A 114329-nucleotide genomic window follows, 5' to 3' on the forward strand; every position below is an offset into this window, starting at 1 on the left:
CTCGAAACTTCTTCCGAGGGAGGTACGTCCCATCCATGTTGGCGACCGTCTGTTTCAGTGCCTCAGTGGCGCCGTCCCGTTCGGTGAGACGGGCATATATGGAGGGCTTCCCGACCCGTCAAACCCTTTTTGCAATTTTATTTCAGAATTTCTTCGGACTTGGCCGATAGAGCGGATTTACCGGCATGAACGCCCGGAAAATAGGAATGACAATGGGTTTGCAGGACGCCGACGCGGACGACGCGGGTTTTGGCACAAGGATCAGAAGCGCGATTCTCTGGCGGTCGGGGAGCCAGATCGTGGCGCAGATGCTGAGCTGGGTGGTGACTCTGGCGGTGATCCGGCTGCTCGATCCCAAGGATTACGGTCTGTTTGCGATGACTCAGGTGATTCTGAACTTCGCGACCTTCCTCAACGGCTATGGACTGGTGAGCGCGCTGGTGCAGTCGGAGACGCTGGATCGGCATCGGCTGCGGCAGGCGTTCGGAATCATGCTGTTGCTGAACGGCGGGCTGGCATTGGTGCAGTTGCTTATCGCGCCCCTCGCCGCCGGCTATTACGATCAGCCCATGGTCGCGGATCTGCTGCGGGTGCAGGCGCTGCTCTATCTGTCGACGCCCTTCATCTCGATTCCCGAGGCGATCATGGGCCGGGCGATGGATTTCCGGCGGCCCGCGCTGGTCAACCTGATCGCGGCCATGGCTTCGGCGGCGGTGGCGCTGACCGGCGCGCTGTCGGGCTGGGGCGTGTGGACATTGGTGTTCGCGCCGATTGCGGGTTTCTGGGTCAAGGGTGCCGGCTATGTGCTGGCCACCGGGTTCGTGCCGATTCCCAGCTTCGATTTTCGCGGGACCGGGGCGATGGTCGCCTATGGCGCGTCGCTGCTGGGCGGGCAGCTTTTCTGGATCGTGCAGAGTCAGGCGGATATCTTCATTGGCGGGCGCGTGCTGGAGCCGCATCAACTGGGCCTTTATGCCGAGGCGCTGTTCCTGACGCAGATTTTCGTCAGCAAGTTCATCCCGCCACTCAATGATGTCGCCTTTCCCGCCTATGCGCGGATGCAGAAGGACCCGTCGCGAATCGCATGGTCCTTCTGCAAGGCGGTGCGGCTGCTGCTGCTGATCAGTTGCCCGGTCTATCTGGGCATGGCGGTGACGGCGGAGCCTTTGGTCGAGACGCTGTTCGGGACGAAATGGCGGGACATGGCGCCCTTTGTCGCGATTCTGGCGCTCGCCATGCCGTTCATGACCTTGCAGGTGATGTTCGCGCCGGTCAGCAATGCGCTGGGCCGGCCGGGCACAACGGCGCGGGTCGCAGCGGTGGGCGCGGTGCTGATGCCGGCGGCTTTCTTCATCGGCATTCGATTCGGGGCGATAGGGCTGGCCTGGGCGTGGCTGTGCGCTTTCCCCATTCTGACGCTTATCACCGCGCGGCTGGCGGGGGCGCCGATGGGGTTGCGGCTGATCGACCTGATGCGGGCGGCGGCGCCGGGGCTGGGCTGTTCGCTGCTGATGGCGGCGGCGGTGATGGCGATCGACCGGATGCTCCCTCCCCTCGCCGCGCCGGTCCGGCTGGGGATATTGGTGCCGGCGGGAGGTCTGGCCTTTCTGGCCGCCTTGATGCTGTGCGCGCGCGGGACGCTGATGGAACTGGTCGCGCTGGTGGCGCGGCGGGCGCCCCCGGCGCAGGCGCCCGCCTGAGACGGATCAGGCGGTCTGGATATAGTCGCGCAGGGCGGCCGCTTCCGATTCGATGCTGTCGATGCGGAACTTCACAAGGTCGCCGATCGACACCAGTCCGACCAGCCTGCCGTCGACCACCACGGGCAGGTGGCGGATGCGCCGCTTCGTCATCAGCGACAGGCAATGGATGATGGGCGTCCGGTCGTCGGTGGTGATCGCAGGCGCGGTCATGATCTCGCCCACCGGACGCTCCAGCACCGCCGCGCCTTCCTGCGCCACGCGATATACCAGATCGCGCTCGGAAAAGATGCCGACCACTTGACCGTCATCGACCACCGGCACGCAGCCGATGCGCCGCTGGGCCAGCAACCGCACCACGGAAAGGACCGTGTCGCTCGATTGCGCCTGGACGACGTCCTGTCCCTTGCGTTGCAAAATCGTTGCGATCGTCATGATCCATCTCCCTCCCTGCAGGCTAAATGCCTCAGTCCCTTGATGATCCCACTTTCACACCCCAAAGAAAAGGGATGACACGCAAACAAGGCCTTGATGATCCCCAGGTCGCAAAAGTCGCATGGCGGCGTTTCCGCCGGATCATGGGATGGATGGCGCTGGGGGGAGCCCTGTGCGTCGGGGCGGCTCTGGGCTTTCTACGCTGGTGGGCAGGCCCGATGCCGATCCACATGATCATTGCCACGATTTTGGGTGTCTGGTTGACCTTCATGCTCGGCACCGCTTTGATGGCGCTGACATTCCTGTCGAGCGGAACGGGACATGACGAGCAGGTCATCGACCGGATCAAGGACGAGGTTCCCAGTGACGATTGAACAAAAGGGCGAAGTGGTGCTGCGCGTCGTGCCGCACCTGACCGACATCAACGCCAACGGGCATATTTTCGGCGGCTGGGTGCTGAGCCAGATGGATATTGCCGGCGGTATCATCGCCGCACGGGTCGCGCGGGGCGCCGTCGCGACCGTGGCAATCGAGAGCATGACGTTCATCGCCCCGATCCTGCTGGGCGACATCGTGTCGGTCTATGCCCATGAGGAACGGCGCGGCCGTACTTCGGTCGCGATCCGGATCAACGTGATCGCGACGCGGGGAGTGAAGGAAGAACGGATCGAACTGACGAGCGGGCTGTTCACCTTCGTCGCGCTGGATGAAAATCACCGGCCGCGTCCGTTGCCGGACGCCTGATCGGCAAAAGGGGCAAGATAGCAAAAGGGGAACGGCGCCATCGGCACCGTCCCCCTTTTTTGTTGTCCTCACCCTGGGTAGGGGAACGTCACTCGGCCGCTTCGGCCGCGGGGCGCGCCCGGCGTGTACGCTTGCGCGGAGCGGGTTCCTCGGCCGGTTCGGCGTCATTGTCGGCGCGAGCGATCGACGGCGGCAGCACGGTCAGGTCCAGCCCTTCCTGCGCATCGTCCTTGGCAGCGGCGGCCTTGCGCGGGCGACCACGGCGTGCACGGGGCGCATCGGCCGTGGGCTGCGGTTCGGGCGCCGCTTCGACGACGGGCGCCGGCTCGGCAACGACTTCAGCCTGGGGCCGTTCGGCCTCTTCCTTCGCCGCCGGGCGTTCGCGGCGACGGTCGTCACGATCATTCCGGTCTCCGCGATCGTTCCGCTCATTGCGATCACGGCGATTGCGGTCCCCGCGTTCACCACGGCCTTCGCGATAATCGCGCTGGTCGTCGCGGCGGCGCTCATTGCCATAGGGACGTTCGAAAGCCTGTTCGGCACCGGATTCCTCGCCGCCGTCCTCGCCAGCGTCGAAATCGTCGAAACCGTCGTCGAAGCTCTCATCGCGGGGACGGAAGCGCTGTTGCTGCTCCTCCTGCCGGGCGCGGTTGTCGGCCAGCACGCGGAAATAATGGTCGGCGAATTGCAGATAATATTCCGCATTCACCCGATCGCCGGCCATCTGCGCGTCGCGGGCCATATTCTTGTATTTTTCAAGAAGCTGGGCCGCGTTGCCGCGTGCGCGGCTGTCGATCCGGTTGCCATTGTCACCACCGCCCCGATTGCCACCATTGGGACGACCATTATTGTTCCGGCCGCGATTGCGACGACCGGCCTGCCTGTTGTTGATCAAGAGCTGATCCTTGCGTTCACTTTGCCATCATTCACTGAAAACACCGTTCAGTCCTCAAACTCAGCCCACACATCAGGCCGGGTAAGGCTCCGCCGGACAGGAGCCGATAGGCCCATGCCCTTGACCTGCCAGAGGGCGCCTGCGCAGCAGCGCCGTCATGACGTTGAAGGAGCGGGAAGACGGCCTTTTCTCGGCTAAGCCCCATGGGGCAGATCCTCAGGATAATGCCGTCCCTGAGCCCCATGTAGTGGCTTCGATGCCATAAACCAAGCAATTTTCGCTTGTGTGTACGCAAATCCTGTCCACGATCAGGCAGCGGCATCCGGAGTCGCGATCAGGCAGCGGTCATGCCCGGCGAGGTCCTGGCGCACCCGGACGCTAAGCCCTTGATCCGCAAGCAGGGTGGAGACGCTGGCGCGCTGATCATAGCCGATCTCGATCGCCGCCATGCCGTCCGGCGCGAGCAGGGCTGGAAGCACCGGGGCGATCCGGCGATAGTCGTCCAGCCCCTCTGCGCCTGCAAAGAGCGCGCCTTGCGGTTCGTGCAGGACATCCCCCGACAGCGTGACGTTCCGTGCGATATAGGGCGGGTTGATGAGGATGAGATCAAACGGGCCTGCCAGCCCGTCCGCCCAGTTTCCGAGCCGGAAGTCGGCGCGGTCGGCCAGCCCGAGGCGGTCGGCATTGCCCCGCGCGACCGCGAGCGTGGCGGGGGAAATGTCGACCCCGGCCCCCCTCGCCTTCGGCCATTGGCTGAGCGCGGCGAGCAGCAGCGCGCCGGAACCGGTGCCGAGATCGAGGATGCGGGCGGGCGCTCTTGTGCCGAAATGGTCGAGGGCGGCTTCGATCAGGGTTTCCGTGTCCGGGCGGGGGATGAGGACGTCGGGCGTGACATGCAGGCTGATCGTCCAGAAATCGCGGGTGCCGGTGATATAGGCGATGGGTTCGCCGGTCAGGCGGCGTTCGATGAGGGATGCGAAACCGGGCGGGACGGCGAGGTCGCGCTGGCGCATCAGCAGGGCGTTGCGGTCGATCCGCAGCGCGTGGGCGAGGAGCAGTTCGGCGTCGAGGCGCGGGGTGGCGCTGATGGCGGCGAGGCGTTCGGTGGCGGCGCGGAGGGTTTCGGGGATTGTTTTCATATTGCGCTGTCCCGAAGGCTCGCTGCGCTCGCGGCCCACCCCCGGCCCCTCCCGCCCGCGGGAGGGGAGAAAGGAGGGTTCACGCCACGCCGTCCAACTGGGCGAGGCGGGCGGCTTCATCCTCCGCCACCAGCGCGTCGATGACTTCGGACAGGCCCGGCCCTTCCATGATTTCGGGCAGGCGGTGGAGGGTCAGGTTGATGCGGTGATCCGTCACCCGGCCCTGTGGGAAATTATAGGTGCGGATGCGCTCCGAACGGTCGCCCGAACCGACCATCGCCTTGCGCGCGCCGGCCTGTTCGCTTTGGGCGCGCTCGCGTTCCACTTCATAGATGCGGGCGCGCAGCACCTGCATCGCCTTCGCCTTGTTCTTGTGCTGCGAGCGTTCGTCCTGCTGCGTCACGACGATGCCGGAAGGGAGGTGCGTGATGCGCACGGCGGAATCCGTGGTGTTGACGTGCTGACCGCCCGCGCCCGAAGCGCGATAGATGTCGATCTTGAGGTCGCTGTCGGCGATCTGGACGTCGACCTCCTCCGGTTCCGGCAGCACCGCGACGGTCGCGGCCGAGGTGTGGATGCGCCCGCCGCTTTCAGTGGCGGGAACGCGCTGGACACGATGGACGCCGCTTTCGAACTTCAGCTTGGCGAAGACGCCGATGCCGGTGACGCTGGCGACCACTTCCTTATAGCCCCCGACTTCAGAGGCGTTGGCGGAGATGAGTTCCATCTTCCAGCCCTGCGCGTCGGCATAGCGCTGATACATGCGGAACAGGTCGCCCGCGAACAAGGCGGCCTCGTCACCGCCCGTACCTGCGCGGATTTCCAGCATGGCCGGGCGGGCGTCGGCGGCATCCTTGGGCAGAAGCTGGAGCGCGAGGGCGCGTTCGGCGTCGGGAAGCTTGCCCTTGATGAGCTGCATCTCCTCCTGCGCCATTTCGCGCATCAACGGATCGGAATCCGCATCCTCGCCGCCCGCCATATATTCGAGTGCGCCCAGTTCCTGACGGAGACGGCGGACTTCATGGGCGGCCTTGGCTACCGGCTCGATCTCCGCATATTCCTTGGACAGCCGCACAAATTCTTCCGGCGCAAGGTCGGCGCGCGTCATCGACGCCTGCACCTCGTCCCGGCGCGCCTCGATCTGCGCGATGCGTTCGGCGGAGATGTGCATCAGAGAGCCGTCAGCTTCCCGATCAAAGCGTCCAGGGAGACGGCTTCCTGCTCGCCTGTGCCGAGATCGCGGATGGCCGCTTCGCCCCGTGCCAGTTCGTCATCGCCCAGGATCACGGCCCAGGCCGCGCCCGATGCGTTGGCCCGCTGCATCCGCTTCTTCATATTGCCGCGATAGCCCATATCGCAGGCGACACCAGCGCGGCGAAGATCGGCGATGATGCCCGTTGCCCTGGTTTCGGCTGCTTCGCCCATGGGAATGACGGCCACGGTTGGACACTCGATTACGGGCATATCGATCAGCATCGCCAGCCGCTCTATCCCCGCCGCCCAGCCGACCGCCGGGGTCGAGGGGCCGCCGAGATTCTCGATCAGCCCGTCATAGCGCCCGCCGCCCACGACCGTGCCCTGCGCGCCAAGGCGGTCGGTGATGAATTCGAATGCGGTGTGGCGATAATAATCGAGGCCGCGCACCAGACGGGCGTTGCGTTCCCAGGCCACGCCCGCCGCGTCGAGGCCCGCCGTCACCTTTTCGAAGAAGGTCCGCGCCTCGTCGGTCAGATAGGCGTCGATGTCCGGCGCGCTGTCCGCCACCGGGCGATCGCGCGGATCCTTGCTGTCGAGGATACGCAGCGGATTGCGTTGCAGGCGATCCAGGCTCTCTTCCGAAAGCTGGTCGCGATGCGCCTCGAAATGCGCGATCAGCGCGGCGCGCCAGGCGTCGCGGCTCGGCCCGTCGCCCAGCGTGTTGAGGTTGAGCGTCACGCCTTCCGACACGCCCAGTTCGCGCAGCAACTGGTCGGCCAGCACCAACAGTTCCACGTCCGCGCCCGGCTCGCCCGCGCCGATGATCTCTGCGTCGAGCTGGTGGAACTGGCGGAAGCGGCCCTTTTGCGGGCGCTCGTAACGGAAGAGCGGGCCGTGGGTCGCGACTTTGAGCGGCGCATATTGCTGCCAGCCCTCGGTGATATAGGCGCGGGAGATGCCGGCGGTGAATTCCGGGCGCAGGGTGATGCTGTCGCCGCCGCGATCCTCGAACGTGTACATCTCCTTCGAGACGACGTCCGTGCTTTCGCCCAGCGAGCGGGCGAACACCGCCGTCGATTCGAAGACGGGCACCTCCACGCGTTGGAATCCGTAAAGTTTCCGAACCCGGTCGAAGGTCGCGACGACATGTGCGAAACGTTCCTGGAACGCTTCGCTCGTACCGCCCAGCATGTCCTGCGTGCCGCGTACCGGGCGCGGCGTTTCGATCTTGGCCATGGGGGAGCGCCTTTAACGATAAAGACGGCGCAAGGAAACGCGGTTTTTTTGGTTCATATTGACGCCCATATCTTCGGGGGTGGACGCGAGGGTCATGGGTCGCCATGCTGTTGTTATACGGTCGTCCGGCCGCACATCATTTTCGGAGATGTTCATGATCCGCAGCCTTGCTGCCGCCCTTCTGCTTTCCACGGCCGTTGCCGGGCCACTGATCGCGCAGGATGCGATCCGCTCCAGGCCGACGGCGCTGCCGGTCGACAATGCCGCGCCCGGCCCCAAGGATATTCCCTATCCCGGCGGCACCATCAGGCTGGAGGTCGATGCCACCGACACGGTGCAGCGCATCTTCCGCGTCAGGGAAACCATCCCCGTCACGGGCAGCGGCCCGATGACGCTGCTGATGCCGCAATGGCTGCCGGGCAATCATGCGCCGCGGGGACAGATCGAGAAGTTGACCGGCCTCACCTTCACCGCCGACGGCAAGCCGCTGGCGTGGAAGCGCGATCCGCTCAACGTCTATGGTTTCGTGATCGACGTGCCGCAGGGGACGAAACAGGTGGTCGCAAGCTTCCAGTTCCTCTCCGCCACCCAGCCCAACCAGGGCCGCGTGGTGGTGACGCCCAAGATGCTGAACATCCAGTGGGAGTCGGTGTCGCTCTATCCGGCAGGCTATTATACGCGGCAGATTCCGATCCAGGCGACCGTCACCTATCCGGACGGCTGGCAGGCCGCGACCGCGCTGCGGGGCAAGAAGACCGGATCGACCCTCGCCTATGAGACGATCGATTATGAAGCCTTGCAGGATTCGCCGGTTTTCGCGGGGCTTCATTTCAAGCCGGTCGACTTGGGGCATAATGTGACGCTCAACATCGTCGCGGACGATGCCGACGAACTGGACGCCAAGCCCGAGCAGATCGCCAAGCACAAGAAGCTGGTCGATGAAGCGGGCGCGCTGTTCGGCACCTATCATTTCAACCATTATGACTTCCTGTTCGCCATCACCGACGAGATGGGCGGCATCGGGCTGGAGCATCATCGCTCTTCTGAAAATCAGGTCGAGCCGGGCTATTTCAAGAAATGGGGCGATGGCGACGCGCTGCTGGACCGCAACCTGCTGCCGCATGAGTTCACCCATAGCTGGGACGGCAAGTTCCGCCGTCCGGACCTGCTGTGGACGCCCGATTTCAACGTGCCGATGCAGGATAATCTGCTCTGGGTCTATGAAGGGCAGACGCAATTCTGGGGCTATGTGCTGGGTGCCCGCTCGGGCCTGTTCACCAAGCAGGAGACGCTGGACGCCTATGCCCATATCGCCGCCAAGCTCGACACCACGCGCGGCCGCGAATGGCGGCCGATGGAGGACACCACCCAAGATCCGATCATCTCCGCCCGCCGCCCCAAGGGCTGGTCGAGCTGGCAACGGTCGGAGGATTATTACAATGAAGGCCTGATGATCTGGCTGGAGGCGGACGCGATCATCCGTCAGCAGACCAAAGGCGCCAAGGGGCTGGACGATTTCGCCCAGGCTTTCTTCGGCATCAATCCGGGCGATTGGGGTCAGGTCGTCTATAATCGCGGCGACGTGATCAAGACGCTGAACGCCGTCGCGCCCTATGACTGGGCGGGCTTCTTCCAGAAATATGTCGACAGCACGACGAAGGAGACGCCCAAGGGCGGCTTCGCGCTGGGCGGCTACAAGCTGGTCTATGGCGACACGCCCGGCGCCATCACCAAGGCGGCCGAGGGGTCGGGCAAGTTCACCGACCAGAGCTTCGGCATCGGCATGATCGTCAAGAATGACGGCGAAATCAGCAACGTCGTCTGGGACAGCCCGGCCTTCAAGGCGGGTCTCGCCACGGGTTCCAAGATCGTCGCGATCAATGGCGACGAATATTCGGGCGATGTGTTCAAGGCCGCGATCAAGTCCGGCAAACCGCTCCAGATCATACTCAAGCAGGACAAATATTATCGCACTTTGAGCCTCGCTTATTCCGGCGGCCTGCGCTATCCGCGCCTCGAAAAAATGGGAGAGGGTGAAGGCAGTCTCGATCGGCTGCTGAAACCGAAAACATAACCGCCCGCAAAGACCAACGCGTTTACAAAGGCTTGTAGTCTCATGAATATCGAACTGATCCCCGTTGGCGACGATCCGCCCAACAGCCTGAATGTCATCATCGAGGTTCCGGTCGGCGGCGAGCCGGTCAAATATGAGTTCGACAAGGCTTCGGGCGCGCTGTTCGTGGACCGCATCCTGCACACGCCGATGCGCTATCCGGCGAATTACGGCTTCGTGCCGCACACCCTGTCGCCCGATGGCGATCCGCTGGACGCGCTGGTCATCGCCCGATCGCCCTTCGTGCCCGGTTCGGTGGTGCGCGCCCGTCCGATCGCCGTGCTGAATCTGGAAGACGAAGCCGGCGGCGACGAGAAGCTGGTCTGCGTGCCCGACAACAAGACCTTCCCTTATTATAGCGAGGTCGATGAAAAGGATGATCTGCCCGGCATCGTGATGGAGCAGATCGAACATTTCTTCACCCACTATAAGGATCTGGAAAAGACCAAGTGGGTGCGCATCGGCACCTGGGGCGGCGCGGAAGATGCCCGCCGCATCACGCTGGAAGCGATCGAGCGCTACAAGGCGGCGAAATAAGCCGCCTGAGCTGCAAGGCTTGAGAAAAAAGGCCGCGTGGATTTTTCACGCGGCCTTTTTTTTGCATATATCCCATAGCGCCGCTGTTTCGGGTGGGAAGCGGACCGCCTGCTTTCCTTGAAATACACCGTGCTCCTGCGAAGGCAGGAGCCCAGTCCCGCCGTCTGTGGATCATCGCACCGTTTGAACTGGGCTCCTGCCTTCGCAGGAGCACGATGCGCTTAACGGCTGAGAATGACCGCAACTGGCCAAAACCGGCCGGAAAAGCGTTCGCATCAGATCAACCGGTCCACCTCCAGCGCCGCGGCGAGCGAATCGCGGCCTCGCGGCATGCGGGCGTGCAGCCGCGCATCGGCTTCGGCCAAGCGCTCGACCCCCGCCGTCAACTGCTCCTCGGATAAAGTGAAGGGCAGCCGCAGGAAGCGTTCGAATGCGCCGCTGACTCCGAAACGCGGCCCCGGCGCGACGCGCACGCCATGGCTTTCGGCGATGGCGGCCAACGCCGTCGCTTCGCCCCGCGGCAGTTCCGCCCAGAGCGACAGGCCGCCAGCGGGGGACTCCACGCGCCAGTGCGGCAAATGCCGTTCGATCAGCCCCAGAAGATGATCGCGACGCCCGCGCAGCATCTCCGCCCGCGCGCCCAGCCCTTCGTCGCCGTCGATCAGATGCGCCACGGCAAGCTGCTCCACCACGGGGCTCGCCATGTCCATCGTCGTGCGCAGGCGTCCCAGCGCAGCAACAGTCTGCGGATCGGCACGAATCCAGCCGACGCGCAGGCCGCCCCAGAAGATCTTGCTGGCCGAACCCAAGGTGATCACCTGCCGTCCCGAGGGATCGTGTACCGCGACCGGCGGCGGTGGCATATTGTCCAGCCCCATCGCCGCCATCGTCTCGTCGATGATCAGCGGCGTGTGCGATCGGGCGGCGGCGGCCACCAATGCGCGGCGAGTGGCCGGGTCCATGCTGCGCCCGGTGGGATTGTGGAAATCCGCGATGATATAGGCGAAGCGCGGGCTGGTCTGGCGGAAAGCCGCCTCCATCGCGTCGATGTCCCATCCCTGCGTCGGCAGACCGACCGGCACCGGCACGACATGGGCACGTTGCAACGCCTGGATCGCATTATGATAGGTCGGATGGTCGATCACCGCCCGGTCCCCCGGCCCCGCCAGCCATTGCAGCAGCAGGGAAAATCCCTGCTGCGCGCCGTTGGTCACGATGATCTGGTCCGGGCTCGTCGGACATCCGCGCCGTTCGTAATGGGCCGCGATCGCCCGGCGCAGCGGCGGCAGGCCGAGCGGGTCGTAACCGAGTTCGCCCAGAAAGGCGGGCAAAGCCTCCATCGCCGCCTGATAGGCCCGACCGACACCCGGGGCGGCCGGCAGCGCGGCATGGGTCCAGTTGAGGATATTGCCTCCGTTCGCCGTATCGATCTCCGGCAAGCTCTGGTCCATCCGGCCGGGCGGGAGGCGCGTGACACTGCCCGAACCCTGACGGCTTTCGAGAAAACCTTCGTCGCGCAGCCGGTCGAAGGCCGCGGCGATGGTCGTGCGACTGAGACCCAGCGCGGCGGCCAGTTCCCGTTCCCCCGGCAGGCGCACATTAAGGCCGATGCGCCCGTCCAGCACCAGCATCCGCAGCGCCTGCGCCAGTTGGCGATAGGCGGGCTCGGCGCTGTCCTCGGCGCGCCAGGCACCCAGCAGGCGAAGCAAGGAAGGAGGCCGCAAGAGGGAAGTGGACATGATCACCTATTCCAATTCAGAGAATGGGAAGGCCACTTATGCAATAATGGCCGTTTTGTAAAAGGCCATTTTGGGTGATTTCAGCCGCCATGATGATGCACCGCCGCCTGTTTCAGCTTTTCTGGGGCCTTGGCCTCTATGGTTTTTCCATGGCGTTGATGCTGCGCGCCAATCTCGGGCTCGACCCATGGGATGTGCTGCATCAGGGATTGGCGCCGCGCCTGGGGCTGAGCTTCGGCATGACGGTCAATCTGATCGGTGCGATCGTGCTGCTGCTTTGGTGGCCGCTGCGCCAGCGGCCCGGCATCGGTACGGTCTTCAACATAGTGGTGATCGGGACCGCTGTGGACCTGAGCCTGATGATCCTGCCGACGCCGGAAGGCCTGTGGGTGCGCTTTGCCTGGCTGGCGGCGGGGGTCATCCTCAACGGCATTGCGGGCGGCGCCTATATCGGCGCGGGCCTGGGGCCAGGGCCGCGCGATGGGTTGATGACGGGATTCTGCCGCCGCACCGGATGGCCGGTCAAATGGGTGCGAACCGGAATCGAGATCGGCGTGCTGACGATCGGCTGGCTGCTGGGCGGTTCGGTCGGGCTCGGCACCGTCCTTTATGCGGCGACGATCGGCTGGATCGTCCACCATGCCCTGCCCTTCTTCACCATCGCCCCGCGCGAACGTCCCGCCCTCACCTGAACCGGTTGCCCCCTGACCGGCCGACATGGAGTCCGTCGGCCGGTCCTTTTATTTCGCCTGGGTATCGACAAGCGCCTATGGCGTCATATCTTCGGCCCCTCACGATCATGAGGAGAGCCCTGGTGGCGACCGACCTGTACGACCTGACCGTTCCCGCCTTCATTCGGGGCCTGCGCAGCCTGTCCGCGATCCTGGACAAGGGCGCCGCCTATGCCGCCGAAAAGGGCATCGATCCGCTGACCCTGACGCAGGCACGGCTGATCGAGGACATGGCGCCCCTTACCGCACAGGTGCAATATGCTAGCAACAGCGCCAAGGGTGCGATGATCCGTATCGGCGCGCTCGATCCGGCGCCGATGCCCGATACCGAGCAGAGCTTCGCCGAATTGCAGGAACGCATCGCCAGGACCATCGCTTTCCTCCAGTCCGTGCCCCGCGAGCGGATCGACGGGCGGGAGGATGCGGAGGTGATCCTCAAGACCCCAGGTGGCGATTTTCCCTTTACCGGACGCAGCCATGCGTTGGGCTTTGCCCTGCCCAATTTCTATTTCCATGTGACGACCGCCTATGCGCTGCTGCGGCAGGCGGGCGTGCCGTTGGGCAAGCTGGATTATCTGGGCGGCATCTAACCGGCGATCAGGCGGATCGCGGCGCTCGAAACCCAGCCGCTGAGGCAGGGGCCGGGATAGGCTTGCTTGCGATCCACCGGTTCGGCCACGCCGCAATCGGCCGGCTCGGTTGCGTTGCCCTCGACCGGGGGCGGCGCGATCACCACACCCAGCCATTTCTGGTCGAGGCTGCGGGTACAGACCCAGGCGCGATCCCCCTCCCCCATGCGGGCGGTTTCCTTCGCATCGGCAAAGGGCGCGGCACGGACGGCCAGCCCCTTGGCACCGACGCGGACGGCCTGCCCCATGGCGCCGCAGGCGTCGAGACGGGGACCATCCTCGCCGATGATCACCGGGCGGATGAGGCTCGATTCCAGCCGGGTTTCCGGCACATCCTCCCGCGGGGCGCCCGCCAGCGAACTGTTGGGCAAATCCTCCAGCACATCACTGCTTTTCGAGCAGGCGGCGAGCATCAGGGCAAGGGCGAGAATGGCGCGCATGACAGCCTGATAGACCGTGCCGTGAGCGCGTGGAAGCCGCCATGTTTCGCTTTAGTTTCGGGCAGCCATTCCCTATATGCTCGTGTATGAGCGAGGAAAATCAGAACAACCCCAACAGCAACAGCTATGGCGCCGACAGCATCAAGGTCCTGAAAGGTCTGGATGCCGTGCGCAAGCGGCCCGGCATGTATATCGGCGACACCGACGATGGTTCGGGCCTGCACCATATGGTGTTCGAGGTCAGCGACAACGCCATCGACGAGGCGCTGGCCGGGCATTGCGACCGTATCCTGATCACGCTCAATCCCGACGGATCGGTCAGCGTCGAGGATAATGGCCGCGGCATTCCCACCGGCATCCACAAGGAAGAGGGCGTGTCGGCGGCCGAGGTCATCATGACCCAGCTCCACGCCGGGGGTAAGTTCGAGAACACCAGCGACGACAATGCCTATAAGGTGTCGGGCGGCCTGCACGGCGTGGGTGTGTCGGTGGTGAACGCGCTCAGCGAGTTTCTCGACCTCCACATCTGGCGGGACGGCAAGGAGCATTATATGCGCTTTGCCTATGGCGACGCCGTGGCCCCGCTCCAAGTCACGGGCGATGCGCCTGCGGGCAAGAAGGGCACCCGCGTCACCTTCCTCCCCTCGACCGAGAAGGTGCCCGGCGACGGCGGCACCTTCAAGAATCACACCGAGTTCGATTTCGAGAAACTGGAGCATCGCTATCGCGAGCTGGCGTTCCTGAACTCCGGCGTGCGGCTGTTCCTGGCGGATGCGCGGCATGAGGAAAGGAAGGAAGTCGAGCTATTCTATGAGGGCGGCATCGCGGCCTTCGTGAAATATCTCGACCGCAACAAGACGCCGCTGATGCCCGATCCGATCGCGATTTCGGGCAGCCGCGACGATGTGACCATCGACGTCGCACTGGAGTGGAACGATTCTTATTATGAGAACGTCCTCTGTTTCACGAACAACATCCCGCAGCGGGACGGCGGCACGCACCTCGCCGCCTTCCGCGCGGCGCTGACCCGGACGCTCAACAATTATGCCGACAAGTCCGGCATGTTGAAGAAGGAGAAGGTGTCGCTGACCGGCGAGGATATGCGCGAGGGGCTGACCGCGATCGTGTCGGTGAAACTGCCCGATCCCAAATTCTCCTCGCAGACCAAGGACAAGCTGGTTTCGTCCGAAGTGCGTCAGCCGCTGGAAAGCCTGATGGCCGACAAGATGGCGGAGTGGCTCGAGGAAAACCCCCAGCACGGCAAGATGATCGTTCAGAAGGTGATCGACGCCGCCGCTGCCCGCGAGGCCGCGAAGAAGGCGCGCGAACTGACCCGGCGCAAGGGGGTGATGGACATCGCCTCCCTTCCGGGCAAGCTGGCCGATTGCCAGGAGCGCGACCCCGCCAAGTCCGAACTCTTCCTGGTCGAGGGTGACTCGGCCGGCGGTTCGGCCAAGCAGGGGCGCAACCGGCACAATCAGGCGATCCTGCCGCTCAAGGGCAAGATCTTGAACGTCGAGCGCGCGCGGTTCGACCGGATGCTCTCGTCCAAGGAAGTCGGCACGCTCATTCAGGCGATGGGCACCGGCATCCGCGACGATTTCAACCTCGACAAGCTGCGCTACCACAAGATCGTCATCATGACCGACGCCGACGTCGACGGCGCGCATATCCGCACGCTGCTGCTGACCTTCTTCTACCGTCAGATGCCACGGATCATCGAGGCGGGGCACCTCTACATCGCCCAGCCGCCGCTCTACAAGGCGACGCGGGGCCGGTCCGAAGTGTATCTCAAGAACGAAGCGGCGCTGGAGCAATATCTGGTCGACAATGGCGTCGAATCGATGGCGCTGGAAACGACCGGCGGCATGCGTTCGGGCGAGGATTTGCGCCATCTGATCGAACATGGACGCCGGATGCGGGCGGTGATGCGCTATGTGCCGCGCCGCTATAATCCCGCGATCATCGAAGCGCTGGCGATCAACGGCGCGCTCGATCCCGAGCTTGGCCATGAGGCGCAGGCAACGCGGCTGGCCGCTACCGTCCAGTGGATGGATGCGCAGGATGGGGAAGGCCGCTGGAGCGGCCGGATCGCCGAAGAAGGCGGCTTCCATTTCGAGCGGCTGTGGCGCGGCGTCACCGACCATCACATGATCGAGGCGGGCTTCATCGGATCGGCCGAGGCGCGTAAGCTGCACGCCATCGCCGCCGAGGAGGCTGACAGCTATCGCACCGCCAGCCGGCTGGTGACCGCCAAGGCGGCGGCAGCGGCCGAGGAAGCGGGCGACGACGATCTGCCGGTCGTGTCCAAGGGCACGGTCACGGTCACGCGTCCCAGCGAATTGCTGGAAGCGATCCTGGCGGCAGGGCGCAAGGGGCTGGCGATCCAGCGCTACAAGGGCCTTGGCGAGATGAACGCGGAACAGCTTTGGGAAACCACGCTGGACCCGGACAATCGCTCGATGCTGCGGGTCGAGGTCGAGCAGGCGGACGTCGCCGACGAGATCTTCACCAAGTTGATGGGCGATGTCGTCGAACCGCGGCGCGAATTCATCCAGGACAATGCGCTGAACGTCGCCAATCTGGATGTCTGAGGACATGGAGCGGGTCCGTTGCGGCTGGGCCGGGACCGACCCGCTCTATTGCGCCTATCATGATGAGGAATGGGGCGTGCCGGAGCGCGATTCGCGCATGCTCTGGGAAACGCTGATGCTGGAGGGGTTCCAGGCGGGGCTCAGCTGGATCACGATTTTGCGCAAGCGCGAAGCCTTCCGTGCCGCCTTCGCGGGGTTCGATCCGGACAAGGTGGCGGGTTTTGGCGGGGCCGATGTCGAGCGGCTGATGGGCGATCCCGGCATCGTCCGGGCGCGGGCCAAGATCGAAGCGACGATCCGGGGCGCGCAGATTTTTTGCGACATGCGCGACCGGGGCGAGGATTTTTCCGTCACTGTCTGGCGCTTCGTCGAGGACAAGCCGATCCGGAATGACGGCCTGACCTTTCCGGCGAAGACGATATTGTCGGAAGCGATTTCCAGCGACCTGAAAAAGCGCGGCTTCAAATTTGTGGGGCCGACCATCGTCTATGCCTGGATGCAGGCGGTCGGACTGGTGAACGATCATGCCGCAACCTGCTTTCGCCGGGACGAGATCGTGGCGTGAGACATGGCGTGAGCGTGGGGCCGCTCGGCTTGGCCCTGATGATAACGGCCTGTGGCGGCGAGAAGGAAGTCCCTGTCGCCAATATCGCCGCCAATATCGCGCAGGCCCGGGCATCGGCCCCGATCATCGTCCAGAGCCCGGTCGCGAACCAAGATAGCGAAAATGTTTCGGAGGCGGTTTCACGTGAAACAGGGGTGAACGCCGCCGCACCCTTCCCTGATCATGGTTCCGACTCTCGCTATCGGGCGATCGGGACGGAACCCTTCTGGGCCGTGACGGTGAAAGGATCGACCGCCACCTTGGAGCGGCCGGACAGGATGCCGATCCGCTATACGGTGTCGCGGAATGATGATGAGCGGGCGATCCGTTATCTGGGCGACGGCTTTGCCATGACCGTGACCGAAGGGCCGTGCAGCGACGGGATGAGCGATGCCGTCTGGTCGGATCGGGTCGCGGTGGCCTTCGGGGAAGGAACGCTGAACGGGTGCGGTGGGATGCGCGACGATCAGGAAACGCCTTGACAGTGGGCAAATGGTCATGGGTGGACGCCAACAACATCCGTCATCCCATAGAAAGCGGGGTCCGGTGAGGCTAGAGCGCGCTGCGTTAAATCGTACGCAAGTCGCGTGCTCTAAGCTTTTGTTGTCGCATCGCTTTAAGCGCAAAACCGGTTCCCACTTTTGCGCACGATGCTCTAAGGTTGCGCTCTCTCGCCTGAGATCCCCGCTTCGTTCGGAGATGACAGGCTGAAGGCAACAATAGACCCATAGCGGCTTCAATCCGTGCGCATGGCCTCCGCGACCAGCGCCTCGGCTTCGATCAGCAGCGCATCCTCCACCTCATGCTGGGCGACCTGCTCGCGGCCGATGAGGATCAACACGGGAACCGCGAGCGGGCTGACCCGGTCGAGGTCGATATGCAGCATGGTTTCGCTGGCGCGGTCGATCAGGTCGCCGAGACGGCCGACATCGGTCATCCTTGCGCGGGCGTCCGCCCAGGCGGCCTTCAGCAGCAGATGATCGGGCTGATATTTGCGCAGCACGTCGTAGATGAGGTCGGTCGAGAAAGTGACCTGCCGTCCGGTCTTGCGCTTGCCGGGATGCTGCCGCTCGATCAGGCCGGAGATCACCGCGACATCGCGGAAGGCGCGTTTGAGCAGGCTCGACTGTTCGACCCATTCGATGAATTCATGGTCGAGAATGTCGGCGGAGAAGAGGCTTTTCGGATCGCTGATCGGCTTCAACCCATAAACGGCCAGCGCATAGTCGTTGGAAACGAAGCCCATCGGCATCAGCCCCTGGGCGTCCATACGCCGGGTGAGCAGCATGCCCAGCGACTGGTGCGCATTCCAGCCCTCGAAACTGTAGCAGACCAGATAATGGCGTCCCTCATGCGGGAAGGTCTCGATCAGGAGCTGCCCCGGTTCGGGCAGGGCGGATCGATATTTCTGCACCTCCAGCCAGTCGCGAACATCTTCCGGGAAGCGGCTCCATTGGTCGGGTTCGGCCAGGAAATGGCGCACGCGTTCGGCCAGGCGGGTGGACATGGCCATGCGGGTGCCGCCCCAGGTGGGAATGCGCGCTGGTTTCGACGTGGCGCGAACGACGAGATCGGTCGTGTCCATCCGTACCACCTCCAGCGCGGTGCCGGAGAAGAAGAAGCAATCGCCGGGGCTGAGGGTGGCGGCGAACCCCTCCTCCACCGTGCCGAGTTTGCGGCCGTTGGCGAAGCGGACGGCCAGCGCGGGCTGGTCGACGATGATGCCGGCGTTAAGGCGATGCTGCGCGATGAATTTGGGATGGGAGACGCGCCAAAGCCCTTTTGAGTCGGGGCCATCCGGATCATGGGTCAGCCGCTTGAAGCGATCATAGGCGCGCAGGGCATAGCCGCCGCCTTCGATGAAATGGAGGACGTTGGCAAAGGCCTCATCCGTCAGCGCGCTGTAGGGGGTGGCGGAGCGGATTTCGGCCAGCAGTCCTTCTTGGCGAAAGGGTGCGGCGCAGGCGAGCCCCATGACATGCTGAGCCAGCACGTCGAGGCTGCCGGGGCGGAAATCGTCGGCGTCGCGCTCGCCCGCCTCCACCGCGTCGAGCGCGGCGCGGGCTTCGAGATATTCGAAGCGGTTGCCGGGGATGAGGATGGCTTCGCTGGGCATGTCCAGCCGATGATTGGCGCGGCCGATGCGCTGGAGCAGGCGGGACGACCCCTTGGGTGCGCCCATCTGGATCACGCAGTCGACATTGCCCCAGTCGACGCCCAGATCGAGCGACGCAGTGGCGACCAGGGCGCGGAGTTTTCCGGCAGCCATGGCGGCCTCGACCTTCCGGCGGGCCTCGATCGACAGGCTGCCATGGTGGATGGCGATGGGCAGGTTGGCGTCGTTGACCGACCAGAGCGACTGGAAGATGAGTTCGGCCAGGCCCCGCGTGTTGCAGAAGACCAGTGTGGTGGCGCGGCGTTCGATCTCGGCCATCACCTGGGCAGCGGCATATTTGCCGGAGTGGCCCGACCAGGGGACCCGGCCTTCGGGGATCAGGATGGCGACGTTCGGGTCGGCGCCCGATTCGCCGATCACCGGAATGACGGCGTTGATGTCGCCATCCGGGGCAAGCCAGGCACGATAGGCGTCGACATCGGCCACGGTCGCGGACAGCGCGACGCGGCGCAACGCAGGATTGATGGTCTGGAGACGGGACAGCGAAAGGTTGAGCAGGTCGCCGCGTTTCTGGGACGCGAAGGCGTGGACTTCATCGACTATCACTGTCCGGAGATGGGCGAACATCAGGAAGCTGTCGGGATAGCTCAGCAGCAGGGACAGGGATTCCGGGGTGGTCAGCAGGATTTGCGGTGGGCGCGCGCGCTGACGGGCCTTGCGGTCGGAGGGCGTGTCGCCGGTGCGGGTTTCGACGCGGATCGGCAGGTCCATTTCCTCGATCGGGGTGAGGAGGTTGCGGCGGACGTCGACGGCCAGCGCCTTCAGGGGCGAGACATAGAGGGTGTGCAGCCCCTCGGTCGGACTTTCGATCAGATCGGTCAGCGTCGGCAGGAAGCCCGCCAGCGTCTTGCCCGCGCCCGTCGGGGCGACGAGCAGCGCATGATTGCCAGAACGGGCGGCGGTCAGCATGTCGCGCTGGTGGCGGCGCGGTGTCCAGCCGCGCGAGGTGAACCATTGCTCCAGTGGTTCGGGTAGGCGTTGGTTCATGAGGATGATGTAAGATAGCTGGCAGGAAAGGTCATCCTGTTCAACGCTTCGATAGGTTGAAACGCCTCGTGCTCCTGCACAGGTGGGAGAGGAGCCTGATTCCGCTCGCTGAACCGGCTCATGCTTCCGTAGAAGGACGGTAATAATGATCCACCGGTTCGGAATAAAATTACGCGACCCTCTGGCTCCTTCCCCCCGAAAGGCGTTACACTCCTCCCCATCCGAGCGGCGCAACAGATGCCGCAGACATGCAGGAGATACGCGATGACCGGCGAAACCGAAGCCGACCTCACGGGCGCGGAACCCACGCGCAACCGCCGCCGCCCCAAGCAATCGATCATGGAGATCGAAGGCCGCAAGCTGAAACCCGCGACTTTGATGATGGGTCATGGCTATGACCCGACCCTGTCCGAAGGATCGCTGAAGCCGCCGATCTTCCTGACTTCCACCTTTGCCTTCGAAAGCGCGGCGGCGGGCAAGCGGCATTTCGAGGGTGTGACCGGCATCCGGCCCGGCGGCGCGGAGGGGCTGGTCTATTCCCGCTTCAACGGCCCCAATCAGGAGATTGCCGAGGACCGGCTGTCGATCTGGGAGGAGGCGGAGGACGCGCTGCTCTTTTCCAGCGGCATGTCGGCCATTGCCACCACCCTGCTCGCCCTGGTGCAACCGGGCGATGTGATCGTGCATTCGGCGCCCCTCTATGCCGCGACCGAATCGCTCATCGGCCGCATCCTGGGCAAGTTCGGGGTGCAATGGCTCGATTTCCCGGCAGGGGCGACCGAGGAGGAGATCGGCGCGGTGATCGAGAAGGCCAGGGGGCTGGGCCGCGTGGCGCTGATCTATCTGGAGAGCCCGGCCAATCCCACCAATGTGCTGGTCGATCTGGAGGCGGTAGTCGCGCGGCGCGACTTTTTGTTCGGCAACGAAGAATATCGGCCGCCGATCGCGATCGACAATACGTTCCTGGGCCCGCTCTGGCATCATCCGCTCAGCCATGGGGCCGACCTCGTCATCTACAGCCTCACCAAATATGCGGGCGGGCACAGCGATCTGGTCGCGGGCGGCGTGCTAGGCTCCAATATGCTGATCAACACGATCCGGCTGATGCGCAACACCATCGGCACGATCCTCGATCCGCATTCGGCCTGGATGCTGCTGCGGTCGCTGGAAACGCTGGAACTGCGGATGAGCCGGGCGGGCGAGAATGCGGCCAGGGTCTGCGCCTGGCTGAAGGACCAGCCCCAGGTGGAGAAGGTCGTCTATCTGGGCTTTCCGGAAACGGAGCGGCAGGCGGACATCTACCGCCGCCATTGCACCGGCGCGGGATCGACCTTCTCGCTCTACCTCAAGGGCGGTGAGGCGGAGGCCTTTGCCTTTCTGGATGCGCTGAAGATCGCCAAGCTGGCGGTGAGCCTGGGCGGAACCGAGACATTGGCGAGCCATCCGGCAGCAATGACCCATCTGTCGGTCCCGGCGGAGCGGAAGAAGGCGCTGGCGATCAGCGACAATATGGTGCGCATCTCCATCGGCTGCGAGGATGCGGACGATCTGATCGCGGACTTCGCCCAGGCGTTGCGGGCGGCCGGATGAGCGACCGCCCGCTGATCCTCGTGGCGCAGCCGCATCTGGCGCCGCTGCTGGGCCTGCTCTCTCCCGAATATGACGTCATGGCCTTGTGGGAGGAGAATGGGCGCGCGCGGATGGCGGAGGCCGAAGCGCTGGTGACGGCGGGCGAGTTCCGGCTCGACCCGGCTATGCTGGAGAAGATGGAGAAGCTTCGGCTGATCGCCTGCTTCACGGTGGGCTATGATGGCGTCGACCTCGACTGGGCACGCTCGCGAGGCGTGGCCGTGACGCATGCAGGGGATGCCAATGCGGAGGATGTGGCCGACCATGCGCTGGGCCTCATCCTCGCGCATCGGCGGCGGATCGTCGTGGGCGACCGGCAGGTGCGCGAGGGCCAATGGACGGCGGGCGCGAAGATGCTGACGCGATCGATGGCGGGTGCGCGGATTGGGATCGTCGGCATGGGGAGCATCGGCGCGGCGCTGGCCGAGCGGGCCGAGATCATGCGCATGCACGTAGGATGGTGGGGACCGCGGGAGAAGCCGGAGCTGCGCTGGCCAAGGGCCGAAAGCCTGGAAGCACTGGCCAGGGACAGTGACGTCATGGTGGTCGCGGCCAAGGCCACCGAAGAGAATCGCGGGATGATCGATGCCTCGATGATGGACGCTCTGGGCGTAGCGGGCCTGCTGGTGAATGTCGCGCGGGGACAGTTGGTGGATGAGGATGCGCTGATCACCGCGTTGCGCGAAGGGCGTCTCGGCGGAGCGGCGCTGGATGTGTTCGAGAGCGAGCCTACGCCCGTGGCACGCTGGGCCGATGTGCCCAATGTGGTGCTGACGCCGCATACGGGCGGCGCGACCTATGAAGCGGTGGGACGGATGCGGGATATGCTGGTGGCGAACCTAGGGGCCTTTTTCGCGGGAGGAGCGCTGGTTTCACCCATTATCTGACCCCCCCCTCCCCATGCATTGACATCGACTGGGATGGTCCGGCCGACGGCCTGGATCGGGGCCACCCCGCTCCAGAAAGGGCCGCGCCTCAGTTCCAATCCACCCGCGTCCACCCGCGTTCCGTCGCCAGCTTCGCCAGCGGCTTGTGCGGGTTGGAAGCGAAGGGAATGTCCGCGAACTCCAGCATGGGCGCGTCGGACACATGGTCCGAATAAGCACGGATATGCGCCTGGCTGCGGTCGATCGCCTCGGCCGCCATCCACGCCTTGATCATCCGCAGCTTGCCGGTGTCGTAGCAGTTCTCGCCCGCGATCTTCGCGCGGACATAGCGCAGGTCCTGCGAAAGATGGTCGGTCGCGATCACGGCATCGAAGCCCAGCCGCCGGGCGATCGGCTCGACATAGAGGCGGTAGGAGGCGGTGGCGAGCACCAGCCTGTAGCCGTCCGCCTTGTCCCGCGCGATCTGCGCCAGCGCGCCGGCGCGGACATTGCGCTCCACCACCTTCGCCGCATAGCTGTCCACATGCGGCATCAGCTTCGCGCGTTCGACATTGGAACCGATCATCAGCGCCTGGTTCAGTTCCTTGAGCCGCTGGCGACTGATCAGCTTCAGCACATAGGCCAGCATCAGCAGGATCACACCCGGAAACAGCGCCAGCCGCCACGGCGCCATGCGTTTCGCGACGTGAATGAGAAAACCGGTATAGGTGCCGCTGAACGTCACCGTGCGGTCCATGTCGTAGATTGCGAGTCTGTGCGTCATGCCATGTCCGAAACTTTTTGGGGCGCCCCTTCGTTTGACCGTGCGGATGGGCCGTTTCGGCTTGCCGTGCAACCGATAATGGACCACACCACCGCCTTGATGAACAAAGCCGCTGATCTTGCTCAGGAAGTCCGCGAAGGCAGGACGGTCATTCGGCTTTCGGGTAATCTTTCCATTGCTTGCCTCAACGACCTGCCCGATCGGCTGGATGCCGTGGAAGGGCCGGTCGACACGATCGACCTGTCGGACGTGGACTATATGGACACGATCGGCGCCTGGGTGCTGCATCGTACGATCAAGCGGCTGGGCGCCCGCATCGAAAGCGACAAATGCGATGCCGAACGGCTGATCGCGGCGGTCGGCCGCGTCGATGAGCCAGTCAACATCCGCCCGGACTATATCCCCCCCTGGCAGCGCGTCGTCGGCCAGATCGGCGAGGCGGTGGTCAATTCGGGTACGACGCTGCTGGGCCTGCTGGGTTTCTTCGGCGGTACGCTGGTGGCGACGTGGAACGTCATCCGCCACCCCGGTCGCTTCCGCATCAATGCGGTGGTGCAGCGGTTCGAGGTGGTCGGCGTATCGGCGCTGGGCATTATCGGCCTGATGAGCTTCCTGATCGGCATCGTCATCGCGCAGCAGGGTTCGGTGCAGCTCCGCCAGTTCGGCATGGAGATGCTGACGATCAACCTGGTCGGCCGCCTCACCTTTCGCGAACTCGGCGTGCTGATGACCGCGATCATGGTCGCGGGCCGGTCCGGCTCCGCCTTCGCCGCGCAACTGGGGACGATGAAGCTGACCGAGGAGGTCGACGCCATGCGCACCATCGGCGTGTCGCCGATGGAGGCGCTGGTGCTGCCGCGCACGCTGGCGGTGGTGGTGATGATGCCGCTGCTCAGCTTCTATGCCTCGATCGTCGCGATCATCGGCGGCGGGTTCCTGTGCGCGGTGTCGCTCGACATTCCGCCCATCACCTTCGTCCAGCGGTTGCGCGAGGTGGTGCCCATCCATGACCTGTGGGTGGGGCTGATCAAGGCGCCGGTCTTCGGCGTCATCATCGCGCTGGCCGGCTGCTTCCAGGGCATGCAGGTCAAGGCCAATGCGGAGGAAGTCGGGCTGCGCACCACGTCCGCGGTGGTGCAGGCGATCTTCCTCGTCATCGTGCTCGACGCCTTTTTCGCGGTCTTCTTCACCTGGGTGGGCTGGAACTGATGGCGCCCGAAGAGGAAATCGCCGAGGAGGAAGCGCGGGTCGAAAAGGCGGTCGAGCGTGACGGCATCGCTATATCGGTCCGCAACCTCAAGAACAGCTTCGGCGAGCAGGTGGTGCATGAGGGGCTGAACCTCGACGTGCGCAAGGGCGAGATTTTGGGCGTGGTCGGCGGATCGGGCACCGGCAAGTCGGTCCTGATGCGGTCGATCATCGGCCTCCAGACCCCGGATGAGGGCGAGGTCCACGTCTTCGGGGAATCGATGATCGGCCGTCTGGATGACGAAGCGCTGGCGATCCGCAAGCGCTGGGGCGTGCTGTTCCAGGGAGGCGCGCTGTTTTCGACGCTGACGGTGGCCGAGAATGTCGAGGTGCCGATCCGCGAATATTATCCCAATATCGGCCCCAAGCTGCGCGACGAGATCGCCGCCTACAAGATCCGCATGACCGGCCTGCCCGCCGAGGCCGGTCCCAAATATCCCGCCGAACTGTCCGGCGGCATGAAGAAGCGGGCGGGACTGGCGCGGGCGCTGGCGCTCGATCCCGACCTGCTGTTCCTGGACGAACCCACGGCCGGGCTGGACCCGATCGGCGCGGCGGCCTTCGACGACCAGACGCGCAAATTGCAACAGACCCTGGGGCTGACCGTCTTCCTCATCACCCATGACCTCGACACGCTCTATTCCATCTGCGACCGGGTGGCGGTGCTGGCGGACAGGAAGGTGACGGCGGTCGGCACCATCGATGAGCTGCTGGCGACCGATCATCCGTGGATTCAGGAATATTTCAACGGCCCGCGCGGGCGCGCCGCGACGGCGGCGGTCGCTCGCGAGAAGGACAAGAGGCGATAGACTATGGAAACCCGCTCCAACCATGTGCTGGTGGGCACGGTCACGCTGCTGTTGCTGGCGGCGATCATGATCGCGGCTTTCTGGTTCTCGCGCCTCTCCCAGGGCGACAATATGGAATATGACATCTTCTTCAAACAGTCGGTCAACGGCCTCGCCAAGGGATCGAGCGTCAATTATTCGGGCGTCCCCTCTGGCCAGGTGGAGAAGATCGAACTGTGGAAGCGCGACCCGAGTTTCGTGAAGGTGCGCATTTCAGTGAAGGAAGGCACGCCGGTCCTGCAAGGGACGACCGCGACCATCGCGGGAGTGGGCTTTACCGGCGTGTCGGAAATCGTGCTGGACGGCGCGGTCAAGGGTGCGCCGCCGATCACCTGCCCGGCGGAAAACCCCCTCGCCTCCTGCCCCGACGGCGTGCCGGTAATCCCGACCAAGCCGGGTGCGCTCGGCGAACTGCTCAACAACGCCCCGCAATTGCTGGAACGGCTGTCGACGCTGACCGAGCGGTTGACCGAGTTGCTCAACGACAAGAATCAGCAATCGATCGCCGGCATCCTCGCCAATGTGGAGCGGATTTCCGGCTCGCTGGCCGACCGCAGCCCGGAAATCGCCGCGACCTTGGCTGAGGCCCGCATCGCCGTGCAACGGACCGGCATCGCGGCCGAGCAGATCGGCAAGCTGGCCGCCTCCACCGACGCCATGGTCAATGATGAGGGCCGGCCGCTGCTGGCCGACCTGCGCAAGAGCATCCAGTCGGCCACCCGCAGCATCGACACGCTCGACAAGACCATCGCGGAAGCGCAGCCGGGCGTCCACGCCTTCAGCAACCAGACCATGCCGGAGGTCAACCAGTTGGTCCGCGACCTGCGCGAAATGTCGCGCTCCTTCCGCGGTGTCGCCGAAAAACTCGATCAGCAGGGCGCGGGGTCGATCGTCGGATCGCCCAAATTGCCCGATTACAAGCGATAAGAGGACAGCGATGATGTTCCACAAGAAACTTGGCTCCGCGCTTGCCATCACCTTCCTGCTGGCGGGTTGCGTGTCCTTCGGCGGCAAGCCGCCCGAGCGGCTGCTGTCGCTGAACGCCGCGCAGAAGGTCGCGCCGGGCACGCTGCGCAGTGCCTCCTCCGGCACGGCCATCACCGTGGCCGATCCCGAGGCGCCCAAGATGCTCGATACCGTGCGGGTGCCGGTGATCACGTCGCCCACTTCGGTCGCCTATGTGACCAAGGTGCAGTGGGCCGACACGCCGCGTCACCTGTTCCAGAAGCTGCTCGCGGAGACCGTCGCCGCCACCAGCAACCGCATCGTGCTCGATCCGGGCCAATATTCGGCCGATGCGGGGCAGCGGCTGATGGGCGAACTGGTCGATTTCGGTTTGGACGAGGCGAGCAACAGCGCGGTCGTGACCTATGACGCCATGCTTGCCGGGCCGGGCGGTACGGCGATCGCCAAGCAGCGCTTCACCGCCAGCGTACCGGTCGGCGGCAAGATCGACGCGAACAGCGTGGGTGCGCCGCTCAATGCCGCGGCGAACAAGGTGGCGGCGGATGTCGCCGCTTGGCTGGCGACGCCGGGGCGGTAAATGCTCTCCCTCTTCCCGCCGTCACTCCAGCGGAAGCCGGGGTGACGGTCTTCAGGGATGTCTACTCCAGGCTCTTGCTCACCTGTTCCGTGACATCCTTCGACAGCCCCGGCACGGCCAGGATACGCTGCAATTCCGCCTTCATCAGCGCCGCTCGCCCCTCATCGAAGCGTTTCCAGCGGCCGAGCGGCGGCACCAGCCGGGCGGCGGTCTGCGGATTGAGCTTGTCGAGCGCGATGATGCAGTCGGCCACCAGCCGATAGCCCTTGCCCGACCTGTGGTGGAACGCCCATTGGTTGCCCGCGAACGCGCCATAAAGCGACCGTACCCGGTTGGGATTGGCCAGGGCAAAGTCCTTGTGCCTGCCCAGTTCCTCGACCAGATCGACCGTGTCCGGGTGGAAGGCGAACGCCTGGGTCTGGAACCATTTGTCCAGCGTCAGCGCATCGTCCCGATAACGGTTGTAGAAGATGTCGAGCGCCGCCTCCCGTTCGGCGCTGGTGCCGTTCGCGAGGGTCGCGAGCGCCGCCTGCCGTTCGGTCATATTGTCGGCCTCGCTGAACTGGCCGAAGGCGACCGCCGGACCATCGCCCGCGCCCGACGCCGCCAGATAATGCAGGGCCGTGTTGCGCAATTTCCGCGCGCCCTTGGCCGCGGACGACAGGGCAAAGGCATTGGATCTGGTTTTCGCATGAATATCGCGCCAGAGCGGCTCGAGTTCGGAACCAATCCGGCGTTGCAGCGCATCTCGAGCGGCGTGGATCGCATCGGGATCGACCACCGCCATCTGATCGCCCAGATACGCCTCACTCGGCAAGCGGATCGCTTCAGCGACGAAGGCGGGATCGAGCAGCGGATCGGTGGCGGTGTTGCGGATCGCGGCGATCACCGCTTCCTCATCGACCACCTGGCCGCCGATGCGGCCCACCAGCACATTGACCATGAGCTGCTGCATCGCCTCATAACGGGCAAAGGGATCGTCGTCATGCGCCGACAGGAAAGCGAGATCGGCCTGGCTACGGTTGGTTTCGACGATGACGGGAGCGGAAAAGCCCCGATTGATCGACAGCACCGGCGCTTCGGACAGATTGTCGAAGGTGAAGCGCTGCTTCGCTTCCGTCAGCATCAGCAGTTCGTCTCCCCGCCCCTGGCCGGAGGCGCGATCGAACAAGGCCATGCGCAGCGGGATCGCCATGGGCTGCTTTTCGGGCTGGCCGGGTGTCGGCGGAACGGCCTGTTCCAGATGGAGCGTGGCGGTCCGGCTCACCGGATCATGGGTCAACAGCGCGCGGACATGGGGCGTGCCGGCCTGCTCATACCAGCGGCGGAACTGGCCGAGGTCGATTTCTCCTCCCTCCTCCATCGCACGGACGAAATCCTCGCAGGTGGCCGCTTCCCCGTCGTGCCGGTCGAAATAGAGGTCCGTCCCGGTGCGGAAGCGCTCCGGCCCCAGCATCAGCGCCATCATGCGGATGACCTCCGCGCCCTTATTGTAGATGGTCGCGGTGTAGAAGTTACTGATTTCCATGTAGGATTCAGGGCGGATCGGATGAGCGAGCGGGCCGCTATCCTCCTGGAACTGGGCCGCGCGCAGGATGCGGACATCCTCGATCCGCTTCACCGCATGCGACCCCATGTCGGCGGAAAAATTCTGGTCGCGGAAGACGGTGAAGCCTTCCTTGAGGCTGAGCTGGAACCAGTCGCGACAGGTGACACGATTGCCCGACCAGTTGTGGAAATATTCATGCGCCACCACGCCTTCGACGCCGTCATAATCAATGTCGGTGGCGGTTTCGGGATCGGCCAATATGTAACGCGAATTGAAGATGTTGAGGCCCTTATTCTCCATCGCGCCAAAGTTGAAATCGGCCACGGCGACGATGTTGAACACGTTCAGGTCATATTCGCGGCCATAGACGCGCTCATCCCAGGCCATGCTGTTCTTGAGCGCCTGCATCGCGTGGGCGGTGCGGGGAAGGTCCGTTTCCTTGACCCAGATGCCGAGCCGGACTTCGCGACCGCTCATCGTCTCGAAACGGTCGGCGTTACAGGCCAGATCGCCCGCGACCAGCGCGAACAGATAGCAGGGCTTGGGGAAAGGATCATTCCAGCGCGCCCAGTGACGCCCGTTCGGCAGATCGCCCTGCTCGACGGGGTCGCCATTGGCGAGAAGCACGGGATAACGCGCCTTGTCCGCCGCCATGCGTACCGAATAGCGCGACAGCACGTCCGGACGATCGGGGAAAAAGGTGATGCGGCGGAATCCCTCCGCCTCACACTGGGTACAGAGCAGGTCGCCGCTGGCATAGAGACCCATCAGCTTGCTGTTCGTCTGCGGCGCGATCTGCACCAGCGTCTCGACGCTATGTGCTGCGCCGGAGAGCGGGATCACCAAAGTCCCCGCGTCCACCGTCCATTGCTCCGGACCAACCCGCTCGCCGTCAACCTTGATCTCCAGCGGCAGCAGGCCGTCGCCATCGAGTTTCAGGGGCCGATCATGCTCACCATTGCGGACCACGGAGAGGATGGCCCGAACCTGCGTTGCCGCCGCATCGAGGTCGAAATCAAGTGTGATGTCGGGCACCAGCCAATCGGGCGGACGATAATCCTGGCGGCGGATCACGGTAGGGGCGGCGGGGGAGGATTGCATGTCGGCCATCCCCGCAGCCTAGAGCGATTTCGAGTGAAATGGAACATTTCACGACTGGGAAATCACGGAAATAAAGACGCTTTCGGCCGGAAAAGACCAGCGGCAGCGCGCGGAAAGACGCGCTGCCCGATGGGCGTATCAGCTATTCAAATGCGCTCCCCCGAGAGCCGCTGGCATAGCATGTCGAGCTGATCCAGCGTCGAATAGTGGAGCGAAAGGACGCCATGGCCGCCCGCGCCATAGCTGATGTCGACCTTCACGCCCAATATATCGGCCAGATGCTGCTCCAGCGCGACAATGTCGGGGTCATTTTCCTTGGGTGTGGCGCCACGCTGGCGATTGGGAGTGGCCGCCCCGGTCTTGGTGCGACGGACGAGCTGCTCGGTATCACGGACCGACAGGCCCTTACTCTCCACGGTGCGTGCCAGCGCTTCGCAATCGGGCGCACCGATCAGCGCGCGGGCATGGCCCATGCTGAGTTTCTGTTCGATCACCTGCTGCTGCACCACCGCAGGCAGATCGAGCAGACGCATCAGATTGGCCACATGACTGCGCGACTTGCCGACCAAGCGCCCGAGCGCCTCCTGGCTGTGATGGAATTCCGCGATCAGCTTGCGATAGGCTTCCGCTTCTTCGATCGGGTTCAGATCCTCGCGCTGGATATTTTCAATCAGCGCGATTTCCAGCGTTTCGGCTTCGTCGAAATCACGAACGATGGCCGGGATGCGATGCAGTTGCGCCCTCTGGGCGGCACGCCAGCGGCGTTCGCCCGCGACGATCTGGAAGCCTCCGCCGTGGGGGCGCACGATGATCGGCTGGATAACGCCCCGCTTGGCGATGCTGTCGGCCAATTCCTGCAACGCGCCATCGTCGAAATGACGGCGGGGCTGCTCCGGATGCGGTTGAATCAGAGCGACTTCGATGCTCTGGATCGCCTTAGTCGAAGGAGAGGTCGGCGCAGTCGGCGTGAGCGGTTCTTCGCGGGCAACGTCACCCAACAGTGCGGACAGGCCACGACCCAAGCCTTGCGGACGCTTCGCAGACTTCATCACATTCTCTTCACTCAAGCAGCGACCTCCTGACGGGGCAGGCGCGCGATCAGTTCACGCGCCAGACGCATATAGGCTTCCGACCCCGAGCAACGGAAATCGTAGATGAGGGCGGGAACGCCGTGACTCGGCGCTTCCGACAGCCGCACATTGCGGGGAATGACCGTGGAAAATACGAGGTCGCCCAGACAGGCGCGCACATCGTCGGCCACCTGATCGGTAAGCCGGTTGCGACGGTCGTACATGGTGAGCGCCACGCCCATGATCGACAAGCCAGGATTGAATCGTCCGCGAATACGTTCGACGGTCTGGAGCAGTTGCGACAATCCCTCCAATGCGAAAAATTCGCACTGTAGCGGCACCAGCAGCGATTGGGCCGCAACCAGTGCATTGATCGTCAGCAGACCGAGCGAAGGAGGACAGTCGATCAGGCAAATGTCCCATCGGCCCGAAGGCGCTTCGGCCAGCACGCGTTCGAGGCGATGGGTCCGCTCCTCATATTCGATCAGCTCGATCTCCGCGCCGGAGAGATCCTGCGTGGCGGGCACGATATCCAACTTGGGAACACGTGTGGTAATGATGGCGTCTTCCAGCGCGCAATTGCCGACCAGCAGGTCATAGCTGGATTGAGCGCGATCGGACTGATTGACACCGAGACCGGTCGACGCATTGCCCTGCGGATCAAGATCGACCAGCAGCACCCGCAGACCCGTGGCCGCAAGCCCAGTAGCCAGGTTGATCGCGGTGGTGGTCTTTCCGACGCCGCCTTTCTGGTTGGCAATGGCGATCTGGATCATCCTCGAACTTTCCTCCTGGATCGAACGGCTTGCGCGACGATGATGGCACTATCGGCATCGGTCACACTGTGTTCCACGTGGAACGTACCTTGCCATGTCCGAGTCGCCACCTCCAGTTCATTCTGCGCATTTCGTCCTTTTGGCAGCACCCAGATGGTCTTTTCCGTGGATAAATGGATGGCGGAGTCGAGCAAGCGCGGCAGTGGCGCATAAGCCCGTGCGCTGATAATCGCCGCTTTTGCGGCTGGAACGGTCTCTACACGTCCGCCGAAGACGCTTGCCCCTGCCAGTCCCAGTTCGTCAATGACGCCGTTCAGGAAGTCGATCCTCTTACGCCGCGATTCTACCATCTGAATTGGGCGGTCAGTGAGGATGGCGACAACAATTCCGGGCAGGCCCGCGCCGGAACCCAGGTCGATCCACTGCCCCTCTCCGGCCGCGCTTGCCAGGGGGATGAGTTGGGCAGAATCGACAATATGTCGCGCCCAGATATGCGGACGGGTCGATTCAGCAATCAGATTTTGCCGCTCCATTTCGGCTAGGAGAATGGCCACATAGCCCTCAAGCCGATCCCATGTTCCACGTGAAACATCGAACCGCTCTTGCAGCCATTGCCGTGCCTCGTCCTCGGTCACGCAGCGCGGCGCCGAATGTGGACCAGCAATGCGGCGAGTGCGGCCGGGGTAATTCCACGTATGCGGCTGGCAGCCGCCAATGTGTCGGGCCTCGCCCTGTCGAGCCGCTCGATCATTTCGGTGGACAGTCCCCCGATGGTGGCAAAATCAAAGTCAGCCGGAATGATCACCCGCTCATTTCTACGGAGTTCGGCAATCTCCGCCTCCTGCCGTTCGAGATAAGGTGCATAATGGGCGTCCTCCAATATCTCGGCACGCAGATCCTCTCCGATCCGAGCGAGGGATGGAGCGAGGTCGAACAGCAACGCCCGGTCCACCTCCGGGAAGCGCGCCCAATCGAACAGCGATCGGCGAGCGCCGTCCTGACGAACTGACGCGCCGGCCCTGGCCATTTCGGTAGCCGAAAGAGACCGCCCCAACTCCGCTTCGACGGTCCGTCGTTCGGCATCGCGCGCTTCATAATGAGCGGCACGCTCCGCCCCGAGCAAACCATGTCGACGGGCGATGGGGCCAAGGCGTGTTCCGGCATTATCGGCCCGCAGCCGCAGCCGATATTCGGCGCGCGCGGTCAGCATCCGATACGGTTCCGTGACGCCCTGCAACACCAGATCATCGATCATCACGCCAATATAGCTGCTGGCGCGATCGAGGATCAGCGACTCCTCTCCCCGCGCGCGCGCAGCCGCATTGGCACCAGCCACGAGCCCTTGGGCAGCGGCCTCTTCATACCCCGTGGTGCCGTTGATCTGCCCGGCGCAGAACAGCCCGGGAATGACGCGAACTTCCAATGTGGAGTCCAGCGCTCGCGGATCGATATGGTCATATTCGACCGCATAGCCGGGAACGATAATTTCCGCCTTTTCCAAGCCCGTCATGGAGCGGACCATCCGCAACTGGACATCCGCGGGGAGAGAAGTGCTGATACCGTTAGGATAGACCAGATGATCGTCCAGGCCCTCCGGCTCCAGGAATATCTGATGGCCGTCGCGATCGCCGAAACGAAGAACCTTGTCCTCGATCGACGGGCAATAACGTGGCCCCCGCCCCTCGATCGCGCCGCTGAACAGAGGCGAACGGCCCAGCCCATCCCGGATGATCGCGTGGGTCCGGTCATTGGTGCGGGTGATCGCGCAATGCAGTTGCGGGAGGGCGCGGCCGGGTGAAAGCGCCGACATGGTCCAAGCCGACGCGTCGGACGGTTGTGCCTCCAGATGCGCCCAATCGATGGTTCGGCCATCGATGCGCGGCGGCGTCCCGGTCTTGAGACGCGCGATCGGCAAATCCAATGCCCGGAGTTGAAGACCGAGGGCCGTCGCGGCGCGTTCGCCAGTGCGGCCGCCCGCCATCATTTCCTCCCCGCGGAAGAGCTTGCCGCCGAGGAAGGTTCCCGTCGCCAGCACGATGGCGGGTGCTGTGAGGCATCGGCCATCCGCCAGACGCAGCCCGTTTGCCGCTCCATCAGCGAGCAGCAGTTCGACCGCCTCGCCTTCGACAATCGTCAATCCCCGCTGCGCATCAAGCAGCCGGTGGATTTCAGCACGATAGCGCTTTCGGTCGGCCTGCACGCGCGGCCCCTGTACCGCTGCACCCTTGCTGCTGTTGAGCATCCGATAGTGTATCGCTGCGGCGTCGGCGGCACGGGCGATCAGCCCGTCCATGGCATCGACTTCGCGTACCAGATGCCCCTTGCCCAACCCCCCAATAGCGGGGTTGCAGGACATGGCGCCGACCGTCTCCTTTTCAAAGGTCAACAGCGCCACCGCAGCGCCCTTACGCGCCGCCGCCGAGGCCGCCTCGCAGCCCGCATGGCCGCCACCGACCACGATCACATCATAGCGTGTTTGCATGGGATGGCCCCTTATCAGATTTGGGCCATGCGGGTCAAAACCGTTCCACGTGGAACAATGCGCTATTTGCCGATGCAGAAACCGGCGAACAGACGGTCGAGCATGTCCTCCGTCCCCGCCCGCCCGGTGAGGGCATCGATGGCGTTGCGCGCCTGCCGCAACTCCTCCGCCACGATCAATAAATCGCGCGCATTCGCCGCCGCCTGTACGTGGGCGTGCAACTTCGCAACACCTTCTTGCTGACGGCGATGCAGGGCATAATCCCCGTCCCCCGGCAGCAGCACCGCAGCGCGCTCCAGCAGAGCCTCGACCAAGGCCTCGACCCCCTCGCCCGTTCGAGCGGAAAGATGCAGGCCGGGTCGCACATCATCGGGCCATCGGTCGCATTGAGCGGCAATCAGCAGCGCATCCTCGCGCGGTATCTCTCCCGCGTCCCCGAGCCAAATGATGATATCCGCCGCTTCCAGTGCCAACCGCGCACGGTCCATGCCAATCGCCTCGATCGCATCCCCTGCGTCGGCGCGCAGACCCGCCGTATCGGTGAAGAGAAAGGCCACCCCGCCCAGCGCGGCCGGGACCTCGATCCGATCCCGCGTGGTCCCCGCGATGTCGGATACGATGGCGGCATCCCGACCGACCAGGCGATTGAGCAAGGTGGATTTGCCCGCATTGGGCGGCCCTGCCAACACCACCCTGATGCCGTCGCGCAACCGCTCGGCAGACGGTGCTGACAATATAGCGCCGGCATCCTGGCCCAAGGAGCTTATATCGCCCCTGATCCGTGCCTCGATGTCGGAATCAGGTACGTCATCTTCATCGGAAAAGTCCAGCGCGGCTTCGGTCAGCGCCGACAGCTGGAGCACCGCATGGCGCCACCCTTCGATGCGGCGGGAAAAGTGGCCCTCCGCCATCAGAAGAGCGCTTCGGCGCTGCTGCTGCGTTTCCGCCGCAAGCAGGTCGGACAATCCTTCCACCGCATTCAGGTCCATGCGTCCGTTGGCGAAGGCGCGGCGGGTGAATTCCCCGGGTTCGGCGCGGCGCAATCCAGGCAGGGCAGCCAATACCCCCTCAATGGCCGCGATCACGGCCCGTCCGCCATGGCAATGCAGTTCGGCCAGATCTTCCCCCGTTGCGGTGCCAGGTCCGGGGAACCAGAGGATGAGTGCGCGATCCAGGGCCATTCCATCGCGGGGGTCGGCAAGCAATGCCAGCCGCGCCCGGCGTGCCACCGGCAGCTTTCCCGCCAGCGCCTGCAAAGCCATGCCCGCCTGGGGGCCACTAACCCGGATAACGCCGATCCCCGCCGGCGGCGCACCGCTGGACAGCGCAAAAATAGTGTCTGTCACAAGCGTCGATCAATCCGAAGAGGCGACGGGATCACCCCTGCCCCTTGTCATCATTCTTGCCCTGCATACCGGACAGGCCGATATCCATCATCTGCCTGAACAGACGCATACCTGCATCGCCCAAGGGAGAGAAACTCTTGAACAGCGTTTCCATCTGCTCGACATTGGCAACACCATCGAAGCTGTCGAGCATCGTCTTCACATATTTGTCGTGAATCGGCGTCACATCCGGCAAGCCGAGGAACGCCCGCGCTTCGGCAGGTGTGCAATCCACATCCACGCTGACCTTCATATCATGCTACCTTTTAATAGGGGCGTCCATCGAGCCCTCCTCATGCCGCAACATGGGCGGCCAAGGCAAATTTTTTGACGGTGGACCGGCTTGCACTTGGCCCATCAAGCGCCATTATGCGGCCCATCACGGCTTTGTCGGAAAAGGAAAGGATCTCTCCATGGCAGCATTTGCACCCGTCTCCACTCTGGAAGGCGACGCCCGGTTCGACGTCTATATCGCCCGGCCAGAAGGGACGCCCAAGGCGGCCATCATCGTGATCCAGGAAATTTTCGGCGTGAATGAGGGCATCCGCCGCAAATGCGACAATTGGGCCAAGGCAGGCTATCTGGCGCTGGCACCCGATCTGTTCTGGCGGATCGAACCCCATATCGAGCTGGACGCGGACGTGCCCGAGCAACTGCAGCAGGCCTTCGGCCTTTTCGGCCAGTTCGATCAGGATCTGGGAATCCAGGATATCGAAGCGACGATCAAGGCTGCGCGCGCCGAACTGGGCGATGGCGGCAAGGTTGGTCTTACGGGCTATTGCCTGGGCGGACGGCTCGCCTTCATGTCGGCCTGCCGTACCGATGGCGATGCCTTTGTCGGCTATTATGGTGTCGGCATTGACGGGCTGCTGGGTGAACAGCATGCGATCGGCAAGCCGGTGATGCTGCACATCCCGACCGCCGACGGCTTCGTCTCGGCCGAGGTGCAACAGAAGATGCATGAGGGGCTGAAGGATAATCGCCACGTCACCCTGCATGACTATGAGGGGCTGGACCATGGTTTCGCCGCAGAAATGGGCAATCGCCGCAACGAGGAAGCTGCGCAACTGGCCGACCGGCGCACCGCCGATTTCTTCGCGGCCCATCTTTAGAACAAGGAAAATATCGCGATGACAGAGGCCTGGCGGATGGTGGCCCGGTCCCATGGCGGACCGGGGGTGATCACATGCGAGAATTTCGATCCGGGTGATCCGGGCGAAGGCGAGGTGCTGATCGAACAGCATGCCGTCGGCCTGAACTTCATCGACACCTATTATCGCAGCGGCCTCTATCACGCACCCTTGCCGATCCTGCTGGGGTCCGAGGGTGCAGGCCATGTCGTCGCCGTGGGACCGGGTGTGAGCCGCTTTGCCGTGGGTGACAAGGTCGGCTGTGTCAGCGGACTCGGCGCCTATGCCACGCATCGCATCGTGCCAGCTGACAAGGCCGTGAAGATTCCCGACGCCGTCAGCCTGGACGATGCCGCGGCCATCATGCTGAAGGGCATGACCGCCTGCTATCTTGCCGAGGACAGCATCGCATTGCAGGCGGGGCAGGTCGCGCTGGTGCATGCTGCGGCTGGCGGCGTCGGATCTGTGCTGGTCCCCTGGCTACGCGACAAGGGCGTTGTGGTGATCGCCCATTGTGGATCGGCGGAAAAGGCGGCCCTGGTCGAAGCAGATCATAGTCTGCATGGGCCGTTCGACAATTTGGCCGCAACCGTCCGGGAACTGACCGGCGGCAAGGGTGTGGATGTCGTCTATGACGGTGTGGGAAAGGATAGCTGGAGCGCATCGCTCGACTCGCTCAAGCGGCGCGGGCTGATGGTAAGCTATGGCAATGCGTCGGGTGCGGTGCCGCCGGTCAGCCTGCTCGACCTCAGCCGGGGCGGTTCGCTTTACGTCACGCGCCCCACCCTGTTCGACTATATCGCTACGCCAAGCGAACTCGATCATACGGCGGGACGATTGTTCGATCGCATGGCGCAGGGCGTGGTGAAGGCGGTGATCGGTCAGCGCTTTCCCCTGGCCGACGCAGGCCAAGCGCATCGGGCGCTGGAAGACCGGCAAACGGTGGGGACGACCCTGCTCATTCCGTCATGAAGCTGCCGTCCGCCTAACATGGAAAAGCGCGGCGGATGGCCGATCCGCCGCGCATCCGACGATTCAGACGAACAAGGTCAATATGCCGACCTGGTGATCGACAATGCCATCGTAGATCATCTTCACCGCCACATAGATGATGACCGCAAGGCCGAGATAGGCGATCCAGCGGAAGCGCTCGATATATTTGGCGATGATGTTCGCAGCGATGCCCATAAGGGCCACCGATAGAATAAGCCCGATGATGAGGATGCCCGGATGGTCCCGCGCCGCGCCGGCCACCGCCAGCACATTGTCGAGGCTCATCGACACGTCCGCCACCGCCACGGCCCAGGCCGCGCCCGCAAAGCTCTTGGCCGGGCGCAGGCCGGATATGTCGTCGTCGCTGGCATCGTCGGGCGTGTCCCCACCCCGCTTCGGATGCAATTCGCGCCACATCTTGAAGGCGACCCAGAGGAGCAGCAATCCGCCCGCCAGGATCAGGCCGACAATCTGCATCAATTGTGTCACCACCAGCGCGAAGGCGATACGCAGCACCAGCGCGGCGATGATGCCGATCATGATGACCTTCTTGCGCTGCTCCGCCGGCAATCCCGCTGCCAGCGCACCGACGACGATGGCATTGTCGCCGGCCAGCAGCACGTCGATCATCAAGACCTGACCGAAGGCGGCCAGCGCCGCAGGCGTCCCGATATTGCTGAAATCATTGACGATATGCGCCCAGATATCGCTGAGCGATCCGGGTCCCTGAATGGCCGCTGCGGCGGCGGTTGCGATGAGGTCGAGCATCACGGCCTGTTATTCCCCTGAACAATAATGGCCGCCAGACCGAAGTCTGACGGCCCGAAAAATCGTGGCGCTTGATGGTGCAGACCGGCTTGCGCCCTTTCAAGGCACAAACCGCTGCGCCGCTTACTGGTTCATCGAGTCGAAGAAATCCTCGTTGGTCTTGGAATCCTTCATCTTGTCGAGCAGGAATTCCATCGCGTCGACCGTGCCCATCTGCATCAGGATACGACGCAGCACCCACATCTTGGAAAGCTTGGCCTTGTCGACCAGCAATTCTTCCTTGCGGGTCCCGGACTTGCCGACGTCCAGCGCCGGGAAGATGCGCTTGTCCGCCACCTTGCGGTCCAGCACGATTTCCGAGTTGCCGGTGCCCTTGAACTCTTCGAAGATGACTTCATCCATGCGGCTGCCGGTGTCGATCAGCGCGGTCGCGATGATGGAGAGCGAACCGCCCTCCTCGATGTTGCGCGCCGCGCCGAAGAAGCGCTTGGGACGCTGGAGCGCGTTGGCGTCGACACCGCCGGTCAGCACCTTGCCCGACGACGGAACAACGGTGTTGTAGGCACGGCCGAGGCGCGTGATCGAATCGAGCAGGATCACCACATCCTTCTTGTGTTCCACGAGGCGCTTGGCCTTCTCGATCACCATTTCGGCGACCTGGACGTGGCGCTGCGCCGGTTCGTCGAAGGTCGAGGAAACGACCTCACCCTTCACGCTGCGCTGCATGTCGGTGACTTCTTCCGGACGCTCGTCGATCAGCAGGACGATCAGGAAGACTTCGGGATGATTGTCCGTGATCGCCTTGGCGATATTCTGGAGCAGAACGGTCTTGCCGGTACGCGGCGGCGCGACGATAAGGGCGCGCTGGCCCTTGCCCTGCGGCGAGACGATGTCGATGACGCGGGCCGACTTGTCCTTGACCGTGGGGTCGGTCGCATCGAGCGTCAGCTTCTGCGTCGGATAGAGCGGCGTCAGATTGTCGAAATTGACGCGGTGACGGACGACTTCCGGGTCATCGAAATTGACCGAGATGAGCTTGGTCAGCGCGAAATAGCGCTCGCCGTCCTTGGGCGCGCGGATTTCGCCTTCCACCGTGTCGCCGGTACGCAGGCCGAATTTGCGGACCTGGTTGGGCGAGACGTAGATGTCGTCGGGACCGGCCAGAAAATTCGCTTCCGGGCTGCGCAGGAAGCCGAAGCCATCGGGCAGCACCTCGATCGTGCCCTCGCCCATGATCTGCTCGCCATTGTCGGCCTCGACCTTGAGGATCGCGAACATCAGATCCTGCTTGCGCAGGGTCGATGCGCCTTCGACGCCCAGTTCTTCCGCCATGGTCACGAGTTCGGCGGGCGCTTTTTTCTTGAGATCCTTAAGGTGCATTCGTGTGGATTCCGATGGAATGAGAGACGAGAGAAGGGAGAGGTGGGAAGGCTGACCCGGCAAAAGACTCGGGAAGAACCCGCGCCGGACGGGCGGGATAGAATGTCTGGCGTTTAGCGATCTGCCCTAGCCCAAGTCAAGGTGGCTAAGCCATTTGGACCGGCAGAAAATTGCCGATATGCGCCCTGTCGCGAATGAAATGGGATGGGCGGAAAGCTGAGGCCCATGCTATAGTGGGCAAAATAAGGAAGGAAGAGGAGATGGGACGCTTACGCGCCGCTCTGGGCATCGCCGTCGCGATCGCCAGCCCTCCGCTCGCTGCGCAGGATCGCCCGGCGCCCGATTCCGATGAGCCGCCCGCAGTCGTCCGTACCGTCCCCAGTTCCGATACCCGCATCACCATTCCGATCCGGATCGACGGCAAGGGGCCGTGGAACTTCGTGGTCGACACCGGGTCGCAGCGGACCGTCATCGCCCGCGACCTCGCCGAACGGCTCGCGCTGCCGGTACGCGCGCGGGTGACCGTCATCAGCATGACCGGTCAGGCGGAGGTGAATACGGTCGCGGTGCCGCGTCTCGGCTTCGGTAAGACCGTGGTGGACGATATCGAGGCCCCCGTGCTGGAGGGCGAGAATATCGGTGCGCCGGGGCTGTTGGGACTGGACGGGTTGCACGCCAAGCGGCTGCTGCTCAATTTTCGGACGGGGCGAATGGAGATCAGCAACAGCAAACAGAGCTGGCGCGATCCCAACGCCATCATCGTCGAAGCACGGCGGCGCAAGGGTCAGTTGATCCTGCTCGATTCCGACGTGAACGGGACGAAGGTCAGCATCATACTCGATACCGGCACGTCGATCAGCGTCGGCAACATGGCGCTGATGAACAAGCTGGTGCGCAAGAGGAAGGCGCCGGCGCTGAACCTCGTGGCGCTGACCAGCGTGACGGGCGAGACGCTGGCCGGCCAACTCGGCCTGATCGACCGGGTGCGCATGGGCGGGGTGACGCTGAAGAACACGCCGGTGATGTTCGCCGATGCGCGGCCCTTCGCGGAACTGGACCTTCAGGACAAGCCAGCGCTGCTGCTCGGCATCGACGCGCTCAAGATCTTCGACCGGGTGGCCATCGATTTCGGGCGGGGGAAGGTCGACTTCCTGTTGCCCGATACCGGCCTGCTCGACCGCACACGCTTTGCCGCGACGCGGCGGCAGGCAGGTTAGCACCGGACATTTTGCTTCATGATATTGCATGCTCCTGCGGAGGCAGAAGCATGTTCCATTCCTAACGTTGCGGCGCCGGCTGCTGCCGGTTCCGGCCCAGCACATTGTCGATCCACTGCTGGTCCAGGCGCGGCGGTTGCGGCCGTTCGGCGGAACCGGGCGCCGTTTGCGCGCTGTCGTCCGGCTGCTGCTGATCGTCGCCGCTCTGCTGCGGCTGGCCACGCTCGATCGGCAGGCCGTTCTCATCGACCATCATGCCGCCATCGGCGCCGCTGTCGGGCTGGCCGTAATAGGCCTCCTCATCCGGTTCCAATTGCCATTCGGGCAACGTGACCTGGGTCTCGAACTGCTCGACCGGCCGGCTGGCGACGGCCACCTTCATATAGTCGGCAAAGGCATGGGCGGGCGCCCGCCCCCCCTGCAATACGCCCACCGCACGGGCATCGTCACGTCCCATCCAGACGCCGGTGGTGATGCCGCTGGAGAAACCCAGGAACCAGCCGTCCTTGTTGCTGCTGGTGGTGCCGGTCTTGCCCGCAACGGGGCGGCCGATCTGCGCCGCCCTGCCGGTGCCGGTGCTGACGGCGGTCTGCATCAGGTCGGTCATGCCCGCCGCGACCCAGGGCGCGACCAGCACGCGGCTGGTGTCATCCTGATGTTCGTAAAGGACGCGGCCGTCCGCGGTCGTGACCTTGGTGATGCCATAGGGCGTCACGGCCACGCCCTTGCGCGCGATCGAAGCGAAGGCACGGGTCATGTCGAGCAGCCGCACGTCGGACGTGCCGAGCACCATCGAGGGGTGGGTGTTGATCGGCGTGGTGATGCCGAAGCGCCGCGCCATGTCCGCCACAGTCGGGAAACCGACCTCCACCCCCAGTTTCGCCGCCACGGTGTTGACCGAATAGGCGAAGGCGGTGCGGATATCGATGTCGCCGGAAAAGCGCCCATTGCTGTTGCGCGGTTTCCAGCCGTTGATGTCGACCGCACTGTCGGTGACGCCGGTATCGGGGGTATAGCCCGCCTCCAGCGCCGCCATATAGACGAAGATCTTCCACGAAGACCCCGGCTGGCGCGTCGCCGTGGTGGCGCGATTGTAGTTGGAGGTCACATAGTCCAGCCCGCCGACCATCGCCCGCACCGCGCCGTCGCGGTCGAGCGACACCAGCGCGCCCTGCGTGCCCTTGGGCACATTGGCCTGGATCGCCGCGGTCGCCGCCTTCTGCATGGCGAGGTCGATGGTGGTGTAGACGTCCAGCGGCTCATTGGGTTCGTCGACCAGCGTATCGAGCTGCGGCAGCGCCCAGTCGGTGAAATAGCGCACGCTGTTCTGCGGCGGCTCGGGCGCCATCTTCACGTCCTGAAGATTCGTGCCGGCACGCTCCGCCGCGCTGATCGCGCCATTTTCCTGCATCAGTTCCAGCACCACGCCCGCACGGCCAATGGCCGCTTCCTTGTCGGCGGTGGGTGAATAGCTGGACGGCGCCTTCACCAGCCCCGCGATGATCGCGGCTTCGGGAAGATTGAGGCTGGTCGCGGGGTGGCCGAAGAATTTGCGGCTGGCGGCATCGATGCCATAGGCGCCACCGCCGAAATAAACCTTGTTCAAATAGAGTTCGAGGATCTGCCGCTTGGAGAATTTGCGTTCCAGCGCCAGCGCCAGCACCATTTCCCGAACCTTGCGGCCCCAGCTATAGCTGTTGTTGAGGAAGATGTTGCGCGTCACCTGCTGGGTGATGGTGGAGGCGCCCTGCCACCGACGGCCGGTGCCGCGCCGTTCCAGCGCCACCCAGGCGGCACGCGCCATGCCGACCGGATCGACGCCGGGATGCAGATAATAGCGCTTGTCCTCGGTCGAGACCATGGCGTCGACCATGACGGTCGGAATCTGCTCATAGCGCATCCACAGGCCATAACTCGGCCCCAGCGTGACGATGACGCTTCCGTCCGCCGCATGGACCCGGATCATCTGCCCATTGGGCGAGGATTTCAGCGATTCATAGTCAGGCAGCGACTGATAAGCGATGACCACCGCCACCACGAGCGCGATGACGGCGCTGACGATGCCGACCAGACCGATCTTGAGGCCCCGTATCAGCCACTTCTTCACCCTGCCTCGCGGTTCGCTGCCTGATCGTGCCATGGTTCGCCCGGATATGCGCTATGTTGAATGGCGGCCAGTGGAAAAGCGGTGCAGGCCGCACAAAAAGGAAGGCCTCTCAAGAGAAGCCACGCTTTACAGGCGATGAACGATTATTCAACGTCGTCGCGCGATTTGAAATCGAGCGACGCACTGTTCATGCAATAGCGCAGGCCGTTGACCCCCGGCCCATCGGGAAAGACATGCCCCAGATGCCCGCCGCAATTCGAACAGCGCACTTCGGTACGGATCATGCCATGGCTGGTGTCGCGGATTTCGTCGACCGCATCGATGTCGACCGGTGCGGTGAAGCTGGGCCAGCCCGATCCGCTGTCATATTTCTCTTCCGCGTCGAACAGCTCCGTGCCGCAACCCGCGCAGAAATACAGGCCGTCCGCCTTGTTGCTGTTATATTTGCCGGTGAACGCCCGCTCCGTGCCGCCCTCCCGCAGGACATGATATTGTTCGGGGGAAAGGCGATCGCGCCATTCGGCATCGGTCAGGTTGAGCTTGTCCATGGGCGGCAATATGGCGACGGCTTGTCGTGCGATCAAGCGATTAGGCTTATCGCTCCCGCGCCGCCTGCCGGGCAATGGCCAGCAATTCGTGGCGGACCATCAGATCGCCCAGCCCCCGGCCCGACCGGCTGGCGCGCTCCGCCTGGGCGAGCCGCTGGATGACGCGGGCGATGCCGATGGCGTCCCATATGCGGACCTGACGGGTGACGACGCCCTTCTCCTTCCAGAAGACCGCCTTGCCCGCTGCCTCGACCGCGCCCTCCAGCCGTCCACTGTCATCGAAATCGGCGCGGATATTGGCGAGCAGCATGGCGCGGGTCAGCAATGGACGCAGGACCGCCGCCATCGCCGTCCCCGCCTCCGCCAGGCGGCCCAGTTCCCGGTGCATGCCGCGCAGATCGCCGCCCAGCACCGCGTTTACCAGCGGCACGGCATCGGAATCGGGATTGTCGGCGGACAGGGCGTCCAGCGCTTCCTCGGTCGCCTCGCGCGGCCGGTCGGGGGCGGCGTCGAGATAGAGGATCAGCTTCTCCACCTCCCCCGCCATCAGCGTGCGGTCGCCATTGGTGAGGTCGGCGATGCGCCGCCCAAGGTCGGACGACAGGCGCAGGCCCCCTTCCCGCGCGATCGCGACGGCGATCTGCTCTGCCTCCCGCGCATCGGGCTGGTAGGAGGCGAAGGCCATCGTCTGCTTGTGGTCGAGCGCAAGTTTCAGCAGCTTGGACGTGCCCTTGAGCGCCCCGGCGATGGCGATGACGGGATTGCCCGCCACCTCCGCCTCCAGCAGCGCGGTCACGGCGGGGAGAGATTCCTCGCCCATGCCGTTGATGCGAATCCACCGCTTGTCCCCGAACATGGAAAAGGATGCGGCCTCGTCCGCCAGCCGCGCCGGATCGTCGCGCAGCGTCGGCGGGTCAAGGTCGATCCGCTCCGCCTCCGGCCCCATGGCACGCTCCAGGCGCTTGGCAAGTGTGGCGCTGCCCGCTTCGTCGGGGCCGTAAAGCAGGAAGAAACGGCAATCGGCGGCCGATCCCTGGCCCGCTGCGTCGAGCGCCTTCTCGATCTGGCCGCGATTGGCCTTCAACGCGCCTTTTCCCGCGTCTGTTGCCCTTGGGCGAACAGCGCCAGCCGGTTGACGATCTGATCCGCGACCGTTTGCGACAGACGTTCGAGCGCCGTATCTTCCGCGGCGATGGTCGCATATTCGCTGGAGACGACGTCGATGCCGACATCCGATCCGGCGGTGTCGTCCAATATCTGTGCGCCGGTGGTGGAATCGATCAATTGATAACGGGCGCGCAAAGTCCGCCGCTCGCGGGTGACGGCGGCGTCGGAACGCAGACCGAAGCCGCTGATATTGTCGTCCAGCTTCACCACCAGCTTATAGCCCGGCCCATTGCCGCTCATCGCCGACAGCCGGTCATTCAACGCATTGCGCACCAGCCAGCCGCCCTTGCCCTCGATCGGTTGCACCTCGACCGCGCCCAACGCGCGCGCGACGGCGCCATGGCTGCCCCCGCCATAGACGGGGCGGAGGCCGCAGGCGGAGAGGGACAGGGCGACGAGGAACAGGGGGACAGCGCGTTTCATCGACCAACCTCTAGCCGTTCGGGCCGCCCTTCGACAAGCTCAGGGCGAACGGTTCCTCGCTAGATGACAAGATTCACCAGACGATCCGGCACCACAATGATCTTTTTCGGCGTGGCCCCGTCCAGCGTCCGCACCACATTGGGTGCGGCGAGGGCAAGGCGTTCCAGTTCGTCCTTGGCCGTGCCCTTGGGAACGGTGATGGTGTCGCGCAGCTTGCCCATGACCTGGCAGGCGATGGTCACTTCATCCTCCACCAGCAAGGCCGGGTCGACGTCAGGCCAGGCGGCTTCCGCGACCAGACCCTGCTCACCCATGTCCGCCCAGGCCTCTTCGGCCAGATGCGGGGTCATCGGCGCGACCAGCAGCGCCAGCGCCCGGACCGCCGCACTGCGGCTGGCCGATGGCTTGGCCTTTTCGACCGCGTTGGTGAGTTCGTAGATCTTCGCCACCGCCTTGTTGAAGGACAGCGCCTCTATGTCCCTGGCGACGCCGTCGATGGTCTGGTGCAGCTTGCGGTCGAGGCTTTTGTCCTGCCCTTCCGCGGCCTTGTCGGCCTCGCCGAACAGCCTCCACAGGCGGTTGACGAAACGCCAGGAGCCTTCGATACCGGCTTCGGTCCAAGGCAGGTCGCGTTCCGGCGGGCTATCCGACAGCATGAACCAGCGTACCGCGTCCGCGCCATATTGGGCGATGATGTCATCGGGATCGACGACATTCTTCTTGGACTTGGACATTTTCTCGACCCGGCCGACCGTCACCGGCGCGCCGGTTCCGATCATCACCACCTTGTCACCCTGGCGCTCCACATCCTGCGGGGCGAGCCAGGCGCCCTCGGGCGACTTATAGGTTTCGTGCGTCACCATGCCCTGGGTGAAAAGGCCGGTGAAGGGTTCTGCAAAGCCGATCTGACCCATATGCTGGAGCGCGCGGGTCCAGAAACGGGCATAGAGGAGATGCAGGATCGCATGTTCCACGCCGCCGATATACTGGCCGACAGGCAGCCATTTCTCGACCGTCTCGCGGTCGAAAGGCTTGTCCTTGGGCTGGCTGGCGAAGCGGATGAAATACCAGCTTGAATCCGCGAAGGTGTCCAAAGTGTCGGTTTCGCGCTGCGCCGCCTTGCCGCATTTCGGACAATCGACATGCTTCCACGTCGGATGGCGGTCCAGCGGATTGCCGGGAATGTCGAAACTGACATCTTCCGGCAGCACGACGGGAAGCTGCTCCTTGGGCACGCCCACGGCGCCGCAATCGTCGCAGTGGATGACCGGGATCGGCGTGCCCCAATAGCGTTGGCGCGACACGCCCCAGTCGCGCAGGCGGAAGACGGTGCTGCCGGTGCCCCAACCGCCGGTTTCGGCACGACGGATGACTTCGGCCTTGGCCTCTTCCACGCCAAGCCCGTCGAGGAAGTCCGAATTCACCAGCTTGCCGGGGCCGGTATAGGCCTCCTCGCCGATACCCTTGTCCTCGTCGCCCTCGGCAGCGACGACCCGCTCCACGGCAAGCATATATTTGCGCGCGAAGTCGAGGTCGCGCTGGTCATGGCCCGGAACCGCCATGACGGCGCCGGTGCCATAGTCCATCAGCACGAAATTGGCGACGAACAGCGGCAGCTTGCGTCCGGTGAAAGGATGGATCACCGACAGGCCGGTGTCGTAGCCCTTCTTCTCCTGCGTCTCGATCTCGGCCGCGGCGGTGCCGGTCTGGCGGCACTCGTCGGCGAAGGCGTGCAGTGCAGCATCCTTTTCGGCCAGCGCCAGCGCGATCGGATGATCCGCCGCGATCGCCGCGAAGCTCGCACCGAAAATCGTATCGGGACGGGTGGAGAAAACTTCCAGTTCGCCGATCTCGCCGACCGGCGTGTCCAGCGTGAAACGGAATTGCAGGCCGACCGACTTGCCGATCCAGTTTTCCTGCATCAGCTTCACCTTGTCGGGCCACTGGTCGAGCGTCTTGAGGCCGCCCAGCAGGTCGTCGGCGAACTGGGTGATCTTGAGGAACCACTGGCTGAGCTTGCGCTTCTCGACCAGCGCGCCGGAACGCCAGCCCCGGCCGTCGATCACCTGCTCGTTCGCCAGCACGGTCATGTCGACCGGGTCCCAGTTGACCGCCGATTCCTTGCGGTAGACGAGGCCCGCTTCCAGCATGTCAAGGAACAGCGCCTGCTCATGGCCGTAATAATCCGGCTCGCAGGTTGCCAGCTCACGGCTCCAGTCGAGCGCGAACCCCAGTTTCTTGAGCTGCGCCCGCATGGTCGCGATATTGGAACGGGTCCAGCCGCCCGGATGCACATTCTTTTCCATCGCGGCATTTTCCGCCGGCATGCCGAATGCGTCCCAGCCCATCGGGTGAAGCACTTCATGTCCCGTCATCCGGCGGAAACGCGCCAGCACGTCGCCCATCGAATAGTTGCGCACATGGCCGATATGGATGCGTCCGGACGGATAGGGGAACATCTCCAGCACATAGCTGCGTGGGCGGTCGCTGCTATCGGACGCCTTGAACGTCTGCTTCTCGTCCCAGACGGCCTGCCAGCGGGCATCGGCCTCAAGTGGGTTGAAGCGCCTTTGCATGGATTGGTCCTCAAAAATGCATTCGGGCCGAGCTTTTGTGAAGCCCAGCCCCGTTGTTTCAACAAAATCGACGGAAAGGGGCTTTAGCCTGCAATCGCCATGCGGCGCAGATCGCGGGCCTTGGTCAGGATGATCTCTTCCAGCTTCTGCACGGTCGCGGCCTGCACCGGGGCGTCGACCCACTGGCCACCCTGGCTGACCTGACGGCTGGCGGCGACACGCAACGCATCGGCACGCAGGTCCTGATCGAGGATCGAGACGGTCAGCTTCATCCGTTCGTTGGGGCTGTTCGGATTGGCATACCAGTCGGTGACGATCACGCCGCCGTTCGAATCCGTCTGCACCATCGGCATGAAGGACAGGGTGTCGAGGCTCGCCCGCCACAGATAGGCGTTGACGCCGATGGTCGTGACCTTGGACGCGGCGAGATCCGCCTTGGGACGTTCCCTGGCCCCGCCACCGCAGGCGGCGAGCGGCAAAACAGCAGCCAGCAGCAGACCGGCGGAAAGGGGCGTGGAAAGGCGGCGGACCATCATGACTGTCCCATCAAACAAGAAAAACGCCTCGCTTCTATAGAGAAGCCGCGCCAATCGGCAAGGGGGAGTCGGGCGCACGCCAAGGAAGGCCCGTCACGGTTCGTCGCGGCGGCGAACGGGTCCTGTGTGTTCCGTGCAACAGCTCAGACAAAATAGTGGCGGCACTCTACCAATTTCAGAGTCTTGGATGTAGAAGAATCCACAGAAAACTAGTCGGTGGGGAAGAGACTCGTAACATGCGCCTGAAAAGGGGACATATAGCATTGGTGGGCTCGGCCGTCGCCGTCGCCGGCTTCGTGCTGTCTCCTGCCATCGGCGCGGCGACCGATCTCGTCCGGATGCGCGCTGACATTCCCGTTTCGCTCGGCGCGCTGGGCAGCATCTCCTCCTTCACGCCCACGACCAAGGATCCCCGCCTGGCTGCTGCCTATGCGAAGATCGTAGCGTCGGCGGGGCGCCAGAATTTCCGGTTCACCCCGACCAGCGGTTCGCTGAGCGGCCAGCGCTCCGTCACCGTGATGGTCCGCGCGGCCGATCTCAATGATCGCGTCGCTGTCACCCGGACGCTGGACCCGCTGAATATCGCGCCGGTCGCCTTCAGCCTGAACAGCGCGCATAACTGGCGCAAATTCGCATTGCCCGAGGCCGTCGGCCGCAAGGAACTGGACCCGGTTCCGGTCGAAATGGCGGGCGCCAGGAATTTCTCGCTGGATCAGGACAGCAAGAAGGACCGCTTCAGCACCAAGGTGCTGATCGAAAGCCGTCGCGAACCGGCTGCTACCCTTCGCAATCCCAATGCGGACAAGGATTATTCGCTGGATCTGGCCAGTTCCTATTCGCTGACGCGTAACCTGAACGTCACCGCCGGCATCCGCTATAATAACAGCTTCGCTGGCCGACTGACGCCAATGACCGACGACCGCCAGGATGCGCAGGCCGTCTATCTGGGCACGATCTTCAAATTCTAGGGAATTGAGGACCGTCAGGGTTCCGTTCGCTGGCCGGATTTAGTCTGGCCAGGAAACTGCGCTGTTCCCGTCACCCCGGTCCCGCTTTCTTCCGAAGCAGCGCCAGACCAAGGCAGCGGGACGCCGGATCAAGTCCGGGGCGACGAAAGGAAAGGGTCCGCTTCCCACCTAGACCCTACTATCAGCGCGATTCGATCGACAGGCCATCGATTGCGGCCCAGCCGAAGGCGCCAATGCCCTTCAGCATCTGCCGATGCGTCGCGCGAACACCGCCCAACGCCATGACCGGCACAGGCGACAGCCGCGCCAGCGCCGCGAATCCCGCCTGCCCCAGCCATTTCTTCCCCGGATGCGAGCGCGTCGGAAATAACGGCGAGACAAAGATGAAATCCGCGCCGCCCCGCAAAGCTGCCTGCAATTCCCGCCTGTCATGCACCGGCATGCTGCGGAGGAGCGGGCGCGGACTCCTGCGCCTGTCGCGTCCATGCCAGCCGTCCGCCCGCCAGGCAGCCGCTTCCGCTGCGGTTCCGCCCAGCATCAATGTCAGACGGCGGCGGCGGGCGATGGAAGCCAGGCGATCGAACAAGGCCCTCCGTCCGACCCCGTCCGTGCCATAGTGGCGCAGCACTATTCCCGCCCGGCCCTTCGGCAAGCGCCGCGCCGCGGCCAACAGCGCCTCCTCCCCCACACGCTCATCGGTCATCAACCAGATGGTCGGCAATTTTTTGCGGTGGCGGGCCTTCATGAGCCTGCCTATAGCAGCCGCCATGACGACCGACACCATCGAAGCTGCCGAACGGCTGGCCGTTGTGCGCGAGACCATGAACCGCGCCGCGCGCCTGACCGGCCGCACCGCCGACGACATCATCCTGATCGCCGTGTCCAAGACGCAGGACGTCGACGCCATCCGGCCGCTGATCGCGGCGGGTCAGCGCGTCTTCGGGGAAAACCGCGTGCAGGAAGCGCAAGGCAAATGGCCCGCCATGCGCGAAGAATCCGCCGATCTGTCGCTGCATCTGGTCGGCCAGCTCCAGTCCAACAAGGCGGCCGACGCCGTCGCCCTGTTCGACGTCATCCATTCGCTCGACCGACCGTCGCTGCTGACCGCGCTCGCGCGGGCGATGGATGCGGCCGGACGCCGTATCCCCTGCTATATCCAGGTCAATATCGGCGCGGAGGAGCAGAAAGGCGGTTGCGCCATTGCCGACACGCCCGCCCTTATCCAGGCGGCCCGCGACGCCGATATCCCGCTGCTCGGCCTGATGTGCGTGCCGCCCGCCGGGATCGAGCCCGCGCCCTTCTTCGCGCTGCTTGCGAAAATGGCGCGTGAGGAAGGGCTTGCGCGCCTCTCCATGGGCATGTCGGGCGATTATGAAACCGCCATCATGCTCGGCGCGACCGACATTCGCGTCGGCACCGCCCTGTTCGGCGAACGCCCGGCCGCCGCTCGCCCGGTTCCGGCGAGCGGCAGGGGCATGATCAGAAACTCCCGCGCAACGTGATGCCGTAGGTGCGGGGATCACCCAGATAGGCGGAGATCAACTGGTTCGCCATGACATTGCCCGGCCGCCCGAACTGACCGATGGAGGATTGGTCGGGGCTGCTCGACTGAAGCGGGCTGCTGAAGGCGACCTGGGTATAATCCTGGTTGAAGATATTCTGGCCCCAGAATTCGACTGCCCAGCGCTGCTGCGGCCCACGGATGCCGACGCGGGCGTTGAACACCGCATAGCCGTCCTGCCGCTTTTCCGGGAACAGGTCGGAGCCGGTGTTGAAGTCGCTGCTCATGCGCCCGTCGACATAGAAGAGCGCCGACAGGCCGTTGCTGCCCAATGACGGCGTCCAGGATGCGCTGACCGTCGTCACGACCTCCGGCGCCTGGGAGTTGATCGATCCCGGCAGCAGGAACAGCGCCGGATCGAGCGGCACCGCCCCATTGCCGCTGCCGACCAGCCGGTTGGCGAATTTGGCGCGCGCATAGGTGAAGCCGCCGGCGAAGCGGACGTTGCGCACCGGCGTTGCCGACAGTTCCAGCTCCACGCCCTGGCTGATCAGGCCCGGCCCCACGTCACCGCTGGCGCAGGTCCGCGCCGTCGTCAGCGCGCTGTCGCAGCCGTTGATGTTCTGGACGACGAAGCTTGTGCCGTTGAAGGTGTTCAACTGGAAATCCTTGAACTCCTGTCGGAAGACGGCGATGTTCGCGCTCCATTTGGGCTGCGCATATTTCAAGCCCACTTCGAACGCGTCGACCTTCTCCGCGGCGAAGCGCAGGCTGGTCACGTCGGCATCGCTGCGCGGCGCGAACACGGCGGGCACCGGATTGAGGCCGGTCGATCCCAGTTGGAAGCGGTCCAGATTATAGCCGCCGGCCTTGTAGCCCTTCGAATAGCTGCCATAGACCATCAGTTCGTCGACCGGCTTCCACGACAGGACGGCGGTGCCGGAGAATTGGCCGTCGCTCATCTTGTCATTCAGATTGAGCGCACTGAGCCCCGTCGAACCGTTGCCAAGGCAACCCAGAGTCAGAATGCCCCCTGCCAGCGCCGCCGCCCGTCCGAACAAGGGCTGGCCCGTCGCGGGATTGATGGTCGTCGCGATCTCGTACAGGTCGTTCGTCGCGCCGGGGGTTCTGGCCTGAAGCAGCGGGCAGATGCCGTTGTCGTTGTTGAGGTCCGCGCTGAACCGTTTGGTCTCATGCGTGTAGCGCAGGCCCAGCGTCAGATCGAGCCTGCTGGTCAGATGGACGATATTATGGGTGAACAGCGCCCAGTTCTCGCTCTTCTGGAAATAGCGGCTGTCGACATCGCCCACCGTGCCGGCGCTGCCAATGCTCGCCAACCGGGTGAGATTTCCCGTCAGGATCGGCACGAGCGGCGAAGGAAGGCCGCCATTGACAAGCGCCTGGCCAAGGCCGGCCAATCCCTGAGGCGACGCGCAATTGGGCGCCAGCGCCAACAGCGCCGAGGGTTGGGCGTCCGCGCCCGCCATCAAGCGGCACGCCGCGAACCGGCCATAATCGGCGCCGAAGCGGATATTATCCTCCAGCGTCAGCTTCTCATGCGCATAATAGCCACCGACCAGCCAGTCGAGCACGCCGTTGAAGGCCGAACCCTGCGCCCTCAATTCCTGGGTGAAGGTCCTGAACTGGCGATAGGTGTTGGGATCGCGATAGAGCAGGTCGGCGCCGCTATAGTCGTAATCGCCGTAATCCTGGCTCTTATAATCGCGATAGGCGGTGATGCTGGTCAGCTTGGCGCCGCCCAGATCATAGTTGATCTCGCCCGAAACGCCCCAATCCTTGAGCTTGCTCACATAATCGCGGCCGGGCGTGATGGTGAGGTCGCGATCATAGGGATCGGCGGGGAAGACGCTGCCCTGCCGGGACAGGATGGTGACGATGCGGTTGGACGGCGCGGTCCTGTAGCCCCCGCCCGCCAGCGGCAGTCGTTCGCGCGTCTCGATATAGGCGGCGCCGCAGCAGCTTTCGTCGCGATGGGTATAATCCCCGATCAGGCGGATGGAGAGCGCGTCATTCGGCTCGAACAGCGCCTGGCCGCGCAGAAAATAACGGTCGCGGTCATTGGTGTCCCCAACCTTCTTTCCGGTCGTATCGATCAGGTCATAGAAGCCGTCCCGCTTCGACCAGACGCCGTCCAGGCTGAGCGCCAACTGGTCGCTGACCGGCCCGGTGATGCGGCCCGCCAGACGCCAATAATCATAATTGCCATAGGTGATCTCGGCCTTGCCCGCGAGCTTGAACTCCGGCGCCTTGCTGATGATGTTGATGAGGCCGGCCGAAGCGTTGCGGCCGAACAGCGTGCCCTGCGGCCCGCGCAGTACCTCGACCCGCTCGATCTCGCCCAGTTCGTTGAGGCCTGCGCCGGTGCGTGAGCGGTAAACCCCGTCGATGAACACCGCGACCGAGCTTTCCAGCCCCGGATTGTCGCCCACCGTGCCGATGCCGCGAATACGCGCCGATGCGTTGGCTTCCGTGCCCGTCGAGGACAGCAGAAGCGATGGCGCCAGTTGGTTCAGCGACCGGATGTCGGTGGCGCCGCTATTCTGCATCGCCTGCGCGGTGACCGCGGACACGGCGATCGGCACGTCCGACAAGGGACTGGCTCGCCGGGTGGCGGTGACGATGATCGTGGCGTTGTCCGGTTCAACGGCGGCGCCGCTGTCCTGCGCCCATGCAGCCGGAATGTTGCCCAATGCGACCATGCCGGCGGATATCAGCCAAAAGCTCTTCCCCTTCATATTATGCTCCTCTCCTCATCCGCACGATTTTCTCCACGCGTCGGACATGGGCGAATAATGCGGATATGGCATCACGAAGGCAAGATAGTCCTGTATTTTCGGATGTTTAACCGCCAATCGTGCCACGATTCTCATGACCTGTTACCTAGCAGCAACAGCTTAAATTAGCGTTTCCGTAGGGTCATTTCGGATTCAGTGGAAAACGCAGCAGCCGGTCCGCAACCGGCACCATCGCCATGGCGTCAGGACCCATGACCCGCCTGATTTCCCCATGCCCAGCATCAAGCCCGCCCGTCAGTGCGCCGAGTGCCGGCAGGATCAGCTTGGTTCGCGATCCCACGAAGCAACGCCGCGACACATGCCGCCCCCGCAGAGACAGGCGGAATTTGGGATGGAAATGGCCTGAAATCTCTGGGCTAGGATCGGCCGGATCAGCCTCATGCCGCAACCGGATGCCCTCCACCTGCATGTCCGTGCAGCGCCTGCCGCCCGGGGTTTCCGCCAGGGCCACGTCATGATTGCCGGTGATCCACACCCAGTCCAGCCGGCCGGTCAATATCCCAAGGCGCGCGCGCGCCTCCGCATCGAGCCGAGCCGCTCCATCGGCGTCATGGAAACTGTCCCCGAGCGACCAGACCGCCCGCGCGCCGGTCCGGTCGACCAATGCCTCGATCATGTCCATCGTTGCGTGGCTGTCGAGCGGTGGCAGGAACTGGCCGAAACGCGCGAACCAGCTCGCCTTTTCGAAATGCAGGTCCGCCACCAGCAGCGCGCCCTGCGCCGGCCAGAACAGCGCGGCTTCGGGCAAAGCCAGAAACTCATGACCGGCGAACGAAAGGGGAACCATCGCCCGGCTATGCCCCCTTGGCTCCCCGCTTTCAAGTGGGCAGGCAAAGCGCTATGGGGCAGGCATGGCCGCTCCCTTCACCATTGCCGCGCTTTACCGCTTTGCTTCCTTTCCCGATCCGGACGCGATCGCGCGCGATCTGCGCCTGCTCTGTGCGGAGCTGCAAACCCGCGGCACGCTGATCGTCGCGGGCGAAGGAATCAACGGCACTGTCGCCGGAAGCGAAGCGGGCATCGCGGCGCTGGTGACGCATATCCGCGCCTTGCCGGGCTGCGCAGATCTCGACGTCAAATATGCCGTTAGCGAAGAGGCGCCCTTCGCCCGGATGAAGGTGAAGGTGAAGGCGGAGATCGTGACCCTGGGCGCGGGCGATCTCGATCCCGCCAACCGGGCGGGCACCTATCTCGATCCGGCGGACTGGAACGACCTGATAGCGGACCCCGACACGGTGATCATCGACACCCGCAACGCCTATGAAGTGTCGGTCGGCAGTTTCGAAGGCGCGATCGATCCAGAAACGCGGTCGTTCCGCGATTTCCCTGCCTGGTTCGACGATTTTGCCGAAAAACTGCGCGAGGAGGGCCGCGAACCTCGCATCGCCATGTTCTGCACCGGCGGCATACGCTGCGAAAAATCGACCGCGCTGGTGCGTGCCCGCGGCTTTGACGAGGTCTATCATCTGCGCGGCGGCATATTGCGCTATCTGGAGGAAATGCCCGAAGCAGACAGCCTATGGCAGGGCGATTGCTATGTCTTCGACGAGCGGGTGGCGGTGGGCCATGGGTTGAAACCGAGCGATTACCTCACTTGCCGCGCCTGCGGCCTGCCCCATGCCCGCACGGTCGCGCATGATTGTCCCGCAGGAGCGACGGGCGCCTGGCCGCACAGGGGCCGGGAAGATTAGAGCGGGGTCTCGACCAGTTCCGCTATCTCGAACGCATAGCTTTTCCATCCGCGCATCCGGGCGCCCTCCGCCGCCGCGCCTCGTTTCCTTTTCGCCTCGGCCAGCGAACGGGTATGGCCCCAGAAGACTTCCGTCCTGCCATTTTCCAGTTCGGCAACGATCCGCCAATAATGGGTGAAGGGGTCGGCCGTCGGTCCGATGGTCTTCACATAACCGTCCGACATGGTGGCCGTCAGATAGCGCCTCTTCCTGCCCATGGCTCAGCCCGCAAAACGATGCAACGCCGTTCCATGGGCGCGCAGCCAGGCCCGCGCCGGACGCGGGTCCGCGCCCAAAATCCGCTTGTGTGCCGCATGAAAGGCGGGGCTGTGATCCATATGCAGCAGATGCGCCAGTTCATGCGCGACGGTCGCCCGGCGGACCTCCGGCGGGCAGAGGATCAGCCGCCAGCTATAACGGATCACGCCGCTGGAAGCGCAGCTAGCCCAGCGGCTGCGCGGATCACCGATACCGACCGATGCCACGGTCAGCCCATTGTCGCGTGCCATGGCATGGCTTTCTGTTTCCAGCACCGCCTTCGCCCGCATCCGGAGCCAGCGCAGCACGCGCGGTGCCACTGATTCCACCGCCCCGCCCAGCAGCAGCCGATCTTCCTCCAACCGGATCGTGCGGGACGCTCCTTCGATCCAACCGATGCGCACTTCCCTTCCCTCCAGCGGGAAGACGGCGCCGTCGCCCAGCATCACGCGCGCCGGTTGCCGCGCCAATTGCGATCGGACCCAGCCTTCATGCTCCTGCGCCCAGCCGAGCGCCCGCTGCAGATTCGCCCGTGTCGGCAACGACAGCCTGAGTTCCCCGCGCGCATGGTCGAGCGACAGCCGATAGGCCTTCGCCCGCGCCGACCGGCGGACCCGCACCGGGACGGCAACGCCGTCGATCAGGATCTCCGGGTCAAAGTTCTCGATCGACAAGGTGATTTTCCCAATCGCCCGCATCCGCCTCGGCAATGGTCCAGCCGCGCACGGACTCCCTGGCTCGATGCACCGCTTCCCGGTCGCCGCAGATCAGATAATGCCATTCCGGCAGCGGCTTGCCCTCACCCCGCAGCCGATAGGCGCAGGTACGCGGCAACCAGCTTATCGTCCTCACCTTGGCTGGCGTCAGGCGCACGCAGTCAGGCACGAAGCGCCGCCGTTCCTTGTAATTGGTGCATTGCCCGCTGTGCCGGTCAAGCAGCCGACAGGCGACATTGGTGGGATAGATGCGCCCCGTATCCTCATCTTCGGCCTTGTGCAGGCAACATTTGCCGCAGCCGTCGCACAGCGCTTCCCATTCGGCGCGGTCAAGCTTGTCGAGGGGCTTTTCCCAGAAGTCCAAACCGTCACTTCACCCATTTTTCGAGGAAGGCCGTCACCTTGGCGGGATCGCCCTCATCGGCATCCGGCGTCCCCGGATCATCCACCGGCACCAGCGCGACCGGCGCGCCGTCGGCATCGAACAGATAAGGCGTACGGCTGTGACTGACCAGATAGCCGCTCGCCCCTTCCGCCTTTTCCTTGTTGTAGAGCACGACGAAATCCTTCGCCACCTTGGCGATCTCGTCAGGCGTGCCGGTCAGGCCGATCAGGCGAGGGTGGAACGCCGCGACATAGGTCTTGAGGACGGCGGGCGTGTCGCGCTCCGGATCGACGCTGATGAAGATCGGCTGGACCTTGGCGGCCAGGGCCGGCTTATCCTTCTCGAACTTCGCAAAACCCTGCGCGATGCGTTGCAGATCGACGGGGCAGACATCCGGGCAATAGGTATAGCCGAAATAGACGAGCCGGTATTTGCCCTTGAAATCCTCCCATCGGACCTTCTTTCCGTCCTGATCGGTCAGGGTGAAGGGCGCGCCGATGCTTGCCCCGTGCAGATCGCCCTGAACGCTCCCTTCCCCGCTTGATGCATTGCCGCCCGGCCCCATATTACAGGCGGCCAGCAGGGCGATCAGCGGCAGGACGAGCGAAATCAGAGCTTTGTTCATGGCGCCGCCAGCCATGCCCTGCTATGGCCCGATTTGCAAATCCCAACGGGGCTATGGACAAAATGACAGGATGTTTTCCGGCTTGGATGGGCGTTGGCCGCGCCGCCGCTCTGGCCCTGGCGCTGCTGTCGCCGGTCGCGGCCCAGGCGCAGTTTTCGGACAATTACAATTTTCTGAAGGCGGTCAAGGATGCCGACGGGCAGAAGGTGACCGACCTCATCCAGAAGCCCGGCTCCACCGTCATCAACAGCCGCGACGTCACCACGGGCGACACCGCGCTGCACCTGGTCGTCGCCCGGCGCGACAATACATGGCTGACCTTTTTGCTGGCCAAGGGCGCCAATCCGAACCTGACCGACAATAACGGCAATACCCCGCTGATGGATGCGGTGCAGGCCCGTTTCGAGGAAGGAGCGCGCAGCCTGCTCACCTATAATGCCCAGGTCGACAAGGCCAATGGCAGCGGTGAAACCCCGCTGATCCGCGCGGTGCAGCTCCGCGATGTCGGGCTCGTCCGTCTGCTGGTGGCGCAGGGCGCCAATCCCGAAAAACGCGATTCGATCGCTGGTATGTCGGCACGGGACTATGCAGAACGCGATTCCCGCACGCCGGGGCTGGTGGAGGCGCTGAGCGCGGCCAAGACCGTGACTGCGCCCAAGGGCCCGGTACAGGGGCCAATATTCTGATTTCGGCCCGTTTCTGACCTTGCCAATCGCGTCACGCCGGATCAAGTCGGGGGTGACGTGCAATGGAAATGCCCGCCCTCACCCGCGCTACCAGCCCAGTTCCGCCGCATGATCCGGGTCTGTTATCGCCGTCAGCCGCCGCGCCGCGCGCCTGGCGAAGCGCAGCGTTTCCGCCTTGCGCCGCGCGGCGGCCAACGGTTCCATAGGCGCCGGCCGTACCAATTCGGCGTCATATTGATCCGCGACGATCAACCCCGTCCGTCCCGGCCATAGCGCTTCGCTTTCAAACAGCGACAGGTCGAAACCCGACGGCACTGCCCAGAAATAGCGGTCGCAATAGTCGAAATAATCCGGCCATTTCATGTCGCCGAGCAAGTCGGCGCGGCTGCACTTGATTTCCACGATGGTGATCCGCCCCGCCCCATCCAGCGCCATGATGTCGGCACGCCGGCCATTGGGCAGCGGCACTTCCAAAATCCCGCTCATGTCGTGCCGGAAGAACAGGCGCAGCGTGCCTCGCGCCACGGCCAGCGCCGTGCCGTCGGTCAAGGGTGAGCAACTGTCGGAAAGATCGGATTCCATTCCCGGTTCTTAGAACAGGAAGGGAACAAAAGAAAAGGGCCGATTCGGCAGACAACCGAACCGGCCCTTCTTCACCCCCTTCGCGCCTGGCGCGAAAGCGTGTCAGCGATAAAAGATATGATTGTCAATCGCGGCGAGCTGGCGCTTGCCCCAGCCCGGCGAAACGCGCCGCGCGTGGAAATAGAGCGCGCCCTCAGCCTTGCTGTCCCAGCTATCGTCCATCGCGATCTGGGCGATGGCGACGGCTTCGCGCCAGCTTTCGCTACCCAGCCGGATCGACGGCATACCATTGCCGCGCACGAAGCTGAACTGACCCGGCTGGTAGACGACGCCGCACAGGCTATCGGCGAAGCGGCCGGATTTGGCACGATTGATGATGACGCGGGCAACGGCCAACTGGCCTTCAAGGCTTTCGCCCTTGGATTCGAAATAAACGGCGCCGGCCAGGCACTTCATGTCGCCTGCGACATCCTCAGGGGCGCCTTGCGCATCCACGAGGGCAGCGAGATTGTCTGCCTTCACATCGTCGCTGTTGGAAAGAGGGGCCAGCGGCTGCGCGATCTCGCGCGGCGCGGCAAAAGTGACGGCAGGCTTGACGCCGGCCGGAGCTGCATTGAGCTCAGTGATCCCCGGAAGGGACGTGACCGATGGAGCAGCTTCTGAAGCGCTCGACATGTCGGCCGCAGTGACCGCCGCGGTGGCGGAAAGGGCAAATGCCGCGATGATCGCAGCCTTGAGACGGAAACTCATTATAACTCAAAATCGTGCGGTTCTTGGCCGGGGACGTCAAAAAACCCCAAAATACACCGACGCCCGGCCGCCCCCCGTCTGCGTGTTTACCCGCATCCGCCCCCCATGGACGAAATCGGCAACCTGCGCGTTGAAAGCGTCGGAGGCCTGTGCCCGCGCGCGGAAAGTGAGTCAACGGTTAACAGATCGTTTCAGCGGCGAACCGTTCCGCATCCGCGATATCAAGCTCTATGACCCACAGATCGGGGTCCGAACGTCGCCGGCGCGCAAGATATTGCGCCATGGCCTCAGCGCCCTTTTCCGGCTCCGGACCGCAACGGGTGAGGCTATAGCCGCCCGCAAAGTCAGAAACGCGCTCGAAGAGGCCGAGTTCCCGTCCTTTTTCAAGCGCTTGAATCAGGATCGAACCGCTGATTTCATCGCCCTTGACGAGTATCGTGATAAAGCCGCCCTCCGCGGCGCTGCGCCGCAGCAGAATGCCGACCAGCATCGCGCTGGTCAGCCGAGCGCCGGTCGGTCGGTCAGGCGGCATAGCCCGGCAGCGAAGAGAGCGGGAATTGCGACCGCATGAAAGTACCAGTGCCGCGCCCGACCTCCTCGCCATCCGCAGCGATCAGGCTGGCTTCGGCCACATAGACCCGCCGCTTGCCGCTAATCCATCGCCCTTCGGCCCGGATGCGACCGGGTCCGATCGGCCGGGTGAACAGCAGGTTGAAGCTGGTCGTCAATAGGAACCGGTCGCTGACCAGACTGTTGGCGGCATAGAAGGCCGCATCGTCCAGCATCTTGAAATAAACGGTGCCATGTACCGCGCCGGCAGCATGAAATTGCGTTTCATCCACGTCGAAATGGATGACCGATCGACCTTCTTCCGGAATGGTCAGTTCCGACCGGAACAGCAGGTTGATCGGCGCCGATCGATAGAGTTTCTCCAACGCCCGGAAATGCGCCGCCTCACCGCTGGGCGAGGAGCCACCGTCAGGCCCGGGATCAAGCTGCGTCACGCGCCTCGCCACCCGCCAGCAAGGCATGGAGCGCCGCGGTCGACTTGGCACCGCGCAGACGCGCCACCTGGCCTTCGTCGCGCAGATAGCGGGACACGCGAGCCAGGGTCTTCAAATGCTCCGCCCCGGAGTCGATCGGCGAAAGCAGGGCGAAGACGATATCCACCGGCGTTTCGTCGACTGCGTCGAAGGCCACTGCCGGATCAAGCAGTACGACCACGCCGCACATCTTCTGGAGATCGGGAATCTTGGCATGGGGAATCGCGACACCGCCGCCGAATCCCGTCGAACCCAGCTTTTCGCGATCGGTCAGCGCCTCTGCGACCAGATCGGCGTCAAGGCCGTAGGCTTTCGCCGCAAGCGCCGCAACCTTCTGAAACAATTGCTTCTTGCCGTTCACGGAAAGGGCCGTGCCCAATGCATCCGGTGCGACGATATCGTTGAAATGAACCATGCCGTATCCCAGCCGAGCCGCGCCCAGCTTCGGAAAATGACGCAATGCCCGGATCTTTAAAGTCCGGCCCCATAGGCCGCCAGCCGATCAAGGTCAACCAGCGGCCAAGGGAACGCTATCAGCCCAGGCGGGGTTCCACCCAGCCAATGGTGCCGTCATGCCGGCGATAAACCATGTTGTAGGCGGCTGTCCCGGCGTTGACGAACAGCAGCGCGTTCGTGTTGCGCAGGTCCAGCATCATGACCGCGTCCGACACGCTGGCTTCGGGAATGTCGACACGGGTTTCCGCCACGATCAGGGGCGCATCGGCCGGTTCCTCTTCATCGGCCAGGGAAGCGAAAATCGTATAGCCCGCGCCATCCAGCTCTTCGGGGCCAAAACCGTTGGAACGACCGGATTCGGCAGCGGCGGCCTGCACGCTGCGATCCTTCAGGCGGCGCAGATAGCGGCGCAACTGCTTCTCGATGCGCTCGGCGGCCTGTTCGAAGGCGGGATGGGCTTCCTGCGCCTCGCCCGCCCCTTTCAGGATCAGGCCGGTCATGACATGGCAGACGATGTCGCAATGGAAGGCGCCGTGCGGGGCCGGCCGGAATGTCACCTGGGCGGAAAGCGCGCGGGAAAAATATTTCTCGGCCATGGCCTCCAGACGGGTCCAGACATGCTCCTTGAGCGCGTCACCCGTATCGACCTGATGCCCGGAAACACGAATATCCATATGCCTTCTCCTTATTCTTGCCGGACCGCCCGGGATGGCGACCCGGTCGGCATGGAGGCTTGAAGGCAGTGCATCCCCGAAAGGATGGCTGTAATCAGGCCTCCTCCAGCCAGAGCGGCTTGTCCAGCGTCGCGACGAACGCAGCGTGCCTCTCCAGCTCCTCCGCGCTGGCCGTAAAGACGCGCACGGGACGAACAGGGCGAACCGCGGCTTCCGCCGCAAGTTCCATATTACCAACGAGTTTCTCTTCCTCCTGTGCAAGACCAAGGCCGATCTGACGGCCGCCGGTCAGTTCGATGTAAAGCTGGGCCAGCAATTCGGCGTCGAGTAGCGCGCCATGCTTGATGCGATGGCTGCGGTCGATGCCATAGCGGGTGCAGAGCGCGTCCAGGCTGTGCTTGGCGCCGGGGTGAAGCTGCCGGGCGATGGCAACGGTGTCGATCATCCGGTCCATCGACACTTCGGGCAGATTGCACAGCTTCAACTCATGATTGAGGAAGCCGAAGTCGAAGCGCGCATTATGCGCGACCAGATGGCTGTCCTCCAGAAAGGCCAGCAATTCCTGGACGCCATGTGAAAACAGCGGCTTGTCCCTCAGGAACCCGTCGGACAACCCATGCACGGCCTCTGCAGCCGCGGGCATCGTCCTTTGCGGATTATAATAAGCGTGGAAGGTACGGCCCGTTGGCACCCGGTTGAGGAGTTCAATGCACCCTATTTCGACCAGGCGATCGCCTGAGGCAGGGTCGAAACCAGTCGTTTCGGTGTCGAAAATAATCTCGCGCATCGCCCTCTTCAACGACTCTTTCCGGCCAACCTCACCGGACCTCCCTTATCGGACTCTCTTTGCGCCAAGGCAAGCGACCAAGCGGCGTACCTGGAAACGCGTCTCGGCGAAGGTCGTCCCTGTGTGGATGATATAGTCCGCCCGCCGCCGCTTTTCAGCATCGGGTATTTGCAGATGGACAATCCGCCTGAATTTTGCCGCTGTCATGCCCGGCCGGGCCAGGACTCGCTTGCGCTGCTTCCAGGCGGGCGCCGTCACCACGATGACGCCCGCCAGCTTGCGATAGCCATGGGTCTCGAACAGCAGCGGAATGTCCAGCACGACGAATTTTCGCGACCGATGACGGCGCAGAAACGCCTTGCGGCTCTGTTGCACGGCGGGATGAACAATGGCTTCGAGAGCCTTCAGTTCCTGCGGATGACCGAAGACCGCCGCGCCCAGCTTCCCACGGTCGACACCCTTGGGGCCGGTGGTGCCGGGAAAGCGGGCCTCTATGGCGGGCAGCAGCGCCCCGCCCGGCCCTTGCAACCGGTGCACTTCGGCATCGGCGTCGAACAAAGGCACGCCCTCGCGCCGCAACATGGCGGCCACGGCCGACTTACCCATGCCGATGGAACCGGTGAGGCCGTAGATCTTCATGCCATAATCTTCATGGATATCAGGCGGCGAGCAGCAAGGCGCGCAATTCTTCGTCCCGCTCGCGGGGCGCCTCGGCATCGAAGAAGATGTCGAAGGCCAGCGCCGCCTGCCCGATCAGCATTTCCAGCCCATCGAGGGTCCTGAGACCCCTTGTCCGCGCCGTCTTGAGCAATTGCGTCTCCAGCGGCGCATAGACGATGTCATAGACGGTCGCGTCATCAGCCAGCGGTTTGAGGTCCAGGTCCAGCAGCGGTTGCCCCACCATGCCGAGCGAACTCGTGTTGACCAGCAGGTCGGCTTTGGGCAGCGCATCCGTCATGCCGATCACCCGGCCCTTGACCCCTGCGCGGTCGAGCAACGCCTGCCCTCGCCCCGCGTCGCGGGCCATGACGGTGATGTCGGGCACGCCCAGACTGGTCAGCGCGAACAGGATCGCCCGCGCCGCACCCCCCGCGCCGACCAGCACCGCGCTCTGCCCCTTCCACTTGTCGCGCAGCAGCGGCTGGAGGAATCCGCCCGCATCGGTGTTGGTGCCGATCAACGGTCCGCCCGTTTCGCTCGCGATGGTGTTCATCGCCCCGATCCGCTCGCGCACGCCGCCAGGATCGTCGGTATAGTCCATCACCGCGATCTTATGCGGAATGGTGACATTGCAGCCCAGCCAGTCGGGATCGGCCCGCCGGGCGAGGAAATAGGCGGGCAGGCCTTCGCTGGTCACATGGGTCTTCTTATATTCCGCCTCTATCCCCAGCGCATCGAGCCAGAAATTGTGGATCATCGGCGATTTGCTGTGTTCGATCGGATCACCGATCACTTCGGCATAAGGGAGCTTGTCGGTCATGACGCCAGAACGCCCCGGACGCGCAGAAAGTCAAGCAAAGGCAGCAGCGGAAGGCCCTGAATCGCGAACTGACTGCCTTCCACCTTCGCGAAGAGCTGCGCGCCTACCCCCTCGATCCGGTAACAGCCGACGCACCAGCGGCATTCTTCCCAATCCGCATCGAGATAGGAGGCGATGAAAGCGTCCGACAAAGGCCGCACTGTCATGCGAACGCGCTCGATATGCCGCCAGATCGGCTCGCCATTCAGTGCGATCACTGCCGCGCTGTGCAGATGATGCACCCCGCCCGAGAGCAGTTTCAATATCCGCTCGGCATCGGCGCGGTCGAGCGCCTTGTCGATCATCGTCCCGTCCTCCAGGCTCAGAGTCTGGTCGCAACCCAGCACCAGCCCGCCCGGCACCCGTCGCGACACGCGCAGCGCCTTCAGCTCCGCCAGCGCATCGGCCAGTTGCCGGGCATTCAATCCATCGGCACGCAGCGCTTCCTTGGCCGCTTCCTCGTCGACGCCGGGCGACAGCGCCTCGAACGGCACCTGCGCCGCCTCCAGCAGTGCCCGGCGGCTCGCGCTTTGCGATGCCAGCACGATCATGATTTCAGGCTCCTTCCGCCAGCACGCGGTCGTTGAACAGGTTGATGATGGCCGCCGCCGCTTCCTCGATCGAGCGGCGGGTCATGTCGATCACCGGCCAGCCATTGTCCGCGAACATGCGCCGGGCGAAGGCCAGTTCCTCCTGCACCTTTTCCAGATCGACATAGCTGGTCTCCGGCGCCTGATTCAAGGACAGCAGGCGATTGCGGCGGATCTGCACCAGCCGTTCCGGGCTGACGGTCAGGCCCACCACCATCGGATGCTTCAGCGAATAAAGCGCGCGCGGCGGCGGCGACTGGATCACCAGCGGGATATTGGCGGTCTTGTACCCGCGATTGGCGAGGTAGATGGAGGTCGGCGTCTTGGACGCGCGCGACACGCCCGCCAGGACGATATCGGCCTCCTCCCAATTTTCATGGCCCACGCCATCGTCATGGGCGATGGTGAACTGGATCGCCTCGATCCGGGCGAAATAGGCTTCGTCGAGTATGTGCTTTCGGCCAGGCCGGTTGCGGGTTTCCTGCCCCAATATGTTGGACAGCGCATCCGTCACGCTGTCGAGCGCCGCGACATGGGGCAGGCCCAGCGCCCGGCAGCGCGTTTCCAGCCGCCGGCGAAGCTGATGGTTGGAGAGGGTGAACAGCACCAGACCCGGATTGGCGGCGATCTCCTCCATGATCCGGTCGAGATGGAGGTCCGACCGCACCATCGGCCAGAAATGGCGCACCGCCTCGACATTCTCGAAGGCGCCGATCGCCGCCTTGGCGATATTCTCCAGCGTTTCGCCGGTGGAGTCGGAAAGCAGGTGGAGATGGATACGGGACATGAAGCATATCTCTGTGGGGAGGCTGTGGATAAATCAAGGCATAGCTTGCGGGCAGAATCAGGCACTTATCGCCATCCTCGATTCCGGAAATCTTCTCCACAGCCGGCCAACAGACGGAAATTCCTATCCACAGACTGTGGATAATGGGGATAAGCGGACTGACTCGGACCGGAATCAGCCACCGCAGGGAGTCAAGTTGTTGGCAAATCCGGGCACAGCGCATAAACCCCGCTGCCAACCGCCCCACTATCTCCATCATCCTTTTTGAATCTAAATATAAGAGAGTTTATGACGGGACCTGATGCCGGCCTTTCGAACGGCCCGACGCCCAAGCCCTTGCTTTCCGTCCTCAAAGGCGCGTGTCCTGCGGTGCCGCCGATGTGGTTGATGCGCCAGGCGGGCCGCTATCTGCCCGAATATCGCGCGCTGCGAGCCGAAAAGGGCGGATTCCTCGAACTGGTCTATGACAGTGCGGCGGCGGCGGAAGTGACTCTCCAGCCCCTGCGCCGGTTCGGGTTCGACGGCGCGATCCTGTTTTCCGACATATTGATCGTGCCTTATGCCATGGGCCAGCATCTCTGGTTCGAGGCCGGGGAAGGCCCGCGCCTGGCACCGATCCTGGCCGAGACGGACCTGTCGGCCCTGAAACCCGATTTCAGCCGCTATGAGGCGATCTATGAGACGGTCAGGCAGGTCAAGGCCGCGCTGGACCCACAGGTGACCTTCCTGGGCTTCGCAGGCAGCCCCTGGACCATCGCCACCTATATGGTCGCGGGTCAGGGCAGCAAGGATCAGGGCGCGGCCCGCCGCCTCGCCTATCAGAATCCCGAAAAATTCGATGCGATCATCAATGCGATCATCGACGCCACCGTCGTCTATCTTTCCGGACAGATCGAGGCCGGCGTGGAGGCCGTCCAGCTTTTCGACAGCTGGGCGGGCAGCCTTGCGCCGCTGGAGTTCGAGCGCTGGGTGATCCAGCCCAACCGGCGGATCGTGGATAAGCTGAAGGCGATCCATCCGGAGATTCCGGTGATCGGCTTTCCCAAGGGCGCGGGGGCGAAGCTGGCCGATTATGCGACCGGGACGGGCGTGGATGCGATCGGCGTCGACGAAACGGTTGACCCGCACTGGGCCGATCGCGCGTTGCCGAAGGGACTCCCGGTGCAGGGGAATCTCGATCCGCTGGCCCTGATCGCGGGCGGCAGGGCGGTCGAAGAGGCCGTCGACAATATCCGTTCGGCCTTCGCCAGACGGCCACATATCTTCAACCTGGGGCACGGCATATTGCCCGACACCCCCATTGATCATGTCGAAGCGCTGCTTAGCTATGTGCGCCGGGATCGGCCATAGCGGGAGACTGAACGATGCCTTATCTGGGAGCAGCCTATTTGTGGGTCAAAGCCGCGCATGTCATCTTCGTCATCTTCCTGATGGCGGGCCTGTTCATGATGCCCCGTTTCTTCGTCTATCATCAGCAATGCCCGGTCGGGTCGGATGAGGACCGGAAGTGGATCGACCGTGAACGGCGGCTGCTCAAGATCATCCTCAATCCGTCGATCATCCTCGTCTGGGTGTTCGGCCTTATGCTGATGGTGGAGATCGGCGCCTGGCATTTCGGATGGTTCCACCTGAAGCTGCTCTTCGTGCTGGGCCTTTCGGGCTATCATGGCTGGATTGCGGGCTATGCGAAGAAGCTGGCCAAGGGGTTGCGGCCGCTGAGCGAGAAGCAGTTGCGGCTGCTCAATGAGATTCCCGGAATCGCCGCCGCGGTGATCGTGATCGCGGTGATCGTGAAGCCGTTTTGACAGGGTCGTCATTCCGGCTTCCGCCGGGATAACGGGCTGTCAGACCGGATCGACCGGAATATTGTCGATCAGCCGCGTCTTGCCGATCTTCGCCGCGCCCAGCAGCCGCGCCGGGCGGTCCAGCACCGTCATCGGTTCCAGAGTCACCGCGTCGCACAGCGTCACATAATCGATCGGGTCGAAGCCATGCGCGGCCAGCAGCGCGATCGCCTTGGCGATGGCGGCTTCGACGGTGGCGCCCCTTTCCATCTGCCGCGCCGCTTCGCCCAGGGCGCGGGGCAGAGCCAGCGCATCCTTGCGTTCTTCCTCGGTCAGATAGGCATTGCGGGAGGAAAGCGCCAAGCCATCCTCCGCCCGCTGGGTTGGCACGCCGACGATCTCGATCGGAACGTCCAGATCGCGGACCATCTGCCGGATCACGGCGAGCTGCTGATAATCCTTCTCGCCGAACAGCGCGACGTCCGGACGGACCTGGTTGAACAATTTCGTCACCACGGTCGCCACGCCGTCGAAATGCCCTGGCCGCGCCGCGCCGTCCAACCCTTCGGTCACGCCGGACACGGAGATGTTGGTGGCATAGCCGGCCGGATACATGACTTCGACCGTGGGCGCCCAGAGAATGTCGACTCCGGCCGCCTGCAGCATCTGCGCGTCCTTGGCCTCGCGCCGCGGATAGGCATCCAGATCCTCGTTCACGCCGAACTGGCGCGGATTGACGAAGATCGACACGACCACATGCCGGGCATGGCGCCGCGCTTCCTCGACCAGCGCCATATGCCCGTCATGCAGCGCCCCCATGGTGGGCACCAGCGCCAGCGGCTTTCCGTCATTTTTCAGCGCGTCGACGGCGGCACGGAGAGAGGGCAGGTCACGGAGAGTTTGCACGACGGGAGTGGCTCCGATAAGGGCATCAACAGGGGTATATCCTGCTAAGGCACGGCCGGCTGGAACGGTCAACTGACATTGCGACAATCAACGGGGTTATCAAGGTCCGATGGCGAACGCCCAAACGCATCATATCGTCTTCGCCAATGAGAAAGGCGGAACCGGCAAGTCCACGACCGCCGTCCATACAGCCATCGCATTGACGGTGCTGGGTCACCGCGTCGGCATGATCGACCTCGACCCGCGTCAGCGCACCATCACCCGCTATATGGAAAACCGCGCCGAAACCGCGCGTCGGCGCGGCATCGACCTGCCGACTCCGGACTTCGCGGTGTTCCAGGGCGACAGTGTCGAGGCGCTGGAGGAACAGGCCGCCGCCGTGGCGCAGGGCAAGGATTTCCTGGTGGTCGATACGCCCGGCCGCGATGATGATTATGCCCGTCACATGGCCGCCCGCGCCAATACGCTGGTGACTCCGATGAACGACAGTTTCGTCGATTTCGACCTGATCGGGCAGGTGGATGCGGAAAGCTTCAAGGTGAAGCGCCTCTCCTTCTATTCCGAGCTGATCTTCGAGGCCCGCAAGACCCGCGCCAAGGCGGACGGCGTGACCATCGACTGGGTGGTGCTGCGCAACCGCGTCCAGCATCATGACGCCCGCAACAAGAAGCGGGTTGGCGACGCGCTGATGGAACTGTCCCGCCGCGTCGGATTCCGCGTGATTCCGGGCCTGTCGGAGCGCGTGATCTTCCGCGAACTCTTCCCCTCGGGGCTCACCCTGCTCGACAAGGGGCATCTGGGTGAACTGGGTGTCAGCCATATCGCGGCACGGCAGGAACTGCGGGAAATGGTATCGGGCCTTGCCCTCCCCGCCCGTGATGAAGTGGCGCCGCTGGATCTGCTCGGCGCGGCCTGATGGGTCTGCTTGCCTTGGCTTTGGTCGGGCTTGCGGCCTGGCTTATCTGGACGGGACGACTGCAACGCATGAGTGCACGGGATGGCATGGCACTGGGCACGGCCCTGGTCGGCGCGATTATGGCGGCCAAGGGCAAGCCGCTGATCGGCGCGCCGCTGCTGGTGGGCGCTACGCTGTTCTTCTTCGCCAAAAGCCAGCCCGGCCGGAAAAGGTCCGGACCGGGCAAGCCGGCTCCGCAACCCCTTTCCCCCCAGGCGGTGATCGACGCGCGCGAGCTGCTGGGCGTCGGGCCGGATGCGGACGCCCGTGCGGTGCGCGCCGCGCATCGCCGCCTGATCGCCTCGGTTCATCCGGACAAGGGTGGTACGGAGGCGCTGGCCGCCCAGATCAATGCGGCCCGCGACCTGCTGATCAAGGACATGTCGCAACGCCACTGATCGTGTAAGGGAGAGGATGTCATGGCCCACCGCTTCCATCCCACGCTCCTGCGCGAATATGACATGCGCGGGGTGGTCGGGCGGACCCTGACCGAAGCCGATGCCTATGCCGTCGGCCGCAGCTTCGGCACGATCGTCAGGCGGAGAGGCATCAGCCCGGCGGGCGGATCACGGATTGCGATCGGCTATGACGGGCGGCTGAGTTCCCCGGCGCTGGAAGAGGCGGTCGTGAAGGGTCTTCAGGACTCCGGCACGAACGTCGTCCGTATAGGTCTCGGCCCAACGCCCATGCTCTATTATGCCGAAGCGGTCCTGGATGTGGACGGCGGCATTCAGATAACCGGCAGCCATAATCCCGCCGATCACAACGGCTTCAAGCTGGTGCTTCAGCACAATGCTTTTTTTGGGCCGGACATCCTGGAAATGGGCGCCATGGCCGCGGCGGGCGACTGGAGCGAAGGCGCCGGCACCGTCGAAACCGTCGCGATCATGGACCGCTATGCCGCGCGGCTCGTGGAGGGGTTCGACGGCGCCGCCTGGCGCATCGGGTGGGATGCGGGCAATGGCGCCGCCGGCCCTGTTGTGGACAAGCTCGTCAAGCTCCTGCCGGGTGAGCATCATGTGCTGTTCACCCAGATAGACGGACATTTTCCCCATCATCATCCCGATCCCACTGTCGAGGCCAACCTGGCTGACCTCAAGGCGCTTGTCCGCTCGAAGAAACTCGATTTCGGAGTAGCCTTCGACGGCGACGGCGACCGGATCGGCGTGATCGACGGCAAGGGCCGGGTGATCTGGGGCGATCAGTTGCTGGGCATCTTCGCCGAACTGGTGCTGAAGGACCGTCCGAACGCCCCGATCGTCGCGGATGTGAAGAGCAGCCAGGCGTTGTTCGACCGCATTGCCGAACTGGGAGGACGGCCGCTGATGTGGAAGACGGGCCACAGCCTCATCAAGTCCAGAATGAAGCAAGTTGCCGCTCCCCTGGGTGGCGAAATGACCGGCCATGTCTTCTTCGCGGACGATTATTACGGCTATGACGACGGGCTCTACGCCGCAGTGCGCCTCATCCGGGGCCTCACGCGGCTCGGGCGGAGCCTTGCGGCGCTGCACGATGCCATGCCTGCGCTCATCAACACGCCTGAAATCCGTTTCCCGGTGGATGAAAGCCGCAAGTTCGCGGTGGTGGAGGAAGTGCGCGATCGTTTGCACAGGGTCGGCGCAGAGGTCGATGAAACCGATGGGCTTCGGGTAAGCACTGTCGATGGCTGGTGGCTGCTGCGCGCATCCAATACGCAGGATGTGCTGGTGGCGAGGGCTGAGTCAGCAACGGAAGCGGGCCTGACGCGCTTGATTGCCGAAATCGATTCGCAATTGGCCGATTCGGGTGTGATTCGCGCGTTTCAGGCCCCCGATCGACATTCCATGGGCAAAAATGACGCCATCGCACATGAATGAAGGCAGGAATTCCGTTACGAAAAGCGGGCAAAGGGATGACGATTGCATGAAATGCAACCAGCTCTTCGTTTTTCGCATTTGCGGTAATTCCCGCTGCACCGCAAAAGGGACGGGCCTTTCAGGCATCCTCTCCTAAAACTTTCAAGCCGTCCTCTGGGCGGCTTTTTTTTGCCCTGCCAGGATCGGCCAATTGCGCTTCCTGCCGTAGCGTCCTTCCCGCAACAGGAGGAAGGTAAAGCGCGAAGGCGCGAAAATTAGGGCTTTTCGAACGTTAATTTAATCATATTGCTTATACAGGCAGGGCTTTCAGGGGCCGTTTCACGGTAGGAGTTCATGCCACAGGTCGCACTCAGGAGAGGAATTGTCATGCCATTGCGCCGTCCGATCATTGCCAGTCTTTTGCTAACCGGCGTGTTGGCGCTGCCCGCTCCCGCCCTGGCGGGTGGCTTCTACCTTCAGGAACAATCCGCGATAGAAACCGGCCGTGCGCTGGCGGGCGCGGGTGCCGCGGCGGACGATCCGTCGGCCATCTTCTTCAATCCCGCCGCGATGACCAACCTGTCAGGCATCCAGACCTCGATCGGTGGCAGCGCCCTCATGGCTTCCGCGCATCAGACCAATCGCGGCACCAATCGCACCGTGCCGACGCTGCCGGGGGTGAAGGTGCCCGTAACGGGCAATGACGGCGGCAATCCGTTCGAAAAGGTCATTCCCATTCCCAGCTTCTATGTGACGGGCCAGGTCACCGACCGCCTGTGGCTGGGCGTGGGTGTCAACGCCCCCTTTGGTCTGAAGCTGAAATATGACGACGGCTTCTTCGGCCGCTATGACTCGCTCTACACCAATCTCAAAACCTATAATATCCAGTCCAGCGCCGCGTATAAGCTCAACGACAATTTCTCGATCGGCGGCGGCGTCGACGTGCAATATGTGAAGGCGACGCTGACCAATGCCCTGCCGCAGCTTTCGCCGCTGGCCCCGGCCGACGGTTTCGCGCGGCTGAAGGGCGATGACTGGTCGGTCGGCTGGAACGCAGGCCTGTTCTATACCAACGGCGCCACCAATGTCGGCGTCTCCTACCGTTCGGGCATCAAGCACAAGCTGACCGGCACGCAAACCATATCGGGGCTTCTGGGTCCGATCGCCGCGGCCAACAGCGCGCTGGATGCCTCGGCGCCGCTCGACCTCCCCGATATCGTCACCGTGGGGTTCATGCACCGCCTGACCCCGAACCTGCGCGCGATGATCAGCGGCCGCTGGTATAATTGGTCGAAGTTCAAGGGCATCGCCATCACCTCCGCCGCCGGCACCTCCAACAAGGAACTGGATTACAAGGACAGCTACAGCGTCAGCCTGGGCGGCGAATATGATGTCAGCCCCGCTCTGACCCTGCGCGCAGGCACGATGTTCGACCGCACGCCGACCAATGCGCAGCATCTGACGACCCGCGTGCCCGATGGCGATCGGGCCTGGTTGACGGGCGGGGCGACTTTCAACATCTCGCCTGCCTTCGCGCTCAACGTCAGCTACGCGCATACCTTCGTGGAAAAGGCGAACATCGTCCGTCCGGACAGCTATTATCCCACGCCCGCGACCGTGACGGCGACCACTTTGGCGCAGACCAGCGGCAATGCGGATCAGGTCGCCGCATCGCTGACGGCCCGTTTTTGATGAAGGAGCCGTGCCGCTCGTTTCGGCTTTGCTGAAACGCAAAACAGCTCGCGCTTCTAACTTTCATCATTAATCCCTATAGGGGCTCCATCATCATGGAGCCCCTTTTTCATGTCCGATCATAATCCCGGCCTGCGTCCCTGGCGCGACATCGCCCGCCGCCAATGCCGCCAGATCATGGTCGGCGATGTGCCCGTGGGCGGTGGCGCCCCGGTCACGGTGCAGACGATGACCAACACGCCGACCCACGATGTCAAGGCGACGATCGACCAGATCCGTCGCTGCGAGGAAGTGGGCGTGGACATTATCCGCGTCTCCTGTCCCGACGAGGCATCCACGGCAGCCCTCAAGCAGATCGTCCGCGCCGCCCGCGTGCCGATCGTTGCCGACATCCATTTCCATTATAAGCGCGCGCTGGAAGCCGCCGATGCGGGCGCCGCCTGCCTGCGCATCAACCCCGGCAATATCGGCAGCGAGGCGCGGGTGAAGGAAGTGGTCGACGCGGCCAAGGCCAATGGCTGTTCGATCCGTATCGGCGTCAATGCAGGCTCCCTCGAAAAGGACCTGCTCGAAAAATATGGCGAGCCTTGTCCGGAGGCGCTGGTGGAAAGCGCGCTCGACCATATCAAGCTGCTCCAGGACCAGGATTTCCATGAATATAAGGTCGCGGTGAAGGCGAGCGACGTCTTCCTGGCCGTCGCCGCCTATATGCAGTTGGCCGAAGCGGTCGATTGTCCGCTTCACCTGGGCATCACCGAGGCGGGCGGGCTGATCGGCGGCACGGTGAAGAGCGCGATCGGCATCGGCAACCTGCTCTGGGCCGGGATCGGCGATACCATCCGCGTCTCCCTTTCCGCCGAACCGGAAGAGGAAGTGCGGGTCGGCTATGAAATCCTGAAATCGCTCGGCATTCGGACACGTGGGGTCAAGGTCATCTCCTGCCCCAGTTGCGCGCGTCAAGGTTTCGACGTGATCCGAACCGTGCAGGCGCTGGAGGAACGGCTCCAGCATATCCACACGCCCTTATCGCTGTCCGTGCTGGGCTGCGTGGTGAATGGCCCCGGTGAGGCGCGGGAAACCGATATCGGCCTGACGGGCGGCGGCGCGGGCAAGCATATGGTCTATTTGTCCGGCCTCACCGATCATACGATTCAGGACGAAGGCATGATCGACCATATCGTCAGCCTCGTGGAAGCCAAGGCGGCGGAGATCGAAGCGGCAAAGCTGGAGGCTGAAACCACCGACGCGGGAAAGGCGGAAGCGGCGGAATAAGCCGCTTTCCTCCACCATGATGGCGACCCGCTCCGTCCTTCTTCCCTTCGCGGTCTGTTGCCTGGGGGTTACGCTGTTTTCCGTGATGGATGCGGCGATGAAGGGACTGAGCCTTTCCATCGGCCTTTTCAACGCCCTGTTCTGGCGCGCCGTGGCGGGTAGCGTGCTGGGGCTGGCGTTGATGCTGCTGACCCGGCAGCGTTGGCCGGACCGAACGGTGCTGCGGCTGCATCTGTTGCGTGGCCTGGTCGTGGCGGCAATGGCGAGCCTGTTCTTCTGGGCGATCATGCGCTTGCCTTTGGCCGAAGCCATAGCGCTGTCCTTCATCGCGCCGCTCATCGCGCTCTACCTCGCGGGGCTGCTGCTCAAGGAGCGGATCGGACGGCGGGCGATCGGCGCGTCGATGCTCGGACTGGTCGGCGTCGGCGTGATCCTGTCCGGACGGATGCGGGGCGATTATGATCTGAACGCCCTGATGGGGGCGGGTGCGGTGCTGCTTTCGGCAATGCTGTTCGCCTGGAATCTCATTCTTCAACGGCAACAGGCGCAGTTGGCTTCACCCATAGAGGTCGCCTTCTTCCAGCATATCGTCATGCTTGCCGTATTCGCTCTCTTCGCCGTGATCGCCCGATGGACGCCGGTCGTATCCGGCGGCGGGTCATGGGCGCTGATCATTCTGGCGGCGATCCTTGCCTTCACGTCGCTGGCGGCGCTTGCCTGGGCCTATGCGCGGGCAGAGGCGCAGGTCCTGATCCCGGTGGAATATACCGCCTTCGTCTGGGCCGCGATCATCGGCTGGCTGGCCTTTGGCGATCGGTTGACGCCGACGACCATGATCGGTGCGCTGCTGATCGTGATCGGATGCCTGATCGCGTCCCGCACAGGACCGGCCGGGCCGCCGCATGTCGAACCGTCGATGGCCTGAAAGGAAAAGCATGACCGTCACCATCCGCGAGGCCGTTCGTTCCGACATCGGGGCGATCCACGGTTTCATCCTTGCCTTGGCCGACTATGAAAAATTGTCCCACGAGGTGAAGGCGGAGCGTGCCAGCCTGGACAAATATCTCTTCGGTCCGCGTCCCATGGCCGAAGTGCTGATCGCGGAAAATGACGGCCAGGCCATCGGCTTTGCGCTTTTTTTCCACAATTTCTCGACCTTCGAGGGGCGGCCGGGAATTTATCTGGAGGATTTGTTCGTCATCCCCGAAGCGCGGGGCCTGGGCGCGGGCAAGGCGCTGCTTTCCCGCCTTGCGCAGCTGGCGCTGGAGCGCGATTGCGCGCGGCTCGAATGGTGGGTGCTGGACTGGAACGAACCGTCCATCGCCTTCTACCGTTCGCTGGGCGCCCGGCCGATGGATGAATGGACGGTACAGCGCGTCGACGGCGAGGCGCTCAGCGCCTTGGCTTCAGCGCATCCTGCACGCTAACGCCCAGCAACACGGCGGTAAAGCCGCCAAGCGCGACGATGACGAGGAGGGGATAAACGGTGGCGATCATGACGAAATCTCCTTGTTCCACCGCTTTTGCGCGGTTCTGCGCCGCATCGACATAAGGAATGTTACGGAGCCGGCGGGACGAGCCGAGGGGGCGGACTCTTGACGGGGACTCCCTCCCCGGCGCATTGTGCCGGACCGGAACATTTGGGGGACAAGAAAGGCATGGCTGTCGGCCGTGGAGCCAAACGCACGCCGGAATGGCGCGAAATGCTGAAACGCAGCCTGATCCGCAGCGGCGCGCTGATCGGATCGATTGCGCTGATCCTCGCGACCCTGTTCCTGGCCCTGGCGCTGCTCAGCTATCAGCCGAGCGATCCGTCGATGAACACGGTGGCGGGCGAGCAGGTGCAGAATATCATGCAGGCCCCTGGCGCCTGGGTGGCCGATTTCCTGCTCTGGCTGCTGGGCGTGCCGGTGGCGCTGGTGCTGCCGCTGATGGCCATCACGGCGCGGCGGCTGTGGGGCGATCAGGACATGAGCGGGTGGAAGGCGCAGTTCGGCAAATGTTTTGCCGGCATCGTGTTCGTCGGCATAGCCCTGGCGCTGTTCCAGACCAATCCGCTGGTCGGTCTGCCCGCCGGATGGGGCGGCATCATCGCACTGGTGACGGCAAGGGGAGTCATGAGCCTGACCGCACAGGCTCCCGCCGCGCAGGGATGGATCACGGGCATATTGGTCGTGCTGACGCTGATTGCGGGCGCGGTCTGCTGGTATCGCAGCCTCGCCCTGGAAAAGCCGATCATCGCGTTGCGCAGGCCTTCGCTGCCCCGTCTGTCTCTGCCCCGACCGGCTTTCGCACTGGCGGGTCCCGCGCCGGTGGTCGATGCGGATGAAGAGGATGAGCTGTTCGAGCGTGTCGCCGCGCCGCGCAAGACCGTCTCCAACGAACCCAAGCCGCCGATCAATATCCAGACGCCCAAGCCCGCTCCGGTGCAGCGGAGCATGGCGCCGGTCAGCCAGGACGATCTGTTCGGCAACAGTTCCCTGCCTTCTCCCGACCTGCTCAATCCGATTCCGGCGAGCCAGGGGGCGAAGATCGACAAGGCCGCTCTGGAGCGCAATGCGCGCCTGCTGGAGAGCGTGCTCGACGACTTCCATGTGAAGGGCAATATCGTCGAGGTCCGGCCCGGTCCGGTCGTCACCATGTACGAACTGGAACCCGCGCCGGGCATCAAGGCGAGCCGTGTGATCGCGCTGGCCGACGATATCGCCCGCAACATGTCGGCGCTGTCCGCCCGCGTGGCGACGATTCCGGGCCGCACGGTGATCGGCATCGAACTGCCCAACGCGAACCGGGAAGGCGTGTCTTTCCGCGAACTCATCACCAGCGAGCAGTTCGGGCAGGAAGCGACCCTGCCGATCATCCTGGGCAAGAATATCTCGGGCGAACCGATCATCGCCGACCTGGCGCCTATGCCGCATCTGCTGATCGCCGGTACGACGGGTTCGGGCAAGTCGGTGGGTCTCAACGCCATGATCCTATCGTTGCTCTATCGCATGACGCCGGACCAGCTGCGCCTGATCATGATCGACCCGAAGATGCTGGAACTGTCGACCTATGACGACATTCCGCACCTTCTCTCGCCGGTCGTCACCGAACCGGCCAAGGCGATCCGTGCATTGAAATGGGCGGTGGAGCAGATGGAGGACCGTTATCGCATGATGGCGTCGATTTCCGTCCGCAACCTCGCCAATTATAACGAGAAGGTCCGCGCCGCGAAGGCGAAGGGCAAGCCCTTGGGCCGCCGCGTGCAGACCGGCTATGATCCCGAAACCGGCAAGCCGATCTATGAGGAGGAGCAGCTCGATTTCCAGCCGCTGCCGCAGATCGTTGTGGTGGTGGACGAGCTGGCCGACCTGATGATGACGGCGGGCAAGGAAGTCGAATTCCTGATCCAGCGGCTTGCCCAGAAGGCGCGCGCTGCGGGGATCCACCTGATCCTGGCGACGCAGCGGCCCTCGGTCGACGTCATCACCGGCGTGATCAAGGCGAACCTGCCGACCCGCATCAGTTTCTTCGTCACGTCGAAGATCGACAGCCGCACGATTCTGGGTGAGCAGGGCGCCGAACAGCTTCTGGGCAAGGGCGACATGCTCTACATGCATGGCGGCAAGGGCCTGATGCGCGTCCATGGGCCCTTCGTGTCGGACGACGAGGTGCGTGTGGTGGCCGATCACTGGCGCGCCCAGGGCCAGCCCGACTATATCGCCGCCGTCACCGAGGAACCGGAGGAAGGCAGCTTCGCGCTCGACGGCGTCGACCTGGGCGACGACAGCCCCGATGCGCAGCTCTTCCGCAAGGCCTGCCAGCTCGTTTTCGAGAATCAGAAGGCCTCGACAAGCTGGCTCCAGCGCCAGTTGCGCATCGGTTACAACAGCGCCGCCCGCCTGATCGAGCAGATGGAGGAACAGGGCCTGGTGGGTCCGCCCAACCATGTCGGCCGCCGCGAAGTGCTGCGCGATGAAGGCGGCAACCCGCTCTGATCCTGTCGGCGGGAAAAATTTTCATTTGGGCTGATGCGAAAAAGTCACTGCCCATTTCGCTCTGAAACGGGATTTTGCGTGGCTCTTGGGCCTTTTGTGGGCCCGCAAGGCAGGTGGGGAGCCGCAGAAATCCCTGATTTTCAAGGCTGATTGCATTTCATGCAATCGCTCTTGATTTCTTCGCATTTGCAGCGAAGCGCGATTTGCCCGAAGAGAGACCTGCCTTTCAGGCATCCTCTCCTAAAAACTTTCAGGCTGGTCTTCGGATCAGCCTTTTTTTTGTCATCGCGCCCCGCTAAGCAGAAGCCGCTACCGCAGCGCCTAAAAAATAAATCGGGAGAGGGGCCGCCGGAAAGACCGGCACGGGCGAAGCGGGAGCAGAGGGGGATTGAGCGGCCGTGCCGCTCTCCCCCTTGCCGTTCGAGCCAACCGGTTGTTACTTTTATGGAACGAGTGGGTTCACAGCGGGTTCAACCCCTGCCACCTACGCTCTTCATCCCGAACAACCGGAGATAATTGCATGAAGCGCATCCTTGCGCCCTCCACCCTGACCCTGGCTTCCATGATGCTTGCCGTCGTGCCTTTCGCGCTGCCGACGACATCGGCCATGGCGCAGGCGGATCAGTCCGACCTCTCGAAGGTCAACGCCTATATCCGCGCCGTCACCACCATGACCGCCGATTTCGCGCAGACGGATCGCAACGGGCAGACGCTGACCGGCCAGCTCACCATCAAGCAGCCGGGCAAGATCCGCTTCCAATATCAGAAGGGCGTGCCCCTCCTGATCGTGGGTGACGGCAAGGCGCTGACCATGATCGATTATGAAGTGCGCCAGGTGCAGCGCTGGCCGATCGGCAATTCGCCTCTGGGCGCGCTCATCGATCCCAACAAGGACCTGTCGAAATTCGGCAAGGTGATCCCGACCGGCGATCCCACCATATTGAGCGTCCAGGCGCGCGATCCCAAGCGGCCCGAATATGGCACCATCACCATGATCTTCAAACGCGACGCGGCGAGCCCGGCGGGCTTGCAGCTGTACGGCTGGGTGGCGCTGGACTCGCAGAACAATCGGACAGCGGTCAAGCTTTCCAACCAGCGTTATGGCGTGCCGGTGGCCGATTCCGCCTTCCGCTGGACCGATCCTCGACCCAAGGGGCGCGCAGCGGGCGGTTAAGCGGGTCACAGCTGCGACGGGCCGAGAAGTTTTCAGAACCGTTCATCTGAGGCTCATATCCCCAGTCCTAAAAAGAACTCCACGGCGCGAGACGAAACCGGGATTTCCCCCCTGTTACCCGGAACCCCGCTCCCGCCGCAAAGCGCTTCAAGGGCGCGATCGAGGCCCCCGTTCCATGCCCCCGGAGCGGGGGCCTTTTTGCTATGTGTCGTCATTTGGCCCAAGGAGGGCTGCAAATAGCGGCTTTCTGCGCTTCCGGTGCTCACGACCTGTAAGGTCGCTGCGTTTAAACGAGGCGCGTGACTCGTTTAAAGGTTCTCGAAATCCACTATTTTCGCTCCACCCTGGGCCAAATGACGACACATAGCGCCTCGCGTGATTGCAGGCCCACCACCCTTGCGCGGGAGGGCGGAGGGTCTTAGTGGATCACCATGTCTCAAACGCTCAGCATCGCATCCTGGAATATCAACAGCGTTCGTGCCCGGCTCGATATCGTCGAGCGTTTTCTGAAGGAGGAGGCGCCTGACATCCTCTGTCTTCAGGAAACCAAGGTGGTGAACGAGATTTTCCCCACCGCGATGTTCCGGCAGCTTGGCTATGTCCATCAGGTGCTGAACGGCCAGCGGATGCACCATGGCGTGGCGATCATGTCCAAGGTGCCGATCCATGAGGATGATCGCCTCGACTGGCAGGCCAATGGCGAGGCGCGCCATGTCGGCGTGCGCCTCGACAATGGCGTCAGGATCGAGAATGTCTATGTGCCTGCCGGCGGCGACGTCGCGGACCGGGAGGTAAATCCGAAATTCGGGCAGAAGCTCGATTTTCTGGAGCGGATGATCCAATGGTCCTCGGGACTGGAGGACAAGCCGACGATATTGACCGGCGATTTCAACATCGCGCCGATGGAATGCGATGTCTGGAGCCACAAGCAATTGCTGAATGTGGTCAGCCATACGCCGGTCGAGTGCGCAATATTGGCGCGGTTGCAGGCGTCGAACGACTGGGTCGACATCGGCCGCCATTTCTATCCCGCGCCGCAGCGGCTCTACACCTGGTGGAGCTATCGCGCAAAGGACTGGGCGGAATCGGATCGGGGACGGCGGCTCGACCATATGTGGATGACCCAGGATGTGGCGGGCAAGGCGATCAGCCACCGCGTGGTCGAACCGGCGCGCAACTGGGGCAAGCCGTCCGACCATATTCCGATCATCACGGAATTCGCCTTCTGATGGGCGCGCGCGCTGCCGCTCGCGCCATCGATGCGCTGCGCCGGGGCTGGCCGGTGCGGGTGCGGGCCGCGGACGGCGCCTTGCGGCTGATGGCGGTGGAGGGGGCGGACGCGGTGACGCTTGCCGAATTCGATCCGGGCGCTGAAGCCGACATATTGATCTCTGCCGCGCGCGCGCAGACGCTGAAGCTCGCCAACCAGATCGCGGCGGCCGACCCTGATATGCCGGTGCTGGTGGTGCGGGCGCCGTGGATCGATGTCGACGTGGCGACGGCGATTTCCGACCCGGTTCTGGACCTTGCTTCGCCGCTCAAGGGCCCGTTCATGGCGAAGCCGCTGGCCGCGCCGCTGGCGGCCAAGGCGGCGCTGCGCCTGGCGCGGCTGGCGGGCATATTGCCTGCCTATTTCGCGACCTCGGAGGGAGAGGCGGAGGCAGAGGTGAGCGCCGCCGATGTCGACGCCTATGACGATGCCGTGCATCTGGCTGTCGCGACGCGCGCGCGCCTGCCCGTATCGGCCGCCGAAACCGCCGAGATCGTCGCTTTCCGTAGCCCGGACGAACCACGCGAACATGTGGCGTTGATCGTCGGCCGGCGTGATTCCTCGCCGCCGGTGATCCGGTTGCACAGCGAATGCCTGACCGGCGACGTGCTGGGATCGCTGAAATGCGATTGCGGCCCGCAATTGCATGAGGCGCTGCACCGGATCGCGGACTCGACATGGGGTATCCTTCTCTATCTGCGGCAGGAAGGGCGTGGCATCGGCCTCGTCAACAAGCTGCGCGCCTATGCCTTGCAGGACCAGGGATTCGACACGGTCGACGCCAATGTGCGGCTGGGTTTCGCCATCGATGCCCGTGATTTTTCGGTGGCGGCGCGGATGCTGGACCTGCTGGGCGTGGGGGAAGTGCGGCTGCTCACCAACAATCCCAACAAGGTGACGGGACTGGAAGCGGCGGGAATCAAAGTGGCCGAACGGCTGCCGATCATTCTGCCGGCCAATCCGCATAATGAGCGCTATCTGGCCACCAAGCGCGACCGGACGGGGCATCAGTTATGAGCGTTGTCCGCGTCGATACGGGCGCGGGGCGGCTCTCTTTCGGTGCGATCGATATGCCCTGCACCATCGGGCGCGGCGGCGCCTGCGCGGCGGCGGACAAGCGGGAAGGGGATGGTTGCACGCCGCTGGGCGTCTGGCCGATCCGGGCCGTTTTGCTGCGGCCGGGAAAGGTGGATGCGACGGGCGTCCGCCTGCCGTGGCGCTGGGTGCGGCAGGGGGATGGCTGGTCCGATGATGTGGACGATCCGGGCTATAATCGGCCCGTGCATCTGCCGCATGCCTTTTCGGCGGAAAATCTGCTGCGCGACGACGATGCCTATGACGTAATCGTGGTCCTTGGCCATAATGATGCACCGCCGGTGCCGGGGGAGGGCAGCGCGATCTTCTTCCACCTGTCCGAAGGTCGTCCGACCGCCGGCTGCGTGGCGGTGGAACGGGAGGACATGTTGCGCCTTCTGCCGTTGCTGGTGCCGGGCGACGTGATGGAGATCGTTTAGCGCGCTTACGAGGCTAGGCCTGCTCCATCTCCGCCACTTCGCCGCTCGCCGCTTCGAGCAGCCGCCGTTCCAGCGTTTGCAGCCGCGCTTTGCTCTCGATCTTTCCGGCCAGCAGGTCGGTCACGTAGAAGGTGTCGACCGCCCGCTCGCCATAGGTGGCGACATGGGCGCTGTGCACCGTCACCTTCGACTGGAACAGCGCGTTGGCTAGGCTGAACAGAAGCGCCGGGCGATCACGCGCATTCACCTCGATCACGGTGAAGCGGTTCGACGCCTTGTTGTCGATCAGCACATTGGGCTCGATGCGGAACGCTTCGGCGCGGGTGCGGGGCAGGGGGCGAGCCTCCAGCTTGGTGATCATGCGGTGGCGGTTGGCGAGCGAATCCTCGATCGCCTTGCGGATGCGCGTCAACTGCTCCGGACTGTGGAAGGCGCCGCCCAGCGGGTCCTGCACCAGGAAATTGTCGATCGCGACCCCGTCGCGCGTGGTGTGGATGCGCGCGTCGATGATGTTGCCGCCGGCCAGATGGATGGCGCCCGCGATGCGGTAGAACAGCCCCGGATGATCGGCGGCATAGACCGTCACCAGCGTCGCGCCGCGTTGCGGATAATATTGCGCGGCGATGGAAAGCGGGGAGTCGCCCGCCTCCAGGATATGCTCCGCATTGTGGAAGAGGATGTCGTCGGGTTCCGCGATCCAGTAGCTTTCGGGGAGGCGCTTGCGCAGTTTCTCGAAATCCCCTTCGGAAAGGCCCAGCGCCTGACGCAGCGCCTGCTGCTTGGCCGTGACCCTTTCACTGCGGCCCTTCTGCTTATGGCCGAGGCGCAGCACCTCTTCGGCAGCCTCATAGAGATCGCCCAGCAACTGGCGCTTCCAGCTGTTCCATACCCCGGGCCCCACGGCACGGATATCGACCACGGTCAGGCACAGCAGCAGCCGCAGCCGCTCCGGGCTCTGCACCACGTCGACGAAATCGAGGATGGTCTTGTAGTCGGCGAGGTCTCGCTTGAACGCGGTGGCCGACATCAGCAGGTGATGCAGCACCAGCCAGGCCACGGTTTCGGTTTCCGCCGGGGTAAGACCCAGACGCGGGCAGAGATGCTCCGCCACCTCCGCGCCCAATATGCTGTGGTCGCCGCCGCGCCCCTTGGCGATGTCGTGCAGCAGCACCGCGACATAGAGGACGCGGCGCGACACCAGCTTGCCCATCAGGTCCGCCGCCAGCGGATGATCCTGGTTCAATTCGCCCTTTTCGATCCGTGCCAGCAGGCCGACGGCGCGGATGGTGTGCTCGTCCACCGTATAATGGTGGTACATGTCGAACTGCATCTGCGCCACGACGCGGCGGAAATCGGGGATGAAGCGGCCGAAAACGGTCGACTCGTTCATCCAGCGCAGTACGGTCTCCGGGTCACGGGGAGAGGTCAGCACCTCCATGAAAAAGGCATTGGCGCGTGGGTCGCGCCGCACCTTGGCGGTGATCAGGCTGGCGTCGCGGCTGGCGGCGCGCATGGCGCTGGGATGGATGGCCAGCCCATGTTTGTCGGCCAACGCGAAGATTTCCAGCAGCCGGACCGGATCGTCCTGGAAAAACTGGTCGTTGGGCAGCGCCAGCCGCCCGCGGTCCAGCACGAAACCGTCCAGCCTCTTGGGCCGGCGGAAGAAGCTGGGAATATAGCGCCGACCGCGCTCCGCCATCTGGTCGTCCAGATGCGCGAGGAACACGGCGGTCAGGTCGCCCACCGTCTTCGCGTTCAGGAAATAATAGCGCATGAAGCGCTCGACCCCCGAACGCCCGGCGCGCCCGGTGAAGTGCATGCGTGTGGCGGTTTCGAGTTGCAGGTCGAAGGTCAGCCGGTCCTCCGCCCGCCCGGTGATCATGTGCAGGTGGCAGCGCACCGCCCAGAGGAAATCCTCCGCCTTCTGGAACTGGCGCAGCTCGCTTTCCGTCAGCAGCCCGACATCGACCAGTTCCGTGATCGATTTGACCCGGTTCACATATTTGCCGATCCAGAACAGCGTGTGCAGATCGCGCAACCCGCCCTTGCCTTCCTTCACATTGGGTTCGACGACATAGCGGCTGTCGCCCATGCGGCGATGCCGTTCGTCGCGCTCCTCCAGCTTCTCCGTGACGAAGGCACGGGCGGTGCCCTGCATGATTTCGGCGTCGAACCGGGCAGCTGTTTCTTCGTACAGCGCCCGGTCGCCCCAGATATAGCGCGCTTCCAGCAGGGCAGTGCGCACCGTCAGGTCCGCCTTGGCCATGCGCATCGTTTCATCGATCGACCGGCTGCTATGGCCGACCTTCAATCCCAGGTCCCACAGCGAATAGAGCATGGATTCGATGACCTGCTCGGTCCAGCCGGTCGGCTTCCAGGGGGTGATGAAGCCGATATCGACATCGCTGTGCGGCGCCATCTCGCCCCGCCCATAGCCGCCGACCGCGATCAGCACGATCCGTTCGCCGGTGCTGCGATTGCCCGCCGGGTAGAGATGATGCGTCGTCGCGTCGTAGAGCAGCCGCAAGATCTGGTCGACCAGGAAGGCGAAGGCGGTCACCGCCTCCCGCCCGCGGGTCGGCTTCTGGCTGAGGCGGCGGGCGACATCCTCGCGCCCGGCGTCGAGCGCGTCCTTCAATTCCCTCACGATTAGGCCGCGCAGCTTCATCTGGTCGCCATGATGCTCCTGCGCCAGGGCGTTGATGCGGTCGGAAATGGCGCGCCGGTCGATGATCGCGCGCCTGGACCCCAATTTCGGAAACTGCATGACCATATGGCTTATCTAGTCTTCCTGACCGGCCGCGGCCAGTTGCTTGAGCCGATAGAGTTGATCGAGCGCCTCGCGGGGTGACAGGGCATCGGCGTCGATGCCCTCCAGCGCGGCACGCAGCGGATCGACCTTCGGTTCCACCTGCGCCGTCGCGGCGGCGAAGAGGGGCAGGTCGTCCAGCCCCGCCGCGATGCCGCCGGTCTTCGCCTTGCCCGCTTCAAGGCGGGCGAGGACGTCCTTCGCCCGTTTGAGGACGGCGGGAGGAAGCCCGGCCAGCCGCGCCACCGCCAAACCATAGCTGCGGTCCGCCGGGCCCTCCGCAACCTCGTGCAGCAGCACCAGATCGCCCTTCCACTCCCGTGCCCGGACATGGTGGAGCGAGAGCGAGGAGAGCGTTTCCGCAAGCCGGGTCAGCTCATGATAATGGGTCGCGAACAGGCAGCGGCAACGGTTGACCTCATGCACCGCCTCCACCACCGCCCAGGCCAGCGCCAGCCCGTCATAGGTCGATGTGCCGCGCCCGACTTCATCGAGGATCACGAAGCTGCGTTCGGTCGCCTGCGCCAGAATCGCGGCGGTCTCCACCATCTCGACCATGAAGGTGGAGCGGCCCTTGGCCAGATTGTCCGATGCGCCGACGCGGCTGAACAGCCGGTCGACCAGGGTCAGGGTCGTGGATTGTGCGGGGACATAGGCCCCGGCCTGCGCAAGGATCACGATGATCGCATTCTGCCGCAGGAAGGTGGACTTGCCGCCCATGTTCGGGCCTGTGACGAGCCAGAGCCGGTCTCCGGCCACCAAACGGCAGTCATTGGCGACGAAGGGCTGGCCGTCGCGGCGCAGCGCATCCTCGACCACCGGATGACGGCCGCCGGTGATTTCCAGACAAGGCCCTTCGCCGTCTTCGGACAGGAAATGGGGCCGCTGCCAGCCGCCTTCGGCTGCGCGTTCCGCTAGCGCTGCCGCCACGTCGAGCCGGGCAAGCGCGTCGGCGGCGCGGGCGATCTCCGCCTTGCGGGCGAGGGTGGCTTCGATCAACTCCTCCAGATGCGCGGATTCGGCCACCAGCGCATGGGCACCCGCCTGCGCGACGCGGCTCGCCTGTTCGTGCAGGTCGACCGAATTGAAGCGCACCACCCCGGCCAATGTCTGGCGATGGGTGAAGCCGCTGTCGGGCTGCATCAACTGGTCGGCGGCGCGTGCAGGGACCTCGACATGATAGCCGAGCACGCCGTTGTGGCGAATCTTGAGCGAGGCGATGCCGGTCTGCTCGCGATATTTCGCCTCCAGCGCGGCGATGGCGCGGCGGCCGTCGCCGGCGAGGCGGCGCAGTTCATCCAGTGCCGGGTCATAGCCGTCCGCGATATAGCCGCCATTGGCGGTTTCGGTCGGGGGGCTGGGGACGAGCGCGCGGGACAGGCTGTCGACCAGCGCGCCATGCCCGTCCAGCGCTGGTAGCAATTGCATCAGCAGCAAGGGCTGGTCGGGCAGGCGCCCCAGCCGTTCGCGCAACAATCGTGCTTCCCCGAGTCCATCGCGGAGTTGGCCAAGGTCGCGTGGACTGCCCCGGCCCATCGCCACCCGGCCCAGGGCGCGCCCGATGTCCGGCAAGGCGCGCAGCGCCACGCGCAACTGGTCGCGCAACATGCCGTCCTCATGGAAGAGTTGCACCAGCCCCAAGCGCGCTTCGATGGCTGCCTGATCCATCAAGGGTGCCGACAGATCCTGTGCCAGCAATCGCGCCCCGGCGCCTGTTACCGTCCGGTCGACCGCGCCCAGCAGGCTGCCCGCCCGCGTGCCGTTCATGGTCGCCGTGATTTCCAGACTCTCCCGTGTCGCGGCGTCGATGGCGACATGGGCGCCGCTGGTCTTACGCATCGGCGGGGCGAGGAAGGGCAGGGTGCCCTTGCCCGCATGGTCGAGATAGTTGAGCAGCCCGCCCATGGCCGACAGTTCGGCGCGGCCGAACTGGCCGAATCCGTCCAACGTCGCAACGCCGAAGACGCGTTTCAGCGCCGCTTCGGCCCGGCTGTTGGAAAAGGCGGCGCGGTCGAACGGATGGGAATCGGGCAGCGCAAGTTCCAACCCGTCCGGCAACACGATCTCGCTCGGCCGCAGCCGCGCCAGTTCGGCGGCCAGGTCAGCCGCCCGCAAGGTCAGCGTCTCGAACCGCCCCGTCGAAATATCGGCGGCGGCCAGGCCATATTCGCCGGCCTCATCGCCGCCCATTTGTGCCAGCGCGACCAGCATATTGTCGCGCCGGCTGTCGAGCAGCGTTTCCTCGGTCAGTGTGCCCGCGGTCACGTAGCGGACGATGGCGCGCGCCACCAGGGACTTCGACCCGCGCGCCTTGGCCTCGGCCGGCGTCTCGGTCTGCTCGGCGATGGCGACGCGGTGGCCCGCCTTGATCAGGCGCGCCAGATAGGATTCCGCACTGTGCACAGGCACCCCGCACATCGGAATCGGTACGCCTGCATGCTCGCCCCGGCTGGTGAGCGCGATGTCGAGCGTCGCCGCCGCCGCCTTCGCATCCTCGAAGAACAGTTCGAAGAAGTCGCCCATGCGGTAGAAGAGAAGGCAATCCTGTGCCTCCGCCTTGAGCGCAAGATATTGCGCCATCATGGGCGTCGCCTGTTGCGTGGATGTGTCGATCGTTCGCGCCATGGCACAGCGGATAGCGTGAAGCCCGGCGTCATACCAGTACTGCAAGAAAGAGCAGGAAAATTGCGCTTCTCGCACTTGCCCACAAGATATTCTTGCCGCTACGGCCACCCTCATCGTTTCATAATGTGGGTGCAGCCATGACCGATAAGTCGAATGTGGAATTTTCCGAACGCGAGGCGCTGTTCTTCCACTCGACCGGACGCCCCGGCAAGATCGAGATCATCGCGTCCAAGCCGATGGCGACGCAGCGCGACCTCAGCCTTGCCTATTCGCCCGGCGTCGCGGTGCCGGTGCGCGCCATCGCGGAAGACCCGGCGACCGCCTATGACTATACGGCCAAGGGCAATCTGGTCGCGGTGATCTCCAACGGCACGGCGATCCTGGGCCTGGGCAATCTGGGCGCGCTGGCGTCCAAGCCGGTGATGGAGGGCAAGTCCGTCCTCTTCAAGCGCTTCGCCGACGTCGATTCCATCGACATCGAACTCAAGACCGAGGATGTCGACAGGTTCATCGACGCCGTCGAATTGATGGAGCCGACCTTCGGCGGCATCAATCTTGAGGATATCAAGGCGCCCGAATGCTTCATCATCGAACAGACGCTGAAGGAACGGATGAACATCCCGGTCTTCCATGACGACCAGCACGGCACCGCGATCATCGCGGCGGCGGGCGTCATCAACGCAGCGATGCTGACCGGCCGCGACATGAAGGACATGAAGGTGGTGGTGAACGGCGCGGGCGCCGCGTCCATCTCCTGCACCGAACTCATCAAGGCGCTGGGCGTCCAGCACGACAATGTCATCATGTGCGACAGCAAGGGCGTGATCTACCAGGGCCGCACCGAGGGCATGAACCAGTGGAAATCGGCCCATGCGGTGAAGACCGACGCCCGCACCCTGGCCGAAGCGGTCAAGGGCGCGGACGTGTTCCTGGGCCTTTCCGTCGCGGGGGCGATGACGCAGGACATGGTGAAGTCGATGGCGGACAAGCCGATCATCTTCGCCATGGCGAACCCCGACCCGGAAATCGCGCCGCCCGACGCCAAGGCGGTGCGCCCCGACGCCATCGTCGCCACCGGCCGGTCGGACTATCCCAACCAGGTCAACAACGTCCTTGGCTTCCCCTTCATCTTCCGCGGCGCGCTCGACGTGCGGGCCACCGGGATCAACGAGCCGATGAAGCTGGCCGCCGCCAAGGCGATCGCGGAACTGGCGCGCGAACAGGTGCCGGAGGAAGTGGCCAAGGCCTATGGCCGTTCGCACAGCTTCGGGCCGGATTACATCATCCCCGCGCCCTTCGACCCGCGCCTGATGGAAGTGGTGCCGTCGGCCGTCGCGCAGGCGGCGATGGAAACCGGCGTGGCGCAGCGTCCGATCGCGGACATGGCCGCCTATCGCCAGTCGCTCAAGGGCCGGCTCAATCCGACCACCTCGGTGCTGACCACCGCCTATGAAGTGGCGAAGGCCAATCCCAAGCGCGTCGTCTTTGCCGAAGCGGAAGAAGAAGTCGTACTGCGCGCCGCCATCCAGTTCCGGACGCTGGGTTACGGCATCCCCGTTCTGGTCGGCCGCGGCCATGTCTATGACAAGCTCAAGGAACTGGGCGTGCAGGACCCGGAAAGCTTCGAACTGCACAACAGCGTCAACTCGCCGCTGGTGCCGGATATGGTCGACACGCTCTACAAGCGTTTGCAGCGCCGCGGCTATCTGCGCCGCGATTGCGAGCGGATGGTCAATCGCGACCGCAACATCTTCGGCTCGCTGCTGGTGAAGATGGGCCATGCCGACGCGATGATCACCGGCATGACCCGGCCGTTCGCCCAGACGCTGCGCGAGGTGAAGCGGGTGATGGACCCGGCGGCGGGCCGGACCCCCTTCGGCATCCATGTGCTGGTGACCAAGGACAAGACGGTGTTCCTGGCCGACACCACGGTCAATGAGCGCCCCTCGGCACAGGAACTGGCCGACATTGCGGAGGGCACGGTGGCGGTCGCCCGCCGCATGGGCCATGACCCGCGCGTGGCCTTCCTGTCCTATTCCAATTTCGGCAACCCGCCGGGCAGTTTCCTTGAAAATATGCGCGATGCGATCAAGTTGCTGGACGAGCGCGACGTCGATTTCGAATATGAAGGCGAAATGACCGTCGACGCGGCGCTCAACCCGATGGTGATGAAGAATTATCCCTTCAGCCGCCTGTCGGGTCCGGCGAATATCCTGGTGATGCCGGGGCTTCAGTCGGCCAATATTTCGGCGAAGCTGCTGCGCGAAGTGGGCGGCGCGACGATGATCGGGCCGATGCTGGTCGGCATGGAAAAGTCGGTGCAGATCGCCACCATGGCATCCAATGCTTCGGAACTGCTGACGCTCGCGGTGCTGGCTTCGGCTGGCGTCGCGGTCTGATGCCGGGCGTTTTACGCGGGTGATCCGCTCCGCCACGCGCAGGGATGTCGCCCAAAGGGAACTCATGAGCTTATCAGCGGGATTTGCTTGCCATGGCGCGCCAAGTCGCGAAAAAGGGGGCATGATGAAGAACACCGATCCCTTTCCCATTTCCGGTGCGCGCGCATGAGTGAAGCGGTCGCCTTCGACAGCGGCACCTTCCGCCGGGTGCTGGGGCACTATCCCACCGGCGTTTGCGTGGTGACGGCGGTAGAGGATGGGCAGGTGCCGACCGGCATGGTGGTCGGGTCCTTCACGTCCGTCTCGCTCGATCCGCCGCTGGTCGCGTTCTTCCCCGCAAAGGATTCGCAAAGCTGGCCCCGAATCGAGAAAGTGGGGAAATTCTGCGTCAACATCCTGGCCAGCGACCAGAAGCCACTGTGCCAGCAATTCGCGGTGAAGGGTGGGGACGACAAATTCGCCGGCGTGACGCATCGCGTCTCAGCCAACGGATCGCCGATCCTGGACGGTGTAGTGGCCTGGATCGACTGCCAATTGGAAGCCGTGCACGAGGCTGGCGACCATTATATCGTACTCGGCCGGGTCATCGCACTGGAGGTGGAAACGCCGGGCAAGCCGTTGCTGTTCTTCCAGGGCGGCTATGGCGAGTTCGCCCATCTGGCCTGACCTTCAGAAGAAGCTGCTCGAATCCACGCCCGCCAATGTGTTGACGCCCAGCAGCAGCACGCTCTGGTCGAATGCGCCGTCGCCATTGGAGTCGTAGAAGACCCAGCCGTCGGTCGTCCCCGCGACGAAGGTCACATGATTGACCCCTGCGGTCGTGTTGGCGGCGGCCAGCGCATCGGAGAAATTATTGGTGGCGATCGCTCGTTCGGCATAGTCGGCGGCAGGCAGGCTGCCGTTCAGGAAGTCGAGATCGATGCGATCGCCTTCGCTGGCCTTGAAGTCGGTGATCCGGTCGTAACTCGCCGTGTTGAGCGTCGTGTCGCCCCGGTTGAAGACGAATATGTCCGCCTCCGTCCCGCCGGTCAGCGTATCCTTGCCCGCACCGCCGATCAGCGTGTCATTGCCCGCGCCGCCCTTCAGCGTGTCACCGGCGAGACCGCCGTCGAGCAGGTCGTTGCCCGCGCCGCCGTCCAGGCTGTCCTGTCCATCCTCGCCATAGAGCCGGTCATCGCCCGCATTGCCCAATATGGTGTCGTTGCCCAGGCCGCCCCAGATGCCGTTGTTGCCGCTATTGCCGGTGATGGTGTTGGCAAGGTCATTGCCGGTGCCGTCGATATTGTCGGTGCCGGTCAGCACCAGTTTCTCGATCTCGGGAGCCAGCCGGTAGCTGACCGATGCGTTGACCTGATCCGTCCCGCCGCCCGCCAGTTCGAAGATCATATCGTCATTGGCGCTGTTGCCGTCGTCGGACCAGCTATCGACGATATAGGTGTCGTTGCCGTCGCCCCCGGTCATGCTGTCGGCGCCGGTACCGCCGTCCAGATAATCGTCGCCCAGACCGCCGATCAGCACATCATTGCCGTCGCCACCGAACAGATTGTCGTTGTCGTCGCCGCCATCGATCGTATCCGCGCCGCCCATGCCGTACAGAATGTCGGCGCCCAGCCCACCCGACAGCATGTTCGCGGCGTCGTTGCCCGTGATGGTGTTGGCCAGTTCATTGCCCAAGCCGTCGATCGCCGTCGCGCCGGTCAGCGTCAGCTTTTCGACATTGGCGGCCAACCGATAGCTGACCGAGGCATAGACAAGATCGCTGCCGCCGCCCGCCAGCTCGATCACCTGGTCGTCATTTCCGGCAAAGCCGTCGTCCGACCAGGTGTCCACATAGAAAATATCGTTGCCCGCGCCGCCGTCCATATAATCGGCGCCCGCGCCGCCATCGATGACATCGTTGCCGGCAAGGGCATAGATGGTGTCGTTGAGCGCGGTGCTCTGATAGGCCGCAACCGTGGTCGTCGGACTGATCGTGTTGTTGCCGGAGGAGCCGGTAATCGTCCTGCCGCCTTCCGCGACATCGGTGATGGTGATGGAGAGCAGCTGGTCGTCGACATTGCTGCCGTCGGTCGCGCGCACCATCACCTGATAGACGCCATCGCCATCGGCATCGATGCGATTCTCATAGTCCGGCGCATTGATGAAGGACAGCGCACCCGTCACGGCATCGATGGTGAAGAGCGCCGCGTCGGCGCCCCCCGAAATGGCGTAGCCCGGTGTCGTGCCGTCCGCATCGGTGGCAGACACGATGGCGACCGCGCTGCCATTTTCCGCCATGCTGATCGCCGCCGATGTGCCGCCGCCATTGGAGGTGATGACCGGCGCATTGTCGTTCGCGTTGGTGACGCTGATGGCGAACGTCTGTGCGACGCTGTTGGTACCGTCGCTGGCGCTGACGATCACATTGTAGATGCGGTCGCCATTGCTGTCGGAGGGTGCCTCATAATCCGGCGCGGTCTTGAAGGTCAGCGTGCCGGTGTTCGCATTGATGGTGAAGAGCGCCGCGTCCGCACCGCCGCTGATCGCATAGCTCAGCGGCGTGCCATCGGCATCGCTGGCCACTACCGTCGCAGCGAGCAGACCGTTTTCCGCCACCGACAAGGCCACCGAAGCCGTCCCGCCATAGGAGGTCAGCACCGGTGCATTGTCGTTGAGATTGACGACGGTGACGGCCAGCGTCTGCTGGTCGGTGTTGGTGCCGTCGCTGGCCTGCACGATCACGTCATAGACATTGTCGCGGTTGGCATCGGTTGGCGTCTCGTAATCGGGTGCGGTCTTGAAGGTCAGCGCGCCTGTGGCCGCATCGATGGTGAACAGCGCCGCGTCGGCGCCCCCGACAATGGCATAGCCGATCGACGGACCATCCGCATCCGTCGCCGTTACCGTGGTCACGGCGGGCGCGTTTTCATTGACGCTGATCGCCGCGCTCGCTCCGCCGCCATTGGAGGTGATGACCGGCGCTGCGCCATCGGACACATCGCGCACGGTTATAGACAGCGTCTGTGTGTCCACCCCGCCATTGCCGTCATTGGCGGCGACGATCAGCTGATAGACATTGTCGCCATCGGCATCGGCCGGGCTTTCGAAATTGGGCGCGGTGATGAAGCGCAACTCGCCCGTTACGGCGTCGATGGTGAAGAACGCTGCATCCGCCCCACCGACGATGGAGAAGCCGACGGTCTGTCCCGCATCCGGATCGGTCGCGGTGACGGTGGTGACGGCCGTGCTGTTCTCGTCGATCGCCAGCGCCGCCGCCGCGCCGCCGCCATTGGAGGTGATGACCGGCGGCGCGTTCAGCGCCGTGGCGGGCGTCGTCATGTCCGCGAACTGGAAATATTCGACATTGCGGATCGTCTTGCTGCCCTCGGGCGAGCCCGCGCGCTGGTCGACAGCGATGAAGCTGCCGTCGGTCTGAAGGGTGAAGAGATAATCCGCGCGGTTGCCGGAAAAGACCAGCGTGTCGATATCGGCGCTGCCGTCGATCACGTCGTTGCCGGCACCTGCAATGATCGTGTCGTTGCCGCCGCCGCCATGCATATAATCGTTGCCGGCACCGCCATCGAGCCAGTCGTCGCCCGAATCCCCGTATAATTCATCCCCGGCCAGCCCGCCATAGAGCCGGTCGTTGCCTGAATCCCCGTGCAGGACATCGCTGCCCGACACATTGTCGTCGTCGCCATAGAGGATGTCGTCGCCCGCGCCGCCCGACAGGCTGTCGTCGCCTGCGCCGCCGTAGAGGATGTCGTTGCCATCCCCGCCGGTCAGCTTGTCCTTGCCGCGTCCACCATAGAGGATGTCGTTGCCCGACCCGCCATCCAGCGTATCGTCGCCGGAAATGCCGTTATTGCCGAGATCGTCGCCATAGAGGATGTCGTCGCCCGCGCCGCCGGAGATGGTGTCGCTGCCCCGCCAGCCGAAGATGATGTCGTTGCCGCCATCGCCCTGGAGATTGTCCTTGCCCGCGCCGCCGATGATGATGTCATTGCCTTCGCCGCCCTGGACCAGCACATCCTTCAGATAATCGATGCCGCCCGGACCGTGCGCCGACAGGTCGATGATGTCATCGCCATCGGCCAGCCAGAATTGCTCGATATTGTCGAAGCTGCCGAAGCCGCCCGAAATGACGCCATTATTATAGAGGATGGCATCGTTGAGGTTGGACCCGTACATGATGTCGGTGCCCTGGCCGCCCAGATAGAGGTCGGTGGAAATCTGGATATTGGTGCCGACCAGCTGGTAGGCGGTGCCGCTGCCGGTAAGGATCGCGGAGTTCCAGACGAGCTGCGCCAGCACCGCATCGGGGCGCACATAATCGAGGTTGGCGAGTCGGGTAAAAGCGAAGAACTGATCCTTTTCACTACCCGCCGTGATGGTCTGACTGCCTACCACATTGAAATAGTTCGCCATGCACGCCCCCTGTCCTGCGTCCTTACGAAAGGTCGGAAAGCTGTACCCTCAAACGTTCCCGGAACGGTGAGGGCATAGGGATATGAGACCCGCCATTGGGGGTGCGCCGATGGGCTTAGGGAGAGGGATTCGGGATATCCTTCCGAAACCAATGGAGCGCCGTCCGAAGGACAAGCCGTCTGACGACACCGATCATGGCCGCAACGCTTCGTAGATCGCGCTGACCTTGGCGCAATGCGCCGCTTCGCTGAACCGGTCGCGGGCATCCGCCTGCGCTGCCAGCGCCATGGCGCGTGCGTCGCCCGGATCCTGGCAGGCGCGGGCCAGCGCGTCCGCATCGTCGGGTTCGACGAGAATGCCGTTCCCGCCTTCCAGCGCCTCGATATTGCCGCCGGACCGCGCCGCGACGATCGGCGTGCCGACCAGCATCGCCTCCACCAGCGTCCGCCCGAAAGGTTCGCCCACGGCGGGCACGACAAGCTGGTCGCAGGCCGCGATCCAGAAGGGGCCGGGCGTGCGATAGCCCATCAACTTCACGCGATCCGCGACGCCCTTGTCGGCGATCCGTTTGCGCAGGGCGATATCCATGGCAGGCAGGCGTGCTTCGCCGAACATCAGGCCCATGACGGGACGGTCGACCGTCGCCTGCAAGCGCGCGATCATGTCGACGAACAGCAAGGGGCGCTTTCTTGGCACGAAGGCGCCGAAATAGCCCAGCAGCAGCGTGCCGGGCGTCACGCCCAATTCGCGGATCAGCGCGTCGCGCGCCTTGGCCCGGTCCATCTCCAGACTGGTGTCGAACGGGCTGTGAATCACCGATGCCCGGTTCCGCGCCGACCAGAGGCCGGGGCGCGGCAGGGCGAAGGACGACACCGCCAGCACCCGATGCGCCAGCGCCGGCGCCAGCAAGCGCAGGCCCAGCGCGCCGGGATCGCCCCGATGATGCCAGATCAGCTTGGCTCCAGCGATGCGTGCGGCCAGCGCCCAATTGGCGCTGCTCCGTCCATCATTGACATGGACGATGTCGATCCGGTTGCGCCGCAGGAAGCGCGCGCGGGGCAGAACGCTTCCCAGCGTTCGCCGGAACTTCCGCAGGGTGAAGGCCTCGCCCGGCACGAACAGCCCACGGGCGGCGGGATCGGCCATCTGCTCGTGACCGGCGAAGAAGCGGGCGATCATGCCGTCGGGCACTTCGGTGACGACGAGTGGCCGGTAAAGCGCCGGGTTGAGATGCGCCATCAATCCACGCACCGAAATATGGCTGCCGCCGATACTGTCCCCGGAAAAGGGGAAACAAATGCGCAAGCGGTTGTCCGCCGCTACATCGTCGGCGGTCATCCGGGAAAGGGGGGCGTTCATCCCTCCTTCCCGTCCATCAGATCGCGCGAGCGCTGGTCGAGAAACTGGTCGAGATTGGCGACACCGTCGCCATCGGCATCGCCCCAGGGGTCGGCCTTGCGCGGATCGGTGCCATGTTGCGCTTCCCAGCGGTCGTCCATGCCGTCGCCGTCCGCATCGGGATAGGGGGTGCCGGGTACGGGTTCGTCGATGAGACCGGGTTGCTTGACGATATGTCCCTTCCGCTCGCGGACCTGACGGGCGATCCGCTGGTCGAACGGGTCGCGCGGGAAGGCGCCGGCATCGCTCAGTACCGTTTCATAGGCGGCGTCCGCCGGTTCCGCCGCGATGGTGGCGGGGCAGGGGGGCTTATCAACCTTCGCCTCCTGCATCAGCGGCGAGACATGCACGAAATCGCCGTCGAACCGGTTGTCGGCGAGATAGACCTTGGCGATCCCCTTCGACCCCATGACATTGCGTGCCACGCCGATCGTGTCGGGCCGCGTGTTCTTCCCTGCGATGAAGCTGTTGCCGATCAAGGATACCGGCACGCCGCCGAAGCTTTCCCAGATTTCGGCAAATTCCGACTGGCCGTTGTAAAGGATGTTGTTGATCACCTCCGCGCAGGAGCCGGGCGGGAAATTCAGGTCCGGATTGCGGTCGCCATTATGGGCGCAGATATTGCCGATGAAGCTCAGATGCTGTGGCCCCTTCGGGTCGCTCGCCAGCAACGCGCATTTGTCGTGGCGCGGAATGCCTTCCGCGAAGATGCTGTTGCTGATCGTGACCCAGTCATTGTCGCCATAGCCGTTGATCAGCTCGTCCCGCGCCCAGCTTGCGCTCACATGGTCGACGATGACCTGGCGGCTGTTCTCGATGGTGAAGCTGTCCTCCGACCCGCGATGCGTGCCCACCCGGTCGTTGCGCACGCGGATATGGCGGATGACGATGTCATGCGTGTTCTTGATCAGGATCGGCGTGCGTCCCTCTTCGCCCCCGGCATGGGTGACAACTATGCCGCCGCCCGGCGCCGTCTGTCCGGCTATGGTGAGATAGGGATTGGCGATCACGGGCGGCCGGGCGGTGAAGCGGATCACTCCGCTCACCCGGAACACGCACACCCGCGGTCCGGAGGCGTCGATACAGGCGCGCAGAGACCCCTGCCCGCCGTCGGCCAGCGTATCGACGGCGATGATGCGCCCGCCGCGCCCGCCCTTGGCCGCGGCGCCGTAGCCCACCGCACCGGGAAAGGCAGCTTCGCCCTTCACCGGCTGTGCCCGCGTTTCGCTGCCCGCGCCCGAACAGCCCGCCATGATGACGGGCAGGATGATCCCGATCAGCCGCCGCCTCATGCTGCGTCTCCGCTGCGCAGCGAATAGCCGTAGCGGCGCAGGAAGGGGGCGCAGATCAGGGTGAACAACCGCTGTTTCCATCCCGGCATTTCCCGCTTCCACTTGTCGTCGCCCCGGATGATGAGCGATTTCTGCATCCGATGGCGGCTGCCCGCGACCTGATGCTGCGGTTCGAAGGGGGCAAGGCCGGTGGCGGGCAGATGCGGCCTTTCCCCCACCAGCGCCACGATCCGCCCGATCTCCCCGCGCGGATCTTCGACGAAATCCTCGTAACGCACGCGTATGCTGCGCCCAGGCCCGACCCGGCGGCACAGCCATTCCGCCGCGAGATTCACCATCGACCATCGCAGTGCCGTGTAGAGCAGGGGCTTGGGCCGCAATTCGCGTTGCACGCCCTTTTCGACGCTGCGCCGATGCCCTTTCATCAGCGACCACGCGACGCCGCGCCCGTCGCGCACCACATGCACGACATGCAGATCGATTCCCGGCATCGCGGCCAGCGCGAGGGCACGTCCCGGCAGCTTCGATGAATCGACCAGCACCGGCCGCCCCGACACCATCGCCATGCCGCGCAGCAATTTGAGCGTCCGCCGCCTGTGGTCGCGCCATCCGGGCAGCCTGAACAACCGTCCCGGCGCCACCAGCCCCTCGGTTCGCTGCTGCGCCCGCCTGTAACCCGCCAGAAATCCCTCCGGCTCTCCCTGTGTCCAGCGCGCCATGATCGCCTTCCATTCCGGGCAATCCCGCACCCGCTCCCCGCAGGCGCAATATTCGCCATTGTCCCACACATGCCGTGCCAGCGTCGTGACCTCGCCGCCGCCCATGATCGCCGGATGTTCGCCCAGTGCGATGTCGAGCAGGGTCGTTCCGCTGCGACCATAGCCCGCCACATAAATCAGCCTGACGGCCGCTTCGTTCCCTTCCAGGTGCCGGGTTTCAGCGCGTTTGTCCGCGATCATCGGCCTGTCGGCATTGTGCAGGGGCAGGATCGCATCCGTCACCAAGATCATCCTTGTCGCACGTGCCGGTCTGGCGACGCTCCGGGGCATTTATCCTTTGCGGCCGGGAGCCGTTCAACGGGTCACAAGGCTGATGTCCCGGCAAATTCGGATAGGTCGGTCTGGCTGGAATCGTCCCTTGCCTCGCTCCGAAGGGCGTTTGCGTCGCGCCCGTGCGCGCGGCAGCCTCCCGTGCGTGACGACTCTGACCAGCCCTGGCACCCTTGGCTCTCCGACGGCCCCCGCGCGGCCGGACATCTTTGCGGCCCATGAACAGGTCTGGGACAGGATCGCACGCTACAGCTTGCTCACGGCGATTTTTCTCAGCGGCTGGGGCCTGCTGCGCGTCGGGCAGATCAACCTCACTTTCTCCGACCTCGCCTTTCTGGTCAGTTTCACCATTTCCGGCCTGCGCGGGCGCCTCAGCGCCACGCCCTTCCGCTCGCTCACGCCCTTCTGGCTCACCGGGCTGGTGATGATGCTGGGCGGCCTGTTCATCGGATCGGTGGTCAACGGCGATCCGCTGCGCTGGGTGAATATCGCCCTGCAATATACCGTCGCCTTCCTCTTCATTCCTGTCCTGCTGATGCAGCAGGAGGAAAGGATCATCCGGACAGCGCCGCTCATCTTCATGCTGGGCATCACCTGTTCGGAAGTCATCGGCATCGCCGCCAGCTTCTTCCTGACTTTCCATGACACGCTGCACTGGCTGGGCGACGGCTTCATCACCGGCAATGGCCGCCTGGGTTCGATGGCCGGACAGCCCAATCCCAATGGCGCGGTCGTCGCCTTTTCCATGCCGATGCTGCTCTATGCGATGCGCCAGCGGCTGATCGGGGCGGTCGGCGGCTTCGCCTGCCTGATCCTGTTGCTCTGGGGCTTGATGCTGAGCGCGTCCTTCACGGGTTTCGCCGCCTCGCTGATGGCGATTTTCGTGACGTTGCTGCTGATGGGCGTGCGCTACATCTTCCGGTTGGGATTGGGCGCGATGGTAGCGGCCGGCCTTTTCCTCGCCAGCGGCGCGCCCTTGCCCAAGGCTTTCCAGGAGCGCGTCGGCAATGCGGTGGAAAGCGGCGATATCGATCAGGCCGGCACCTTCATCAACCGGTCCCAGTTGATTCAGGAAGCCTGGGGCTTTGCCGAGGACAATGTGATCGTCGGCATGGGCGTCGACCAATATCGCGAACTGTCCGCCTATGACAATCCGGTCCACAATCTCTTCCTGTTGATCTGGAACGAGGGCGGCGCCATCGCCTTTTGCGGCCTCATCCTTCTTCTGGGCCTGCTTTGCCTGCTGGCGGCGAACGGATTGCGCATCGGCCGCGACAGGGGAGCGATGGCGGTGGCCGTGGTGCTGGTGTTCCTCGTCTACACCCTGTCCTATCCGCACATGTATTCCCGCATGTGGGTGATGCCGGTGATGGTGGCGCTGGCGGTCGTCTATACGCCCCGCCGTGCGGCTCGCCCCCAGGGAAGCGTTCGGCTGATCTATGCCAGGCCGGTCGGACCGCAGCCTCTGCCGGAACTGTGACGGTCAGGCGGACCCGATCAGCAACGTGACATTGTCGGTCCGCGGATTGCCGGGTGCCGAAGCATCGGCCCTTTCCACATGCAGCACGCGATGCAGCACTTGGGGCACACCATAGGCGTGGCTTGCCATGCTGCCGGGAAAGACCGCCAATGTGCGCCGGTCGATGGGTAGGTCGACCCATTGCCCGTTCATGAAAATCTGGGTCAGCATATGATGACGTTGACCACATAGGGCCGAAAAATAGCGATAGTCGACATGCGCGCCCTCGATCAGGCGCTGCCCCGGCGCAAGGTCGTGCCTGCGATCACCACGCAGCAGCCAGCGGTTGATCGCCGCGACAATGCGTCCGACGCCCGGCACACACGCCATTATTCCGTAAAGGTCGGACGCGCCTCGCCCGCTCAGCATGCCCGCAGCCTCCCAGCGTCGTTCGTCGAGCGCGCAGCCTGCCCGTCCCCAGCGCCCCAGCGAATTGCGCGCCAGCGCCCCCAGCCGGTCGAAATCGCCCATGCTTTCCTGATATTTCAGCCGTTGCACCACGATCCGGAAATCCAAAGGCGGCGTCCCCGGCGGCGCCAGCGCGGCCATCAGCCGGGAACCGACCGCCCAGCACTGATCGAGCACCGCCTGTTGCGTCGCATAACGCCGGTTTCCCTGCACGAAATAGGCCGGACGAGCGGTGACATGATCCGTGCCTCCATCGCGTGACAGCGCCATTTTCCGGGCGATATAGCCGTGCCGACCGGGCTGAAAGTAGAACAGGTCGCCCAGGCTCGCGGTGATGTCGCCGCTGCCATGATAGTTGCGCGCTATATCGACCAGCGACGCTTCCCAGGGCATTTGTTCGGCCGACTGTTCGAACAGCCCGTGCCACAGTTCGGCTATCACCTCCGGACAACGCACCAGCACCGCCGCATGGCCTGCGCCGAACAGGCGAGCCAGCGAGCCAGGCTCCAGATCCTGCAATGCCAGCTCCGCGATCATCCCGTTTTCCCCTGCGCGGAGCGTTCTTATCCTCGATCAAGCTCGGCGCAATGGCCCGAAATGGGCGATCCGGAATAGTCAGCAATGCACCAGAAATGCTTAGGAAAGCGACCGGCCTCTTCAGGCGCGGGCTATCGAAAAAAGCGGCATGGCCTGATCCGAAGGGTTAGCACCTATGCGCATCCATCCGCCCCGATGCGCTTTTGCTCTGACACGCGACAAGCCGCAATATCGGCATGATAGAGGGAACCGCCCTTCGCATGGGCCGTGCCCATGTGCCTTCGCGATGCGACAGGGGAGATTATCATGGCGTCTGCACGGCTGACACTGATCGACGGTGCTTCGTCCGGTGGCGGCGCGGAAAAGCCGGGCGACCTGTCCTTCGAATTGCAGCAAATGTCCGCGCGACAGATCTGGTTCCTGCTGCGTCGTCACATGAAGCTGGTGGCGGCCATCGTGATCAGCTGCGTGGTGGTGGTTCTGCTCGTCCAGCTGCAACTGCCCAACCGCTATGAGGCGACCGCCACGGTCCAGGTGGAGCTGAACGACTCTACCGGCTCCAACCAGGCCGACGCCACCCGCAACCAGCAGCGCGTCGCCAATGAGGCGCGCATGTATCGGTCGCAGGCGCTGGCCGAACAGGTGGTGCGCGACCTCAATCTGACGCGCAATCCCGCCTTCACCCATGGCGTGCCGATGACGGTGCAGCAGGGCGCCGTCCAGCTGACCAAGAATGTGCGGGTGGTGAGTTCGACCGATTCGGATTTCATCGACATCATCGTCCAGTCGCAAAAGGCGGAACTGGCCGCGCGCATCGCCAACCGCTTCGTCGACAGCCTCCAGAAGATGCGCTCGCAGCGTCGCCAGACCTGGCGCGATGGTCTAAGCACCGCGCTGGACAAGGAAACCGCGCGCCTCGCGCACGAGGTCGAGGTGGCCGAACGCAATGTCGCCGATTTCCGCCGCGCGCATCTGATGCCGATGGGAGCGGGCAGTGCGGAGGATTATCAGCAGATGAACCGCATCGCGGTGGAGGCCGCCTCCACCGCCGCGATGAGCAGCGCGATGCAGGCGCAGGCGGCGGGCGTCAGCCGCGCCGCCGCGATGCGGACGGTGGCGGGCGCGACCTCTCCCGCGCTCGACAACCTCCAGAAGCAATATGACGACCTCGTCCGTCAGCGTTCCGAAATCTCGGTACAGATGGGCGCTGCCCATCCGCAAATGCGGGCGCTTTCGGCGCAGATCGCGCAGGTCGGCGATGCCCTGCAAAAGGAGCGGGCTGCCGTCGTCGTCACCCAGCAGACGAAGAACGATACCGACGCCGGGCGCGAACGGGCGATGGCGGTGGCGGAGGCCAGCGCGGCTTCGGCCCGCGCCGGGCAGCTTCAATCGAAACTCAATGCGATCACCGGTGCGGCCTTCCGCAACAACGCGAACCTCGTCGACCTGTCGATCCTCGACCGGCGGGCGGAGGTCGCGCGCCAGGCCTATCTCACCACGGCGCAGCGGGCCCAGACGGTGCAGTCGGAACTGGAAACCACAGGTGTCAACTCGACCATGGTGTCGGCCGCCCCCGTGCCGCTCTATCCGGTGGCGCCCGCACCCAAGAAGATGGCGCTGGCCGCTTTCGTCGGCTCGTCCGTCCTGGCCTTTCTGATCGTGCTGGGGATCGAGATGTTCGACAACCGGCTGCGCAGCGGCGACCAGCTCCGTCGGCTCTTCGGCCTGCGTACGCTGGCGATGCTGCCCCGGCTGGAGGGGACGATCGGCACCACGATCGAGGAAAATCCGGTCATCACGGAACCGCAGTCGCTTTTCACCGAAGTGGCCCGCAACCTGGCCAGCGAGATAGAGGATATTCCCCATGACGGCGCCAGCCAGCGCGTGCTGGTGACCTCGCCTTTGCCGGGTGACGGCAAGTCCAGCGTTGCCCTGACGCTGGCCGCCGCCGCCGCCTCCATGGGACGCCGCGCCATCGTGGTCGATCTGGACCTGCGCCGGCCCGGTCCCAGCATCTTGCGGTCGATCCAGCATGAATCGGACACTCCAGACCTGATCGAAGTGCTGACCCATGCCGGCGAGAGCCGCCGGCTCATACCCCAGGCCGAACCCCATGTGGACCATGACGTGGCCGAGGGTGCGGCGCCCCGTGCGCTGATGCCGGTGGTGCTCAGCACCCGCGAACAGATCCGCAATCCCGCCGCCGTCGTGCAGGGATGGCAGGTCGGCCGTCTGCTCGATGACCTGCGCGACCGGTTCGATCTCGTCGTCATCAACGCGCCCGCCATCCTGGCCGTGCGGGATGCCCGGACGCTCTCCACCCTGGCGGACTCGACGGTGATGGTCGTGCGCTGGGGCCATACCACGGTCGAACAACTGCGCGCCTCGCTCCAGATGGTGAACAACCAGGTGGTCGGCGCCGTCTTCAACCAGGTCGATTATGAGGAACATGCAAGGCGCGGCTATGGCGACGCCGTGCAGTTCTACATGGGTTCGGCCGCTTATTATTCCGACAGCTTCCCGGTCCGGCAGAGCTGGGTGAGCCGGGTGCGCCATGCCTTCGCGCGTCAGGCCGCGTGAGCGCGCTGCCGCCCTCGCCTCCGGCTTCGCCGCAGATTATTTGTTTCGAAAGCGTAATAGTGGAAGAGGATGCCTCGAAAATCAAACTCCTGATCATCGACGGCAGCCCGCTGCGCCGCGCCTGCATCGTTGTGGCGCTGGGCACGGCGGGGACCCGGGTGCTGCCGCAATTCGGACTGGAAACCGCAGGGGCGGTGGAAATGCCCGACGTCATCCTGTTCCAGACGGGCGATTCCGATGCGGAGACCGCAGCCCTTCCCATCCAGATTGGCGAAGCCAGGCGGCGCTGGTCCGCGGCCGCGATCCTGGTGGTCGCCGACCATCATAATGAAGCGCTGATGCAGGCGGCCGTCGCCGCGGGCGCGCAGGGATTGCTGCACTCCAGCGTGGACATAGCCACCATGCAGAAGACGCTGTCCCTGCTGAAGGAAGGGCTGGCGGTCTATCCCGCGGCCCTTGCGAGGGGCCTGTACGCACGGCTGGCGTCTGCGGCCGGAACCAACGGGGTCAATGAACGGATCGCCGTGGCGGTGGACAAGTTCAAGCTGCTGACCAAGCGGCAACGCGACGTGCTCCGCCTCCTCGCCCAGGGGGCCTCCAACAAGGACATCGCCCAACGGCTCAACATCAGCGAGAGTACGGTGAAGGTTCATGTGCGGGCGATCATGGCCGTGAACGGCGCTTCGAACCGCACCCAGATCGTCGCTCATCTGCTCAAGGGCGGTGACGACGAGGTTTAGGACCGGCATGGGGGCCCAGCCTGTCGCAGCGAAAGCGCCGGTTTAATTCATCCTGCCGTTGCCGCCACCGGCCGCACCCGTGCCCGGCGCAGCCAGATCACGTCCAGCAGCACCGCTGTCACAACGCCCAGAATGACATGGGCGATGTTGCCGCCGATCGGCCCGTAGCGCGGCACGGCATAGGCCGCGACCGCGACGAACAGAGCCGTGCCGAAACCGGATATCGCCAGCACCTTCCAGCTCTGGTTCATCGCCAGCATCGCCGACCGCGATGGCGCGGCATGCAGCATCAGCATCACGGCGATCAATTGGGTCAGCAGCAATATATAGGTTTGGGAATAGGCCTCACCCGGTCCCAGCCGGATCAGGAGAGGTCCAAAGAGCCAGGCGCCCGCCAGCATGGCAAAGCCCACCGCAGCCAGTGCCGCCTGCACTTGCAGGGTCGCCCCGCGGAAGTTGCGGATATTGCCGTTCGCCCACATGCGGGCGACGTCGGGATAGACCACCGCCTGTACCTGTGCGCCGACCTGGGTCGCGACCTTGGCGATCCGCTTGGCAAGATAATAGACCGCCGCCGCCGAACTGCCCGCTACCGCGCCGACGAACAGCGAGTCCGCTTCCGTGGTGATGACGCGCAATGTCAGTGACAGGTTGGTCGAACAGGCGAAACCGAAGAAACCGGGGAAATCCCTTACCAGTCCCTTCAGCCGGGCGCGCAGGGGGTTGGGGATGCCCATCTGCCGCAGGGCGCGGAAGCCGACCCAGAAGACCAGCACCGATCCCAACGCCTGCGATACGGTCCATGCCACCATGAAGCCGACGACGCCCGCATGCATCATCATGCAGATGAAAGCGAGCAGGATGCGCAGCACATTGCCGGCAACCTGCGCATAGGCCAGCATCTTGAACTGGCCGGACAGGCGCAGGGCGGCGGTCGGCACGCCCGCGATGTTGAACAGGGTCGCGACCGAATAGATCGCCACCAGTTCCACATGCAGCGGTTTCAACCCGAACAGCGGTCCGAACAGCAGGGCCAGGCCGATCGCGCTGAAGGCGGCCAGCGCGGCCGCGCCCATGTCGAGCATCAGGCCGTAGCAATAGAGCCGCTGCATCCGTCGAGGCGAACCTTGCGCCTCCTCCTGCACGGCGAAGCGGATCAGCGGCTGCCAGGATTCAAAGCGCAGGATGCGCTCGACCACGCGGTTATAGGAGAGGACCAGGACCATGACGCCGTAGGTCGCAGGTCCCAGCGAACGGGCCGCCATCGCGACGCTCACCAGCATGATCAGCGCGTTGAGGAAATTGCCCGACAGCAAATGCCCCACCGCGACCAGCCGGCCCCGGGTTCCCTTGACCAGGAATCCCCCGAACCGACCGCGCAGCATGGGCAAGGCGCGTGCGGTCAGCACGCCCTTGATGGTATCATTCATGACGATCCCCCCATTGGGGTCGTGGAGATCAGAGTCGGTTTGCGACCCCGGCCAGTTCCAGAACCGGCAATTGCGCCGGATGAGGAATGCTGACGGGCAGTTCGGGTTCAACCTCGGTCACGCGTCCGCGCATCCCGTGATTGGCGGCCCAGATCGCTGCCTGGGTGCGGTTCTTGACGCGCAGCTTGCGCAGCACCGCCTTTACATGGACCTTCACCGTCGCTTCGCTGATGTCCATCCGCTTGGAAATGACCTTGTTCGGGCATCCCATGATCAGCCAGCGCAGGATTTCCAGCTCCCGGTCGGACAGGCAGGCGGCATCCACCGGCCGTTCGACCTCCAGTGCATCGGTCAGGCTGGGCCGCGATTGCAGCTCATCGGCCAGTTGCGGCGGCAACACCCGCTCGCCCATGGCCACCAGACGCAGCGTCGCCACCAGCCGGTCGCAGGAGATTTCCTTGACGATATAGCCCAATGCCCCCAACCGGAAAGCCTTGAGCATGATCTGGAAATCGAACCTGTCGGATAGCAGGACAAGATAGGAACAGGGGAAACGCTTGCGCAGAACGGACAGCGTTTCGACGTCCATCGATTCGGTTCCATCGTCGATCAACAACAACGATGGTCCGGTATCTTCTTCCGGCACCTCAATCTGTTGAAGTGCCGTTGTTATGCTTGGAAATTGAGTGACACGGAAGTCCCGCTCCATCAGGATACGGCTCAAACCCTCCCGAACTATCGCATTACCGCACAACAGACGCACATTGACTGGGTAAGACATTGGGTGGTCCCCTCATGATCTCTCCTACCCCCGTAAGCAGGCCCCAAACGGGATGTAGAAGACCAGTAAGTAAATGCCTGTAGTGCGACCCTTTCTTTTTCTTTCAACCACTTATCGGTAACCTCTTTGTGCGCGCTTAGGCCCCCGATGTACAATAGAAATTTGGGGGTAGTGCAATATCCCGTTAACATATTGTTAAGCTGTAAAATTTTTTGGCCGATTTGGCGGGTATATTGCAAGCGCAGCAGCAAGCCTTACTACTTTGGTGGTATCGCGAACGGTGTAAATCGAGATTCGTTTCGCGAATCCATTTTTGCATGATTCGCAGCGATTTATGATCCATGTTAATTAATTTGGCGTATGAGAACAAAGGCTTCGGCAGCATGCCGGTAGACCGTCGCCCCCCTCGTCGTCGCCAGTGCGCGAATGGCTTCGACGGATCGTTCGTCCGGGGCGGGCTTGACCTGGGTTTCGAACGAGCAGAAGGCGGCGATCTTCCGTTCCAGCGTCGAACTGATGTCGACGAACAGATTGGGGATGAAGGCCGGCGTGACGCCTGGTGCCAGCCAGTTGGTCTCCGACAGCGTTTCGTAAGCCGCGACGCAGCTCGGCCCCGTGCTGCTGCGCGGGCGCGCATGAACCAGTGCTGCGTTGAAGACAATCTGATGATCGAGGTGGATGTCGCCGATGAAGGGGATCAGCAGCAGATCAGGGTCGATCCGCGCCAATGCCGATGAGAGGGCATGGTTCAGATCGCTCCTTCTGAGTTGATCGAGATTGGCTGCCGGGAAATCCAGGAATATCGTGCTTTTCACACCGATGATTTCATGCGCGCGCAGCGTTTCACTTCTAATACGCTGCACCAATTCTTCGTCGAACAGTGGCGGCTGGCCACGGGTGACGACGATGACATGGACATCCGCGCCCTCCGCCACTGCCCGCGCCATGGTGCCGCCGCAGCCCAAAATCTCGTCGTCCGCATGGGGGGCGACGATCGCGATACGGCGCGAATGGGAAAGCAGGGACATGGGCTATTCCCCCAGAAGGATATGGAGCCGGGGCGGCTTGTCGGGGCCGCTCCATCGCGTCGCGGTAAGGGCGGTGTTCTCCCCGCACAGCACCGTGAAACAGTCGGCGGTGCGCAGGACGATCTGGCCCGGCCGCGCGGCGTGGCGCGCCCCGATGTCGGACAGGACGGCCGACCAGATGCGAAGGTCGGCGCCGCCGGCCTTGGTGAAGGCGCCGGGATAGGGACGGCCCGTGGCCCGGATCAAGCGCAGCACATCCTCCGCCCGCTGGGCCCAATCGATCCGTCCATCCCCCGGTGTCCGTCGCGCGGCCCAGGTCGCGCAGCTTTCATCCTGGTTCTTGCGCGGCATGTCGCCCGCCGCCAGCCGATCCAGCGATCGGTCGAGCATGGCGGCAAGCGCCTCCATATGCTTGGCGTAAAGCGAAGCCGCCGTTTCCATCGGCGCGACATGGAAGAAGTGCTGATCCAGGATCGCGCCGGTATCCGTCCCCGCATCGATCCAGAACAACGTCCCGGCGGTGATCGGTTCCTGTTGCAAGATGGTCCAGGGAATGGCGGCGCGCCCCCTCAGCCGGGGCAGGGCGGCGGGATGGTAGCCGATCACCCGATCTGGAAACAGCTCGCGAAAGGCGGTCCCGCAGATTTGCGACCAGCCCATGACGAATGCCATGTCGGCTCGGGTATCGCGCAAGGCGGACAGCGTTTCTTCGCGGTTGATATTGTCGACATGGATGACCGGGCAGCCCCGGTCCCGTGCCACTGGGCCCAGATCGACGAAATCCGAATGGCGCTCCGCCAGCGCCGGATCGAGCGTGACGACGGCCGCCACGTCCCAGCCGGAATGCCGTGTGATCGCGTCGAAGGCGATGCGGGTGGTTTCAACCGCCCCAATGAGGAGGGCGCGCTTCGTCGACATGCCAGTTGATCCTCTTTTCGCCGGCAACCACGACCAGCAGCGTGCGCAGGATGATCCACGCGTCCAGCCATGCGCTGCGGTTGCGCACATACCAGAGGTCGAAGCGCAGCTTCTCCTCGACGGTCAGCAGCGTATTGCCGCTGACCTGTGCCATTCCGGTGAGGCCCGGCCGCACCGCTCCGCGCAGCCGGCCATCCTGCCGCATCGCACGGATGGTTTCGGTCAGCAGCGGGCGCGGTCCGACGAAATCCATGTCGCCCCGCGCTATGTTGATGAGTTCGGGGAGTTCATCCAGCCGCGATCTGCGCAGGAACCGGCCCAGTGCCGTCACCCGATCGGCATCGGGCAGTGGTAAGCCCCGCCCGTCGCGCGCATCGCGCATGGTCCGGAACTTCACCATCTCGAAAGCTTGCCCGTTCTGGCCGCTGCGCCGCTGGCGGAACAGCACCGGCCGCCCCATGTCGAGCAGCACCAGCGCGCCGAGCAGCAGCAGCAGGGGCGAAAGCAGCGCGAACAGAGCAAGAGCCAGCAGTCCTGCCGGTCGGAGCCAGGCGCTCATAGGCTTTCCGGCACCAGCAAGGTAGGCCTGGGCGTTGCAGCTGTCACGCTGGCGACCGTGGGGCCGTGCAGCTGCATGGCTTCCAGCAGAACCGCGTTCACCTTGTCGACGTCATAGACCTCCGCTGCCGTCTGCCGTGCCGCACCGGCCATGGCCGCGACCAGCGCCGGATCGGCGATCAGCTTTTCCATGGCGGCCGCCAGCGCCGCCGCGTCGCGCGGCGGCACCAGCAGGCCGTTGACGCCTTCGTTGATCGGATCGCGGCAGCCCGGCATGTCGGTGGTGATGACCGGCCGCCCGGTCGCCAGAGCCTCCAGGATCGTGCGCGGCAATCCCTCGCGATAGAAGGAGGGCAGCACGAAGACATGGGCGGAGGCGAGGAAGGGCCGAACATCGCGCGTTTCGGGCAGGAACTCGATCAGCCCGGCGTCGCGCCAGCTTTGCAGGTCGGCGGCGGTATATCCGGTCGGATTTTCGGTTTCCGGCCGGGTCAGCAGCAGGAAGCGGACATCCTTGCGCCGCCGCCGCGTGATCCGCGCCGCCTCCACATATTCGCCCACCCCCTTGTCGCGCATCAGTCGTCCCATCATCAGGAAGGTGAAGGGGCCGTCGGGCAGGGGCCGCCGGGAGAAATGGCGAACGTCGACGCCTGAACCGGCGACCTGCATCACTCGTTGGCCGGGCGAGACGATGCCGCTTTCCAGCATCACGCGATGATCGTCGCTGTTGAAGACGAAGATGCAGCGGGCTCGGGCCACGCCCGCCCGGTACAGCCGCGATACGATGGTCCGCAACCATCGCCGCTCGGCCGCCTCCTCGCTGAAGACATAGCCAAGGCCGCTCATGATCGCGAAATAGCGTGCGCCGACCAACCGCGCGGCCATGCCGCCATAGATGATCGGCTTTTGCGTATAGGCGACCACGACATCGGGCCGTTCGGCGCGCATCAGCCGGACATAATGGGCAAGGGTCCGGATATCGTGCAGCGGATTGGTGCCGGCCCGTGCCATCGGAGTCCGGCGGAAACGCACGCCCATGGCGGCGAGTTTCGCCACGACCTCCGGCTCCTCGTCGGGCGCGCAGGCGACGACATCATGTCCTTCGTCCACCATCCGCGCGATCAGGGCGCCCCGGAAATTGATCAGCGACCAGGACAGGCTGGACAGGATCACGATGTTCATGGGTCCTCAGTCTCCCTCGAAGGAAGGAGGTATCACAGGGCGCGCCGCGACCCGGCGGTGCATCGGTAGATTACCCGTTTGAGGCAGGAATGCGCGCGCCCGCGTCACCAGGTGCCCAGGTCCAGGCACCAATGAGAAAGGGACATAGCCATAAGGGGGACCGGTCCGCCCGCCGGGGCCGTTGGTGGGATAAAGGATAGTGACCGGTCGACCGATTACCGGAAACCGCCTGTTTCGATAGCTTTATGGCCACCGGTGGTTGGCGAGGGGCTGATGGTCCCCCGTTTTCCGCCGGATCATGGATCGGAGATATCGGGATGCGGGACATCGCGCCAGCCAGTCAGGACGGAACGCCGATCGCGCCGGATGCGCCCCGCGTGCCCCTGCTGCTGCGGCTGGAGGCCATGGGGCGGACATTCGCGATGCAGAGCCCCACACGTTTTTGGGCGATGCGGCTCGCCATCGTGCTGATGCTGGACGGGCTGATCATGCTCGGCAGCTTTGCGCTGTCGCGGCTCATCCTGTCCGACCTTGCCATGCCGCAGACCTTGTATGACCCCTGGTTCATGGCGCTGTTCGTCGGGGGCAATATGGCCGTGCTGTTCGCCATCGGCACCTATCGGCAAAGTTGGCGCTTCGTATCGATCGGCGATGCACTCTCGCTGGCGATCAGCCTGCTCGTCAGCGGCTGGCTGATCTGGATGATCACGGCGGGCCTGATCGCGCCGCAAAAGATGATGCGTGGGGTGATGACGATCTTCCTGACCGTCGACGTGCCGCTGACCGTCGCCCTGTTGCTCGCGGCCCGGTCGGTCAGGCGGGAATTGTTCAAGCATGTCCGATCGGCGCGCATGCGCCGGACCGTGCAGGCACGGCGGCGCATCCTGCTGCTGGGCGAACTCGACTGGGCGCGGGTGATGGCGGACCTGGTGCCGACAGATGCATCGGGCCTGGAGATTGTCGGCGTCATCTCCTTCGACGGGCATGACCGGCGGCTGAATCTCGGCGGCCTACCGATATTGGGGTCGCCCGACATGCTGCCGCAGATCGTCGCCGATCTCGACCGGGCGGGGAAACGCCCGGTCAGCCTTGTGGTGCAGGAGAGCAGCGAACGGCTCGACCGGCAGCAGATCCTGCGCATCGCCAGCCTGGCCGAGCAGGAAAATCTGGTCGTCTCGCGTTTCCGCAATCCCTGGACCAGCGCCCAGCCTCTGAACGGAGCGATGCATGGCGATCGCATGGCGATCGAGAAGATGCCGTTGGCGGAACTGCTCGGCCGGCCGGAAATCACCGTGCAGCACAGCTATCTCGAACGCGTCGTCACCGGTGCGCGGATTCTGGTGACGGGGGCGGGGGGAACGATCGGCGGCGAACTGGTGCGTCAGCTCGCTTATTATGCGCCGGTCGAGATCGTGCTGCTCGATCACAGCGAATATAATCTCTATGCCATAGAGATGGAGGCGCGGGAGAAATTCCCCCACGTCCGCTTCCATGCCGAACTCTGCTCGATCCGCCAGCGTCCTGCGCTCTGGCAGGTGTTCGAGCGGCGTCGGCCGGAGATCGTCTTCCACGCCGCCGCCTTGAAGCATGTGCCGATGGTGGAGGCCAATCCCTGTGCGGGCGTCCATACGAACGTCCTGGGCACCCGCAACGTGGCCGACGCCGTCTGCGAGTTCGAAGCCCGCGCGATGATCCAGGTGTCGACCGACAAGGCGGTCAATCCCGTCGGCCTGATGGGCGCGACCAAGCGGCTGGGCGAGCTTTACTGTCAGGCGCTCGACCTGATCGGCAGTTGCGATCCCGACAGCCCGCGCTTCCTGACGGTGCGCTTCGGCAACGTGCTGGGGTCCAGCGGATCGTTGATCCCGCTGTTCCAGCAGCAACTGGCGAACGGCAAGCCGCTGACCGTCACCCATCCGGATATCGAGCGCTTCTTCATGACGGTGCAGGAGGCGGTGTTGCTGATCCTGCAAAGCAGCGCCCGCGCGCTGGAGACCGATTCGGAACGCGGCACCATCTTCGTCCTCGACATGGGCGAGCCCGTGAAGATCGTCGAGATCGCCCGCCGCGTCATCCGCATGGCCGGGCTGCGACCGGAGATCGACGTGCCGATCAAGTTCATCGGTCTTCGTCCCGGCGAAAAGCTGTTCGAGGAACTGTTCGACACGTCGGAGGACAAGATCGAAAGCGCCATTCCCGGCATCTTCGAGGCCATGCCCTCGCCGATCCCGCTGGAATTGCTGGTGGAAGGATTCGGCCAGCTCGCCCGGCTGATCGCCGCGGGAGATGCGGATGAGCTGGTGCGGCTGACCCATGAGATGGTCGCGGCCTCGGCCAGTTCGCGCTGGGCCGAGATATTGCGGCGGCTGGCGGCGGAAAGTTCCGACACGCTGTTGATGATGCCGCGGCCGGTGGAAAGCCAGGCCGTGCTGCCTTCGGCCCCGCCTCTGCCGCGCGACGTCGCCTGATTCTGGGAGACCATGATGCAAGCCGCACCTGCCCAAGCCGCCATCCCGCTTCACCTCAGCCCACTCGACAATCCGCAGTTGCGCTGGCCGCAGCACGAGGCGGACGAGGTGGCGGCGGTGGTGCGCATTCTCGAAACCGGCCGGGTCAATTCGATGATCCATGGCGAGCAGACCCGGATGTTCGAGGCGGAGTTCGCGGCCTTTTGCGGGGTTCCCCATGCCATCGCCGTCAGCAATGGCACGGTCGCGCTGGAACTGGCTCTCAGGGCTCTGGAAATCGGGCCAGGGGATGAAGTCATCCTGCCGTCGCGCAGCTTCTTCGCCAGCGCCGCCTGCATCGTCGCGGTGGGTGCGACGCCGGTCTTTGCCGACATCGACCCGGTCAGCAACGCGATTGATCCGCAGTCCGCGCGCCGAATGCTGACGGCGCGAAGCCGTGCGATCCTGTGCGTGCATCTGGCGGGGTGGCCCTGCGACATGAAGGCGCTGCGGGCCTTGGCCGACGAGAGGGGGCTGTGGTTGATCGAGGATTGCGCCCAGGCTCATGGAGCGACCCTGCATGGCCGCCCGGTCGGTGGCTTCGGCGATGCCGCAGCTTTCTCTTTCTGCACCGACAAGATCATGTCGACCGGCGGGGAGGGGGGCATGGTCCTGCTGCGCGACGAAGCCCGTTGGAAACGCGCCTGGGCCTATAAGGACCATGGCAAGAATCCGGACAAATATTTCAGCCCCCCGACCGCCAGGGGCTTCCGCTATCTGCACGACAGTTTCGGCAGCAATTGGCGCATGACCGAGATGCAGGCCGCTATCGGCCGGGCGCAGTTGGTCAAGCTGCCCACATGGCTCGCCCGCCGTCGTCGCAATGCGGAGGTGCTGATGGCCCTGTTGAACAACGATCCGGCAGTCGAGGTGCCGCCAATTCCGGATCATATCGGCCATGCCTTCTATCGGCTCTACGTCACCGTCGCGGCCGACAGGCTGGACGAGGCGGGGACGGCGCCGATCATCGATCGCATGGCGCGTATGGGCATGCCGGTCGGCAGCGGTTCCTGCGCCGACATGACGCGGGAGGCCGCCTTCGCGGCGGTCGACGTGCGCCGCGACGGCACGCTGCCGGTGGCGCAGGATATGGGCCGTCGCAGCATCGCCTTTCCGGTCGACCATCTGCTGGACGAAAACGACATGCACCGTCTCGCCAACTGCCTGGAAATCGCGATGGCCGAGCTGGGATCCTGACGAAAGAGGACAGAAGATAATGAACGACCGCCTCCCGCATTTCGTTATCATCGGTGCCGTGAAGGGCGCGACGACCTGGATCCACAACCAGCTTCAGGACAATTCGGCGATCTACCTGCCTGCGCCCGAGCCGCATTTCTTCAGCCAGGATCATGCGCGTGGCCTCGACCATTATCGCCGCTTTTTCGATGGGGCGCGGCCGGATCAGATATTGGGGGAAAAGTCCGCCGACTATCTCGCCCATCCCGATGCCGCCGCGCGCCTCGCCGCCGCCCTGCCGGATGCGCGTCTGGTGGTGCAACTGCGCAACCCGGTCGACCGTGCCTATTCCGATTACAAGATGCTGTTCCGCCGCGGCACCGTGACCAAGGGGCCGGAACATTATCTGGATGGCCGTCCGAATGACCAGCCGCGTTTCCTGGAGGACGGCCTCTACGCCCGGCACCTGCGCCGCTGGCTCGGCCATTTCGACGCGGAGCAGATCAAGGTCCTCCTGTTCGAGGAGGTGAAGGCCGCGCCGGAAGCCGCCGTTGCCATCGTCAGCGATCATATCGGCGCGCCTTGCCATTATTCGACCCAGGTGGGGGCCGACCCGCGCAACGACAGTAGTGAGCGTTTCCTGCCGCTGCCCGTCCGCACCGCGCTCGCGCCGTTGAAGGAAGCGGTTCGCCCCTTGCGCGGTCACCCGATGTTCGAACGGGTGCGGGGGGTGTTCGCACGCCAGATCGCCTACCCGCCGCTGCCCGCCGCGCTCCGCCAGCGCATGGTCGACTATTATGCCAGCGACATCGCGGATCTGGAGGTCCTGATCGGCCGTGACCTCGACCATTGGAAGCGGGACCGGCGGCTGGCGGCCTGAATCGCGGGCCGCGTGTGGCCATCCGCCCACCCCCCCTTTGAGTCACCCCGAAAGCGGTGTCCGCCTCGCTCCTTTTTGCTGGGTCGTGATCCGTTATTGCCTGCGCTTGAATCAGCCGAAGGGCTTAAACTTCCGCTCATCCAATCGAGAGGGGACGCAGATGCGCAACCGGCTTTATCATGGTCTTTTCCTTGGCCTTTTTGCCGTGACGGCGGCCTGCTCCGGCGGGCCTTCGGGCCTTGCCAGCCTGCCGCCGGCCCCGACCGTCGCCTATCGGCTGGGGGCGGGCGATGAGGTGCGCGTGGCTATTCCCGGCCTTACCGCCGAGGATCCGGGCAGCAGCAGCTATACGATCAACGATCGGGGCCAGATTTCCCTGCCGATCCTGGGCGACGTCGATGCCAGCGGCAAGACGGTGCCCGAATTGCAGCTCAGTATCGCCCAGCAACTCACCCAGCGCCAGTTGCTCAACGCCCCCACGGTCAGCGTCCAGCCGGTCAGGCTGCGTCCCTTCTATGTGCTGGGTGAGGTGAAGAGTCCCGGCGAATATCAGTATCGCGCCGGCATGTCGGTGCTGGCGGCGGTCTCGGTCGCGGGCGGTTACACCTTCCGGGCGGAGCAGGGCAACGTCGCCATCACCCGCATGGTCGACGGCCGTCAGGTCGTGGGCCGGGCCAGCGAGCGCGACATGATCCAACCAGGCGACACGGTCCGTATCTATGAGAAGTGGTTCTGATGCGCGGCATGGCTTCGGGCGCCGCTGCGGCGTTCCTGTTGACCCTCGGCGTCCGTCCGGCATTGGCGCAGGACCTCCAGTCGCCCACATCCG

103 protein-coding genes (1 of these 103 only partly in view) are annotated in these 114329 nt (G+C 64.2%); 47 read left to right on the forward strand and 56 right to left on the reverse strand.

The genetic code is table 11. From position 1 onward, the window contains the following. Positions 1-212 precede the first annotated feature (212 nt). On the forward strand, positions 213-1700 hold the full coding sequence (locus tag YP76_RS02585; RefSeq protein ID WP_198147410.1) for a lipopolysaccharide biosynthesis protein: 1488 nt from the start codon (positions 213-215) through the stop codon (positions 1698-1700). Positions 1701-1706: 6 nt separating this feature from the next. On the opposite strand, the gene YP76_RS02590 is transcribed toward YP76_RS02585, so the two are convergent. Next, on the reverse strand, positions 1707-2135 hold the full coding sequence (locus tag YP76_RS02590) for a CBS domain-containing protein (RefSeq protein WP_046762026.1): 429 nt from the start codon (positions 2133-2135) through the stop codon (positions 1707-1709). A gap of 74 nt (positions 2136-2209) precedes the next feature. Here YP76_RS02590 and YP76_RS02595 point away from each other — a divergent pair, with 74 nt between their 5' ends. Next, a complete protein-coding gene (locus YP76_RS02595; RefSeq protein ID WP_046762027.1) occupies positions 2210-2509 on the forward strand; it encodes a hypothetical protein in 300 nt (99 codons plus the stop codon). Next, positions 2499-2879, forward strand: coding sequence for an acyl-CoA thioesterase (locus tag YP76_RS02600; protein WP_232307421.1), 381 nt, complete (start codon positions 2499-2501; stop codon positions 2877-2879). The genes YP76_RS02595 and YP76_RS02600 overlap by 11 nt, the downstream gene beginning before the upstream one ends. Before the next feature lie 88 nt (positions 2880-2967). Here YP76_RS02600 and YP76_RS02605 read toward each other — a convergent pair whose 3' ends face one another. The 4 genes from YP76_RS02605 to hisS form a co-directional block, all read right to left on the reverse strand. Continuing rightward, on the reverse strand, positions 2968-3774 hold the full coding sequence (locus tag YP76_RS02605; protein WP_046762029.1) for a DUF4167 domain-containing protein: 807 nt from the start codon (positions 3772-3774) through the stop codon (positions 2968-2970). A 308-nt stretch (positions 3775-4082) separates the two neighbouring features. Beyond that, positions 4083-4913 carry a peptide chain release factor N(5)-glutamine methyltransferase gene (prmC, locus tag YP76_RS02610; RefSeq protein WP_046762583.1) on the reverse strand — a complete coding sequence of 277 codons (831 nt, stop codon included), beginning with the start codon at positions 4911-4913 and terminating at the stop codon, positions 4083-4085. Positions 4914-4992: 79 nt separating this feature from the next. Further along, entirely contained in the window at positions 4993-6084 is a 1092-nt protein-coding gene (prfA, locus tag YP76_RS02615) for a peptide chain release factor 1 (protein WP_046762030.1), read from the reverse strand. Then, positions 6084-7346, reverse strand: coding sequence for a histidine--tRNA ligase (hisS, locus tag YP76_RS02620; RefSeq protein WP_046762031.1), 1263 nt, complete (start codon positions 7344-7346; stop codon positions 6084-6086). The genes prfA and hisS overlap by 1 nt, the downstream gene beginning before the upstream one ends. A gap of 154 nt (positions 7347-7500) precedes the next feature. Between hisS and YP76_RS02625 the strand changes: the two genes are divergently transcribed. Together YP76_RS02625 and ppa are read left to right on the forward strand one after the other, a co-directional pair. Then, positions 7501-9420 carry a M61 family metallopeptidase gene (locus tag YP76_RS02625; protein WP_046762032.1) on the forward strand — a complete coding sequence of 640 codons (1920 nt, stop codon included), beginning with the start codon at positions 7501-7503 and terminating at the stop codon, positions 9418-9420. Between the two features lie 42 nt (positions 9421-9462). Further along, on the forward strand, positions 9463-9996 hold the full coding sequence (gene ppa / locus YP76_RS02630; RefSeq protein ID WP_046762033.1) for an inorganic diphosphatase: 534 nt from the start codon (positions 9463-9465) through the stop codon (positions 9994-9996). A gap of 275 nt (positions 9997-10271) precedes the next feature. Here ppa and yczR read toward each other — a convergent pair whose 3' ends face one another. Continuing rightward, positions 10272-11735 (reverse strand): MocR-like transcription factor YczR, encoded by a 1464-nt coding sequence (gene yczR, locus YP76_RS02635; RefSeq protein ID WP_046762034.1) that lies wholly within the window; start codon positions 11733-11735, stop codon positions 10272-10274. Between the two features lie 89 nt (positions 11736-11824). On the opposite strand from yczR, the gene yczE reads away from it, so the two are divergent. Further along, a complete protein-coding gene (gene yczE, locus YP76_RS02640) occupies positions 11825-12427 on the forward strand; it encodes a membrane protein YczE (RefSeq protein ID WP_046762035.1) in 603 nt (200 codons plus the stop codon). A gap of 122 nt (positions 12428-12549) precedes the next feature. Further along, positions 12550-13056, forward strand: coding sequence for a DUF1993 domain-containing protein (locus tag YP76_RS02645; RefSeq protein WP_046762036.1), 507 nt, complete (start codon positions 12550-12552; stop codon positions 13054-13056). Here YP76_RS02645 and YP76_RS02650 read toward each other — a convergent pair. Further along, complete coding sequence (locus YP76_RS02650; RefSeq protein ID WP_046762037.1) at positions 13053-13535, reverse strand: hypothetical protein; 483 nt, start codon at positions 13533-13535, stop codon at positions 13053-13055. The two genes, YP76_RS02645 and YP76_RS02650, sit on opposite strands and share 4 nt — an antisense overlap. Positions 13536-13621: 86 nt before the next feature. Here YP76_RS02650 and gyrB point away from each other — a divergent pair, with 86 nt between their 5' ends. Genes gyrB through YP76_RS02665 form a run of 3 tightly spaced genes read left to right on the forward strand, consistent with a single transcriptional unit; the run spans position 13622 to position 17215 of the window. Continuing rightward, on the forward strand, positions 13622-16129 hold the full coding sequence (gene gyrB / locus YP76_RS02655; RefSeq protein WP_046762038.1) for a DNA topoisomerase (ATP-hydrolyzing) subunit B: 2508 nt from the start codon (positions 13622-13624) through the stop codon (positions 16127-16129). A gap of 4 nt (positions 16130-16133) precedes the next feature. Beyond that, positions 16134-16694 carry a DNA-3-methyladenine glycosylase I gene (locus YP76_RS02660; protein WP_084733000.1) on the forward strand — a complete coding sequence of 187 codons (561 nt, stop codon included), beginning with the start codon at positions 16134-16136 and terminating at the stop codon, positions 16692-16694. A 38-nt stretch (positions 16695-16732) separates the two neighbouring features. Beyond that, complete coding sequence (locus YP76_RS02665; protein ID WP_046762584.1) at positions 16733-17215, forward strand: membrane-like protein; 483 nt, start codon at positions 16733-16735, stop codon at positions 17213-17215. Between the two features lie 254 nt (positions 17216-17469). On the opposite strand, the gene YP76_RS02670 is transcribed toward YP76_RS02665, so the two are convergent. After that, positions 17470-19896 carry a ligase-associated DNA damage response DEXH box helicase gene (locus tag YP76_RS02670; RefSeq protein WP_046762040.1) on the reverse strand — a complete coding sequence of 809 codons (2427 nt, stop codon included), beginning with the start codon at positions 19894-19896 and terminating at the stop codon, positions 17470-17472. 264 nt (positions 19897-20160) lie between these two features. On the opposite strand from YP76_RS02670, the gene YP76_RS02675 reads away from it, so the two are divergent. Next, a complete protein-coding gene (locus YP76_RS02675; RefSeq protein WP_046762041.1) occupies positions 20161-21486 on the forward strand; it encodes a cystathionine gamma-synthase family protein in 1326 nt (441 codons plus the stop codon). Continuing rightward, a complete protein-coding gene (locus YP76_RS02680) occupies positions 21483-22412 on the forward strand; it encodes a 2-hydroxyacid dehydrogenase (RefSeq protein WP_046762042.1) in 930 nt (309 codons plus the stop codon). The genes YP76_RS02675 and YP76_RS02680 overlap by 4 nt, the downstream gene beginning before the upstream one ends. Before the next feature lie 88 nt (positions 22413-22500). Here YP76_RS02680 and YP76_RS02685 read toward each other — a convergent pair whose 3' ends face one another. Continuing rightward, entirely contained in the window at positions 22501-23175 is a 675-nt protein-coding gene (locus YP76_RS02685) for an HAD family hydrolase (protein WP_046762043.1), read from the reverse strand. Between the two features lie 99 nt (positions 23176-23274). Here YP76_RS02685 and YP76_RS02690 point away from each other — a divergent pair, with 99 nt between their 5' ends. From YP76_RS02690 to YP76_RS02705, 4 genes are read left to right on the forward strand one after another with little or no spacing between them, the layout of a single operon-like run. After that, entirely contained in the window at positions 23275-24384 is a 1110-nt protein-coding gene (locus YP76_RS02690; protein WP_046762585.1) for an MlaE family lipid ABC transporter permease subunit, read from the forward strand. Further along, positions 24384-25232 (forward strand): ABC transporter ATP-binding protein, encoded by an 849-nt coding sequence (locus YP76_RS02695; protein ID WP_046762044.1) that lies wholly within the window; start codon positions 24384-24386, stop codon positions 25230-25232. The genes YP76_RS02690 and YP76_RS02695 overlap by 1 nt, the downstream gene beginning before the upstream one ends. Positions 25233-25235: 3 nt before the next feature. Then, entirely contained in the window at positions 25236-26198 is a 963-nt protein-coding gene (locus YP76_RS02700; RefSeq protein WP_046762045.1) for an MlaD family protein, read from the forward strand. Between the two features lie 10 nt (positions 26199-26208). Further along, positions 26209-26814: an ABC-type transport auxiliary lipoprotein family protein gene (locus YP76_RS02705; RefSeq protein ID WP_408640419.1), complete on the forward strand. Its 606-nt coding sequence runs from the start codon at positions 26209-26211 to the stop codon at positions 26812-26814. Positions 26815-26875: 61 nt separating this feature from the next. Here the strand turns inward: YP76_RS02705 and pepN are convergent, their stop codons facing one another. From pepN to YP76_RS02740, 7 genes are all read right to left on the reverse strand, one after another. After that, a complete protein-coding gene (gene pepN / locus YP76_RS02710) occupies positions 26876-29473 on the reverse strand; it encodes an aminopeptidase N (protein ID WP_046762046.1) in 2598 nt (865 codons plus the stop codon). Positions 29474-29610: 137 nt separating this feature from the next. Beyond that, positions 29611-30513: a ParB/RepB/Spo0J family partition protein gene (locus YP76_RS02715; protein ID WP_157035669.1), complete on the reverse strand. Its 903-nt coding sequence runs from the start codon at positions 30511-30513 to the stop codon at positions 29611-29613. A 14-nt stretch (positions 30514-30527) separates the two neighbouring features. Then, positions 30528-31310 (reverse strand): ParA family protein, encoded by a 783-nt coding sequence (locus YP76_RS02720; protein WP_046762048.1) that lies wholly within the window; start codon positions 31308-31310, stop codon positions 30528-30530. After that, complete coding sequence (rsmG, locus tag YP76_RS02725; RefSeq protein ID WP_046762049.1) at positions 31307-31945, reverse strand: 16S rRNA (guanine(527)-N(7))-methyltransferase RsmG; 639 nt, start codon at positions 31943-31945, stop codon at positions 31307-31309. The genes YP76_RS02720 and rsmG overlap by 4 nt, the downstream gene beginning before the upstream one ends. Then, positions 31942-33792 carry a tRNA uridine-5-carboxymethylaminomethyl(34) synthesis enzyme MnmG gene (mnmG, locus tag YP76_RS02730; protein WP_046762050.1) on the reverse strand — a complete coding sequence of 617 codons (1851 nt, stop codon included), beginning with the start codon at positions 33790-33792 and terminating at the stop codon, positions 31942-31944. Before mnmG ends, rsmG begins: the two co-directional genes overlap by 4 nt. Before the next feature lie 62 nt (positions 33793-33854). After that, positions 33855-35138, reverse strand: a complete 1284-nt coding sequence (gene mnmE / locus YP76_RS02735; protein ID WP_046762051.1) for a tRNA uridine-5-carboxymethylaminomethyl(34) synthesis GTPase MnmE — start codon at positions 35136-35138, stop codon at positions 33855-33857. Positions 35139-35169: 31 nt separating this feature from the next. After that, positions 35170-35430, reverse strand: coding sequence for a DUF6489 family protein (locus YP76_RS02740; protein ID WP_046762052.1), 261 nt, complete (start codon positions 35428-35430; stop codon positions 35170-35172). A 160-nt stretch (positions 35431-35590) separates the two neighbouring features. On the opposite strand from YP76_RS02740, the gene YP76_RS02745 reads away from it, so the two are divergent. Together YP76_RS02745 and YP76_RS02750 are read left to right on the forward strand one after the other, a co-directional pair. Then, complete coding sequence (locus YP76_RS02745; RefSeq protein ID WP_046762053.1) at positions 35591-36289, forward strand: dienelactone hydrolase family protein; 699 nt, start codon at positions 35591-35593, stop codon at positions 36287-36289. Positions 36290-36307: 18 nt separating this feature from the next. Next, complete coding sequence (locus YP76_RS02750; RefSeq protein WP_232307422.1) at positions 36308-37279, forward strand: quinone oxidoreductase family protein; 972 nt, start codon at positions 36308-36310, stop codon at positions 37277-37279. Between the two features lie 63 nt (positions 37280-37342). Here YP76_RS02750 and YP76_RS02755 read toward each other — a convergent pair whose 3' ends face one another. Next, the gene (locus YP76_RS02755; protein ID WP_046762054.1) at positions 37343-38068 is read right to left on the reverse strand and encodes a YjbE family putative metal transport protein; all 726 of its coding nucleotides are present in this window, start codon (positions 38066-38068) and stop codon (positions 37343-37345) included. Positions 38069-38191: 123 nt separating this feature from the next. Continuing rightward, complete coding sequence (gene rho / locus YP76_RS02760) at positions 38192-39448, reverse strand: transcription termination factor Rho (protein ID WP_007689303.1); 1257 nt, start codon at positions 39446-39448, stop codon at positions 38192-38194. A gap of 260 nt (positions 39449-39708) precedes the next feature. On the opposite strand from rho, the gene YP76_RS02765 reads away from it, so the two are divergent. Next, positions 39709-40665 carry a retroviral-like aspartic protease family protein gene (locus YP76_RS02765; protein ID WP_046762055.1) on the forward strand — a complete coding sequence of 319 codons (957 nt, stop codon included), beginning with the start codon at positions 39709-39711 and terminating at the stop codon, positions 40663-40665. Between the two features lie 61 nt (positions 40666-40726). Here YP76_RS02765 and YP76_RS02770 read toward each other — a convergent pair whose 3' ends face one another. From YP76_RS02770 to YP76_RS02795, 6 genes are all read right to left on the reverse strand, one after another. After that, a complete protein-coding gene (locus tag YP76_RS02770) occupies positions 40727-42805 on the reverse strand; it encodes a transglycosylase domain-containing protein (RefSeq protein WP_046762056.1) in 2079 nt (692 codons plus the stop codon). A 110-nt stretch (positions 42806-42915) separates the two neighbouring features. Further along, positions 42916-43320: a peptide-methionine (R)-S-oxide reductase MsrB gene (gene msrB / locus YP76_RS02775; RefSeq protein WP_046762057.1), complete on the reverse strand. Its 405-nt coding sequence runs from the start codon at positions 43318-43320 to the stop codon at positions 42916-42918. 46 nt (positions 43321-43366) lie between these two features. Next, positions 43367-44404 carry a DNA polymerase III subunit delta gene (gene holA / locus YP76_RS02780; protein ID WP_046762058.1) on the reverse strand — a complete coding sequence of 346 codons (1038 nt, stop codon included), beginning with the start codon at positions 44402-44404 and terminating at the stop codon, positions 43367-43369. Beyond that, positions 44401-44910, reverse strand: a complete 510-nt coding sequence (gene lptE, locus YP76_RS02785) for an LPS assembly lipoprotein LptE (protein ID WP_046762059.1) — start codon at positions 44908-44910, stop codon at positions 44401-44403. The genes holA and lptE overlap by 4 nt, the downstream gene beginning before the upstream one ends. A 59-nt stretch (positions 44911-44969) precedes the next feature. Further along, positions 44970-47486 carry a leucine--tRNA ligase gene (gene leuS / locus YP76_RS02790; protein WP_046762060.1) on the reverse strand — a complete coding sequence of 839 codons (2517 nt, stop codon included), beginning with the start codon at positions 47484-47486 and terminating at the stop codon, positions 44970-44972. 83 nt (positions 47487-47569) lie between these two features. Beyond that, positions 47570-48019, reverse strand: a complete 450-nt coding sequence (locus YP76_RS02795; RefSeq protein ID WP_046762588.1) for a DUF3576 domain-containing protein — start codon at positions 48017-48019, stop codon at positions 47570-47572. Between the two features lie 239 nt (positions 48020-48258). Between YP76_RS02795 and YP76_RS02800 the strand changes: the two genes are divergently transcribed. Then, positions 48259-48990 (forward strand): hypothetical protein, encoded by a 732-nt coding sequence (locus YP76_RS02800; RefSeq protein ID WP_046762061.1) that lies wholly within the window; start codon positions 48259-48261, stop codon positions 48988-48990. A gap of 181 nt (positions 48991-49171) precedes the next feature. Here the strand turns inward: YP76_RS02800 and YP76_RS02805 are convergent, their stop codons facing one another. After that, entirely contained in the window at positions 49172-49735 is a 564-nt protein-coding gene (locus YP76_RS02805; RefSeq protein ID WP_046762062.1) for a thiamine phosphate synthase, read from the reverse strand. Between the two features lie 22 nt (positions 49736-49757). Here YP76_RS02805 and YP76_RS02810 point away from each other — a divergent pair, with 22 nt between their 5' ends. Further along, positions 49758-50492 carry a YggS family pyridoxal phosphate-dependent enzyme gene (locus tag YP76_RS02810; RefSeq protein ID WP_046762589.1) on the forward strand — a complete coding sequence of 245 codons (735 nt, stop codon included), beginning with the start codon at positions 49758-49760 and terminating at the stop codon, positions 50490-50492. On the opposite strand, the gene YP76_RS02815 is transcribed toward YP76_RS02810, so the two are convergent. Together YP76_RS02815 and pdeM are read right to left on the reverse strand one after the other, a co-directional pair. After that, positions 50470-53247, reverse strand: a complete 2778-nt coding sequence (locus YP76_RS02815) for a TonB-dependent receptor (protein ID WP_046762063.1) — start codon at positions 53245-53247, stop codon at positions 50470-50472. The genes YP76_RS02810 and YP76_RS02815 overlap by 23 nt on opposite strands. 181 nt (positions 53248-53428) lie before the next feature. Then, positions 53429-54094 (reverse strand): ligase-associated DNA damage response endonuclease PdeM, encoded by a 666-nt coding sequence (gene pdeM, locus YP76_RS02820; RefSeq protein ID WP_046762064.1) that lies wholly within the window; start codon positions 54092-54094, stop codon positions 53429-53431. A gap of 64 nt (positions 54095-54158) precedes the next feature. On the opposite strand from pdeM, the gene trhO reads away from it, so the two are divergent. Beyond that, entirely contained in the window at positions 54159-54998 is an 840-nt protein-coding gene (gene trhO / locus YP76_RS02825; RefSeq protein ID WP_052757281.1) for an oxygen-dependent tRNA uridine(34) hydroxylase TrhO, read from the forward strand. On the opposite strand, the gene YP76_RS02830 is transcribed toward trhO, so the two are convergent. From YP76_RS02830 to YP76_RS02845, 4 genes are read right to left on the reverse strand one after another with little or no spacing between them, the layout of a single operon-like run. After that, complete coding sequence (locus tag YP76_RS02830) at positions 54995-55255, reverse strand: hypothetical protein (protein ID WP_046762065.1); 261 nt, start codon at positions 55253-55255, stop codon at positions 54995-54997. The two genes, trhO and YP76_RS02830, sit on opposite strands and share 4 nt — an antisense overlap. Before the next feature lie 3 nt (positions 55256-55258). After that, positions 55259-55993 (reverse strand): M48 family metallopeptidase, encoded by a 735-nt coding sequence (locus tag YP76_RS02835; protein ID WP_232307423.1) that lies wholly within the window; start codon positions 55991-55993, stop codon positions 55259-55261. Continuing rightward, a complete protein-coding gene (locus tag YP76_RS02840) occupies positions 55950-56375 on the reverse strand; it encodes a YcgN family cysteine cluster protein (protein ID WP_046762067.1) in 426 nt (141 codons plus the stop codon). The genes YP76_RS02835 and YP76_RS02840 overlap by 44 nt, the downstream gene beginning before the upstream one ends. A 4-nt stretch (positions 56376-56379) precedes the next feature. Beyond that, positions 56380-57036: an SCO family protein gene (locus YP76_RS02845; RefSeq protein ID WP_197707378.1), complete on the reverse strand. Its 657-nt coding sequence runs from the start codon at positions 57034-57036 to the stop codon at positions 56380-56382. A gap of 71 nt (positions 57037-57107) precedes the next feature. Between YP76_RS02845 and YP76_RS02850 the strand changes: the two genes are divergently transcribed. Continuing rightward, complete coding sequence (locus tag YP76_RS02850; RefSeq protein WP_046762592.1) at positions 57108-57707, forward strand: ankyrin repeat domain-containing protein; 600 nt, start codon at positions 57108-57110, stop codon at positions 57705-57707. A gap of 87 nt (positions 57708-57794) precedes the next feature. Here the strand turns inward: YP76_RS02850 and YP76_RS02855 are convergent, their stop codons facing one another. The 11 genes from YP76_RS02855 to YP76_RS02905 all read right to left on the reverse strand — a co-directional run bounded on the left by YP76_RS02855 (position 57795) and on the right by YP76_RS02905 (position 64895). Continuing rightward, entirely contained in the window at positions 57795-58289 is a 495-nt protein-coding gene (locus tag YP76_RS02855) for an MmcB family DNA repair protein (protein WP_046762068.1), read from the reverse strand. 102 nt (positions 58290-58391) lie between these two features. Continuing rightward, the gene (locus YP76_RS02860; RefSeq protein ID WP_046762069.1) at positions 58392-59039 is read right to left on the reverse strand and encodes a cell wall hydrolase; all 648 of its coding nucleotides are present in this window, start codon (positions 59037-59039) and stop codon (positions 58392-58394) included. Between the two features lie 178 nt (positions 59040-59217). Further along, complete coding sequence (locus YP76_RS02865; protein WP_046762070.1) at positions 59218-59571, reverse strand: DUF1491 family protein; 354 nt, start codon at positions 59569-59571, stop codon at positions 59218-59220. Beyond that, positions 59561-60070, reverse strand: a complete 510-nt coding sequence (locus YP76_RS02870) for a PaaI family thioesterase (RefSeq protein ID WP_046762071.1) — start codon at positions 60068-60070, stop codon at positions 59561-59563. Before YP76_RS02870 ends, YP76_RS02865 begins: the two co-directional genes overlap by 11 nt. Continuing rightward, positions 60030-60497 (reverse strand): PTS sugar transporter subunit IIA, encoded by a 468-nt coding sequence (locus tag YP76_RS02875; RefSeq protein WP_046762072.1) that lies wholly within the window; start codon positions 60495-60497, stop codon positions 60030-60032. The genes YP76_RS02870 and YP76_RS02875 overlap by 41 nt, the downstream gene beginning before the upstream one ends. A gap of 118 nt (positions 60498-60615) precedes the next feature. After that, entirely contained in the window at positions 60616-61212 is a 597-nt protein-coding gene (gene hpf, locus YP76_RS02880) for a ribosome hibernation-promoting factor, HPF/YfiA family (protein ID WP_046762073.1), read from the reverse strand. 94 nt (positions 61213-61306) lie between these two features. Next, complete coding sequence (gene dnaQ / locus YP76_RS02885; RefSeq protein ID WP_046762074.1) at positions 61307-61999, reverse strand: DNA polymerase III subunit epsilon; 693 nt, start codon at positions 61997-61999, stop codon at positions 61307-61309. Positions 62000-62044: 45 nt separating this feature from the next. Continuing rightward, on the reverse strand, positions 62045-62638 hold the full coding sequence (gene coaE, locus YP76_RS02890) for a dephospho-CoA kinase (protein WP_046762075.1): 594 nt from the start codon (positions 62636-62638) through the stop codon (positions 62045-62047). Between the two features lie 19 nt (positions 62639-62657). Beyond that, positions 62658-63479: a shikimate dehydrogenase gene (gene aroE / locus YP76_RS02895; RefSeq protein WP_046762076.1), complete on the reverse strand. Its 822-nt coding sequence runs from the start codon at positions 63477-63479 to the stop codon at positions 62658-62660. Continuing rightward, positions 63476-64069, reverse strand: coding sequence for a Maf family protein (locus tag YP76_RS02900; protein WP_046762077.1), 594 nt, complete (start codon positions 64067-64069; stop codon positions 63476-63478). Before YP76_RS02900 ends, aroE begins: the two co-directional genes overlap by 4 nt. A 4-nt stretch (positions 64070-64073) precedes the next feature. Beyond that, on the reverse strand, positions 64074-64895 hold the full coding sequence (locus YP76_RS02905) for a pyruvate, water dikinase regulatory protein (protein ID WP_046762078.1): 822 nt from the start codon (positions 64893-64895) through the stop codon (positions 64074-64076). A 288-nt stretch (positions 64896-65183) separates the two neighbouring features. On the opposite strand from YP76_RS02905, the gene hemE reads away from it, so the two are divergent. Together hemE and YP76_RS02915 are read left to right on the forward strand one after the other, a co-directional pair. Next, a complete protein-coding gene (gene hemE, locus YP76_RS02910; protein WP_046762079.1) occupies positions 65184-66245 on the forward strand; it encodes a uroporphyrinogen decarboxylase in 1062 nt (353 codons plus the stop codon). Between the two features lie 14 nt (positions 66246-66259). Beyond that, positions 66260-66700, forward strand: coding sequence for a CopD family protein (locus YP76_RS02915; protein ID WP_046762080.1), 441 nt, complete (start codon positions 66260-66262; stop codon positions 66698-66700). 39 nt (positions 66701-66739) lie between these two features. Here the strand turns inward: YP76_RS02915 and panC are convergent, their stop codons facing one another. After that, positions 66740-67585 (reverse strand): pantoate--beta-alanine ligase, encoded by an 846-nt coding sequence (panC, locus tag YP76_RS02920; RefSeq protein ID WP_046762081.1) that lies wholly within the window; start codon positions 67583-67585, stop codon positions 66740-66742. A 109-nt stretch (positions 67586-67694) separates the two neighbouring features. On the opposite strand from panC, the gene YP76_RS02925 reads away from it, so the two are divergent. From YP76_RS02925 to YP76_RS02980, 12 genes are all read left to right on the forward strand, one after another. After that, on the forward strand, positions 67695-68501 hold the full coding sequence (locus YP76_RS02925) for a division plane positioning ATPase MipZ (RefSeq protein ID WP_046762082.1): 807 nt from the start codon (positions 67695-67697) through the stop codon (positions 68499-68501). Beyond that, a complete protein-coding gene (locus YP76_RS02930) occupies positions 68501-68938 on the forward strand; it encodes a molecular chaperone DnaJ (protein WP_046762083.1) in 438 nt (145 codons plus the stop codon). The genes YP76_RS02925 and YP76_RS02930 overlap by 1 nt, the downstream gene beginning before the upstream one ends. Positions 68939-68959: 21 nt before the next feature. Beyond that, the gene (pgmG, locus tag YP76_RS02935) at positions 68960-70396 is read left to right on the forward strand and encodes a phosphoglucomutase/phosphomannomutase PgmG (RefSeq protein WP_046762084.1); all 1437 of its coding nucleotides are present in this window, start codon (positions 68960-68962) and stop codon (positions 70394-70396) included. A 366-nt stretch (positions 70397-70762) separates the two neighbouring features. Then, on the forward strand, positions 70763-72067 hold the full coding sequence (locus tag YP76_RS02940) for an OmpP1/FadL family transporter (protein WP_046762085.1): 1305 nt from the start codon (positions 70763-70765) through the stop codon (positions 72065-72067). Between the two features lie 111 nt (positions 72068-72178). Beyond that, positions 72179-73339 (forward strand): flavodoxin-dependent (E)-4-hydroxy-3-methylbut-2-enyl-diphosphate synthase, encoded by a 1161-nt coding sequence (ispG, locus tag YP76_RS02945; protein WP_046762086.1) that lies wholly within the window; start codon positions 72179-72181, stop codon positions 73337-73339. 16 nt (positions 73340-73355) lie between these two features. Beyond that, positions 73356-74264, forward strand: a complete 909-nt coding sequence (locus YP76_RS02950) for a DMT family transporter (RefSeq protein ID WP_046762087.1) — start codon at positions 73356-73358, stop codon at positions 74262-74264. Positions 74265-74274: 10 nt separating this feature from the next. Next, positions 74275-74766 (forward strand): GNAT family N-acetyltransferase, encoded by a 492-nt coding sequence (locus YP76_RS02955; RefSeq protein WP_046762088.1) that lies wholly within the window; start codon positions 74275-74277, stop codon positions 74764-74766. Between the two features lie 231 nt (positions 74767-74997). Then, positions 74998-77319 carry an FtsK/SpoIIIE family DNA translocase gene (locus tag YP76_RS02960; RefSeq protein ID WP_046762089.1) on the forward strand — a complete coding sequence of 774 codons (2322 nt, stop codon included), beginning with the start codon at positions 74998-75000 and terminating at the stop codon, positions 77317-77319. Between the two features lie 520 nt (positions 77320-77839). Further along, positions 77840-78493, forward strand: a complete 654-nt coding sequence (locus YP76_RS02965; protein WP_046762090.1) for a LolA family protein — start codon at positions 77840-77842, stop codon at positions 78491-78493. Positions 78494-78924: 431 nt separating this feature from the next. Continuing rightward, positions 78925-79722, forward strand: a complete 798-nt coding sequence (xth, locus tag YP76_RS02970) for an exodeoxyribonuclease III (protein ID WP_046762091.1) — start codon at positions 78925-78927, stop codon at positions 79720-79722. Further along, positions 79722-80780 (forward strand): GTP cyclohydrolase II, encoded by a 1059-nt coding sequence (gene ribA / locus YP76_RS02975; RefSeq protein WP_046762092.1) that lies wholly within the window; start codon positions 79722-79724, stop codon positions 80778-80780. Before xth ends, ribA begins: the two co-directional genes overlap by 1 nt. Then, positions 80777-81277, forward strand: coding sequence for a L,D-transpeptidase family protein (locus tag YP76_RS02980; protein WP_046762093.1), 501 nt, complete (start codon positions 80777-80779; stop codon positions 81275-81277). The genes ribA and YP76_RS02980 overlap by 4 nt, the downstream gene beginning before the upstream one ends. A 13-nt stretch (positions 81278-81290) precedes the next feature. Here the strand turns inward: YP76_RS02980 and YP76_RS02985 are convergent, their stop codons facing one another. Together YP76_RS02985 and mutS are read right to left on the reverse strand one after the other, a co-directional pair. Next, positions 81291-84050, reverse strand: a complete 2760-nt coding sequence (locus YP76_RS02985; protein ID WP_046762094.1) for a [protein-PII] uridylyltransferase — start codon at positions 84048-84050, stop codon at positions 81291-81293. Between the two features lie 9 nt (positions 84051-84059). After that, complete coding sequence (gene mutS / locus YP76_RS02990; protein ID WP_046762095.1) at positions 84060-86711, reverse strand: DNA mismatch repair protein MutS; 2652 nt, start codon at positions 86709-86711, stop codon at positions 84060-84062. Positions 86712-86848: 137 nt separating this feature from the next. Between mutS and YP76_RS02995 the strand changes: the two genes are divergently transcribed. Both YP76_RS02995 and YP76_RS03000 read left to right on the forward strand, forming a co-directional pair. Continuing rightward, a complete protein-coding gene (locus YP76_RS02995; protein WP_046762096.1) occupies positions 86849-89110 on the forward strand; it encodes an NADP-dependent malic enzyme in 2262 nt (753 codons plus the stop codon). 165 nt (positions 89111-89275) lie between these two features. Beyond that, on the forward strand, positions 89276-89776 hold the full coding sequence (locus YP76_RS03000; RefSeq protein ID WP_046762097.1) for a flavin reductase family protein: 501 nt from the start codon (positions 89276-89278) through the stop codon (positions 89774-89776). Between the two features lie 3 nt (positions 89777-89779). Here YP76_RS03000 and YP76_RS03005 read toward each other — a convergent pair whose 3' ends face one another. From YP76_RS03005 to YP76_RS03020, 4 genes are all read right to left on the reverse strand, one after another. Continuing rightward, the gene (locus YP76_RS03005; protein ID WP_046762098.1) at positions 89780-93517 is read right to left on the reverse strand and encodes a calcium-binding protein; all 3738 of its coding nucleotides are present in this window, start codon (positions 93515-93517) and stop codon (positions 89780-89782) included. Between the two features lie 192 nt (positions 93518-93709). Beyond that, positions 93710-94876 carry a glycosyltransferase family 4 protein gene (locus YP76_RS03010; RefSeq protein WP_046762099.1) on the reverse strand — a complete coding sequence of 389 codons (1167 nt, stop codon included), beginning with the start codon at positions 94874-94876 and terminating at the stop codon, positions 93710-93712. Continuing rightward, positions 94873-96207: a pectate lyase gene (locus YP76_RS03015; protein ID WP_046762100.1), complete on the reverse strand. Its 1335-nt coding sequence runs from the start codon at positions 96205-96207 to the stop codon at positions 94873-94875. Before YP76_RS03015 ends, YP76_RS03010 begins: the two co-directional genes overlap by 4 nt. Beyond that, positions 96204-97208 (reverse strand): sulfotransferase family protein, encoded by a 1005-nt coding sequence (locus YP76_RS03020; RefSeq protein WP_046762593.1) that lies wholly within the window; start codon positions 97206-97208, stop codon positions 96204-96206. Before YP76_RS03020 ends, YP76_RS03015 begins: the two co-directional genes overlap by 4 nt. Positions 97209-97401: 193 nt before the next feature. On the opposite strand from YP76_RS03020, the gene YP76_RS03025 reads away from it, so the two are divergent. Next, positions 97402-98736 (forward strand): O-antigen ligase family protein, encoded by a 1335-nt coding sequence (locus YP76_RS03025; protein WP_046762594.1) that lies wholly within the window; start codon positions 97402-97404, stop codon positions 98734-98736. Between the two features lie 3 nt (positions 98737-98739). Here the strand turns inward: YP76_RS03025 and YP76_RS03030 are convergent, their stop codons facing one another. Next, on the reverse strand, positions 98740-99720 hold the full coding sequence (locus tag YP76_RS03030) for a 2OG-Fe(II) oxygenase family protein (protein ID WP_046762101.1): 981 nt from the start codon (positions 99718-99720) through the stop codon (positions 98740-98742). A gap of 306 nt (positions 99721-100026) precedes the next feature. Here YP76_RS03030 and YP76_RS03035 point away from each other — a divergent pair, with 306 nt between their 5' ends. Both YP76_RS03035 and YP76_RS03040 read left to right on the forward strand, forming a co-directional pair. Further along, positions 100027-102300, forward strand: a complete 2274-nt coding sequence (locus YP76_RS03035; RefSeq protein WP_046762102.1) for a GumC family protein — start codon at positions 100027-100029, stop codon at positions 102298-102300. Between the two features lie 59 nt (positions 102301-102359). Continuing rightward, complete coding sequence (locus YP76_RS03040) at positions 102360-103040, forward strand: helix-turn-helix transcriptional regulator (RefSeq protein WP_046762103.1); 681 nt, start codon at positions 102360-102362, stop codon at positions 103038-103040. A 47-nt stretch (positions 103041-103087) separates the two neighbouring features. Here YP76_RS03040 and YP76_RS03045 read toward each other — a convergent pair whose 3' ends face one another. From YP76_RS03045 to YP76_RS03070, 6 genes are all read right to left on the reverse strand, one after another. After that, positions 103088-104470 (reverse strand): lipopolysaccharide biosynthesis protein, encoded by a 1383-nt coding sequence (locus YP76_RS03045; protein ID WP_046762104.1) that lies wholly within the window; start codon positions 104468-104470, stop codon positions 103088-103090. Positions 104471-104498: 28 nt separating this feature from the next. Continuing rightward, positions 104499-105116 carry a LuxR C-terminal-related transcriptional regulator gene (locus YP76_RS03050; RefSeq protein WP_232307424.1) on the reverse strand — a complete coding sequence of 206 codons (618 nt, stop codon included), beginning with the start codon at positions 105114-105116 and terminating at the stop codon, positions 104499-104501. Between the two features lie 479 nt (positions 105117-105595). After that, the gene (locus YP76_RS03055) at positions 105596-106279 is read right to left on the reverse strand and encodes a PIG-L deacetylase family protein (protein ID WP_046762106.1); all 684 of its coding nucleotides are present in this window, start codon (positions 106277-106279) and stop codon (positions 105596-105598) included. 3 nt (positions 106280-106282) lie between these two features. Continuing rightward, positions 106283-107197 (reverse strand): formyltransferase family protein, encoded by a 915-nt coding sequence (locus YP76_RS03060; protein ID WP_046762107.1) that lies wholly within the window; start codon positions 107195-107197, stop codon positions 106283-106285. Next, positions 107160-107756, reverse strand: coding sequence for a sugar transferase (locus YP76_RS03065; protein WP_046762108.1), 597 nt, complete (start codon positions 107754-107756; stop codon positions 107160-107162). The genes YP76_RS03060 and YP76_RS03065 overlap by 38 nt, the downstream gene beginning before the upstream one ends. Next, complete coding sequence (locus tag YP76_RS03070; RefSeq protein ID WP_046762109.1) at positions 107753-108937, reverse strand: glycosyltransferase family 4 protein; 1185 nt, start codon at positions 108935-108937, stop codon at positions 107753-107755. The genes YP76_RS03065 and YP76_RS03070 overlap by 4 nt, the downstream gene beginning before the upstream one ends. Before the next feature lie 317 nt (positions 108938-109254). On the opposite strand from YP76_RS03070, the gene YP76_RS03075 reads away from it, so the two are divergent. The 5 genes from YP76_RS03075 to YP76_RS03095 form a co-directional block, all read left to right on the forward strand. Beyond that, a complete protein-coding gene (locus YP76_RS03075) occupies positions 109255-111405 on the forward strand; it encodes a polysaccharide biosynthesis protein (protein ID WP_046762110.1) in 2151 nt (716 codons plus the stop codon). Positions 111406-111420: 15 nt separating this feature from the next. Next, positions 111421-112641, forward strand: coding sequence for a DegT/DnrJ/EryC1/StrS family aminotransferase (locus YP76_RS03080; protein WP_232307425.1), 1221 nt, complete (start codon positions 111421-111423; stop codon positions 112639-112641). Positions 112642-112660: 19 nt separating this feature from the next. Then, positions 112661-113500 (forward strand): sulfotransferase, encoded by an 840-nt coding sequence (locus YP76_RS03085; RefSeq protein ID WP_232307426.1) that lies wholly within the window; start codon positions 112661-112663, stop codon positions 113498-113500. 160 nt (positions 113501-113660) lie between these two features. Beyond that, positions 113661-114236, forward strand: coding sequence for a polysaccharide biosynthesis/export family protein (locus YP76_RS03090; protein ID WP_046762113.1), 576 nt, complete (start codon positions 113661-113663; stop codon positions 114234-114236). After that, positions 114236-114329 carry the beginning of an outer membrane beta-barrel protein gene (locus tag YP76_RS03095; RefSeq protein WP_046762114.1) on the forward strand. The gene runs 1133 nt beyond the window's last position, so the window shows 94 of its 1227 coding nt (coding positions 1-94); its start codon is at positions 114236-114238; its stop codon lies off the right edge, out of view. Before YP76_RS03090 ends, YP76_RS03095 begins: the two co-directional genes overlap by 1 nt.

Source organism: Sphingobium chungbukense (assembly GCF_001005725.1).
Taxonomy (GTDB): domain Bacteria; phylum Pseudomonadota; class Alphaproteobacteria; order Sphingomonadales; family Sphingomonadaceae; genus Sphingobium; species Sphingobium chungbukense.

What these genes read in the sequence shown, in the direction of transcription:
- YP76_RS03045 (WP_046762104.1), bottom strand. Translation starts at nt 104,470, where the DNA reads ATGAATGATACCATCAAGGGCGTGCTGACCGCACGCGCCTTGCCCATG.
- YP76_RS02660 (WP_084733000.1), top strand. Translation starts at nt 16,134, where the DNA reads ATGGAGCGGGTCCGTTGCGGCTGGGCCGGGACCGACCCGCTCTATTGC.
- YP76_RS02675 (WP_046762041.1), top strand. Translation starts at nt 20,161, where the DNA reads ATGACCGGCGAAACCGAAGCCGACCTCACGGGCGCGGAACCCACGCGC.
- YP76_RS02750 (WP_232307422.1), top strand. Translation starts at nt 36,308, where the DNA reads ATGACAGAGGCCTGGCGGATGGTGGCCCGGTCCCATGGCGGACCGGGG.
- YP76_RS02715 (WP_157035669.1), bottom strand. Translation starts at nt 30,513, where the DNA reads ATGAAGTCTGCGAAGCGTCCGCAAGGCTTGGGTCGTGGCCTGTCCGCA.
- YP76_RS02870 (WP_046762071.1), bottom strand. Translation starts at nt 60,070, where the DNA reads ATGCCTTGCTGGCGGGTGGCGAGGCGCGTGACGCAGCTTGATCCCGGG.
- trhO (WP_052757281.1), top strand. Translation starts at nt 54,159, where the DNA reads ATGGCCGCTCCCTTCACCATTGCCGCGCTTTACCGCTTTGCTTCCTTT.
- YP76_RS02995 (WP_046762096.1), top strand. Translation starts at nt 86,849, where the DNA reads ATGACCGATAAGTCGAATGTGGAATTTTCCGAACGCGAGGCGCTGTTC.
- YP76_RS02650 (WP_046762037.1), bottom strand. Translation starts at nt 13,535, where the DNA reads ATGCGCGCCATTCTCGCCCTTGCCCTGATGCTCGCCGCCTGCTCGAAA.
- YP76_RS02685 (WP_046762043.1), bottom strand. Translation starts at nt 23,175, where the DNA reads ATGACGCACAGACTCGCAATCTACGACATGGACCGCACGGTGACGTTC.
- YP76_RS02770 (WP_046762056.1), bottom strand. Translation starts at nt 42,805, where the DNA reads ATGGCACGATCAGGCAGCGAACCGCGAGGCAGGGTGAAGAAGTGGCTG.
- hpf (WP_046762073.1), bottom strand. Translation starts at nt 61,212, where the DNA reads ATGGATATTCGTGTTTCCGGGCATCAGGTCGATACGGGTGACGCGCTC.
- YP76_RS02815 (WP_046762063.1), bottom strand. Translation starts at nt 53,247, where the DNA reads ATGAAGGGGAAGAGCTTTTGGCTGATATCCGCCGGCATGGTCGCATTG.
- YP76_RS02965 (WP_046762090.1), top strand. Translation starts at nt 77,840, where the DNA reads ATGAAGCGCATCCTTGCGCCCTCCACCCTGACCCTGGCTTCCATGATG.
- YP76_RS02745 (WP_046762053.1), top strand. Translation starts at nt 35,591, where the DNA reads ATGGCAGCATTTGCACCCGTCTCCACTCTGGAAGGCGACGCCCGGTTC.
- YP76_RS02810 (WP_046762589.1), top strand. Translation starts at nt 49,758, where the DNA reads ATGACGACCGACACCATCGAAGCTGCCGAACGGCTGGCCGTTGTGCGC.
- YP76_RS03035 (WP_046762102.1), top strand. Translation starts at nt 100,027, where the DNA reads ATGGCGTCTGCACGGCTGACACTGATCGACGGTGCTTCGTCCGGTGGC.
- YP76_RS03090 (WP_046762113.1), top strand. Translation starts at nt 113,661, where the DNA reads ATGCGCAACCGGCTTTATCATGGTCTTTTCCTTGGCCTTTTTGCCGTG.
- YP76_RS02950 (WP_046762087.1), top strand. Translation starts at nt 73,356, where the DNA reads ATGATGGCGACCCGCTCCGTCCTTCTTCCCTTCGCGGTCTGTTGCCTG.
- YP76_RS02805 (WP_046762062.1), bottom strand. Translation starts at nt 49,735, where the DNA reads ATGAAGGCCCGCCACCGCAAAAAATTGCCGACCATCTGGTTGATGACC.
- pdeM (WP_046762064.1), bottom strand. Translation starts at nt 54,094, where the DNA reads ATGGTTCCCCTTTCGTTCGCCGGTCATGAGTTTCTGGCTTTGCCCGAA.
- YP76_RS02700 (WP_046762045.1), top strand. Translation starts at nt 25,236, where the DNA reads ATGGAAACCCGCTCCAACCATGTGCTGGTGGGCACGGTCACGCTGCTG.
- YP76_RS02875 (WP_046762072.1), bottom strand. Translation starts at nt 60,497, where the DNA reads ATGGTTCATTTCAACGATATCGTCGCACCGGATGCATTGGGCACGGCC.
- YP76_RS02695 (WP_046762044.1), top strand. Translation starts at nt 24,384, where the DNA reads ATGGCGCCCGAAGAGGAAATCGCCGAGGAGGAAGCGCGGGTCGAAAAG.
- pepN (WP_046762046.1), bottom strand. Translation starts at nt 29,473, where the DNA reads ATGGCCGACATGCAATCCTCCCCCGCCGCCCCTACCGTGATCCGCCGC.
- YP76_RS03015 (WP_046762100.1), bottom strand. Translation starts at nt 96,207, where the DNA reads ATGAGGCGGCGGCTGATCGGGATCATCCTGCCCGTCATCATGGCGGGC.
- YP76_RS03085 (WP_232307426.1), top strand. Translation starts at nt 112,661, where the DNA reads ATGAACGACCGCCTCCCGCATTTCGTTATCATCGGTGCCGTGAAGGGC.
- YP76_RS02955 (WP_046762088.1), top strand. Translation starts at nt 74,275, where the DNA reads ATGACCGTCACCATCCGCGAGGCCGTTCGTTCCGACATCGGGGCGATC.
- YP76_RS02985 (WP_046762094.1), bottom strand. Translation starts at nt 84,050, where the DNA reads ATGGTCATGCAGTTTCCGAAATTGGGGTCCAGGCGCGCGATCATCGAC.
- YP76_RS02830 (WP_046762065.1), bottom strand. Translation starts at nt 55,255, where the DNA reads ATGGGCAGGAAGAGGCGCTATCTGACGGCCACCATGTCGGACGGTTAT.
- pgmG (WP_046762084.1), top strand. Translation starts at nt 68,960, where the DNA reads ATGGCCCACCGCTTCCATCCCACGCTCCTGCGCGAATATGACATGCGC.
- YP76_RS02930 (WP_046762083.1), top strand. Translation starts at nt 68,501, where the DNA reads ATGGGTCTGCTTGCCTTGGCTTTGGTCGGGCTTGCGGCCTGGCTTATC.
- YP76_RS03030 (WP_046762101.1), bottom strand. Translation starts at nt 99,720, where the DNA reads ATGATCGCGGAGCTGGCATTGCAGGATCTGGAGCCTGGCTCGCTGGCT.
- YP76_RS03060 (WP_046762107.1), bottom strand. Translation starts at nt 107,197, where the DNA reads ATGTCGACGAAGCGCGCCCTCCTCATTGGGGCGGTTGAAACCACCCGC.
- coaE (WP_046762075.1), bottom strand. Translation starts at nt 62,638, where the DNA reads ATGAAGATCTACGGCCTCACCGGTTCCATCGGCATGGGTAAGTCGGCC.
- YP76_RS02855 (WP_046762068.1), bottom strand. Translation starts at nt 58,289, where the DNA reads ATGGAATCCGATCTTTCCGACAGTTGCTCACCCTTGACCGACGGCACG.
- YP76_RS02940 (WP_046762085.1), top strand. Translation starts at nt 70,763, where the DNA reads ATGCCATTGCGCCGTCCGATCATTGCCAGTCTTTTGCTAACCGGCGTG.
- YP76_RS03075 (WP_046762110.1), top strand. Translation starts at nt 109,255, where the DNA reads ATGCGGGACATCGCGCCAGCCAGTCAGGACGGAACGCCGATCGCGCCG.
- YP76_RS02595 (WP_046762027.1), top strand. Translation starts at nt 2,210, where the DNA reads ATGACACGCAAACAAGGCCTTGATGATCCCCAGGTCGCAAAAGTCGCA.
- YP76_RS02850 (WP_046762592.1), top strand. Translation starts at nt 57,108, where the DNA reads ATGGGCGTTGGCCGCGCCGCCGCTCTGGCCCTGGCGCTGCTGTCGCCG.
- YP76_RS02980 (WP_046762093.1), top strand. Translation starts at nt 80,777, where the DNA reads ATGAGCGTTGTCCGCGTCGATACGGGCGCGGGGCGGCTCTCTTTCGGT.
- YP76_RS03005 (WP_046762098.1), bottom strand. Translation starts at nt 93,517, where the DNA reads ATGGCGAACTATTTCAATGTGGTAGGCAGTCAGACCATCACGGCGGGT.
- YP76_RS02835 (WP_232307423.1), bottom strand. Translation starts at nt 55,993, where the DNA reads ATGCGGGCGATTGGGAAAATCACCTTGTCGATCGAGAACTTTGACCCG.
- YP76_RS02845 (WP_197707378.1), bottom strand. Translation starts at nt 57,036, where the DNA reads ATGGCTGGCGGCGCCATGAACAAAGCTCTGATTTCGCTCGTCCTGCCG.
- YP76_RS02765 (WP_046762055.1), top strand. Translation starts at nt 39,709, where the DNA reads ATGGGACGCTTACGCGCCGCTCTGGGCATCGCCGTCGCGATCGCCAGC.
- YP76_RS02720 (WP_046762048.1), bottom strand. Translation starts at nt 31,310, where the DNA reads ATGATCCAGATCGCCATTGCCAACCAGAAAGGCGGCGTCGGAAAGACC.
- YP76_RS02860 (WP_046762069.1), bottom strand. Translation starts at nt 59,039, where the DNA reads ATGAGTTTCCGTCTCAAGGCTGCGATCATCGCGGCATTTGCCCTTTCC.
- YP76_RS02960 (WP_046762089.1), top strand. Translation starts at nt 74,998, where the DNA reads ATGGCTGTCGGCCGTGGAGCCAAACGCACGCCGGAATGGCGCGAAATG.
- YP76_RS02670 (WP_046762040.1), bottom strand. Translation starts at nt 19,896, where the DNA reads ATGAACCAACGCCTACCCGAACCACTGGAGCAATGGTTCACCTCGCGC.
- YP76_RS03070 (WP_046762109.1), bottom strand. Translation starts at nt 108,937, where the DNA reads ATGAACATCGTGATCCTGTCCAGCCTGTCCTGGTCGCTGATCAATTTC.
- prmC (WP_046762583.1), bottom strand. Translation starts at nt 4,913, where the DNA reads ATGAAAACAATCCCCGAAACCCTCCGCGCCGCCACCGAACGCCTCGCC.
- YP76_RS02755 (WP_046762054.1), bottom strand. Translation starts at nt 38,068, where the DNA reads ATGCTCGACCTCATCGCAACCGCCGCCGCAGCGGCCATTCAGGGACCC.
- mutS (WP_046762095.1), bottom strand. Translation starts at nt 86,711, where the DNA reads ATGGCGCGAACGATCGACACATCCACGCAACAGGCGACGCCCATGATG.
- hemE (WP_046762079.1), top strand. Translation starts at nt 65,184, where the DNA reads ATGACGGGACCTGATGCCGGCCTTTCGAACGGCCCGACGCCCAAGCCC.
- YP76_RS02900 (WP_046762077.1), bottom strand. Translation starts at nt 64,069, where the DNA reads ATGATCGTGCTGGCATCGCAAAGCGCGAGCCGCCGGGCACTGCTGGAG.
- YP76_RS03080 (WP_232307425.1), top strand. Translation starts at nt 111,421, where the DNA reads ATGCAAGCCGCACCTGCCCAAGCCGCCATCCCGCTTCACCTCAGCCCA.
- YP76_RS03065 (WP_046762108.1), bottom strand. Translation starts at nt 107,756, where the DNA reads ATGAGCGCCTGGCTCCGACCGGCAGGACTGCTGGCTCTTGCTCTGTTC.
- mnmG (WP_046762050.1), bottom strand. Translation starts at nt 33,792, where the DNA reads ATGCAAACACGCTATGATGTGATCGTGGTCGGTGGCGGCCATGCGGGC.
- YP76_RS02705 (WP_408640419.1), top strand. Translation starts at nt 26,209, where the DNA reads ATGATGTTCCACAAGAAACTTGGCTCCGCGCTTGCCATCACCTTCCTG.
- ispG (WP_046762086.1), top strand. Translation starts at nt 72,179, where the DNA reads ATGTCCGATCATAATCCCGGCCTGCGTCCCTGGCGCGACATCGCCCGC.
- leuS (WP_046762060.1), bottom strand. Translation starts at nt 47,486, where the DNA reads ATGCAAAGGCGCTTCAACCCACTTGAGGCCGATGCCCGCTGGCAGGCC.
- YP76_RS02795 (WP_046762588.1), bottom strand. Translation starts at nt 48,019, where the DNA reads ATGGTCCGCCGCCTTTCCACGCCCCTTTCCGCCGGTCTGCTGCTGGCT.
- prfA (WP_046762030.1), bottom strand. Translation starts at nt 6,084, where the DNA reads ATGCACATCTCCGCCGAACGCATCGCGCAGATCGAGGCGCGCCGGGAC.
- YP76_RS03010 (WP_046762099.1), bottom strand. Translation starts at nt 94,876, where the DNA reads ATGAACGCCCCCCTTTCCCGGATGACCGCCGACGATGTAGCGGCGGAC.
- msrB (WP_046762057.1), bottom strand. Translation starts at nt 43,320, where the DNA reads ATGGACAAGCTCAACCTGACCGATGCCGAATGGCGCGATCGCCTTTCC.
- YP76_RS02800 (WP_046762061.1), top strand. Translation starts at nt 48,259, where the DNA reads ATGCGCCTGAAAAGGGGACATATAGCATTGGTGGGCTCGGCCGTCGCC.
- dnaQ (WP_046762074.1), bottom strand. Translation starts at nt 61,999, where the DNA reads ATGCGCGAGATTATTTTCGACACCGAAACGACTGGTTTCGACCCTGCC.
- ribA (WP_046762092.1), top strand. Translation starts at nt 79,722, where the DNA reads ATGGGCGCGCGCGCTGCCGCTCGCGCCATCGATGCGCTGCGCCGGGGC.
- YP76_RS02865 (WP_046762070.1), bottom strand. Translation starts at nt 59,571, where the DNA reads ATGCCGCCTGACCGACCGACCGGCGCTCGGCTGACCAGCGCGATGCTG.
- hisS (WP_046762031.1), bottom strand. Translation starts at nt 7,346, where the DNA reads ATGGCCAAGATCGAAACGCCGCGCCCGGTACGCGGCACGCAGGACATG.
- gyrB (WP_046762038.1), top strand. Translation starts at nt 13,622, where the DNA reads ATGAGCGAGGAAAATCAGAACAACCCCAACAGCAACAGCTATGGCGCC.
- YP76_RS02915 (WP_046762080.1), top strand. Translation starts at nt 66,260, where the DNA reads ATGCCTTATCTGGGAGCAGCCTATTTGTGGGTCAAAGCCGCGCATGTC.
- rho (WP_007689303.1), bottom strand. Translation starts at nt 39,448, where the DNA reads ATGCACCTTAAGGATCTCAAGAAAAAAGCGCCCGCCGAACTCGTGACC.
- YP76_RS02925 (WP_046762082.1), top strand. Translation starts at nt 67,695, where the DNA reads ATGGCGAACGCCCAAACGCATCATATCGTCTTCGCCAATGAGAAAGGC.
- YP76_RS02625 (WP_046762032.1), top strand. Translation starts at nt 7,501, where the DNA reads ATGATCCGCAGCCTTGCTGCCGCCCTTCTGCTTTCCACGGCCGTTGCC.
- YP76_RS02740 (WP_046762052.1), bottom strand. Translation starts at nt 35,430, where the DNA reads ATGAAGGTCAGCGTGGATGTGGATTGCACACCTGCCGAAGCGCGGGCG.
- YP76_RS03000 (WP_046762097.1), top strand. Translation starts at nt 89,276, where the DNA reads ATGAGTGAAGCGGTCGCCTTCGACAGCGGCACCTTCCGCCGGGTGCTG.
- YP76_RS02665 (WP_046762584.1), top strand. Translation starts at nt 16,733, where the DNA reads ATGATAACGGCCTGTGGCGGCGAGAAGGAAGTCCCTGTCGCCAATATC.
- yczR (WP_046762034.1), bottom strand. Translation starts at nt 11,735, where the DNA reads ATGTCCACTTCCCTCTTGCGGCCTCCTTCCTTGCTTCGCCTGCTGGGT.
- yczE (WP_046762035.1), top strand. Translation starts at nt 11,825, where the DNA reads ATGATGATGCACCGCCGCCTGTTTCAGCTTTTCTGGGGCCTTGGCCTC.
- aroE (WP_046762076.1), bottom strand. Translation starts at nt 63,479, where the DNA reads ATGACCGACAAGCTCCCTTATGCCGAAGTGATCGGTGATCCGATCGAA.
- lptE (WP_046762059.1), bottom strand. Translation starts at nt 44,910, where the DNA reads ATGAAACGCGCTGTCCCCCTGTTCCTCGTCGCCCTGTCCCTCTCCGCC.
- YP76_RS02590 (WP_046762026.1), bottom strand. Translation starts at nt 2,135, where the DNA reads ATGACGATCGCAACGATTTTGCAACGCAAGGGACAGGACGTCGTCCAG.
- ppa (WP_046762033.1), top strand. Translation starts at nt 9,463, where the DNA reads ATGAATATCGAACTGATCCCCGTTGGCGACGATCCGCCCAACAGCCTG.
- YP76_RS03055 (WP_046762106.1), bottom strand. Translation starts at nt 106,279, where the DNA reads ATGTCCCTGCTTTCCCATTCGCGCCGTATCGCGATCGTCGCCCCCCAT.
- YP76_RS02690 (WP_046762585.1), top strand. Translation starts at nt 23,275, where the DNA reads ATGAACAAAGCCGCTGATCTTGCTCAGGAAGTCCGCGAAGGCAGGACG.
- xth (WP_046762091.1), top strand. Translation starts at nt 78,925, where the DNA reads ATGTCTCAAACGCTCAGCATCGCATCCTGGAATATCAACAGCGTTCGT.
- YP76_RS02680 (WP_046762042.1), top strand. Translation starts at nt 21,483, where the DNA reads ATGAGCGACCGCCCGCTGATCCTCGTGGCGCAGCCGCATCTGGCGCCG.
- YP76_RS02905 (WP_046762078.1), bottom strand. Translation starts at nt 64,895, where the DNA reads ATGTCCCGTATCCATCTCCACCTGCTTTCCGACTCCACCGGCGAAACG.
- YP76_RS02585 (WP_198147410.1), top strand. Translation starts at nt 213, where the DNA reads ATGGGTTTGCAGGACGCCGACGCGGACGACGCGGGTTTTGGCACAAGG.